General features: G+C 35.6%; 110 protein-coding genes and 2 tRNA genes (1 of these 112 only partly in view). 20 read left to right on the top strand and 92 right to left on the bottom strand.

What is annotated here, in order from left to right:
* The 3 genes from LDP15_RS08845 to LDP15_RS08835 all read right to left on the bottom strand — a co-directional run.
* On the bottom strand, window positions 1–1338 hold the 5' portion of the coding sequence (locus LDP15_RS08845) for an ABC transporter ATP-binding protein (protein WP_015425738.1). The gene continues 498 nt to the left of window position 1, outside the view; the window shows 1338 of its 1836 coding nt (coding positions 1–1338); the start codon lies at window positions 1336–1338; its stop codon lies beyond the left edge, outside the window.
* A gap of 170 nt (window positions 1339–1508) precedes the next feature.
* Window positions 1509–1922: a DUF1398 domain-containing protein gene (locus LDP15_RS08840; protein WP_015425737.1), complete on the bottom strand. Its 414-nt coding sequence runs from the start codon at window positions 1920–1922 to the stop codon at window positions 1509–1511.
* Window positions 1923–2070: 148 nt separating this feature from the next.
* The gene (locus tag LDP15_RS08835; protein ID WP_015425736.1) at window positions 2071–2898 is read right to left on the bottom strand and encodes an NAD(P)H-hydrate dehydratase; all 828 of its coding nucleotides are present in this window, start codon (window positions 2896–2898) and stop codon (window positions 2071–2073) included.
* A 140-nt stretch (window positions 2899–3038) separates the two neighbouring features.
* Between LDP15_RS08835 and LDP15_RS08830 the strand changes: the two genes are divergently transcribed.
* Together LDP15_RS08830 and LDP15_RS08825 are read left to right on the top strand one after the other, a co-directional pair.
* Window positions 3039–4316 (top strand): NAD(P)/FAD-dependent oxidoreductase, encoded by a 1278-nt coding sequence (locus tag LDP15_RS08830; RefSeq protein WP_015425735.1) that lies wholly within the window; start codon window positions 3039–3041, stop codon window positions 4314–4316.
* A 63-nt stretch (window positions 4317–4379) separates the two neighbouring features.
* A tRNA-Leu gene (locus tag LDP15_RS08825) sits at window positions 4380–4465 on the top strand.
* A 78-nt stretch (window positions 4466–4543) separates the two neighbouring features.
* Here LDP15_RS08825 and LDP15_RS08820 read toward each other — a convergent pair.
* From LDP15_RS08820 to LDP15_RS08805, 4 genes are all read right to left on the bottom strand, one after another.
* Complete coding sequence (locus tag LDP15_RS08820) at window positions 4544–6466, bottom strand: fructose-1,6-bisphosphatase (RefSeq protein ID WP_015425734.1); 1923 nt, start codon at window positions 6464–6466, stop codon at window positions 4544–4546.
* Between the two features lie 190 nt (window positions 6467–6656).
* Window positions 6657–7826 carry a class I SAM-dependent rRNA methyltransferase gene (locus LDP15_RS08815; protein ID WP_225513382.1) on the bottom strand — a complete coding sequence of 390 codons (1170 nt, stop codon included), beginning with the start codon at window positions 7824–7826 and terminating at the stop codon, window positions 6657–6659.
* 97 nt (window positions 7827–7923) lie between these two features.
* Window positions 7924–9066 (bottom strand): ABC transporter permease, encoded by a 1143-nt coding sequence (locus LDP15_RS08810; protein WP_015425732.1) that lies wholly within the window; start codon window positions 9064–9066, stop codon window positions 7924–7926.
* Window positions 9063–9809: an ABC transporter ATP-binding protein gene (locus LDP15_RS08805; RefSeq protein ID WP_015425731.1), complete on the bottom strand. Its 747-nt coding sequence runs from the start codon at window positions 9807–9809 to the stop codon at window positions 9063–9065. Before LDP15_RS08805 ends, LDP15_RS08810 begins: the two co-directional genes overlap by 4 nt.
* 192 nt (window positions 9810–10001) lie before the next feature.
* Between LDP15_RS08805 and LDP15_RS08800 the strand changes: the two genes are divergently transcribed.
* On the top strand, window positions 10002–11381 hold the full coding sequence (locus LDP15_RS08800; protein ID WP_225513381.1) for a C69 family dipeptidase: 1380 nt from the start codon (window positions 10002–10004) through the stop codon (window positions 11379–11381).
* Window positions 11382–11420: 39 nt separating this feature from the next.
* Here the strand turns inward: LDP15_RS08800 and LDP15_RS08795 are convergent, their stop codons facing one another.
* From LDP15_RS08795 to dhaK, 4 genes are read right to left on the bottom strand one after another with little or no spacing between them, the layout of a single operon-like run.
* Window positions 11421–12137, bottom strand: coding sequence for an MIP/aquaporin family protein (locus LDP15_RS08795; protein ID WP_058219104.1), 717 nt, complete (start codon window positions 12135–12137; stop codon window positions 11421–11423).
* Window positions 12138–12146: 9 nt separating this feature from the next.
* Window positions 12147–12518, bottom strand: a complete 372-nt coding sequence (gene dhaM, locus LDP15_RS08790; protein ID WP_058219103.1) for a dihydroxyacetone kinase phosphoryl donor subunit DhaM — start codon at window positions 12516–12518, stop codon at window positions 12147–12149.
* Window positions 12515–13093: a dihydroxyacetone kinase subunit DhaL gene (dhaL, locus tag LDP15_RS08785; RefSeq protein ID WP_047207066.1), complete on the bottom strand. Its 579-nt coding sequence runs from the start codon at window positions 13091–13093 to the stop codon at window positions 12515–12517. Before dhaL ends, dhaM begins: the two co-directional genes overlap by 4 nt.
* A gap of 9 nt (window positions 13094–13102) precedes the next feature.
* A complete protein-coding gene (gene dhaK, locus LDP15_RS08780) occupies window positions 13103–14095 on the bottom strand; it encodes a dihydroxyacetone kinase subunit DhaK (RefSeq protein WP_225513380.1) in 993 nt (330 codons plus the stop codon).
* Window positions 14096–14195: 100 nt separating this feature from the next.
* Between dhaK and dhaS the strand changes: the two genes are divergently transcribed.
* On the top strand, window positions 14196–14738 hold the full coding sequence (gene dhaS, locus LDP15_RS08775) for a dihydroxyacetone kinase transcriptional activator DhaS (protein ID WP_225513379.1): 543 nt from the start codon (window positions 14196–14198) through the stop codon (window positions 14736–14738).
* Here the strand turns inward: dhaS and dhaQ are convergent, their stop codons facing one another.
* The 5 genes from dhaQ to LDP15_RS08750 all read right to left on the bottom strand — a co-directional run bounded on the left by dhaQ (window position 14739) and on the right by LDP15_RS08750 (window position 18725).
* Window positions 14739–15725 carry a DhaKLM operon coactivator DhaQ gene (gene dhaQ / locus LDP15_RS08770; protein WP_225513378.1) on the bottom strand — a complete coding sequence of 329 codons (987 nt, stop codon included), beginning with the start codon at window positions 15723–15725 and terminating at the stop codon, window positions 14739–14741. It abuts the gene before it with no gap.
* Window positions 15726–15801: 76 nt separating this feature from the next.
* Window positions 15802–16998 carry a phosphoglycerate kinase gene (gene pgk / locus LDP15_RS08765; protein WP_012897069.1) on the bottom strand — a complete coding sequence of 399 codons (1197 nt, stop codon included), beginning with the start codon at window positions 16996–16998 and terminating at the stop codon, window positions 15802–15804.
* Window positions 16999–17180: 182 nt separating this feature from the next.
* Window positions 17181–17993 carry a Cof-type HAD-IIB family hydrolase gene (locus LDP15_RS08760; RefSeq protein WP_058219100.1) on the bottom strand — a complete coding sequence of 271 codons (813 nt, stop codon included), beginning with the start codon at window positions 17991–17993 and terminating at the stop codon, window positions 17181–17183.
* A 107-nt stretch (window positions 17994–18100) separates the two neighbouring features.
* Window positions 18101–18277 (bottom strand): 30S ribosomal protein S21, encoded by a 177-nt coding sequence (rpsU, locus tag LDP15_RS08755; RefSeq protein WP_003129844.1) that lies wholly within the window; start codon window positions 18275–18277, stop codon window positions 18101–18103.
* A gap of 85 nt (window positions 18278–18362) precedes the next feature.
* Window positions 18363–18725, bottom strand: coding sequence for a MerR family transcriptional regulator (locus LDP15_RS08750; RefSeq protein WP_010905229.1), 363 nt, complete (start codon window positions 18723–18725; stop codon window positions 18363–18365).
* A gap of 229 nt (window positions 18726–18954) precedes the next feature.
* On the opposite strand from LDP15_RS08750, the gene LDP15_RS08745 reads away from it, so the two are divergent.
* Window positions 18955–20376, top strand: coding sequence for an MDR family MFS transporter (locus LDP15_RS08745; RefSeq protein ID WP_029344752.1), 1422 nt, complete (start codon window positions 18955–18957; stop codon window positions 20374–20376).
* 111 nt (window positions 20377–20487) lie between these two features.
* Here LDP15_RS08745 and LDP15_RS08740 read toward each other — a convergent pair whose 3' ends face one another.
* Window positions 20488–21033, bottom strand: coding sequence for a TetR/AcrR family transcriptional regulator (locus LDP15_RS08740; protein ID WP_058219098.1), 546 nt, complete (start codon window positions 21031–21033; stop codon window positions 20488–20490).
* A gap of 149 nt (window positions 21034–21182) precedes the next feature.
* Here LDP15_RS08740 and LDP15_RS08735 point away from each other — a divergent pair, with 149 nt between their 5' ends.
* A complete protein-coding gene (locus LDP15_RS08735; protein WP_225513377.1) occupies window positions 21183–22094 on the top strand; it encodes an NADP-dependent oxidoreductase in 912 nt (303 codons plus the stop codon).
* A 32-nt stretch (window positions 22095–22126) separates the two neighbouring features.
* Here the strand turns inward: LDP15_RS08735 and LDP15_RS08730 are convergent, their stop codons facing one another.
* The 15 genes from LDP15_RS08730 to guaB form a co-directional block, all read right to left on the bottom strand.
* Window positions 22127–22786 carry a uracil-DNA glycosylase gene (locus LDP15_RS08730; RefSeq protein ID WP_058219096.1) on the bottom strand — a complete coding sequence of 220 codons (660 nt, stop codon included), beginning with the start codon at window positions 22784–22786 and terminating at the stop codon, window positions 22127–22129.
* A complete protein-coding gene (locus LDP15_RS08725) occupies window positions 22783–23424 on the bottom strand; it encodes a GyrI-like domain-containing protein (protein WP_058219095.1) in 642 nt (213 codons plus the stop codon). The genes LDP15_RS08730 and LDP15_RS08725 overlap by 4 nt, the downstream gene beginning before the upstream one ends.
* 65 nt (window positions 23425–23489) lie before the next feature.
* A complete protein-coding gene (locus tag LDP15_RS08720) occupies window positions 23490–24206 on the bottom strand; it encodes a YebC/PmpR family DNA-binding transcriptional regulator (protein WP_010905223.1) in 717 nt (238 codons plus the stop codon).
* Between the two features lie 156 nt (window positions 24207–24362).
* Window positions 24363–24788, bottom strand: a complete 426-nt coding sequence (locus LDP15_RS08715; protein WP_058219094.1) for a hypothetical protein — start codon at window positions 24786–24788, stop codon at window positions 24363–24365.
* A gap of 56 nt (window positions 24789–24844) precedes the next feature.
* Window positions 24845–26026: a nucleotidyltransferase gene (locus LDP15_RS08710; protein ID WP_058219093.1), complete on the bottom strand. Its 1182-nt coding sequence runs from the start codon at window positions 26024–26026 to the stop codon at window positions 24845–24847.
* 50 nt (window positions 26027–26076) lie between these two features.
* Complete coding sequence (locus LDP15_RS08705; protein ID WP_017864048.1) at window positions 26077–26811, bottom strand: class I SAM-dependent methyltransferase; 735 nt, start codon at window positions 26809–26811, stop codon at window positions 26077–26079.
* A 100-nt stretch (window positions 26812–26911) separates the two neighbouring features.
* Window positions 26912–27271: a ribosome silencing factor gene (gene rsfS, locus LDP15_RS08700; protein ID WP_003129832.1), complete on the bottom strand. Its 360-nt coding sequence runs from the start codon at window positions 27269–27271 to the stop codon at window positions 26912–26914.
* 165 nt (window positions 27272–27436) lie between these two features.
* Window positions 27437–27862 carry a GNAT family N-acetyltransferase gene (locus tag LDP15_RS08695; protein WP_225513376.1) on the bottom strand — a complete coding sequence of 142 codons (426 nt, stop codon included), beginning with the start codon at window positions 27860–27862 and terminating at the stop codon, window positions 27437–27439.
* 45 nt (window positions 27863–27907) lie between these two features.
* Window positions 27908–28498 (bottom strand): bis(5'-nucleosyl)-tetraphosphatase (symmetrical) YqeK, encoded by a 591-nt coding sequence (gene yqeK, locus LDP15_RS08690; protein ID WP_015425716.1) that lies wholly within the window; start codon window positions 28496–28498, stop codon window positions 27908–27910.
* Entirely contained in the window at window positions 28491–29090 is a 600-nt protein-coding gene (locus LDP15_RS08685; RefSeq protein ID WP_012897052.1) for a nicotinate-nucleotide adenylyltransferase, read from the bottom strand. The genes yqeK and LDP15_RS08685 overlap by 8 nt, the downstream gene beginning before the upstream one ends.
* Window positions 29091–29136: 46 nt before the next feature.
* Window positions 29137–29451: a ribosome assembly RNA-binding protein YhbY gene (yhbY, locus tag LDP15_RS08680; RefSeq protein WP_003129828.1), complete on the bottom strand. Its 315-nt coding sequence runs from the start codon at window positions 29449–29451 to the stop codon at window positions 29137–29139.
* A 45-nt stretch (window positions 29452–29496) separates the two neighbouring features.
* Window positions 29497–30741: a GTPase HflX gene (gene hflX, locus LDP15_RS08675; RefSeq protein ID WP_010905219.1), complete on the bottom strand. Its 1245-nt coding sequence runs from the start codon at window positions 30739–30741 to the stop codon at window positions 29497–29499.
* Window positions 30742–30824: 83 nt separating this feature from the next.
* Complete coding sequence (locus LDP15_RS08670; RefSeq protein WP_225513375.1) at window positions 30825–31328, bottom strand: NUDIX hydrolase; 504 nt, start codon at window positions 31326–31328, stop codon at window positions 30825–30827.
* Between the two features lie 68 nt (window positions 31329–31396).
* Window positions 31397–32572, bottom strand: coding sequence for a ribosome biogenesis GTPase YqeH (gene yqeH, locus LDP15_RS08665; protein ID WP_014571938.1), 1176 nt, complete (start codon window positions 32570–32572; stop codon window positions 31397–31399).
* A gap of 175 nt (window positions 32573–32747) precedes the next feature.
* On the bottom strand, window positions 32748–34229 hold the full coding sequence (guaB, locus tag LDP15_RS08660; RefSeq protein ID WP_003129822.1) for an IMP dehydrogenase: 1482 nt from the start codon (window positions 34227–34229) through the stop codon (window positions 32748–32750).
* A 381-nt stretch (window positions 34230–34610) separates the two neighbouring features.
* On the opposite strand from guaB, the gene LDP15_RS08655 reads away from it, so the two are divergent.
* Window positions 34611–35990 (top strand): GH25 family lysozyme, encoded by a 1380-nt coding sequence (locus LDP15_RS08655; RefSeq protein WP_225513374.1) that lies wholly within the window; start codon window positions 34611–34613, stop codon window positions 35988–35990.
* Between the two features lie 137 nt (window positions 35991–36127).
* On the opposite strand, the gene LDP15_RS08650 is transcribed toward LDP15_RS08655, so the two are convergent.
* From LDP15_RS08650 to LDP15_RS08530, 25 genes are all read right to left on the bottom strand, one after another.
* Window positions 36128–37549: a DUF2142 domain-containing protein gene (locus LDP15_RS08650; RefSeq protein ID WP_225513373.1), complete on the bottom strand. Its 1422-nt coding sequence runs from the start codon at window positions 37547–37549 to the stop codon at window positions 36128–36130.
* A 1-nt stretch (window position 37550) separates the two neighbouring features.
* Entirely contained in the window at window positions 37551–39350 is a 1800-nt protein-coding gene (locus LDP15_RS08645) for a cell surface protein (RefSeq protein WP_225513372.1), read from the bottom strand.
* Between the two features lie 28 nt (window positions 39351–39378).
* Window positions 39379–40797, bottom strand: coding sequence for a polysaccharide biosynthesis C-terminal domain-containing protein (locus tag LDP15_RS08640; RefSeq protein WP_011675252.1), 1419 nt, complete (start codon window positions 40795–40797; stop codon window positions 39379–39381).
* The gene (glf, locus tag LDP15_RS08635) at window positions 40794–41924 is read right to left on the bottom strand and encodes a UDP-galactopyranose mutase (protein WP_041167507.1); all 1131 of its coding nucleotides are present in this window, start codon (window positions 41922–41924) and stop codon (window positions 40794–40796) included. Before glf ends, LDP15_RS08640 begins: the two co-directional genes overlap by 4 nt.
* 4 nt (window positions 41925–41928) lie before the next feature.
* Window positions 41929–42966 carry a sugar transferase gene (locus LDP15_RS08630; protein ID WP_054246859.1) on the bottom strand — a complete coding sequence of 346 codons (1038 nt, stop codon included), beginning with the start codon at window positions 42964–42966 and terminating at the stop codon, window positions 41929–41931.
* A gap of 76 nt (window positions 42967–43042) precedes the next feature.
* Complete coding sequence (locus LDP15_RS08625) at window positions 43043–44140, bottom strand: glycosyltransferase (RefSeq protein WP_011675435.1); 1098 nt, start codon at window positions 44138–44140, stop codon at window positions 43043–43045.
* The gene (locus LDP15_RS08620) at window positions 44137–45129 is read right to left on the bottom strand and encodes a glycosyl transferase (protein WP_058219086.1); all 993 of its coding nucleotides are present in this window, start codon (window positions 45127–45129) and stop codon (window positions 44137–44139) included. The genes LDP15_RS08625 and LDP15_RS08620 overlap by 4 nt, the downstream gene beginning before the upstream one ends.
* A gap of 130 nt (window positions 45130–45259) precedes the next feature.
* Window positions 45260–46399, bottom strand: a complete 1140-nt coding sequence (locus LDP15_RS08615; RefSeq protein WP_058219085.1) for a glycosyltransferase family 4 protein — start codon at window positions 46397–46399, stop codon at window positions 45260–45262.
* A gap of 21 nt (window positions 46400–46420) precedes the next feature.
* Complete coding sequence (locus LDP15_RS08610; RefSeq protein ID WP_011675432.1) at window positions 46421–46774, bottom strand: DUF2304 domain-containing protein; 354 nt, start codon at window positions 46772–46774, stop codon at window positions 46421–46423.
* Window positions 46774–47493 (bottom strand): glycosyltransferase family 2 protein, encoded by a 720-nt coding sequence (locus tag LDP15_RS08605; RefSeq protein ID WP_041167401.1) that lies wholly within the window; start codon window positions 47491–47493, stop codon window positions 46774–46776. The genes LDP15_RS08610 and LDP15_RS08605 overlap by 1 nt, the downstream gene beginning before the upstream one ends.
* Window positions 47494–47587: 94 nt before the next feature.
* Window positions 47588–49354, bottom strand: coding sequence for a rhamnan synthesis F family protein (locus LDP15_RS08600; protein ID WP_225513371.1), 1767 nt, complete (start codon window positions 49352–49354; stop codon window positions 47588–47590).
* Window positions 49344–50309 carry a glycosyltransferase family 2 protein gene (locus tag LDP15_RS08595; RefSeq protein WP_143460558.1) on the bottom strand — a complete coding sequence of 322 codons (966 nt, stop codon included), beginning with the start codon at window positions 50307–50309 and terminating at the stop codon, window positions 49344–49346. Before LDP15_RS08595 ends, LDP15_RS08600 begins: the two co-directional genes overlap by 11 nt.
* 8 nt (window positions 50310–50317) lie before the next feature.
* On the bottom strand, window positions 50318–51709 hold the full coding sequence (locus LDP15_RS08590) for a DUF2142 domain-containing protein (RefSeq protein ID WP_058219081.1): 1392 nt from the start codon (window positions 51707–51709) through the stop codon (window positions 50318–50320).
* Window positions 51687–52880, bottom strand: a complete 1194-nt coding sequence (locus LDP15_RS08585; RefSeq protein WP_011675427.1) for an ABC transporter ATP-binding protein — start codon at window positions 52878–52880, stop codon at window positions 51687–51689. The genes LDP15_RS08590 and LDP15_RS08585 overlap by 23 nt, the downstream gene beginning before the upstream one ends.
* A 13-nt stretch (window positions 52881–52893) precedes the next feature.
* Window positions 52894–53703, bottom strand: a complete 810-nt coding sequence (locus tag LDP15_RS08580; protein WP_011675426.1) for an ABC transporter permease — start codon at window positions 53701–53703, stop codon at window positions 52894–52896.
* Window positions 53700–54641 carry a glycosyltransferase family 2 protein gene (locus LDP15_RS08575; RefSeq protein WP_058219079.1) on the bottom strand — a complete coding sequence of 314 codons (942 nt, stop codon included), beginning with the start codon at window positions 54639–54641 and terminating at the stop codon, window positions 53700–53702. Before LDP15_RS08575 ends, LDP15_RS08580 begins: the two co-directional genes overlap by 4 nt.
* Window positions 54631–55839, bottom strand: coding sequence for a beta 1-4 rhamnosyltransferase Cps2T (gene cps2T, locus LDP15_RS08570; protein WP_225513369.1), 1209 nt, complete (start codon window positions 55837–55839; stop codon window positions 54631–54633). The genes LDP15_RS08575 and cps2T overlap by 11 nt, the downstream gene beginning before the upstream one ends.
* 133 nt (window positions 55840–55972) lie before the next feature.
* On the bottom strand, window positions 55973–56872 hold the full coding sequence (rfbD, locus tag LDP15_RS08565) for a dTDP-4-dehydrorhamnose reductase (protein WP_025016599.1): 900 nt from the start codon (window positions 56870–56872) through the stop codon (window positions 55973–55975).
* A 57-nt stretch (window positions 56873–56929) separates the two neighbouring features.
* Entirely contained in the window at window positions 56930–57310 is a 381-nt protein-coding gene (locus tag LDP15_RS08560) for a VOC family protein (protein ID WP_058219078.1), read from the bottom strand.
* 39 nt (window positions 57311–57349) lie between these two features.
* Complete coding sequence (gene rfbB, locus LDP15_RS08555; RefSeq protein ID WP_023190041.1) at window positions 57350–58402, bottom strand: dTDP-glucose 4,6-dehydratase; 1053 nt, start codon at window positions 58400–58402, stop codon at window positions 57350–57352.
* A gap of 41 nt (window positions 58403–58443) precedes the next feature.
* On the bottom strand, window positions 58444–58698 hold the full coding sequence (locus LDP15_RS08550; RefSeq protein ID WP_058219077.1) for a hypothetical protein: 255 nt from the start codon (window positions 58696–58698) through the stop codon (window positions 58444–58446).
* Window positions 58698–59291 (bottom strand): dTDP-4-dehydrorhamnose 3,5-epimerase family protein, encoded by a 594-nt coding sequence (locus LDP15_RS08545; RefSeq protein WP_010905193.1) that lies wholly within the window; start codon window positions 59289–59291, stop codon window positions 58698–58700. The genes LDP15_RS08550 and LDP15_RS08545 overlap by 1 nt, the downstream gene beginning before the upstream one ends.
* A gap of 60 nt (window positions 59292–59351) precedes the next feature.
* Window positions 59352–59642, bottom strand: a complete 291-nt coding sequence (locus LDP15_RS08540; RefSeq protein WP_003129779.1) for a hypothetical protein — start codon at window positions 59640–59642, stop codon at window positions 59352–59354.
* A 47-nt stretch (window positions 59643–59689) separates the two neighbouring features.
* Window positions 59690–60559 (bottom strand): glucose-1-phosphate thymidylyltransferase RfbA, encoded by an 870-nt coding sequence (rfbA, locus tag LDP15_RS08535; protein WP_225513368.1) that lies wholly within the window; start codon window positions 60557–60559, stop codon window positions 59690–59692.
* 191 nt (window positions 60560–60750) lie between these two features.
* A complete protein-coding gene (locus LDP15_RS08530) occupies window positions 60751–61410 on the bottom strand; it encodes a DUF1129 domain-containing protein (RefSeq protein ID WP_012897029.1) in 660 nt (219 codons plus the stop codon).
* A 135-nt stretch (window positions 61411–61545) separates the two neighbouring features.
* Between LDP15_RS08530 and rpmB the strand changes: the two genes are divergently transcribed.
* The 3 genes from rpmB to LDP15_RS08515 all read left to right on the top strand — a co-directional run bounded on the left by rpmB (window position 61546) and on the right by LDP15_RS08515 (window position 64045).
* The gene (rpmB, locus tag LDP15_RS08525) at window positions 61546–61740 is read left to right on the top strand and encodes a 50S ribosomal protein L28 (RefSeq protein WP_003129776.1); all 195 of its coding nucleotides are present in this window, start codon (window positions 61546–61548) and stop codon (window positions 61738–61740) included.
* A 278-nt stretch (window positions 61741–62018) separates the two neighbouring features.
* Window positions 62019–62381 (top strand): Asp23/Gls24 family envelope stress response protein, encoded by a 363-nt coding sequence (locus LDP15_RS08520; protein ID WP_025016601.1) that lies wholly within the window; start codon window positions 62019–62021, stop codon window positions 62379–62381.
* Complete coding sequence (locus LDP15_RS08515) at window positions 62381–64045, top strand: DAK2 domain-containing protein (RefSeq protein WP_029344729.1); 1665 nt, start codon at window positions 62381–62383, stop codon at window positions 64043–64045. Before LDP15_RS08520 ends, LDP15_RS08515 begins: the two co-directional genes overlap by 1 nt.
* A gap of 129 nt (window positions 64046–64174) precedes the next feature.
* Here the strand turns inward: LDP15_RS08515 and msrB are convergent, their stop codons facing one another.
* On the bottom strand, window positions 64175–64603 hold the full coding sequence (msrB, locus tag LDP15_RS08510; RefSeq protein ID WP_058202898.1) for a peptide-methionine (R)-S-oxide reductase MsrB: 429 nt from the start codon (window positions 64601–64603) through the stop codon (window positions 64175–64177).
* Between the two features lie 334 nt (window positions 64604–64937).
* Between msrB and LDP15_RS08505 the strand changes: the two genes are divergently transcribed.
* From LDP15_RS08505 to LDP15_RS08490, 4 genes are all read left to right on the top strand, one after another.
* Window positions 64938–65396, top strand: coding sequence for a ferrous iron transport protein A (locus tag LDP15_RS08505; protein WP_003129762.1), 459 nt, complete (start codon window positions 64938–64940; stop codon window positions 65394–65396).
* Between the two features lie 101 nt (window positions 65397–65497).
* Window positions 65498–67627 carry a ferrous iron transport protein B gene (gene feoB / locus LDP15_RS08500; RefSeq protein WP_058224879.1) on the top strand — a complete coding sequence of 710 codons (2130 nt, stop codon included), beginning with the start codon at window positions 65498–65500 and terminating at the stop codon, window positions 67625–67627.
* Window positions 67614–67814, top strand: coding sequence for a hypothetical protein (locus LDP15_RS08495; protein WP_058219073.1), 201 nt, complete (start codon window positions 67614–67616; stop codon window positions 67812–67814). The genes feoB and LDP15_RS08495 overlap by 14 nt, the downstream gene beginning before the upstream one ends.
* Before the next feature lie 280 nt (window positions 67815–68094).
* The gene (locus tag LDP15_RS08490) at window positions 68095–69243 is read left to right on the top strand and encodes a CPBP family intramembrane glutamic endopeptidase (protein WP_225513367.1); all 1149 of its coding nucleotides are present in this window, start codon (window positions 68095–68097) and stop codon (window positions 69241–69243) included.
* Window positions 69244–69264: 21 nt separating this feature from the next.
* Here the strand turns inward: LDP15_RS08490 and LDP15_RS08485 are convergent, their stop codons facing one another.
* The 16 genes from LDP15_RS08485 to LDP15_RS08410 form a co-directional block, all read right to left on the bottom strand.
* The gene (locus LDP15_RS08485) at window positions 69265–70170 is read right to left on the bottom strand and encodes a prenyltransferase (protein ID WP_058219071.1); all 906 of its coding nucleotides are present in this window, start codon (window positions 70168–70170) and stop codon (window positions 69265–69267) included.
* A gap of 221 nt (window positions 70171–70391) precedes the next feature.
* Window positions 70392–71372 carry a polyprenyl synthetase family protein gene (locus LDP15_RS08480; RefSeq protein ID WP_012897024.1) on the bottom strand — a complete coding sequence of 327 codons (981 nt, stop codon included), beginning with the start codon at window positions 71370–71372 and terminating at the stop codon, window positions 70392–70394.
* A gap of 150 nt (window positions 71373–71522) precedes the next feature.
* A complete protein-coding gene (locus LDP15_RS08475) occupies window positions 71523–72134 on the bottom strand; it encodes a nitroreductase family protein (protein WP_003129755.1) in 612 nt (203 codons plus the stop codon).
* A 245-nt stretch (window positions 72135–72379) separates the two neighbouring features.
* The gene (rlmN, locus tag LDP15_RS08470; RefSeq protein ID WP_058205540.1) at window positions 72380–73477 is read right to left on the bottom strand and encodes a 23S rRNA (adenine(2503)-C(2))-methyltransferase RlmN; all 1098 of its coding nucleotides are present in this window, start codon (window positions 73475–73477) and stop codon (window positions 72380–72382) included.
* Window positions 73478–73670: 193 nt separating this feature from the next.
* Window positions 73671–74429, bottom strand: a complete 759-nt coding sequence (locus LDP15_RS08465; RefSeq protein WP_058219070.1) for a YutD family protein — start codon at window positions 74427–74429, stop codon at window positions 73671–73673.
* Window positions 74430–74443: 14 nt separating this feature from the next.
* Entirely contained in the window at window positions 74444–75787 is a 1344-nt protein-coding gene (locus LDP15_RS08460; protein ID WP_225513366.1) for a bifunctional UDP-sugar hydrolase/5'-nucleotidase, read from the bottom strand.
* Between the two features lie 252 nt (window positions 75788–76039).
* Complete coding sequence (locus tag LDP15_RS08455; RefSeq protein ID WP_015081909.1) at window positions 76040–76492, bottom strand: dUTP diphosphatase; 453 nt, start codon at window positions 76490–76492, stop codon at window positions 76040–76042.
* 63 nt (window positions 76493–76555) lie between these two features.
* Window positions 76556–77992, bottom strand: coding sequence for a glycoside hydrolase family 1 protein (locus tag LDP15_RS08450; RefSeq protein ID WP_225513365.1), 1437 nt, complete (start codon window positions 77990–77992; stop codon window positions 76556–76558).
* Window positions 77993–78122: 130 nt separating this feature from the next.
* Window positions 78123–78317, bottom strand: coding sequence for a hypothetical protein (locus tag LDP15_RS08445; protein WP_012897017.1), 195 nt, complete (start codon window positions 78315–78317; stop codon window positions 78123–78125).
* On the bottom strand, window positions 78314–78520 hold the full coding sequence (locus LDP15_RS08440; protein ID WP_010905174.1) for a hypothetical protein: 207 nt from the start codon (window positions 78518–78520) through the stop codon (window positions 78314–78316). Before LDP15_RS08440 ends, LDP15_RS08445 begins: the two co-directional genes overlap by 4 nt.
* 124 nt (window positions 78521–78644) lie before the next feature.
* Window positions 78645–80129 carry a PTS sugar transporter subunit IIC gene (locus LDP15_RS08435; protein ID WP_012897016.1) on the bottom strand — a complete coding sequence of 495 codons (1485 nt, stop codon included), beginning with the start codon at window positions 80127–80129 and terminating at the stop codon, window positions 78645–78647.
* A gap of 97 nt (window positions 80130–80226) precedes the next feature.
* Complete coding sequence (locus LDP15_RS08430; RefSeq protein WP_225513364.1) at window positions 80227–81321, bottom strand: DUF871 domain-containing protein; 1095 nt, start codon at window positions 81319–81321, stop codon at window positions 80227–80229.
* Window positions 81322–81654: 333 nt separating this feature from the next.
* Window positions 81655–82707 carry an enhanced intracellular survival protein Eis gene (gene eis, locus LDP15_RS08425; protein WP_225513363.1) on the bottom strand — a complete coding sequence of 351 codons (1053 nt, stop codon included), beginning with the start codon at window positions 82705–82707 and terminating at the stop codon, window positions 81655–81657.
* A 390-nt stretch (window positions 82708–83097) separates the two neighbouring features.
* The gene (locus tag LDP15_RS08420) at window positions 83098–83529 is read right to left on the bottom strand and encodes a DUF3284 domain-containing protein (protein ID WP_012897013.1); all 432 of its coding nucleotides are present in this window, start codon (window positions 83527–83529) and stop codon (window positions 83098–83100) included.
* Between the two features lie 99 nt (window positions 83530–83628).
* Window positions 83629–84321: a rhomboid family intramembrane serine protease gene (locus LDP15_RS08415; RefSeq protein ID WP_003129738.1), complete on the bottom strand. Its 693-nt coding sequence runs from the start codon at window positions 84319–84321 to the stop codon at window positions 83629–83631.
* Window positions 84311–84844 carry a 5-formyltetrahydrofolate cyclo-ligase gene (locus LDP15_RS08410; protein ID WP_195935951.1) on the bottom strand — a complete coding sequence of 178 codons (534 nt, stop codon included), beginning with the start codon at window positions 84842–84844 and terminating at the stop codon, window positions 84311–84313. Before LDP15_RS08410 ends, LDP15_RS08415 begins: the two co-directional genes overlap by 11 nt.
* Before the next feature lie 117 nt (window positions 84845–84961).
* Between LDP15_RS08410 and LDP15_RS08405 the strand changes: the two genes are divergently transcribed.
* Window positions 84962–85159, top strand: a complete 198-nt coding sequence (locus LDP15_RS08405; RefSeq protein ID WP_003129735.1) for a cold-shock protein — start codon at window positions 84962–84964, stop codon at window positions 85157–85159.
* A 180-nt stretch (window positions 85160–85339) separates the two neighbouring features.
* Complete coding sequence (locus tag LDP15_RS08400) at window positions 85340–86680, top strand: MATE family efflux transporter (protein WP_010905168.1); 1341 nt, start codon at window positions 85340–85342, stop codon at window positions 86678–86680.
* 81 nt (window positions 86681–86761) lie between these two features.
* Here the strand turns inward: LDP15_RS08400 and LDP15_RS08395 are convergent, their stop codons facing one another.
* From LDP15_RS08395 to LDP15_RS08350, 10 genes are all read right to left on the bottom strand, one after another.
* Window positions 86762–88261 carry an amidase family protein gene (locus tag LDP15_RS08395; RefSeq protein ID WP_225513362.1) on the bottom strand — a complete coding sequence of 500 codons (1500 nt, stop codon included), beginning with the start codon at window positions 88259–88261 and terminating at the stop codon, window positions 86762–86764.
* 220 nt (window positions 88262–88481) lie between these two features.
* Window positions 88482–89915: an Asp-tRNA(Asn)/Glu-tRNA(Gln) amidotransferase subunit GatB gene (gatB, locus tag LDP15_RS08390; protein WP_003129725.1), complete on the bottom strand. Its 1434-nt coding sequence runs from the start codon at window positions 89913–89915 to the stop codon at window positions 88482–88484.
* Entirely contained in the window at window positions 89915–91381 is a 1467-nt protein-coding gene (gatA, locus tag LDP15_RS08385) for an Asp-tRNA(Asn)/Glu-tRNA(Gln) amidotransferase subunit GatA (RefSeq protein WP_017864006.1), read from the bottom strand. The genes gatB and gatA overlap by 1 nt, the downstream gene beginning before the upstream one ends.
* The gene (gene gatC / locus LDP15_RS08380; protein ID WP_010905163.1) at window positions 91381–91686 is read right to left on the bottom strand and encodes an Asp-tRNA(Asn)/Glu-tRNA(Gln) amidotransferase subunit GatC; all 306 of its coding nucleotides are present in this window, start codon (window positions 91684–91686) and stop codon (window positions 91381–91383) included. Before gatC ends, gatA begins: the two co-directional genes overlap by 1 nt.
* Window positions 91687–92312: 626 nt before the next feature.
* Window positions 92313–93101 (bottom strand): GTP-sensing pleiotropic transcriptional regulator CodY, encoded by a 789-nt coding sequence (gene codY, locus LDP15_RS08375; RefSeq protein ID WP_003129722.1) that lies wholly within the window; start codon window positions 93099–93101, stop codon window positions 92313–92315.
* 152 nt (window positions 93102–93253) lie between these two features.
* The gene (locus LDP15_RS08370) at window positions 93254–94468 is read right to left on the bottom strand and encodes a pyridoxal phosphate-dependent aminotransferase (protein WP_003129721.1); all 1215 of its coding nucleotides are present in this window, start codon (window positions 94466–94468) and stop codon (window positions 93254–93256) included.
* Window positions 94469–94536: 68 nt separating this feature from the next.
* Window positions 94537–96120 carry an APC family permease gene (locus LDP15_RS08365; RefSeq protein WP_015425675.1) on the bottom strand — a complete coding sequence of 528 codons (1584 nt, stop codon included), beginning with the start codon at window positions 96118–96120 and terminating at the stop codon, window positions 94537–94539.
* Window positions 96121–96316: 196 nt separating this feature from the next.
* The gene (locus LDP15_RS08360; RefSeq protein ID WP_010905161.1) at window positions 96317–96556 is read right to left on the bottom strand and encodes a hypothetical protein; all 240 of its coding nucleotides are present in this window, start codon (window positions 96554–96556) and stop codon (window positions 96317–96319) included.
* A gap of 11 nt (window positions 96557–96567) precedes the next feature.
* Entirely contained in the window at window positions 96568–96777 is a 210-nt protein-coding gene (locus tag LDP15_RS08355) for a hypothetical protein (RefSeq protein ID WP_010905160.1), read from the bottom strand.
* A gap of 164 nt (window positions 96778–96941) precedes the next feature.
* A complete protein-coding gene (locus tag LDP15_RS08350) occupies window positions 96942–97733 on the bottom strand; it encodes a DNA/RNA non-specific endonuclease (RefSeq protein WP_015425674.1) in 792 nt (263 codons plus the stop codon).
* A gap of 134 nt (window positions 97734–97867) precedes the next feature.
* Between LDP15_RS08350 and LDP15_RS08345 the strand changes: the two genes are divergently transcribed.
* Together LDP15_RS08345 and LDP15_RS08340 are read left to right on the top strand one after the other, a co-directional pair.
* Entirely contained in the window at window positions 97868–98305 is a 438-nt protein-coding gene (locus tag LDP15_RS08345) for a CoA-binding protein (RefSeq protein ID WP_015425673.1), read from the top strand.
* Between the two features lie 180 nt (window positions 98306–98485).
* Window positions 98486–99667 (top strand): MFS transporter, encoded by a 1182-nt coding sequence (locus tag LDP15_RS08340; protein WP_015425672.1) that lies wholly within the window; start codon window positions 98486–98488, stop codon window positions 99665–99667.
* A 59-nt stretch (window positions 99668–99726) separates the two neighbouring features.
* Here LDP15_RS08340 and LDP15_RS08335 read toward each other — a convergent pair whose 3' ends face one another.
* Window positions 99727–100419: a DUF975 family protein gene (locus LDP15_RS08335; protein ID WP_225513361.1), complete on the bottom strand. Its 693-nt coding sequence runs from the start codon at window positions 100417–100419 to the stop codon at window positions 99727–99729.
* A gap of 191 nt (window positions 100420–100610) precedes the next feature.
* On the opposite strand from LDP15_RS08335, the gene tgt reads away from it, so the two are divergent.
* Window positions 100611–101759 carry a tRNA guanosine(34) transglycosylase Tgt gene (gene tgt / locus LDP15_RS08330; protein ID WP_003129711.1) on the top strand — a complete coding sequence of 383 codons (1149 nt, stop codon included), beginning with the start codon at window positions 100611–100613 and terminating at the stop codon, window positions 101757–101759.
* 62 nt (window positions 101760–101821) lie between these two features.
* A tRNA-Thr gene (locus tag LDP15_RS08325) sits at window positions 101822–101894 on the top strand.
* Window positions 101895–102082: 188 nt separating this feature from the next.
* Here the strand turns inward: LDP15_RS08325 and LDP15_RS08320 are convergent.
* The 7 genes from LDP15_RS08320 to LDP15_RS08290 form a co-directional block, all read right to left on the bottom strand.
* Complete coding sequence (locus LDP15_RS08320) at window positions 102083–102403, bottom strand: helix-turn-helix transcriptional regulator (protein WP_031287883.1); 321 nt, start codon at window positions 102401–102403, stop codon at window positions 102083–102085.
* Window positions 102404–102533: 130 nt separating this feature from the next.
* A complete protein-coding gene (locus tag LDP15_RS08315; protein WP_015425670.1) occupies window positions 102534–105287 on the bottom strand; it encodes a hypothetical protein in 2754 nt (917 codons plus the stop codon).
* Window positions 105288–105364: 77 nt separating this feature from the next.
* Window positions 105365–106078: a WxL domain-containing protein gene (locus LDP15_RS08310; protein WP_225513360.1), complete on the bottom strand. Its 714-nt coding sequence runs from the start codon at window positions 106076–106078 to the stop codon at window positions 105365–105367.
* Window positions 106079–106151: 73 nt separating this feature from the next.
* Window positions 106152–106454, bottom strand: a complete 303-nt coding sequence (locus tag LDP15_RS08305) for an LPXTG cell wall anchor domain-containing protein (RefSeq protein WP_042229983.1) — start codon at window positions 106452–106454, stop codon at window positions 106152–106154.
* Window positions 106455–106490: 36 nt separating this feature from the next.
* Window positions 106491–107624, bottom strand: coding sequence for a DUF916 and DUF3324 domain-containing protein (locus tag LDP15_RS08300; protein WP_015425667.1), 1134 nt, complete (start codon window positions 107622–107624; stop codon window positions 106491–106493).
* A gap of 1434 nt (window positions 107625–109058) precedes the next feature.
* Window positions 109059–109742 (bottom strand): SpaA isopeptide-forming pilin-related protein, encoded by a 684-nt coding sequence (locus LDP15_RS08295; RefSeq protein WP_225513396.1) that lies wholly within the window; start codon window positions 109740–109742, stop codon window positions 109059–109061.
* A 47-nt stretch (window positions 109743–109789) separates the two neighbouring features.
* Entirely contained in the window at window positions 109790–115003 is a 5214-nt protein-coding gene (locus tag LDP15_RS08290) for a SpaA isopeptide-forming pilin-related protein (protein WP_225513359.1), read from the bottom strand.
* Window positions 115004–115343: the final 340 nt, after the last annotated feature.

Here is a 115343-nt window from a genome sequence, read left to right as displayed (position 1 = left end):
TTGAAGATTCGAGCGGACAGTTCCCGAAAAAAGTTGAGCTTTTTGTTGCGTAAAAGAAACTTTTTCATGCAAATCATACTGTGAAATTTGGCGAATATCAGTACCATCAATTGTGACACTTCCATTTGTCGGGTCAATTAATCTGCCAATCAAATTCAAAATTGTTGATTTACCAGAACCAGTCCCCCCAATAATTGCTAAGGTCTGACCAGCTGCTACATTTACTGACAAGTCACTTAGCGCTTGTCTTTTTGCTTCATCAAATTTGAAAGATACATGATCAAGAGCTAGAGAATTGCTGACAGAATTACTTTCAGACAACTTGTCGTTACCGTCAGAGGATAGCCGTTGACGCTTTAGCGCCTCTACGGATATGCTCGAATTTTCATCAGTAATTTTATCTTTAGTTTCTAAAATTTCTCGAACTCGAACAGCTGAAACCTGAGCTCGTGGCACCATGACAGCAACTGCTGATAATTGCATAAATGACATCAAAATCTGTGTGGCATAGGTCAAAAAGGCAACTAATGAACCCATTTCCATCATATTTTTACTGATAAGATGAGCACCAAACCAAACAATTCCAATATTTGTAAAACTAAGAATAACTGTCATAATTGGCATTAACATCGCAATCGTCGTCAAAACCACTTGACTGGTATGTGTCAAATCACGGTTAGCATCATCAAATTTATCAATTTCATATTGATCTCGTCTAAAAGCACGAATCACCCGAACACCAGTCAATCCTTGTTGAAAAATCATATTAATTTTATCAACTTTTGTTTGCATTGACCGAAAACGTGGCATGGAAATAGCAATATTAATAACGACAGCCAAAGTTAAAATAGGCAAGGCAATCAAAAAAACCAGCAGTAAATCATGCGATAATTTCCAAGCCATGAAAATAGAACCAATGAGCATCATTGGCGCCATGAGCATCATTCGTAACATCGTTTGAAAGACATTTTGCAATTGAGTCACATCATTTGTTGTACGTGTAATTAAAGTTGCATCACCAAATTCCTGAAAATTGCGCTCGTCCATAAATAAAACTTTCTTAAATAAATCATGGCGTAATTTCAGGCCCAATCCTTGAGATTGTTTGGAAGCAAAATAAACATTTCCAATTGCCGAAAGCCAACTGGCCAGGGAAACAAAAAGCATGATTAGACCCATAAACCAGATATATTTCATATCAGATTGACCAATGCCTTTATTGATAATATCCGCTGTAATCGTTGGAAGCCAAAGATTAGTCACAACTTGAATAACTAACAAAAAAAGTGCCCAAAATACAGGCCAAAAATTTAAATATCGCCTTCCAATCGTTAGCATAATTTCCCCTTTTCTCCAGAAACTACTCTTAGTAGTTTTTCTTTATACTTATTAGTTTTCATTCAAATATTATAGCACTTTTATCAGAAATTAACGGAAAAGTTACTGACAGAATGATTAATTTAGTAAATAATTTTACCAAATATTTTAATCATTCTGTCAGTAACTTTTTAATGAATTTCGACCGCTGGATAGGCCTCAACGTAGCTTTCTCCTTGACTTCCTAGATAAGTGACTTTTCTTTCTGAAAAATCAGCTTCATAAGAAATCACACCAGCTTCCCAAGTGGCATTCAAGAATTCCGGAAAAGTCGTTTGTCCAGCTTGGTCAGCCCGCAAGGCCTTAATCAACGCTTCTTGGTCAAAAACTGACACCTCATGAAAACCACTCACCATTGGTGAATTGGTCACGCTAATTACGCCAGCGCTTGTCCAAAACGTGCTTTGTCCGGCAGGAAGGGTCCAAACATTTTTTAAAACTCCAGCTTCTCGCATACATTCAGCCAAGTATGGAAAACCACCTACTTTTGGACGAATTTTCTCTGCTTTTTTCATGGCGCCTTGCACAAGTTCAATTGCATTCATCTTTTGACCTCATCTTCATTTATTTTGATGATTAATTATAACAAAAATTCTAAGAAAAAAATGCTGACGGAGGACTGAAATTTTCGTCAGTAATTTTTTTATTCCCAACTTCAATACTCCCCTTGTCGCATTGAACTGACAGAATTAATCAGCATTCATATTTTTTCATAAATAATGGAATTTCTTCAATCAATCGACTTGGCAAGACCACATATGATTTCTGAGCTAAGACGCTTGCGATTAAACTATGCAAGTAAGTTGCAGCAGCTACTACTTCCTCTGTTTCTCCATGAAACTGAGCTAAAAAGCCACCAACCATCCCGGCTAAAGTGTCCCCCATTCCCCCTGTTGCCTGAGCTGGACTTCCTATTTTCAAGATAAATGACTCCTGATTTGGCGCAAAAATTCGTGTTTCTGAAGATTTAGCAACAACAATTGCTCCGAATTGATTAACAAAATCTTGAACTTCTTCTTTGGTTTGTTGACCAATTTTCAAACCAGAAAGTCGTTCCAATTCCATTTCATGAGGTGTAAACACCGTATTTTCAGGAAATGGTAAGTCTAAATGCTCTCTAGCAAAAAGGGTCAGTGCCGAACCATCAATGACTAACTTTTGATTTTCTGTCAGTAAATTCAAAATTTCTGTCAGTAAATCTAGTCTTTCTAAGCCCAATCCTGGACCAATAACAATAACATCAGCAGCTTTTGCTACTTCTCTTAGCTTTATCAAATCATCAAAATCTAAAGTCATTGCTTCTGGAAGTCTTGCCTGTAAAGCACTATGATTTTCTTTAGCCAGTGCCACAGAAACTAAGCCAGCACCTGAATAAACTGCACTTGTCGTCGCCAAAATAGCCGCACCACCATATTGACGATTACCGCCAATCACTAATAAGCGACCATAAGTTCCTTTGTAAGAAGCTTTTTTACGTTTTTTAATTACTTTTGCTAAAATTTCATCAGTCAGTTCAATCATAATGCTATTTTACCGCATTTCATATCGATTTCCAATATCAAATATCAATATTTTAAAGCCTTATCGCTCGCTGAATTTAAATTTACTATTTTTCAATACTCTTTCCCCTATTTATGCTCACATCATGTTAAAATTAAAGCATGACAAAATCAGCTAAAACATTTGACGTTATTGTTGTTGGCGCAGGCCCTTCTGGAATGATGGCTGCCATCTCAGCCGCGCAAAACGGAGCAAAAGTTGCTCTTATTGATAAAAATAAAACAGTCGGAAAAAAATTATTAATGACAGGTGGCGGACGCTGTAATGTGACAAATGCCCGCTCTGTTGACGAAATACTAACAAATGTTCCTGGAAATGGTCGTTTTCTTCATTCAGCCTTTTCTCAATTTTCTAACCTTAATATTATCGAATTTTTTGAAAGCAATGGTGTTAAATTAAAAGAAGAAGACCACGGGCGCATGTTCCCTATAACCGACAAATCAAAAACAATTGTTGATGCCCTCTTCAATAAAATTTTGAGCCTCCATGTTTCTTATTTTCCAAGCCAAGCGGTTGATAAGCTCCTCATTGAAAACGGAGCGGTAATTGGTCTTGAAACGGATAGCGAGAGCTTTTTAAGCCCTACAATTATCCTCTCAACAGGCGGACGCGCTTATCCTTCCACAGGTTCAACTGGTGATGGCTATCGTTTAGCACGCTCAGCAGGGCATAGTATTTCACAACTCTATGCCACTGAATCTGCCCTGATTTCTGACGAACCATTCATTTTAGACAAAAGTCTTCAAGGCATTTCCCTACGCGAAATAAAACTCTCAGTACTCAATTCTAAGGGAAAAGCGATAATCTCTCATCAGCATGATTTATTATTTACGCATTTCGGAATTTCTGGTCCAGCTGCTCTGCGTTGTTCAAGTTTCATTAACCAACTTCTTGCTAAAGGTGAAAAAATGGTCACAGTCAGCTTAGACCAATTCCCCGAAAAAAAGTTGGGCTCTTTGAAAAATGAACTGACTAGCCTTTCTAAAACAGATAAATCAATTAAAAATGCCTTCTCAGGATTGACCCAAGAACGTATGCTTCTATTTATCCTTGAAAAAGCTGGAATTGACCCTAGTCTTTCTGCCAAGACGCTATCTGAGCAGCAAATTGATAAAATCGCTAGTCTTTTCAAAAATTGGCAAATCACAATTAGCAAAACTTTACCAATTGAGAAATCTTTTGTAACAGGTGGCGGTGTTTCTCTCAAAGAAATAAATCCTAAAAGTATGGAAAGTAAACAAACCCAAGGTTTATTCATGACCGGTGAACTTTTAGATATTAATGGATACACTGGCGGTTATAATATTACCTGTGCCTTTGTGACAGGTTTTGTTGCTGGAAAACATGCTGCCCAAATCGCATCTTATTTCCAACAATAAGTCAGCCCTAGCTCAGGCTTGCACATTCTTTATAGAAATGGTACTATATTAAAGTACTGTTTTGCGGTGGTGGCGGAATTGGCAGACGCGCAGGATTAAGGATCCTGTCGGGAATTTTCTTGGTGCGGGTTCAAGTCCCGCCCACCGCACTAATATTAACTCGGCTAAGGCTGAGTTTTTTTATTGTCTTTTTTGGAAACAAATAAAAAGTACCAACACTGGTACTTTTAAAATTCCTCATAATGTTCAAAAAGCACTTCTAAATCTGCTATTTCACTTAACAAAGTTTGGCCAACATTTGTATCCTTGACTCGTTTTCTTTGGTCAACTTCGGCTACCAAGCGTTTCAGGCTAATAATATCCGTCCCTTTTTCAACTGCTTCTTTAACGGTTGAAAAAGGTTGATGAGCAACCAGTTGAATGCCAAAACTATTATAAAGAAGAGTATATCCAGCAATTCCTGTTTCTTTTTGATAAGCTTTTGCAAAACCACCATCTATCACAATCAACTTTCCATCTGCTTTGATTGGATTTTCACCATTTTTTTCTTTGATAGGGGTGTGCCCATTCACCAAATGTCCCTCTTCATCTAAACCAAAGTTTTCTAAAATTTTCCTGATAATTTCAGCTTCCTCACGCAATTGATAATAAGGATTTTTCTTTTCCACATGCGTTTTCTTATCCTTGATATAATAGCGTTCAAAGGTTGTCATTGCCGTTTTACCAAATAATGAAGAACATTCTCCCACCCAAAGATACCACATCAAATCTGTTGCTAAATCCGTCGAGTTTTCTGGATGAGCAAGACATTTTCTAACCTCTTGGTCAAAGAAATCAAGTAAATCACGGCCAGCATGAGCCTCTTTGTTAACCGTAAATGATTTAAAATCACCATTTTCATGTAAGGGAAGACAGCCATGAATCAACAAGTTTCCATTGTAAGAAAGATACATGGCTCCCTTTTCTTGTAAAAATTCAACATGACGTTTAAGTTTATCAGAACTTCTAAAATTATTTAATAAATGACTGATTATTTTTTCTTCTTCAGCGGTCAAACTTTCAGGCTGCTCAGGATTTACTGTGGGCGCTTGAAAATCAGTTAATTCATAAACTTCAGTTCCCAATTTTATTGTTTTTTCGGAAAAATCAATGAAATGAAGGACGTCACGATGTTCAAGTTGAAAATCAGGTCGGCGTTTTATCAACTGACTCTCTAACTTAAATTGTAAAATGGCTGTGGCTTCTTGTAATTTATTAAGGAGTGCCTTTTCATCATCTGACAAACGAACCCCTTCGACCAAACGTGGTTGAAAAGCCTCACTTGGCTTATAATAACGTTCAGCATACTCTAAAATCATCCGTAAATTAATCCCATAAGATTCTTCAAGAATATCGAGATTTCCATAGCGGGCACAGATTCTAATTACATTCATCATGGCTAAAGGTGAACCACTAAAAGCTGCCATCCATACAATATCATGATTTCCCCATTGAACATCAACTGAGGGCATTTTTATTAAGCGGTCAATGATTTTATCTGGATAAGGTCCTCGATCATAAATATCTCCCACCACATGAAGGTGGTCAACCGTCAATCTGCGAATCGTATCTGCAAGTGCAACAATTAAGCGAGTAAATTCACCCAAATTTTGCAATTGCGAAAGGATTGAATCAAAATAATCTCTTTTATCAGTCGTCGAATCAACTTCATTGATTAACTCTTCTAAGATATATCGAAATTTTTCTGGAAAAGCTTTTCGGACTTTTGAACGAGTATATTTTTGACCGACAAATTTTACAGTCTTTAAAAGATAAACTAAATTGATTCGACAATAGTTCTCAAATTCTTCTGTCTCTTTTAGTTGACACTCAGAATCTAGTTTTTCTTGTGGATAATAAATCAAGGTTGCAAGTGATGATATTTCTGTCGCAGAAAATTCTGGAAAACAATCTCTAAGTTTTTCTTTGATACTGCCAGAACCATTTCTCAAAACATGATTAAAAGCATCATATTCACCATGCACATCACTCATAAAATGCTCTGTTGCTTTTGGTAGTTCACAAATAGCACTCAAATTAATAATTTCTGTCAGTACTGCTTCCTTTGACGAAAACTGTTTTTTTAGTAATTGATAATATTTTTTATCCATAATAAAAGTAAATGAGGTTTCGATCCCTCATTCACACTCTGCTTTCTATCTAAAAAAGTCGGGAATTATTAGACTTATTCTTGCATTTTATCATATAGAAAGCAGATAGTAAAGCGCTCACATTTGTAATTAATCATTATTTCTGTCAGTAAATTTTTACTGACAAAAAAATCTGTCAGTAATAGACAGATTATTTTTTGATTTTAATAAATAATACTTTAAGATAATTTCCTTCTGGAAAGCTGTCAGCAATATGAAAATCAGCTGGTAATTTTTCTTCTTGGAAAACGGTAAATTTTACTCCCTTATTTTTGAGCGCTTCTTCAATCATTTGACGGAATTTTTTATCAGAAACATTTGCTGCATTTGTTGATGCAATTAATGTCCCATTATTTTCTAAAATTTCAACAGCTTCTTTAACAAGGTCGCCATAATTTTTAGCTACTGAGAATGTTTTTTTACCATTTCTGGCAAATGAAGGAGGGTCGAGGACAATCATGTCATAAGTCAATTCTTTTTTCTTAGCATAATTAAAATAACCAAAAACATCCATCACATAGATTTTTTGACTCTCTGGTTCAATTCCATTGACTAAAAATTGTTCTCTCGTTTTATCAAGCGAACGTTTCGCCAAATCGACTGACGTTGTTTGACTGCTCCCTCCAAAAGCTGCTGCAACTGAAAAAGCGCCTGTATAACTAAACATATTTAGTAAAGTTTTACCAGTTGAAAGACCGCCCGCAAGTGCCCCGCGAACATTTTTTTGGTCAAGAAAAATCCCTGTCATTAATCCTTCATTTAGATAAGTCGCATAAGTCACGCCATTTTCCATGACCAACAAAGGTTCAGCCGCTTCTTGGCCAAAAATATGTTGACTTTCTAAATCAGCCTCAGAAAAACGAAGTTTTTCATAAGCCCCTTTAATATCTGGGAACACGACTTGAAAAGCCTTAACAATCGCTTTTTTTTGACTATGTATAAATTGATTGTACCAAGAAAAGACTGCAAAACCATTATAAAAATCAATGGTTAAGCCGCCTAATCCATCTCCTTCACCATTAAAAAGACGAAAGGCGTTCGTTAATTCATCCTGATAGAAGGTCGCCCGTAAAGCGCGTGCATTGACAAATTTTTCCACATAAAAATGATGGTCAATTTTTACTGACGAAGAATCTAAAAGCCAACCCACTCCTTTATTTTGTTTTGAAAGATAACCTGTTCCAAGCGCTTGCCCTTTTTCATCAAAAAATTGTGCAAAATCATCCTCCAAGAAGGGTGAATTTAAATCTTCTGCCACCAAAAGTGGATAACCAGCCCGCAATTTCTTTGCTGCTTTTGTCCGTACCGTAATTTTTTTCATGCTTTAATTATAACAAAAAAGTACTTTCTTTTTCTTTTAAAAACCAAAATAACCACCAGATAGACTATCCAGTAGTTATACAATCAAAAGCATATTTTTAAGTCCGACGAACATTTTTCAAAGCTAAAACATTCGCAAGATAGAGCAGAGCCGCAAAAAGTAGCATAATGAGCAAATCAAACCAGATTCCAGAGAATCCTACTCCTCTTTTAACTACCTCTTGCATGGCAGAAATTCCATAATAAACCGGAATACAATGAGCGATTGCTTGAAGAATGACAGGCATCGTATCCACAGGAATCAAACCAGAAAATAAAAATTGGGGAACAATCGCTAAAGGAATCATCTGTACAAATTGAAATTCTGTTTTTGCTAATGTGGATAAAAGTAATCCAAACAATAAAGCGATGATGGCGATAAAGAAATTAATGACAAAGACCCAACCAATATTTCCGTTATTATGAACCCCTAAAATCCAATAAGTAAAAACAACCATGAGTGCTGTTTGAATCATTGCAAGAATTCCATAACTCAAAGTATAGCCCGTCACGATTTCAGTTCGTTTCACAGGAGTGACTAACATTCTCCCCAGCGTCCCTGAGGTTCGCTCGTTCACTAATGAAATACCTGAAATTAGAAGCACCAAGAAGAAAGCAAAGGCTCCAACTAAAATCGGTGCTAAATCATCAAAAGTAGCATTTGTACTACTAGGATCTCCGTACAAATAGTGACTCGTTACTTTATACTGCTCTGTATCAACCCTGAAATTTGTTGAAAAACTTTGACCTGATGTTTGAGGTAACTTACTTATCAAATTTTGCAGAGCCTGCTTAGTCTCCTCTTTAGTTGCCTTAACTTGGCTTTCTTGAATGACTTGTGTTAAAAGTAGCTTAATCGCAGAACTTGTTCCATTTGACTGATTAGCATAACTAACATCAATATTTTTTCCCGAAATACTAACAATTGCACTCAAATCTTTCTCATTCATTGTTGAGCGATTATTTTCAGAAACACTAATCACTTTCAGATGTGCTTTATCATCTGGCATATCCTTCAAAGCTCTTGTTAATTCTGTATTATCAGACTTCAAACCCACTCTGTAAGCAGTATTTGACGGTACTTGAAAGAGAAAGTACATGAGCGTCAAAATAAATATTGGAGCTAAAAACATCATTGCCAGCGTCCTAGGGTCACCACGCCGTTGAAGCATAATTCGTTTAAAGATAGCAAGTGTTCTCATTTCGCTGCCCCCTTATGTTCTAACTCTAAATTTTTTCCCGCAACAATAAAGGCTTCCTCAACCGAGGCAACTTGATACTTTTCCTTAATTTCCTTTGGCGAACCTTCTGCTATAAATTTACCATTTCTAAGCATCAGTACGACATCACAACGTTCAGCTTCATCCATAACATGCGTCGTAATTAATATTGTTTTCCCTTGATTTGCTTGATTTCGCAGCTCTTCCCAAATTTCTTGACGTAATTCTGGATCAATCCCAACAGTTGGTTCATCTAAAAGTAAAATAGGAGCATCCGTTTGCAGAGCAATAGCGAGTGATAAGCGCCTTTGCATTCCTCCTGAATAATTAGAAATTGATTGATTTAACTGCTTAGTCAGATTTACTGTAGCAGCTGCCTTATCAAGTTTGTCTTGTAAATCCTTTTTTTGGATTCCCTGCAAAGAACCAAAAAATTCTAAATTTTGTTTGCCGGTCAATTCCTTAAATAAAGCGTCTTCTTGCGCCATATAGCCTAATTTCCCTAATACTTCTCTGTCAGGAATTTTTCTTTCAAGAATCTCAACATTGCCAGAATCCAATTTTTGCATTCCAACAATGGCTTTGATAAAGGTTGACTTCCCAGCTCCAGAAGGTCCAATCAAACAAATAATTTTTCCACTTTCAAATTCATAGGATAAATGGTCTAATATTGCTTTATCGCCAAATTTCACACTAATATCATTAATAGTTATTGGTGAGGTCATATTCTTCTCCTTTGATGGCATAAACTTTCTTTAGATTTGATGTTAAACTAATTGTAACACTTCATTTTTGAACCTCAAATCATTTTACCCTTTAGAAACTGCATATAAAAGTTATTTTGTAGTATAATGATAAGAACTTTAAGTTTTGAGAAACTTAGCACAAATCATTTATATCTTTATAAAGGAGTTCATATGGCCTGTACAACATTTCTCGTCGGTAAAAAAGCCTCATTAGATGGCACAACTTTAATTGCACGAAACGAAGATGGTGGAGATAAACCTAATCCCCAACGTTTTGTTGTCATCAATCCTGAAAATCAACCCAAGCACTATCGCTCTGTCGCCACAGCTTGTGAATTTGACTTACCAGAAAATCCCCTATCCTATACTTCTACACCTGACGAGGATTCAACCTATGGGATTTGGGCAGCGGCTGGCATCAATAGTGCGAATGTTGCCATGACTGCGACAGAAACCTCAACAACAAATAGTCGTATTTTGGGATTGGACCCTTATGTTGAAACAGGACTGGGTGAAGAAGACTTCACAACAATTACCCTTCCCTATATCCAGAGTGCGCGTGAGGGTGTTGAACGGATGGGACAACTCTTAGAAAAATATGGAACTTATGAATCAAATGGGATGGCTTTTTCTGATAAAGATGAAATTTGGTGGTTAGAAACACTAGGTGGACATCAATGGGCAGCTATTCGTATCCCCGACGACGCTTATGTTATTGCTCCTAATCGTCTTAATATCGATTGGTATGATTTTGAAAGTTCTGACACGATTTATTCAACTGGTTTGAAAGAATTTATTGATAAGAACAAGCTTAATCCAGACTTTGATGGTTATAACCTTCGTCATATTTTTGGTTCAAGTACCATTAAAGACACGCGCTACAACAATCCACGCGCTTGGTATGTGCAAAACTATTTTTCTCCAGAAACCACAGGAAATGACGATCCATTTAACCAAGATTTACCTTTCATCTGCCATGCCAATCGCAAAATTTCCATTGAAGAAATTAAGTTTGTCATGTCAAGTCATTATGAAAATACAGCTTATGACCCATACAGCACAACCTCAAGCGCCGCAGAACAAAAATTGATTCGACCAATTGGACTCAATCGTAATTTGGAACTTCATGTTTTACAAATTCGAGATAATGTAGACAAGGAGCTTGCTGGCATTCATTGGCTTGCTTTTGGACCTAACAGTTTCAATAGCCTTGTTCCATTTTATGCTAGAGTAAGTGATACCCCTACTTGTTATCGCGATACAAAAGCCGACTTTGACCCAACCAAAATGTATTGGTTGACTACAATGACCGCTGTTCTAGGAGACAGTAATTTCCAAGGCTATGTCGATAAAAGAGACAATTTTGACCTCAACACAATGGCAAAATTAAGAGCCTTACAAAACGAAACCGACAAAGGAAGTGACCAATCACTTGAAGCAGTGAACGAAAAACTTGCACAGATTGCTCTGACTGCTCAAACTGAACTTCTTGGTAAAATGGTTATTTCTGGTTCCAATCACATGAAACTTCGCTTTGATTTTAATGATTAAAAAAATACGGATGGATTATCCGTATTTTTTTAGATACTATCAATGGAGCGTCAACATCCATTGATAGAGTAGTCCAGCAATTACAGCACCAACAATTGAACCAGTTGCTGGAATCCAAGCATAGCCCCAGTCGGAAGTTCCTTTATTTTTGATTGGTAAAAGTGCGTGCATTATTCTCGGACCTAGGTCACGTGCTGGATTCATCGCGTAGCCAGTTGTTGGTCCTAAAGAAAAACCAACTGCCATAATAAGAAAACCGACAATAATTGGACCAAAACCACCTTCCAGACGATAATGGCCCATTGCCATAATCAGTATCATGAGTAGCGCCCCATCAAAAGCTTCTCCTAAAAAATTGGACCAAGAATGACGAATAGCGGGTGCTGTGGCAAAACTTGCCAAGATTAGAGAAGAATCTTTTGTTTCGTCCCAATGAGGATAATAATGTAACCAAACGGCGACAGCACCTAACATAGCACCTAAAAATTCGGCTACAATAAAAGCAAATGCTAAGCCAATCTTTATTTTCCCTAAGACAAGAAAACCAATGACCAAGGCTGGATTGAGATAAGCGGGTGAAAAGAAGCCAACTACCCAAACGGCGACAGCAACGGCTAAGCCCCAACCAATTGCAATAGTCACCCAACCTGCATTTTCCGATTTTGTTTTACCTAAAACATTTGCTGCGACAACCCCATTTCCTAATAATACAAGGATGAAAGTGCCCAGAAATTCTCCCAATATTTGTAATGTCATTGCTCTACCTTATTTTTCTATCAGCATTTTTTCTAACTGCTCTTTTATTGCTTCAAAAGTTGCTCCTGCTTCTAAGAGAGCACTCGCTGTATAAGCTCCTTCAATGAGCGGGACATTAAAAATGGTTAATTCTTTGTCTATCATTTCAGAAACCAAATCCAAATTCATTCGAGCACTTCCTAAATCAAAAAATGTTAAAAGATTGTCTGCCTCATTTTCCTCAACTGCTGCCATTACTCGGTCAAATGAGGTGCCTATTTCGCCATTTTCTAAACCACCTATAGCGGTTAGCGAAATATTTTTAGCGACTTCACGAATTAATTTTTTTAGTCCTGAGGCAATCTCAGAGGAATGAGAAACGATTACAATTCCATAAGTCATGCTACTACCTCCAAAAGTGTTTCAAATAAATAAGCACTTGATTGTGTTCCAGGGTCAATATGCCCAATTGAGCGTTCCCCAAGATAAGAAGCTCGTCCTTTTGTAGCTAAAAGTCCTGCACTTGCTTTAACAACTTTTTCTAAATTATCTTTGGAAGCTGAATCAGTTTGTAAGTCATTTAAAAATGCTGACCAGATATCAACCATCGTTTTTTCACCGACTTGAGCTTTTCCTCTTTTTTGAATAGCTTCTAGTCCAGCATAAATTAATTCACTTGTATCCAAAGTTTCTGTGGCAGTCTTACTCATGGCTAGAAAGGCCGAACCATACAAAGGACCAGAAGCTCCTCCTACTTTTGACATTAGGGTCATGGCCACTTTTTTAAAGATTTCTGAGACACTTTCAAAGTTTGAACCTTCCAATGCTTTCATTGTTTCAGACATCCCACGAGCCATATTTGCACCATGGTCCCCGTCACCAATCGGTCCATCTAGTTCGCTTAGATAAGCTTTATTTTCTTGTATTTTTTCGTTAAATTTCCCTAACCATTCAATGGTTGTATCTATTGTTAACATTCTCTCTCCTTATCCCCAAGAAATAGTTTTCACGTCTTCATTAAGATTTTTGAGCCATTGGTCATCTTCCAACTTAATCATTGTAAGTGACAAGCCTGCCATATCAATTGAAGTCATATAATTTCCAACTTTTTTAAAAAGAATTTCTATTTTTTCTTCTGTCAGTAATTTTGCAACATCATTCATAAAAATGAATTGCTCCATTAGTGGCGTCGCTCCCATACCATTTACAAGAATTCCATATTTTTGACCAGCTTCAAATTTGAATTCTTCTTTCAACTTTCCAACCAGTTCTGTTGCTAACTCATAAGAAGGTTTCATTTTTTCCCGACGGTATCCTGGTTCACTATGAATTCCTACGCCATATTCAATTTCATTATCATCAAGAACAAAACCAGGTTTTCCAACTTCTGGAACTGTTGCGGCTGACAAAGCTAAGCCAATAGTCTTGATATTCTTGACGACCTTATCAGCCAAATCCTTGATTTCATCTAAAGAAGCTCCTTGATGGGCAGCTGCACCTAATATTTTATGAACAAGGACTGTTCCAGCAACTCCTCGTCTTCCTTGAGTGTAGAGCGAATTTTCAACGGCGATATCATCGTCAACAATAATTTGCTCAACCTTAATTTCTTCCATCTCAGCCATTTCTCGTGCCATTTCAAAATTCATCACATCGCCTGAATAATTTTTGATAATTAAGAGTACTCCAGCTCCTTCGTCAGCAGATTTGATTGCCTCATAAATTTGATCAGGCGTTGGTGATGTGAAAATAGCTCCACAAACAGCTGCTGACAGCATTCCTTCCCCGACAAAGCCAGCATGAGCCGGTTCATGTCCAGAACCCCCGCCTGATACTAAGGCAACTTTTCCACTTTTAGGACTTTTACGTTGAATAATTTCAAAATCTGGAACTTTTTCAACCAAATCCCCGTAAGCATAGGTTAATCCGTCTAACATTTCTGAGACCACATCTTGTGGTTGATTAATAATTTTTTTCATCGCTCATCCTCCTGAGTTTCTTATGTTATACTTAGTATAAAATATAAAGTCCATAAAAATAAGGGACAAATCGCAAAATGTGTCCGCTTTCTTTTAAAATATGAAAAAATCAATCATTACACAAAAAATTATTGCTAAAGCTTTTAAAGACCTGATGCAAAGTAATGCTTATCCCCAGATTTCTGTTAGTGATATTATGCAAACTGCAAAGATTAGAAGGCAAACTTTTTATAATTATTTTCAGAACCAAGAAGAGCTTTTATCTTGGATTTTTGAGAATGATTTTGCCGAATTAATTAATGATAATCTGGATTATTATGGCTGGCAAAATGAACTCTTACTCTTATTACGCTACTTAGATGAAAATCAAATTTTTTATCAAAAAATATTTGTTATAGATAAAAATTTTGAACACTTTTTCCTTATTCAATGGGAAAACTTGCTTGATAAGGTTATTTTTGACCAAGAAAAAAAGTCTGACTATCATTGGTCAGACTTGGAAAAATCTTTTATATGTCGTTATAATGCTGCAGCAATTTGTGCAATAACTAAAGAATCAATCATTAGAGGAAATTCTTTAGAAAAGCTTTATTCTCAGATTGTAAATCTTTTACTTGCTCAAATTAAGATTTTTGAAAGCTGATTACCATGCAAAAGCTCCCGTTGGAGCATTCAGATAGTCCAACCATTTAGGCTCTTTAACAGAACAAAGTGTTAATGAAATTCCTGACATATCGCAACTTGTCATTAGGTTTCCAACTTTGCAAAACTTAATAGATAAGCCTTCAAGTTCTAAAAGGCGCATCACATCATATTGAAAACTGTAAAGTTCCATTAATGTTGTTGAACCCAAACCATTTACAAGCAAAATATAATTTTTATTTGCTTTTTTTTGCCAGTTAATTTCTGCTTTTAACTTATTTACTAACTCTACGGCAATACGCTCTGAGTCTTCAAATTTTTCAACACGATAACCGGGTTCTCCGTGTATTCCAATTCCAAAAGAAACTTCATCTTCAGCTAGAACAAATGAAGTCTTTTGATGAGGAAAATGAACAGGTGCTAAGGCAACACCCAAAGTATAAATTTCTGGGGAAAGTGACAGAGCCAATTGTTCAATTTCATCAATACTTCCGCCTTCTTTAGCAAAAGCACCGAGAATTTTATGAAGTAAAATTGTTCCAGCAACTCCCCGATGTCTTTTATGAAAATTATAAGCATTCACCGAAATATCATCATGGCTGACAATATATCTTACATCAATTCCTTCATTTCTCGCTTCTTTTATTGCCTCATTAAATTCCTTTAAGTCAGCTTCAAAATTTTTGATAATCACAAAAACGCCTTTGCCTGAGTTAACTTGGCGAATAGCTTTTAAAATATTTTTAGACTTTGGTGGTATAAATAGAGGACCAGTCACAGCTGCTGCAAGCATTCCAGAACCAACGTAACCTACATGGGCCGGTTCATGACCATTTCCTCCACCTGAAATAATTGGAACTGCTTTTTCATTATATGTATTATCATAGAGAATTCCAGTTTCTGGTAGATAAGTCAATTGAGGGTAAGTCAAATCAATCCCTTTTAACATCTCCTCTGGAATTTCATTTGTTGAAGTATAGAATTTCATATAACCAAATTATAGCACAGATACAAAAAGAGCTTGATTTAAAAAATCAAACTCTTTTTATTTATTAGCTTTTAGATTATTTTTCAGTCAAAGCTGCAAGTCCTGGAAGTACTTTACCTTCGAGGAGTTCCATTGAAGCTCCACCACCAGTTGAAATCCATGAGAATTTATCTGCATAACCAAGGTTGATTGCTGCTGCTGCTGAGTCACCACCACCGATGATTGATTTAACACCTGGTTGTTTAACGATAGCTTCCATCAATCCAACAGTACCTGCTTGGAAGTCTGGGTTTTCAAACACACCAACTGGACCATTCCAAACAACTGTTTTAGCACCTTCAAGTTGTGTGTTGTAGTCAGCAATTGTTTTGCTTGCTACGTCAAGTCCCATAAAGCCTGCAGGAATATTTTGGTCAGCAGTTTCTTTAACTTCTGTGTAACCAGCAAATGCGTTAGCAACTTTGTGGTCAAGTGGCAAAATCAATTTTCCAGCTGCTTTTTCAAGCAATTCTTTAGCAAGATCAAGTTTGTCATCTTCAACAAGTGAAGTTCCGATTTCGTAACCTTGAGCTTTCAAGAATGTGTAAGCCATTCCACCACCGATGATAACTTTATCAGCTTTTGAAAGAAGGTTTTCGATAACACCGATTTTATCTGAAACTTTTGAACCACCAAGGATTGCTACGAATGGACGTTCTGGAGCTTCAACTGCTTCTTGGATATAAGCAATTTCGTTTTCAAGAAGGAAACCAGCAACGGCTTTATCAACGTTTGCTGAGATACCAACGTTTGATGCGTGAGCACGGTGAGCTGTACCAAATGCGTCATTAACGAAAATTCCGTCACCAAGTGAAGCCCAGTATTTACCAAGTTCTGGGTCGTTTTTAGATTCTTTTTTACCGTCGATATCTTCAAAACGAGTGTTTTCAACGAGAAGGATTTCTCCATCTTTAAGTTCGTTGATTGCTGCTTCAAGTTCTGCTCCACGAGTAGTTCCTGGGAAAACAACATCTTGACCAAGTTTTTCAGAAAGAGCTTTAGCTACTGGTGCAAGTGATTTACCAGCTTTGTCAGCTTCTTCTTTAACACGTCCCAAGTGAGAGAAGAGGACTGCACGTCCACCTTGTTCAAGGATGTATTTAATTGTTGGAAGCGCAGCAGTGATACGGTTATCATTTGTGATTACGCCATCTTTAATTGGAACATTAAAGTCAACACGTACGAGGACTTTTTTGCCTTTAAGTTCAACGTCTTTTACAGTCAATTTTGCCATTTGGAAAAATTCTCCTTATAAGATATTTTTGTTGAGATTGAAAAAGCACCATGCTGATTCAATTCAAATCGATAGGTTAATTATATCACAAATTCGAATAATTTGGCTTTGAGAATTTTACTTTTAGCTTGTAAAGGGTTACTTTTAAAAGATTTTTACTGACAGATTTTTTTTAAATGAATTTAAAAAAGGCTGTCAGTAATATATTTTTGAATTCCATAAGCGACACCATCTTCTGTATTGCTTTTCGTAATCACTTTTCCTATTTTTTTTAAGTCATCAGAAGCATTTGCCATAACAATTGGTAAGCCAACAGCTTTTAACATACTTAAATCATTTTCATTATCGCCAAATGCTGCAAGTTCGCTTTGCTCTAACTGTTCTCTTTGAGCAATAAATTGGACTGCTTTAGCTTTTTGAGCTTCAAGATGTGTAATCTCAAGATACGTTTCCCAAGTTTTTTGAATGATTATATCAGGAAAATTTAGTTTTTCTAAATGTTCTTTAATTTCTTCTAACTTACTTTCATTTGGTGTAATCAAAAGAATTTTAAATATTTCTAGTCTTGGTCGCTCAGTTATCAATGCTTCCAAATCTACTAACTTAGGAACCTGTGGAGTAAATTGCATTTCTTGTTTGATGTCTTTATCAATCTTTTCAACATACCAATCGATTAAACTGTACAGGGATAGATTTATTTCAGGATAATCTTTTTTGATTGTCTTAATCAATTCTTGAGCGCTAGCATGAACCATTGGATTTGCTTTAATAACTTCATTTTTAGCAAAAATAAGCCCGCCATTAAAAGCAACTTGTGAGCTTTTTAAATTCAATTGATTAATTAGACTCTCCATCGCTTGAGGTGCTCTTGCTGAAACCAAAGAAAACGGAAGATTAGAGTTTTCAATCACTTCTTGAGTCTTTTTGGAAATTTTTCCTTGGTCATCAAGTAAAGTCCCGTCTAGGTCAGAAAAAATATGTTTAATCTTAGTCATCTTATCCCCCTCTATCCTCTATTTTAACAAAATTTACTGACAGCTTTGTTAGTAAAAGCTAATGAATAAAAAAATCACTGACAGAAGTCAGTGATTAAAAATTCTAATTAGTATTTTTTACGTTTACGTGCTGCTTCTGATTTACGTTTACGTTTTACAGAAGGTTTTTCGTAGTGTTCACGTTTGCGGAGCTCTTGAAGAGTTCCAGCTTTTGTTACTGAACGTTTGAAGCGACGGAGTGCGTCGTCAAGTGATTCATTTTTGCGTACAAGTGTTTTTGACATAGATTTTCACCCCATTTCCAGCTCGAGAGTTCGTGGTCTTTCACACGACTTTCCTATTATATCAAATGGAAAAGACCTTGTCAAACTAGACTAGCTTTGTCGCCTCCTCATTTAAGCGTTCTTGATGAATATTAATTTTTTTATCCAAATAAGCCATCGATTTTTCAAGTTCGGCTAATTCTTTTTCCATTTCCTTTTTACGAGCTTTTAAAACTCCAATTATCATTTCATGCTTATCTGTATTGGCAAAAACTTCTTTAATTTGTGCTAGACTCAATCCGGCACAGCGATAATGGCGAATGGCATTAATTCTTGATTCTGTTGCTTCATCAAAATCACGAATTCCTGCTTTAGTGCGTGGAACTGAGATCAATCCTTCTTTTTCATAGAATCGTAGATTGTAGGCTGAAATTCCTGTTCTCCCTGCAACTGTCGCAATCGTGACCATTTTTTTCTCCTTTGAACTTATAAAAATCACTTTTTTATGGCAATTTTACTTTTTTATTTTATTAATTAATAAAAAGTCAATTTTTTCTCTTGACTTAGAGTAACTCTAACTTGCTATAATATAGCATGTTGATTTCAAAGTGTCAACCACCGCATTTTGAATCTTATTTTAAAATAGAAAAGAGTAAAAATTGAATAAAATACAAGAAAAACGTTCCATAAGAGCCTTTATGCTCTCCAATGTGATGGCAGGTTTAGAAGGGTCAATCGTAGCGACCGCTCTACCTGCAATGATGGCGGAATTACATGGAATTAAATTAATGAGTTGGGTTGTAACCATTTATATGCTTCTCATGGCGGTTTCTTCTCCCATTTGGACCAAATTAGCCGAACGCTTTGGATATAAACAAATGTTTGTGCTTGGCACACTCTTATTTACAATAGGTTCTCTCGGCGAAGGGTTAGCCATTAATATGCTAATGGTTATTGTCGCACGCGCGCTCATGGGACTTGGTGCTGGTGTGATGATTCAACTTCCTTTTGTCATCTATGGAATGATGTATCAAGCCGATGAGCGAAGACGAGTGATTGGAAATACTGTCGCTGCTTATTCATTTTCAACTATTGCAGGACCAATTGTCGGGGGGCTGATTGTCACTTTACTTGACTGGCGTTGGGTCTTTTTCATCAATATTCCAATTGGGATTTATATGGCTTTTATTGTTTGGAAAAATTTCGACTTGAAAACAGACCATACTAAAAAATCAATTGATTTTGCTGGCTCTGCTTCTTTATCCATCGCTGTCATTGCAATAATGTTGCTTTTCCAAATGATGGGAAATGCAGTCATTAATCTTCCTCTCCTCCTTACTTTATTAGTTGTAAGTTTTCTCTTTTTCATCGGATTTTATTTTGCTGAAAAACGAGCAGTTGACCCAATTGTTCCACTTGAACTTTTCAAAAATCCTTCATTTATCGCTAAAAATATCATGTTTTTCATGCAATATGGCTTCTTTGGTTTTTACACAAATTATCTGCCTACTTGGGGACAAGGAGTCATGGGCGCAACGGCTTTAGTCGGCGGAATGGTTTTGATTCCATCAGCAATCATGCTGGTTATAGGCACTAGAAATGTCAATCATCTCATTCAAAAAGTGGGAGAAAAGAAAACAATCTATATTGGTTTTTCCATTATGGTTTTAGGGGCAATTTTCTTATTTAGTTTGCCTGAACATGCCTCAATTGTGATGCTCTTTGTGGCAACAGCAATTCTTGGAACTGCCTTTGGAATTGTCAATATCACCTTGCAAGTTGCGGTTCAAGAAAGTGTCGCTAAGCATTTGATTGGTGCAGCGACCGCGGTTAATGCACTACTAAGAACAATGGGAACAACGCTTGTTTTATCTGGACTGTCCATTGCCCTTAATCGTACATTTACTGAGGCAACAGCACATAATCCAAAACTTACAACAACACTTCTTAATCAAATTTCTGATGCAAAAGCTTTAAAAAATATTCCAGTAAATCTTATTGCCCCTTTGCGTCACACCTTATTTAACGGCATGCACTTGCTTGCTCTTATCTCAGGATTACTTCTTTTCATTGCTCTTTTTGTCAATTGGCTCGACCCTTGGAAAAAAGGCTTGGAATAGAACAAAAAACTGCTGACAGGCTCGTCAGTAGTTTTTATTTTGCTGACAAAATTTCTGTCATAGGATAGCGGTTTGCGCTTTAGCGCATTTACGGATATGCTAGTATTTCCGTCAGTAATTTTTGAGTTCATTAAAGTCTGCAATTGCTTTTTCTAATAAATGATGTAAACTGTCAGCATCATTTTCTAACCATTCTTCCCAAGCCACACTATAAACTGCTCGAGCTAGGCGAACAGCTAATCTTGCATTTCTTTCACCATAAGTTGTCAGTAAATATTCAACTAAGAGTTCTTCGATTTTGCTTTGTTTTAAAAGTTCGCGTTCTTCCAAATCTGGGTGACTGGCAATTATTTTTTGTCTTTTGACTGTTCTTTCTCGATGTTCATCAAAGAAATCTGCAGCGTAAAAATAACTTTCAAGAACAATAGCCAAAGGATTATTCGCTTTTGATTCTTTCATTTTCGTCAGTAACATTTGGCTGTATTGCTCACCGCCAGCAAAGAAAATATCTGCTTTATTTTTAAATTTACGAAAAAACGTTCGCTCTGTTAAACCAGCTTTGGTGGCAATTTGTAGAACAGTTGTATTCTCATAACCTTGCGCTGTAATCAATTCCAAGGCTGCTTCATATAATTTTTCTTGACTTGTTTTTTTCATCTCTTCCCCTAAATGTCAGTTTATGACATTTTTCTTGACAAGACCCCTCTAAAGGATTATACTATTCTCAAATGTCAGTTACTGACATTATATAAAATGCCTTTAAAACTGTCAAGAAAAGTTGATAAAGCACATTAAGGAGAAAATAAATGGTTAAAGCACTACAATACAAAACATTTGGTAAACCCGATGTTCTTCAACTCGTGGACCTTCCTCTCGTCCATCCAAAAGCTGATGAAGTTTCTATCAAAGTCAGTCATGTTGGACTCAATCCAATGGATTGGGCTATTATGGGAAATCCTGAAGTGGCTCCAAATTTTGGTGTCAAACTTCCCCAAACTTTTGCCTATGATTTTGCTGGAATAATCGATGAAATTGGTCCAGAAGTGACCGACTTTAAAGTTGGCGACTATGTTTTTGGAACAACAATGAGAGGTGCAGCAACCGAACAACTCATTTTTTCAACGAAAGAACGTGGACTTTTTCATAGACCCGATTTTGTAGAAGATGACGTCGCCTCTACTCTTGCCGTGGCTGGCTATACTGCGGCAGTTGCTCTGCGAAAAGCTCACGTAACAGCAGGGGATACTCTTTTAGTTGGTGGTGCAGCCGGTGGCGTAGGAAGTTTTACGGTTCAACTTGCTCAAATTTTAGGCGCTAAAGTAATCGGTACTGCATCTGACTCTACCGCTGACTTCCTACAAGATTTAGGTGCCGAACAAATAAGTTATGGCCCAGGTCTAGCTGACCGTTTGAAAAATAAAGAAATCACGGCGGCTATCGATCTATTCAGCCATGAAACGCTTAAAGCTGCTCTCGAATTAGGAGTCAAAGCTAATAAGATGTCGACTGTCATCATGTATCCAGAGCCTCCAGCTGGGATTCCAACAGCTACAGGTGGCGAAGCTCTTCCTTCTGATATGGAAATGATTTTAAATGCCATCTCTAATCATCAACTGACGGTTCCAATTGCAGCTAAGTACTCTATCGATGACTATTTAGAAGCAATCAACTTACAGATGAATCGTCACGCACATGGAAAAATCGTTCTTTATTTTTAAATAAATAAAAAAACAGTCAAATCAGACTGTTTTTATTTACTCCAATCAATCGGACTTTGACCAGATTCAACCAGAAATTCATTGGTTTTTGAGAAAGGATGCGAACCAAAAAATCCACGACTTGCTGACAAAGGTGACGGATGCGCCGCTTCTAGTATGAGATGCTTACTTCCATCAATTAGTTTGGCTTTCTTTCTAGCAAAACCACCCCAAAGAATGAAAACTTTTGGTCGCTCATCATCTGAGGCAATCTTTATAATTTCGTCTGTCAACGGTTCCCAAATTTTACCAGCATGGGCATTTGAAGCAAACTCAGGTACGGTCAGGACTGCGTTTAGAAGTAAAACACCTTGTTCGGCCCAAGCCGTCAAATCACTGTTTTCTTTAGAAAAACCTTCTTCACGCAATTCTTTTTGGATATTAACAATCGAGTCTGGACGATTCACTTTGAAAGTAGCAGGATAAGAAAAAGCCAAGCCTTGAGCTTTCCCGGGCTGAGGGTAAGGGTCTTGCCCAACAATGATAACCTTTGTTTGCGCCAAAGGAGTCAATTCAATCGCCCGAAAAATTTGATTTTCTGGTGGATATACTTTGCCCTCTTGATAAGTCTGATTGATAAATTCAATCATTTTAGGGAAATAATCTTCTGCTAATCGGTTGCGTAAGGGTTGTGACCAATCTGTTTTCTTCATTTTTCTTGTCCTCTCTCCACAAAAATTCGGAGGGTTGTTTTCAATTTTTCTGTTGCTGTCTTTCTGAAATCACTGATATAAATTTCTCGATGATGAAATTCTTTGTGAACAGCTTTTAAATCATGTTCTTTAGCATACTCAAAGAGTTTTTCAAAGCTTTCCCCTTCGTCATCAAAAGAACCTGAATGAATGGTTTGGAGACATAATCCGTCTTGAATAGCTTCAAATTTAACTTTTGATAAATCAAATCCTTTTTTACTTTCAACTAACTTCTTAGCTTTTTCAACTATTTCAGAATCCACAAAATCGGGCATTCTAATCATCAATCGCCAAATAAAGTCATTTTTATCTAGTTTACCAGCTCTAGGTTCATTTTTACTGGTCCATAAACCTTCAAGAGGCGGAACCACAAAAGGTTGGAAATTTTCAATTGTAAAGTCTGGGTTTCGATAGGACATTGAAATCATATAGGCTGTCGCATACAAATATTGAATGGCTTCTTGAAAAGCTGGACTTGTTGGTGCTCCTTTGCCATCTATCATTAGATAATTAAGGGCAGGCAGCTCAATTAAAGAAATTCCTTTTGGTAAATAATAATTTTTATCAGATTTTTTATAATCAATTTTCGGGCTAGACATGCTTTTATTATATCAAATTTATAAATAAAAAAACCTGCCTTAATGACAGATTTTTCATTTTCAAATTAGAGATTTGCAACGTTATGATAAACTTTTTGGACGTCATCGTCATCTTCAAGAGCATCAATGAGTCCTTCAAAGATTTCTAAATCTTCAGGTGAAAGTTCAACTTCTGATTGAGGAATCATTTCTAATTCTGTTGTTGAGAACTCAGTAATTCCAGCTTCTTTAAGTGCTGCAATTCCTTTATGAAGGTCTGTTGGTTCTGTATAAACAACAATATTTCCTTCTTCTTCGGTCACATCACGAACATCAACTTCAGCATCAAGCAAAATTTCAAAGATATGGTCAGGGTCAGTTCCTTCAAAAACAATCACCCCTGTATTGTCAAACATATAGCTGACAGCACCGGCTGCTCCGATATTCCCACCATTTTTGTGGAAAGTAGTACGGACATTAGCGATTGTACGGTTAACATTTGAAGTCAAAGTTTCGGCGATAACCATTGAACCATTTGGTCCAAATCCTTCATAACGTCCTTGAACGAAAGTTTCATCTCCGCCACCTTTAGCTTTATCGATTGCTTTATCAATAACGTGTTTTGGAACTTGCGCTTGTTTGGCACGTTCAATAACGAATTTTAATGATGAATTTGATTCTGGATCTGGTTCACCTTGTTTAGCAGCGGCATAGATTTCAACACCGAATTTTGCATATACTTTAGAAGTTGCACCGTCTTTAGCGGTTTTTTTAGCAACAATATTGGCCCATTTACGTCCCATTGGAATAATCTCCTTGAAATTTTATTTAAATTATTGGCAGAGGATTAATCTGCGTGATTTTTTCTATCATATTATATCACAATTTGTAAAGGCTCGTCTATGAGAAATCAAAAAAAATCCCGATTTTACGGGATTTTACTTTAATTTCATCAGGGATTATTCTTGTGAGGAAATTTCATTAGAGTTTTCTTCAGCTTCTTTTATTTTCATTCTTAATAAGAACACGGCAGCAATAATCCATAAAACAAGCGAAACAAATATAATAAACCAAGCAAAGATTCCTGCAATCAGTGTTAAAATTGCTGCTGCATTACTCAAATTGAATCTTCTATTTTGGCGAAGTAAAATAATCGCAAGGACAAATGTTGCTATTCCTACAAACCCAATAATAATTTTGATAAACATAGCAGGGCCAGAATTTGCTGCATTAAATCCGGCTTCAAAGCTGTTTGAACCAGTTGAATTGAGTGCTTGCGATAGTGAAGCCATTGAAACGATGGTTGAAAGCACAACCAAGGCAGCACCAATGATGTTAAGAATCCCCGTCACTTTGACAAGATTCTTCATACTTTTTTCAGTCATAATAAAAATTCCTTTTCTTTTTATCATAACATATTTTTTACGTTATTTACAAACATTTATCGTAAATGTCTATCTGATTGATGAACGATTGGTTTTCGGCCAAAATTTTGTTCTTCAAATTGAACATTTCCTAATTGATAAATTTCATCAGCTTTTTGGGTCAAGTTGTCCCATGGATTTTGCCCAATTCTACTGATAATTTTTCCCCGATTTTGAGCTAGAATTTCTTGACCAGTTTTTGAAAAGCCTAGCACATGAATTTGTTCTGGTAAATCAAACTGCTTTGGAATATTTAACAAAATATAAGTTAAAAGCCTACGAACACGCGCTTTCGTATAACGTTTGGTATAAACTTGTTCAACCAATTCATCAAGATTTTTAGCAGATTTGACCGCCTTTTTTAAGCGGACAGAAAGTTCTTGATTGACTTGAAAATTATTTTCCAAGTGCTCATCAACTCGAATTTTATATTGCAGAAGTGGAAAATAAGCTGCCCAATTAGTTTTTGGACTTGCATAAGCCGCTAAAATGGCTGACGGAACATAATTTTTTATTGCTGACAAGTCTGTCAGCATCGATTTATTACTGACAGATTGATTAGTTTGCTCTGTCAGTAAATTTTGCCTTTCTGTCAGTGAAAATAACTCCTGACGGAGTGCGGTTGCACTAGCAAATCCTTCTGTCAGCTCTAGTGAATGAAATTTTCCGACGCGTTTAATCGCTTGTAAATTAATTTGTTTACCTGCCGCTGCTTTAGCATAGGCAAGAGCTAAGACGTGATTTGGTGTGTTCCCGTCAAATTCAATTCCCGTAAAATGCTGCCACATTTTTTGAGTTTTTTCAGGGTAGGAAAGCTGGTCAGCTAATGATTGAATGTAACTTTCCATTTCCTCCCCTCTTTTTTCATAAATATCAGCAATTTCATTATAATCAATTGCTGATTCTGAACCAAAAGCCAGGTCAGTAATTCCAAGATTTTTTAAAATATCCACAGCACCACTTGCAAAAAAATCGGCTGCCTGTACCGAAACAGTGACAGGTAATTCAACCACTAAATCAGCACCACAAGCTAAAGCCATTTGAGCTCTCGTCCATTTATCAAAAATAGCAGGCTCACCTCGCTGCATCCAATTCCCTGACATGGCTACTATTTTTATGCCCTCAATCTGGTTCAAAAGATATTCATGTCCCTTATGAAATGGATTAAATTCGGCAATAATTCCTGTAATCTTATTCATTTTCTACCTCTAAAAAAATCTGTCAGTAACTGACAGAGATATTTTTTCGATTATTTTTTACAGACAAAGAACCAACGCGCACTTTCTTCGCTCGGCGCCTCGTCAGTAAAATCTGCACAGACCATCGCTTCTTTAAAGCCGGCAGTTGCCAAGCGTGCGAGATAATCGTCGATTGGATAAGTCCGTTCTTCATGAACTTCGTCTTTTCGTGTAAATTTCCCATCAGAACCCTGAATGAAAAAACTTAATTCATGGACAATAGAATGTGGAACTTCTCCTTCAAATGAGTCCCATAAAAAAGCAAAATCTTCCGCATTTTCATGGTAAGAGTAATTGGGAAAAACTTCATCTACTTGATAAGTTGAATGCACATCAAAAATAAAAGTTCCACCTTCATTTAGTATTTCAAAAACACCATCAAACGTGGCTTGTAATTCATCCAAATTTTCCAAATAGCAAAGTGAGTCAGAGTAGCAAGTTACCGCATCAAATTTTCCAAGTCCAGAAAGTTCGCGCATATCTCCAGCAGTAAAATCAAGTTGATAACCGGCTTGTCGAGCTTTTTTACTTGCCAAAGTTAACATTTCTTCAGAAATATCAAGTCCGGTCACTTTGTAGCCTTCTTGGGCCAAACGAACTGATAAAGCACCAGAGCCACAAGCTAATTCAAAAACTGATTTTGTTTCTTTTGGTAAATGTCTTTTTGTAAAATCAAGCCATTGCTCATAAAGTTCTTGGTCCATGACCTGATCATAGACTCTTGAAAAATCTTCGTAAAATGCCATTTCAGCCCTTTCTAGAATTACTGACAGCTCTTTTAATAGGGCTGTCAGTAAATTTTAAAATAAATAAGAGCTCTGTCAGTAAAACCGACAAAGCTATTAATTATTCAGCCATAAATCCAGAAATATCTACCATTGGTGCATCAGACCAAAGTTTTTCTAAATTAAAGTGTCCACGTTCATCATGGCCAAAGACACTGACTACGATATCACCAAGGTCAATCAAAACCCAACCTGTTTTTGCATCGCCTTCAATATGACCTGCTGCTTTTGCTCCAGCAAGTTCAGCCGCTTCAGCAATATTATCAGCAATTGCATCTAACTGACGGCTATTCATTGCTTCCATAATCACAAAATAATCTGCAACAAATGTCACTTCAGACATATCTAAGGCCACAATATCAAGTGCTTTTTTATCATCGGCTGCTTTTACAACCACTTCAAGTAATTTTTTTGAATCCAATTCTTTCCTCCGAGACTTTTTGCCTCTTTTTATTCATTAAAAATCTTTTTAAGATTTATTATTCATTTTCTCTAGCTCCTTTACAATCAAATGTAAAAACTAGACCCACTTATTTTAACATAAAAAGTTACAGCAACCAAAAGTTGCCTGTTATATTCATTATTTTTAGAGAAATTTTAAAAAACGCTTCTGTGAATGATTACTGGTATAACCTTGATGTTCATAAAATTGATGCGCCTCATGCCTTTGCACTCCGGAGTTCAGTCTAATAACTTTAATCTCTCTCACTTTAGCCTTTTCTTCTAAGGCATCAAGTAATTGAGCACCAATTCCCTGTCCTTGATTTTTTTCATCCACAACTAAACCTAAGACATTTAGCATCACTTGTTCAACATAAACCGGAGCATAAATTTCTGCTTCGATGAAAGCTGTCACTCTTTCTCCCAATTCAAAAACAAGAAATTCATGGTCAGCATCTTTTAAAATACGTGCAAGATTTTTCTTGACAGCCGCTTCAGAAATTGGATAACCAAGTACTCCAGAAAGGCGAGCAATGTCAAGATAATCTTTCATTTCAGCTTTTCTAATCATTCATTTTCCTCTGTTCATAATAAGCAGTTTATCTCTAAGGATATTTCAAGACAAATAACCAATAAAAGCATTATAGGCTTCAAAAGTTTGAGGATAAATGGTCAAACGACGTTCTGCCAAATACTCAACCAAACGCATGGTTTCAAAAGCAACTGCTTGATTTAAATCTTGATTAGCAACGGCACGGGCTTCAATGACCCCAGGAAATGTTCGACCTTCCTCAATGTAATCTGCTACATACAACACCTTAGCCAAACCAGACATTTCTTTATCTCCGACCGTATGAATCTCAATCGCCCTTAAAATTTCTTCATCTTCAAGTCCAAAATCTTCACGCATTTTATAAATTCCGACTTTTCCATGCCAAATATTATTATCCCAATTTTTCAAATCAGCATCTAAGCCATATTTATCAATTAAGGCTAAAAAAGTTTCATCATCCACTTCTTTACAATAGTCATGTAAAAGTCCAGCTAAACTTGCTTTATGCGGGTCAACTCCATATTTTTGCGCTAACGCAATCGCTGCTTTTTCCACACCGAGCATATGTTCAAAACGTGATTTTTTAACCATGCTAGCAATTTTCGCTAACAAATCTTCTCTTGATAAATTTACTTCTGGATAAAAGTCAAACATATAAGCCTTCTTTCAAAATGTAATCTAAAACCTTCGGTGCCAAAAGAAAATGTGGTTTAATTCCACGGTGCAATTGTTCCCGAATCAAATTTCCAGAAATATCCATCATTGGAACATCCACCCACATGATTGGATAAGAAGTTCCTGCCCGATAACGAGGCCTACGAATCCCAACGAATTGAACTAATTCTAATAACTCATCAATATGTGCCCAATGAGCTAAACCAGAAATCATGTCACCACCGATAATAAAATAAAAATCACAATCTGGATTTTCTTCATGAAGCTCAAGTACCGTTTGATAAATATCAGCGCCATCTTTAGCTTTCAGGCGACAAGCGTCTACTTCTAAACCAGGACAATCTTCAATAGCTGCGGTCAGCATAGCTGCAACATGCCCGTCAGTATTATGTTCTGGTAAAAAGACAACTTTTTCCAAATTAAGTTCTTGGCGCACTTGGTCAGCAATTGTCAAATGGCCAACATGAACAGGATTAAAATTACCCCAAAAAAGTCCGATTGCCCGTCGTTTCTCGTCTTCTTTAGCTTTTAATTCTACCTTTGTAAAAGGAGTCAATAAATCTATTGCCATTTGTTCACCCATTATATCTTAGTCTTTGATTATTTTTTAGAACACTTTATTTCACAATATTTTTAACTTCAACCGAAATTTTGCGATTTTCTTTGCGGTCAGAAACTTTAAACACAATGAGATTTCGACCGATGATTTGAACAACATCAAGTCCCATTTCTTCAATTGCTTCTGCCACATCTGTTGCCACTTCATCTGAGTTTTGTAAAATATTAACTTTGATTAGTTCACGTGCATCAGCAGCATTACGAATGCTTGTCAAAATTTCATTAGACAAACCACTTTTGCCAATTTGAACAATTGGTTTAATATTAACTGCCAAGCTACGCAAGTAGCGTTTTTGTTTTCCGTTCATTTCCATGATTTAATTTTTCCTATTTCTATTTTTAAAATTTCCGAGCAACCTTTAGTTATTGGGTAATTTCCAACTCAATTCAGGCGCAATCAATCCTTTAATCAGATATCCTTTTTCACCCTCAACCACTGATTGCACCAAGGCACTTTTTCGTAATTCAGGTAACTGATAGGCTTTTTCGTAAGGTAACTCTAACTCAAAAGCATCAAAAAGTTCATGTAATTTTTCCAAAATTGCTGTTTTCAGCCATTGCACGCCACTTTCAGATTTAATTGAGAGTTGCAAACTTGGCGATAAAGTTGGCAAGAAATCACTTGGTGCTATATCCATTTTATTATAAACATTCAGCACAGGAATATTGGTAAGCTTCAAATCTTCCATGATTTTCAAAACTGTTTGTTCATGAATTTCGTGATGAGGGTTGCTAGCATCCACAACATGAATTAGTAAATCAACATTAGCTGATTCTTCTAGTGTTGATTTAAAAGCTTTAATCAGCTCTGTTGGCAGATTTTGGATAAAACCGACAGTATCGGTCAGTGACACCGTAAAGTCTTCAACCAATTTAACTGCTTTTGTTGTGGCATCCAAAGTCGCAAAAAGTTCATTTTGCTCATATTGTTCTTTATCAAGCCCAACTAAAGCATTCATAATGCTGGATTTTCCGGCATTGGTGTAACCAATTAAACCAATCCGAAAAATTCCTGATTTTGAGCGTTTTTGGCGGATATTTTCCCTTGTTTTTTCAACTTTTTTGAGGGCTTTATCAATGTTTTCAATTCGAGTGCGAATATAACGTCGATCTGTTTCAAGCTTGGTTTCACCTGGCCCTTTAGAACCAATTCCCCCACCTTGACGGCTGAGCATAATCCCTTGCCCCACCAAACGAGGCAAAAGATAATTGAGCTGGGCTTCTTCAACTTGAAGCATTCCTTCATGCGAGCGCGCACGCATAGCAAAAATATCCAAAATCAATTGCATTCTATCGATGACTTTGACACCCAAAGCTTCTTCTAAATTGACATTTTGCCTTGGTGATAAGCGATCATTGAAAATAACCGTATCAATTTCACCCACTTCAATCGCCCAACGCATTTGTTCTAATTTTCCAGAACCAATCATTGTCCGACTATCTGGACGTTCTCTTTTTTGAGTGAATTGGTCAATAACCAAGCCGCCAGCTGTTTTTGTCAGTTCAGCAAGTTCAATCATTGATGACTCAAAAGCCTGAAAATTTTCAGCTGTTTCCACTCCAGCAAGGAGAACTCTTTCTTGTTTTTCTTCTAAATCTATCAAATTTTTAGTAAAATTTTCCTTTTTTATTTTTGTCAGCTGAGTTTAGACTAAAATTGTTATAGAGTCAAACTCTGCTCATTGATTTATTCAGTTGTCACAATTCTTTTGATTTGAGAATTTACTGACAGATTTTTCAGCTCGTCAGCAAAGAATGTCGGGAAAGCTTTGTAATTTTTATACTCAGCAATTGGAATCCATTTCAAAAATTCTTTGCTACCATCAGTCCCAAAACTCTCCGATTTTACTGACAGATTTTCTGTCAGTGGTTTCATCAGAAAATAAAAACTCAACTCATGACAATTGACCTTATTTAAAAAATCACTTTCCTGACCTGTAAAAAAATCTTCATGGATAAAAGCTAATCTTTCGATTTCAAGATGTAAGCCAGTTTCCTCATAAAGCTCACGCAGACAAGCCTCCTCGGCCGTTTCACCCAGTTGCACGGCACCACCAACCGAATAATAATAATCATTGTGGTCATTGCCAACCATCAAAACAGCATCATCTTTAATAATAATTCCAGCTGCCCGATATCGAAACCACTGATTATTACGCGTAAAACCAATATCCTGACTAGTCTCTTCCATTTTATTTCTCCAAGATTTTACTGACAGAAATTCTGTCAGTAATTTTACAAGACAAACTGTGAATGTTTTTACCCAATCAAAGCCTTACGAACAACTACATCCACACCTTCTGGCACCCAAGCTGCCACAACTGCTTTTTGTGGGACACGAACCCAGCCAAGGCCAGAAAAGACAATATCCGATTTGTCAGTAATTTTAAACTCACGACGAACCAATTTAGCACCAACTAAAGCAGGAGCCAAGAGTTCTCCTTTATGCTTTTCATAAAATTCAGTCGCACCTTCGAGTTTCGTCCGATGAACATTGATTTCATTGTCAAAATAAGCCGTCATTCCTTGACGTTCGCCACTTATAAAATCAAAACGTGCCAAACCACCAAAGAACAATGTTTGTTCAGGATTGAGCTGATAAGTTTTCGGCTTAATTTCTTTACGCGGTGACACATATTTCAAATCTTCTGGTTCCAAATAATGAGCCATTTGCCCACGGTGAATAATCCCCGGTGTGTCAATCAATGCCGAATCTTCATCAAGCGGAATTTCAATCTTATCAAGAGTTGTCCCAGGGAAACGTGAAGTTGTAATCACATCCTCAGAACCTGAAGCTGATTTAATAATTGCATTAATCAAAGTCGATTTACCAACATTCGTTACCCCAACCACATAGACATCACGCCCACGGCGGTAGTATTCAATAGCTTCCATCAATTCAGCCACATCATCTTTATTTTGAGCCGAGGTCACTAAAATATCTTTAGGTTTAAGCGAACGTGAAGCCGCTTGTTCTCTTAACCAAGCAGTTAATTTCCCAACTTTTAGTGATTTTGGTAAAACATCACGTTTATTGGCAACCATGAGTAAATCATTTCCACCAGTCAATTTATGAAGGTTAGGAATCAAAGAGCCATTAAAGTCAAAAATATCAACCACATTGACAATCAAAGCATCATGTTGACCAATTTCTTTAAGTAAACGCAAAAAATCTGCATCCGTCAAACTTGTCGGTGCAATCTCATTATAATGGCGCAAACGGAAACAACGCTGACAGTATAAATCCTCAGTTTTGATAGAAGCTTCGCTTCCCTCATCTCCAGCCTGAACAGCTTCCATTTGGTCGCGTTCAGCTATTTTTTTCTTCAAAGCACCCGCAGGCAAAAAGCCAAGTGCATTTTTATCCTCAGTTTGAATTTTTGCACCACAACCAATACAGTACAAATCTTCCATTGTATTTTCATTTTCAATCATATTGCTTATTATACCACATTTCAACAGCATTTTTAGCCTTTTTTCCTATAATAAAAGACCTATTTTTATCATCTTTTTACTGACAAATTTTTCTGTCAGTAAATTTCAAAATAAAAAAGAGAACGACAACTTGTCAATTCCCTTTTTTTACTGACAGAATACTTGTCAGTAATTTTTATTGTACAGAATAGTTAGGTGCTTCTTTAGTAATTTGTACATCATGCGGATGTGATTCTTTCAAACCAGCACCAGACATTTCGATAAATTGTGCTGAATCATGCAAAGCAGTAATATCAGCCGCACCAGTATATCCCATTCCTGCTTTCAAACCACCTAGCATTTGGAAAACGATATCTGTCGCTGTTCCTTTATAAGCCACACGTCCTTCAATTCCCTCTGGAACAAGTTTGTTAGCTTCATTAACAGCCCCTTGGAAATAACGGTCTTTAGAACCTTTTTTCATGGCTGCCAGGCTTCCCATTCCACGGTAAGTTTTAAACTTACGACCTTGGAAGATTTCAAATTCCCCAGGAGATTCGTCAGTACCTGCAAGCATTGAACCGAGCATAACAGCGTCTCCACCAGCAGCAAGCGCCTTAACAATATCACCAGAATATTTAATTCCACCATCAGCGATGATTGTTTTACCAAATTCACGCGCCACATTTGCCGCATCATAAATGGCTGTAATTTGCGGAACACCTACACCAGCAACAACACGAGTCGTACAGATAGAACCAGGACCAATCCCAACTTTAACCACATCAACACCAGCTTCAAACAAAGCACGAGCACCCTCACCAGTAGCAATATTACCAGCAATCAAAGTACGGTCTGGGAAATGATTACGGATTTCACGAATTTTACGTAAAACACCAGCTGAATGTCCATGAGCCGTATCAATAACAATCGCATCAGCCCCTGCAGCGAACAAAGCTTCCGCACGCTCAAAAGTATCAGAAGATACACCAACTGCTCCAGCAACAAGCAAACGACCTTGCTCATCTTTAGCAGCATTTGGGAATTCAATCACCCGTTCAATATCTTTAATTGTAATCAAACCAGCCAATTTACCAGCTTCATCAACCAAAGGTAATTTTTCAATTTTATGCTCTTGCAAAATACGAGCAGCTGTATCTAAAGTTGTTCCAACCGGAGCAGTAATCAGATTTTCAGAAGTCATCATATTTTTGATTTGTTGATTATAATCCGTAATAAAACGCAAATCACGGTTAGTAATAATCCCTACCAATTTACGATTTTCAAGCGTATCAACGATTGGTACGCCAGAAATTCGGTAAGTTGCCATCAAGTTTTCAGCTTCTTCAATTTTATGATTTGGAGTCAAGAAAAACGGATCTGTAATAACACCAGATTCTGAACGTTTCACTTTATGAATTTCTTCAGCTTGTTCCTCAACAGACATATTTTTATGAACTACACCAAGTCCACCTTGACGCGCCATTGAAATAGCCATTTTTGAGTCAGTTACAGTATCCATGGCAGCAGAGATAATTGGAATATTCAAAGTCAAATTTTTAGCCAACTTTGTCTTCATACTCACCTCATTTGGTAAAACATGAGACTCTGCTGGAATCAGCAATACATCATCAAAAGTAAATCCCTTTTTCAAAAACTTAGTTTCCCAGTTTGACATCGAAAATATTCCTCCATTATCGTGCTATATATAAGCAATATAGCTATATTTCTATGGCATTCGCCAATTTTTTATTTTTACTATTCTACCACTATTCCCAAAGCATTTCAACAGTAGAAAACAGATTAAATAAAAAATATGCAAAATTTAAACTCATAATTACCTTATTATTTCATAAACTCGCCTTAAATATGGTAACATATATTATACAGGGTAAAAAAAGACTGTTTAAAATTACATTTAAAACCCAAAGAAAACATTTTCATTAAAATGTTAGTTATTTTTTACTAAAACGCAACAAAGCTTTGTTGTCCTCATTGTAAAATATTATATGAAACCATTTATTTTTCATCCACACAAAGGAAAGCTGAAAATTTAGAAATGAAACTGAAAAAATCCCACATTATTTCCCTAATTCTATTGTCAGGGCTATTAATCGCCAAACCAGTATTTGCTGAAGATAATGTTAGTCAAGATGACCATCCAATGGGCTACTACATCAAACAAGAACAAGAGCAGCAGGCTTCAGATGAAAGTACCAGTACAGACGCAGCTGAAGTACCATCAATCAGAGCACGTTCTTTCGCAGCAGCCATACCAGCTGCGAATGCTCCTGATATTCTTTATTCAGATAATACATCTCTGCCAAGAAAAGATGCCGTTGATATTTCTAGTCATCAATCTTGGATGGTCCAAGCAGATTTTAATGCAATAAAAGCAGCAGGTGTCAAAACTGTTATTATTAAATTGACTGAAGGAACAGGCTATATCAATCCGTATGCTTCAAGTCAGATTCAAATGGCCAAAAGTGCTGGATTAAATATTGCCGTCTATCATTATGCTACCTTGCAAGGAGCTAACTCTCAAGATGCTGGTAACTCCTTGGCTGTACAAGAAGCCAATTATTTTGCAAATACGGCAAAAAAATTAGGACTCTCTACAAATATTGTCATGATTATGGATTGTGAACAACCTTATAAAGATAGCTCTGGAAAAATCATTGGTCCGAATCCCGCTAACGTTGACTGGGCAACTGCTGCTGCAAAATTTGCCAGCCAACTAAAAAGCCAAGGATACAGCAACACGATATTTTATACCTCATCTTCTTGGTTAGGCACAAATACAGCAACTTGCCAAATGAATTATAATACTCTTGGTGGAGCAAAAAAAGTTTGGGCTGCACAGTATCTCTATGGTACTCCCTCTTCTAACAATCTGAAAAATACTCAATACGGTGCTTGGCAATATACCAGCCAAATGCGATTCAAAGGTGGAACATCAAATCTTTTAAATAATAACTTAGATACTTCAATTGACTATAATAATATCTTCAGCGCTCCTTCACAAAATTTACAAGATGTCTATCGTCTCTACAATGCCAACACAGGTGAACATTTTTATACATTAAATTTTGCCGAAAAAACTAATCTTCAAAATGTTGGTTGGCGTTACGAAGGAATCGGTTGGCTTTCTTCCTCAACTGGTTCACCCGTTTACCGAGTTTATAATCCTAATGCAAAAGGTGGAGATCATTATTACACCATGAGCAAATATGAAGCACAGCAACTCGTTAGCAAAGGTTGGCGTTGGGACAATAACGGAGGAGCAGCTTTTTACTCAAACGGTTCCAAAAATCTCTATGTTGCATACAATCCAAACGCTTCCTCAGGATCACACAACTACACCACAAATTCCTATGAACAAGACAACCTCCTCAGACTAGGTTGGAAGTATGGTGCAGTCGCGTGGAAAGTTAATTAAATAAAAAATATAAAAAAAGTCCAGAAAAATTTTCTAGACTTTTTTATTAAGGTTATATCTAGCAAATTTTGTCTCAAAAAAAAAACATTCTAAAAATTGATTATAATTTAGAGTGGTTTTTTTATTAAATAATTTTTTTAAAATTTAAAAATAGTAAACAAAGTATCAAAAAGCAAAGCAGCGTTTGATAAAACAGCGATAACAATTGTTGCTCTGATTACCGTAATTCTCGAAGTGACTCCTAAAACAAATCTATGATTCCCCGCAAATAGAACAAGAAGTGGCAAAAGAGGTGTGATATACCTGCCTTGAATTCCTCCTATTTGTCCCATTAAAGCCCCTCTGTCACCTGTAAAGCCTCCAACATTGGAGTATATTACAAACAAAGCAACAATATTTAAAATAAATATTGCTAAAGCCGTCCAACTTATAATTGACTTTTTCACAAACTTAGTTTCCGAAAAGGCAGCAACTCCCACTAATAAAAACCATACTGCAGAAAAATAAATGGGAATTTTCGAATTTGAACCACTTAAGGGTTTTGTAAAGGTTGAAGTAAATATTGAATAATCCGATCCTCCAAAATTATAAGTAAAATTAATAAATAACTTATAAATTAAAGTTAAAAATCCGCCACGTTGGTGAGTAATATAAAAAGCTATAACTGCAAGAAAGCCTACGGTAATTATCATAAAAATTCTTCTTACAATTGGCGGAGTTAAAACAATAATAGATTTTATTATTCTCTTCAAGGGATATGCAAAAACTAAAAGAGGAATAAATAAGAAAACTAAACAAAGATTTGTTTTTGCCCCCAAATATAATATCGCTGCCAATAAACAAAGTCGCATCAGAGAAAAAATTGTAAATTTATCTCGATTAACAATATTAATCACTGCGGCAATAAAAATAGACACCAAAAGCATCGAAGTAGCATCATAGGAAAGACTTGAAAAAAGATTCATCTGTACAGGGCTTAAAGCTACTACCATAAAAAGTAGTTTTCCTCTTTTTACGAATTTTATTATCAAAAACATTCCTATGGTCATCACAAGCATATTAACTAACCGACCACAGACAATCATCATTCCTATTGAAGGATAAATATGGTAACCTGCCCAGATACCAATAGCAGGGATTAAGTGCCCTATAAAATTATAAGACAATACTTTAGGATACACTGTAGAACGTGGGAGCTTACTCATCGGCATTCTTTGTACTTCTGTCTCAAAATACTTTTTAAAATAGTCTCCATTTTGATAGGCGGGTTTCTGATTCACAAATTGGTCCCCAAACCATTTTGAATTTTCCCCATATACATTTATATCTGTGGTCAAATGAACTATGTTACTTGAATTGACAAAATGATAAACTCCGTCTGGTTCATTAAAAAATGGCATCAAAATCGACAAAACTACGCCAAAGAAAAGGGCAATTACTAAATAATATTTGTGAATCCTTTTTTCTAACCCATCCACTTTAGTGGAAAATAAAGATTTATCGCTCGTTATTTCATACTGATGTTGATGATTGTTTCTTCTATATCTAACTGTATCCATATTATACTACCCTCACTAAAATAACGCCAAGAATCACTATTCCTAAGACCAATACTAGTAATGGGAAAATTATAGATTTCACAGCACTAAAATGAATTTCTTTTTGAGGAGTGACAGACAAAACATTATACTCATTCGTTCCTGCACCATAATCTGGAATAAGACCATTTAACTTGAACGATTGGTTTGCTGCCATTTTCATACTAGTTTTGATGAGTTGACTACCATTCGGTGAAGTTGAAATATCTGAAAAAACAGAAAAACCAATTGGCATTTTATTCATAGAATAATTCGCAGGTGAAGCAACTTGATAAAGAAAATAATCCTTTCCTTTCCCTAAGCCGAATAGTTTAATCAGAGATTCATTAATTTTTGTATCACGCTCATAATTGTAATTAAACCGTGTACTATTTAATTCAATTGGAGAAACATTATTGTCACCAAAAACATATTGATTCCCCCCCCTTAGTAACGTATAACCTGCTGGGTCTATTGTAGAAATGCTTTGAACCTCACTCCATTTTCCTTGATTATCATATAAATACTTCTTACCAGCAACTTCTTTCCCCAGAACATAAACGGAGTCTCTAACCAGCTTATTTTTATTCGTATCCACTTGAACAAAATTAATCCCTGTTGTGTTGATTTTAGGGGCTGAGGTTGTAATTTGTGTCGCCGTTGCTGGAGATATAACATTCGCTGTCATCCCAAAATTGTTATCTGGAGAGCTAAAAGCCTCAATAGGAATAGTCATCTTTGTAGTAGTGATACTTGTTCCTTGCTGGATTGAAATATCATTTAAATAAACAACAGGAGAAAGGTGTGCTTTTATGTCAATGGAAACATCGCTATCCGTTGGGGGAATTACTAATTCATACATATTGATTTGCCAAGAAATTAAAGTTGCTCCTATTGTTTCAGCAACCTTACTTAAATGATCCGGACTAGACAGCGGGTCAAATGTTACCCCAGGATTAATGATAGGTGGAATTAACGAGCTTACCGTATTAGGAACTGAGGTCTCATCAATAACAATATTAGCATCCGGTCTAAGAATAATCTTTGTCAAAGCCGTAGGACTTAACATCTTCTTATTTACTTTAAGTTTGTAATGTATCTCCTGATTTAATTCTACCGTCCGTGGCTGATTTTTTTTAGAATTTCCAGAAGAAAATGAAAGTGAAAGTCCCAAACTATCTGTATCTATAGTAATTTCCTTCATCCCAGGAGTCACTGTAATAAGTTTTACAATCCCTTGACTACTTCCGTCTACAATAGCTGTCAATCCTGTTGAAACTTTTGCGACAGTTCGTCCTTTAGCATCGGTTGTTTCATTTGAACCACTGGGAGTACGCATTCTAACAAAATTACTTGGAGGATTAAAAGACATAATATCTGTTCCGTTATTCGTCTCATTAATTGACTGAAGAAGCTTAAAGTTTGTACTAAAAAGTGTCGAAATTATGGTCTTAGCTTCACTATCAGAATGCTTATTATTTTCTCCAACAGTTAGTCCAGCAACGACTATCATATGCTCGGTATTTTGTGCACCACGCCAATCTGGGGTATTTGTGACTGAGTTAGGAAAAGTCCCCGACTTAATATGCTCATAGGCCGTTTGATAATTTCCAGCCGCAAAGGTCCCATTTTGAATCGGTTCTCCTGAGGCAGTGACTTTTATTGATAGATTCGTGGTAGAAGTTTTTTCCGAGGCACTTACAACCTGTCCTTCAGAAAAAGTAAAGAGAAATAGCCCCAGCACCCCAATGAGAGTGACTAAGAAGGTTACCTTTTTATACATTTTATTCTCCAATCATTTAGTATAAGGGTTATTTTTTACTTACAATCTTTTTGACTTCAATAAAAAGACTAGTTTTCAATAAGATATTAAGAATTATATATATTATAGCACCAATCACTATTTGAAATAAAAGATTACGAAAATTCATCTTCCATAAATTGTTGAGGTAGAAAACCCCCCCAAACATAATCGCACCGGATAAAAAGTACTTCCAACATGATAGAATCATTGTCCCTATCTCAAAATCATTTCTCAAAATATAGAATTGATAAACTGTTACCGCGGCCTCAGCAATTACCGTCGCAATCATCGCTCCTGTAAGCCCTAAAGACGGAATCAAAACAAAGTTAAGCAAAATATTAAGAACTGCTCCAATTGTTACCGAAGTAGTGAACTCTCGCATTCGATTTAAAGGAAGGAGATATTGGATTCCCAAAACATTACTCCAGGCAATAAAAACAATAATTGGAGCTTCCATCATTAACAAAGGTCCTACAGCTACCCATTTTGGACCAAAAAAGAATCCCGCAAAATTGAGTGATATTCCCATCACCCCAAACATTATTGGTATGGCAAGTCCAGTCATAAGAACAAAGGATTTTTTTAAGGTCTCTTGAACCTCTTTAATTTTTCCTTTTGAAAACAGATTGGAAACGTGAGGTAGCATAACTACACCCAAAGAGGTGACAATACTCAATGTTACTTTAATTAGACTATCTGATTGACTAAAGAATCCAGACGCCGTTTTCCCATCAAAAATCCCAATCATCGTCTTGTTGGCAATTGTATAAATTTGTGTCGCAATTTGTGGTAAAAAAAGCAATAATGTTGGTTTTAAATGATGACCTAAGGCAAGTGTTTTCCATTTAGGAGCAAAAATTTCCTTACGTAAATAAGGCCAAAGAGAAAGATTTCCAATCAAAGATGTACCAGTAATAATCAGTACATAAATAGGTAAATCCTTTGGACTCTTAATAAAAGTAAAGATAAAAATAACCGAGATAATAGAGACAATAAAATTACGACCAACGGTCCGCTTAAAGTTCTCTACTCCCATAAAATACCAAGAGATATCAAAAGCGGCAGCGATAATTGCAATACTTTGCAAAAGATAAATTTCAAAATTCTGTTTTTGAAAAGCCAGGAAAATACAGAAAACAAGAAAAGAGAGAGCAATTGTACAAAATCTCAAAAATGAAATTTCCCAAAAAATTTGACTTCTCTTTTCTTTGTTAGATTGATGATAGGCAATCTCTCGATTTCCATAAGTTGTTATCCCAATTGAACCAGCTAATACAAAATACTGGATAATCGCATAAGTAAAAGTATTTATACCTATGGCTGTTGTTCCAAGCACTCTGGAAATATAGGGAATTGTGATAATTGGAATAATCACAATTAAAAGCTGGTAAGAGCTGTTCAAAAGATAGTTTTTTAATACTTTCAATCTTTAAATTCCTTCTCCACAGCCTTTAAAGCTGCATTAAAGACTTGGTCCATATCATAATATTGATAATTTCCCAAACGGCCACCAAAAATCACTGTTTTTTCATTATCTGCTAATTTACGATATTTCTTAAAAAGTTCTGAGTTTTTAGTGTCATTGACAGGATAATAGGCTTCTTTTGTACGATCCCAATCTTGAGGATATTCTTTAGTGATGATTGTTTTATTATCATCGCCTTTTTTGTCAAAATGACGCCATTCCATCACTCGAGTGAACGGAGTTTCAGCATCTGTATAATTAATAACAGCATTTCCTTGCTTGTTATCCGTTTCAAAAGTTTCTGATTCAAAACGAACTGAGCGATACTCTAATTCTCCAAATTCATAGTTGAAATATTGGTCAATCATTCCTGTATAAACAATTTTAGGGAATTCCGCTAAATAATCCTCTTTATTTGAGAAGAAATCAGTATTTACTTGAACATCAATCAAATCAGAATCCAGCATCTTATCAAAAATTGCTGTGTATCCATCTACTGGAACTCCTTGATATCGATGGTTGAAATAGTTATTATCAAAAGTATAACGAACTGGCAAACGACGGATAATAAAACTTGGAAGTTCTGTTGCTTTACGCCCCCATTGTTTTTCTGTATATCCTTTAATCAATTTTGTATAAATATCAGTACCAATTAAAGAAATCGCTTGTTCTTCAAGGTTTTTTGGAATACCTGAAAGACCTGCAGCAACTTTTTGCTCCTCAATTTTTGCCGCTGCTTCTTCTGGAGTTTTCACTCCCCACATTTGATAAAAAGTATTCATATTGAATGGAAGATTATAGAGTTCACCTTTATAATTAGCTACTACTTGGTTAATATAGCCATTGAACTCTGTAAATTGATTAACATAATCCCAAACTTCTTTATTGTCTGTATGGAAAATGTGTGCTCCAAAGTCATGGACATTGATACCATGTTCTTTATGAGTGTACATGTTTCCACCAACATGTGCACGTCGCTCAATAATCAAGCTACGTTTACCACGCTTAGCTGCTTCATGAGCAAAAATTGCACCGTAAGGTCCTGCTCCAACAATTAAGTAATCATAGTTTTTTGTATTATATTTCATTGTTTCACTCATTTGAAATCTCCTCTGCTTTCTCTAAAGCTTCTGTTAAAAAATATCCCATTCGTATTTTATTCCCAAATTTTTCGACATTTTCCCTCATACGATTATAGTCTACTTCTTTAATTTTAGCAATTTTAGAAGGTATTTCCTCCAACGTATTTACCAAAAAACCTAGATTATGCTCCATAATAAATGAGGCAAGAGCAGCTTTTTCCCACATAATTATTGGAAAACCTGCCGCTAAATACAAAGATGTTTTATGAGGATTATTGTATCGTTGATAATTGCCATATTTACCGGTCCCCCCTATGGTTGTTTCGCTATCCCAAATTAGACCATAAGATCCTTGAATAATATTTGGAATTTCATCAGCAGGAAAACTCCCATGATATATAACATTTTTTGATTTTTCCACATCCGAACTAACATTTGGACCATATAAGTTAAAATCAATTTCAGAAATCTTAAATAGTTCCATTAAATATGATGATTTCTCTGGGGCTAAATTCCCCGCAATGATTACACTTTTACCATAAGTTCCTCCTGCATCTTCTTTGATCACAGAAAGATAATCAAAAATTTCTAAATCTATTATATTATTTTTCTTATATCCTTCTTTGACAAGCCAAGAAACCATTTTGTCATTGTGAGCAATAAAATAAAAATTACTATTTTTAAAATTCAGGAGATTTCTATAGGGTGTCGAATTATTTTTTCCTATACGTAGCTCATAAATATCATGAATCAGTATAAAAACCTTCAGGCTTTTACTACGTTTTTTAAGAAAATAAAGACATACTCTTTCAAAGAAAAAAATTGGAGGAAAATTTGATACAACCTTTGTATTTTTAGGAAGAAATAATATTCTAATCATCACTTGCACTGAAAAAAATAATGTTCTTAAATATATATTTTTTATATTGACTTTTGACAAAAGACTTTCATAGCCCATTTTTTCAAAAATTTCTGTAGCATCATTTACTGCTTTTGAACCTGCATTCATATTTTCTTTTTGTAATGCGTTAATATAATACTTTTTCAATTTTTCCTAACTTTCATCTTTTGAAACTCAACCTTTAACTTAATAACAAGTGATTTTTACTGGTAATTAAATTAGTTCAAAGAATTTTTTCCCACTCTTCTGATACCCTATCAAGAGTAAAGTTTTGTAATCTTTCCAACGATTTTTCTTGATATCTTTTTCTCTCTTCAAAATCATTAATCAATCGTGTAAGCTGTTTAACCATTTCTTCAACGTCCCCATTTTTAACAAGAATACCGTTTTTACCATTATCAAGAGCATAACGACTTCCGCTTTGTTCAAATGCCACTATTGGTAAACCAAAACTCATTGCTTCTACAAGAACTAATGGAAGTCCTTCAAATCTTGAGGTCATCAAATAAATTGAACTATTTAAATAATGGTCTCGAAGTTTCTCTCCAGATAAGCTTCCTTGAAGAATAACTCTTTCTTCCGAGTCGTTTTCAGACAAATAAGTCTGAAATTCCTTCATGTTACCATCACCTGCAACAGATATTTTCCAACCTTCTGGGAGTTTACCCGCGACCTGTGCTAGGTAATCTATTCCTTTTTGAGGATTCGATATTCTTCCGGTCCAAGAAATGATATTACTAGTAAGATCAGAAACCTGAGTATTTTTTAAAGTCAATGGATTATTAATCACTCGAGTTTTTTTATTAATTTTCAAAAATATATCTTTATCTTCTGGTGTAAGACATATAACCTCATCAGCTGCTTCGAGGCCTTCAACCCATAAATTAGTAGTATATTTTAAGTAACCATTCAAATAAGTGTCCGCACTAAAATGGCACCAAGCAACTATTTTTTTATTAGGATTTCGACGCTTCAGAAATGGAATCAAATATATACTGCCGCTACTGACAACTATAATTTCACTTTGTCTTTTTCGAATAACTTTCGTAATTTCATATGCTTTAGATGATAACCATAACCGATTTAAAGCTTTCAACCTCAGCATACCTAGGACTCCACTGACACCTGTAAAAACAGAAAATCTAAAATCACTCTGCCCCTCTATAGAAACATCATTAACTAAATATTTACTACTAGGAGATGACAAAGTATAAATGGAAACATTATTTTTTTTCGATAGTTTCTCTGCTATCGCCAAATTTACCTTTTCTGTTCCACCTAAACTCCAAGTAGGTACAACAAATAATACTTTTTTTTTCATTTTTCAAATTCACTTTTCTTAAAATATTTCTTTTCTAATGTTTCATTTAAGCGATCTTTTTCTAACTCAAAATCAATATCAATACCATCATTGAAACAAACAATCTTCTTTTTTGAATTTAGTATTTGTTGGTAGTCAGTATTCTTACCCATTGGAAATAGTCCTCCAAATTTGAAAGAATTATGAGGATGAAATTGGCCTGTAGCTCTAATATAATCTAGTATAAACCATATACTTATACTCTCTTTACTCCTAAATTTACTCGAGTAAGCCTGGTTAATAGACTCTGACGCCATATTTTTCACCTCTTTGTAAATCGTTTTTGTAAATGGCTGAGCTAAGTGGTCTGGCCGATATCCGACAAATTTTTTCATGTATAGGAGTATAGGTAACATTAACAAATTAGCGGCTACAGCAAAAATTCCATTTTTAATTGAAAAATTTTTCCATTGAAATAGAGATTTCTTAGAACAATTGATATTATTCAACGCTAAAATATTATTAAATAATACAACATTAAAAGATTCACTCGGTAAAATGGGTGTATGCATGGCTTGTAGAACCGGTAGTCCTTTGTTAAAAAAGTCATTTGGTTGAACTTCATTATTCAAAAAAATATCGTCATTAAAGTTTACAAATTTTTCAGATATTCCATCAATTCGATCCATGTTCAACTCTATAACATTACTATTAAATGTAGGAAGGTACTTGTCTTCTATAAAGTCTTTGTGATTAACAATATTAATTTTAGGATGTTCTACATTCAACCAGTCTGGAACATGACCATATGTAACTAAGTGAATTTTATTTACCCAAGGTGCGTATTTTTCTACAGCTCTGAACCAATAATGAAAATTGTCCATGTTTCTAAATCTTGACTCATCATTTAACGTTTCATCCAATGATTTTCCACTGTATTTTGCTCTGTCTGCTTGCCATTCCTTATCTCTACTATCCAAATATGTTACAACAAAATCTATTTTTTCCATTCAAACTAACCTTACTTAAATGCGTCATTACAACTCATTATTCTTCATTTATCTTAAAAAGAGACTCAAATAATCAACTAGTAAAGAATCTTACGTTGATTATTTACTAGTTTAATACTAATTTACTTTTTTAATTGATTTCAATTTTTTCTAATTCTACAAATGCTTTTTCAAAGCTTTCAATAGATTTATTCCAAGTAAAATTTTCAACTACCCTATCATGTACCCTTTTTTGAATTTCAGCCATTTTCTTTGTATCGTCTACTATTAACTTCAATGTTTTTAGAAGTGTTTCCTTATCATCTTTAATAACATATCCATACTCTTGATTGGGAATCAGCTCCGTTGCTCCACCAACGTTTGTGGTAACTATTACATTATTCATCAGTGCTGCCTCTAGCATTGATGTTGAAAAACCTTCTATTTTTGACATCAATACAAAAATATCTGAATGATTATTGAGACGCATAACATCTTCATGAGAGATATGACCTAAGAATTGAATATTTTCTTGTGAATATTTTCTTATCATTTCACTGTAAATAGGTCCATCTCCAGCTATTTTTAATTCTAAATTATTTCGTTCCTTAGATAATTCAGAAAAAGCCTCAAGTAACATTTCAACGCCTTTAAATTTTGCTTGTAAACGTCCAGAATAAGATATTACTATCTTTTCGGACAATTTAGGAGAAAAATATTTTTCAAAATCATCTAAATCAATCGCATTATAGATTACACCTTTAGCCTCTATTCCAAAAGTCTTTAACCATTCAGTAGCTTCTTTTGAAACACCGTAAAAAGTCTTAGTATTTTTTTTGATTTTTTTAACCAAAAAGTGCTCTATCCTGTGAAGTATGCTATCTAACAAAGAATTATTTAATGTGAGGTACGTGGTCCCATGCTCTAATACCAAGGCTTCTTTTCCTGCTTTTTTTGCTAACTGGGCACCTAATAAAGCAGGCAATTGAAATCTTGTATTCACTACATAATAGTCAATTGGTTCAGAAGTAATATCAGAAATTAATTGTTTATATCTTTCATTTTTTAATGGAAAAGGATACCGATTTTTCCAAATCTTTCTAATAGGCAACCGATATATTTTCAAATGATCAAATTCTTCTTTAGTAGGCAAGTCTTTATCATGCTGGCTAGTAACAATTACAACATTATAACCCTTATCAATAAATTTTTGAACAATATTATATGTGTAGCGTTCTATGCCTCCCAAGAATGGAAGATAAAATCCACTAAAAATAGCAACTGTTTTCATGTTTCTCTCACTTTTCTATTTTTACTTTTCCTTATCCTTATCTGATAATTTCTTTTTTAGTAAAGATACTTCTTGTACTAAATTCTTTATTTCCTTTTCAGCAGATATTAGTGAAATTTGATATTTCAGACAGATCAGTAATAATGCACCCACTAAGAAATACAAAGCTAGTGAGGTTAAAGTTCCAATTCCTAATAAATGAGCAATACTCGTTCCAAAATCAGGAATAAGAGAACCAACAAGCAATATGAGAGCTAGAACAAACCATTTTAGCATATGCCGTATCTCTGCTCTATCTTTACGAACTAAACGAATAGTATAGACAAAGAAGAATGCTGCCAAAATAATTGCTAGTATACGAAGTTGAATGGGCATTATTTTTTCTCCTTTCCTAATAATGAGCTCGCAATAATAGCCAAAGATACACTTATCATATAACTGACTCCTTTTACCATATTAATACTTGAAACCCCAGTAGTTCGTTCAAACATCCTTACTCCCACTTCTTTTACACGAATATTTTTAGAAAAGAGGTGCATGTAGCTTTCAGGTTCTGGATATTGTCTTGGATATCTTTTAACAAATTGCTCAATCACTTTACGATTTCCTGCTCGATAACCGCTGGTAACATCTTTAATTTTTATTTTAGAAGACATATAAATTAAAGATGATAGAATTTTTATACCCATTTGACGTGATTTTGAAGACTTAAATTCAGAATTGCTTTCGTCTAAAAATCTAGAACCAACGGTAAAATCAGCTTCATCCTTCAAAATAGGTTCAATCAAGTTTGGTAAAGAATGGATATCATGCTGACCATCTCCATCAAATTGAACAGCTATATCGTAAGAATTTTGCAAGGCATAAAGATAACCTGTTTGCACGGCTCCACCTATTCCGAGATTTTGAATCAATTCAACGTGGTTAATGTTGTTTGCTATCAAAATTTCTTCTTCGTTATCAGTGGATCCATCATTTATCACTACATAATCTAATTGATAGGGACAAGTGGCTTGATAGTCCTCTACAATTTTTAGATTTTCTAATATTCCTTCACCCTCGTTATAAGCCGGGATAATTAGTAAAATTTTCATTTTCTTGTCTTCGGACACAGCTCCAAGTTCTCCTCATAATATTCGCGCTGTACAACTTTGTGTACAGTTTTCTAATATAAATTTTACCATAAATTTACTTATTTTTTTTATTAAATCCTAAACGGTATACAATAATTACTTTAATCTTTTTAAAGATCATTTTAACCAAATCCCGTAATTTTGTCTGTGTTAAGTCAGTCTCTACAGAACGTAAGAGTCGATTTGCTGAAAAGTTCGCAACAAACCCATTATTTGTTTGTATTTGAGAAATACGGAAATCATAGCCATTTGCCCACGAAACATAAACAAGAAGGCGTTCAAATGCATGTAAAATACTATTATATGGTAAAGGCTCTTCTGGAACGTCAGCCTGAATATTAACATTTAATAAGTTATTCAAAGCTTGAGGACGATACCAAATCATTGTGCCGTAACTCATCACATAGCTATCTTTCTGCTTCAATTCTTTGGAATTTTCAAAGTCTATTTTTTGCCAAATTTCTTGCATATCTGGCCAAATATCACGTTCGGTGATGTATGTTGGCCCATAAAAATGTTCAAAAAATGATGGAACGTCAGCAATTATTAAGCCAAGCTTTGGATTTTTTTCAAATTCTTGAAAAATAGCTTGAGCAGGTTCTAATAAAGAATATTCAATATCTCGTCTCCAAGATTCTCCCACAATCCAATCATTATCTTTTGATTTTTTAGTGTGAAAATGTCCGCAAAGGTCATAATCTGTCATTAACTCTGAAACTTGCATCCACGGAAGAACGTCTCTTCCTTTATTACCGGTTACGATAACTTTTTTTATTTGTAGAAGAGGATAATTTTTAAGAATTTCTTCATACTTTTCTTCTGTATCTGTGGTGATATATAAATCATAATTTTGAACATATTTATCAAAATAATTAAGATACTCAGGAATTAGGTCAAGATAAAATGCATGAAGGTGAATACCAATTTTCAAATTAGTTTTCAAACTTACTTCTTTTGTGAATTTCAGCGTTTTTTCTTCTAACATGTATTCACGGTCCGGATAATCTACTTCTGTCATGTGATTGACAATAAGTTTAACCGGAAAAGAAGTTTCTTGTTTTAAACGTTCAATTACTAAAGGAGTATAAATATTTTCTGCACCATAGCTGAAAGCTTTTATTTTTAAGAAAGGAATGTGTCTTTTCAACAATTCTGGTAAATTGAATACGGAAAAATCATGGACAAGCATGCCTGCCCACTCTTCTTTACGTGTATCAAATACAACTCCTGACTTAAATCCAGCATCTTCAAAATAATTGGTCATTGCTGTTTCGTATTTTACGATAACTTCTACAACATCATCTAAAACTTTAATATTTGCCCAAAAATTTTCAAATGCTTCACTCTTTACAATTTTTTGTTTATAGTTGACAAAATAGCTTTGAATATGGTCTGGCAATACAATTGCTTCTCGGTCTTCCCAAGGTTTTACCTTATGGCTTCGATTATTAGTAATTCCCCAAAAATCAACGCTTGTATCTTTGTCAAATTTTGCTAAAATTCCCTCAAAATCATAAACAGGACCAAAACACGTATCATTCATAACAGTAACGGAATCATACGAAGCCAATTTATCAAATCCATAATGCTTCATCGCGTCTGACCAAGCGACAAAATCATACCCCTTGTTTTCACGTTGCATAAAACCGTCAATAAGATTTTGCCCTGTTAATGTTGATAAATCGTTCTCATCCATCTGACTATTTGAAATGAAGAAAATCTCTTCAAAATTCTGACGTAAATGGGTTAGTTGATATATAACATGGTCGCTTAATTCGTTATTTCGGTTAAAATGTACGTATAGTAATAATTTATTGTTCATGTTTCTTTCCTAAGGGGTGTAGAAGTTTGTTTAATATTCGATAAGCTAGGGAGCTAGTGATATCAGAAATCACTTTTTCTTGGTTAGCAATATGAGTATCTTTATCAGCTATGATTTTTCTCATTATCTCTTCTTGGGTATTATGATTAATGAGTTCTTGTTCTTTGTCAGCAAGTTTTTGCTCACTATCAATTACTAGATTTTGGTAGTTGTCTACCCAAAGTAGTAGATTTTTTTGTAAGGCTTCTATCAATTCTGCTGGAATTTTTTGAATATATTTGTTGATGATATAGAAATAGGATTTATAATAATTTTCCCAATTGCCACGCTTACTTAAGGACTCATTTAATACTCTATAATTTAACTTTGTAGTGGAGACATAAACTGGTTTTGCTTCATTGTTTATAATTAAATTAAGCCAAAAGTCGTAATCTTCAAGAGTTTGGTTATTCAAAGATTCATCAAATTTTGCATCAATAATCTTAGAAGCTCTGACAAGTGATGAGGCATCAATTAAATTCCCCACAATTTGTTTTTCAAAGCTGTATTCTAAGTCTGGACGTAAAACGTCTCTTTGGGCATTAAAATCCCAAAGTTGACAATAAGCAATGTCTGAATTTGTTGCTGACAATTCTGTCAGTAATTTTTCGATATGATCATCATTTAAAAAGTTATCACTATCTACGAACAACAGAAAATCGCCAGTCATTTTACTCAAAGCATCATTTCGGACGTAGGCCAAACCTCTATTTTTTTCTGAAAAATAATGTGTTTCTGTAAACGGAGAATCTTGCAACACTTCTGAAATTACGTCTCCAGAAGCATCTGTTGAACCATCATTAAAAATTAAGAGTTCTATTTCTTGATGAGTTTGCCCAAAGATACTGCGCAAGCATTCCTCAATGTATTTTTCATGATTATAACATGTCACTACGACTGATACTTTTTTATCCATAATTTCACCTATTTAAAGATATAATGTTCTATTCCTGAGCGGTATTCATCCATTGGTAGATGCAAGTGGTAAGACCTAAGTGTGGTAACACCTAAGTTCAAGGCAAGGGCCATTAAACTAACAAAAAGTACGATTCTTCTCAACCAACTTCCAGTTGATTTAACTGAAATTTTTTGGGCTAGAAGGGTCAAAATTGGTGCCAAGAGTAAGATAAAGACTGTGAAATATCTTCCTTGTGGCCCTGTGATTACGTGTTCAGTAAAAGCTGGGTCAATGGCAAATTTAAATAATACTCCAAACAGATTAATCAAGTTAATAAGTAAACCTAACCATGCAAACCAACGCGGCACTTGTTCTTTAGTATAAGATAAGAATAAAAGAATTAAAGCACCATATTGGATTGGATAAAACCACGCAGGTATTGCTGCCGTTGAAGTTCCACTGATAACTTGAGTTGTTAATACTGAGTAATAAGGCTCCATGAACGTGTAAATGAACTTACTTACTACAAGGCGTAATTGGTCATGATATCTAAAAATATAAACCAAAGCTCCTAGGCCAATTAATACACCACTTCCAATAAGAACTTGTAGTTTTGTTAAGCTAAGTTTTAATTTTTTAGCAACTATTACTATAAATACTGCCAAAACAATTAAATAAAGTAAGCGTGAGTTGGCCTTTGAAAAATATAAAGCAATCGACGGAAGAATAATTCTTAAGAAAAAATCTTTTAGCTGAATTTCTTTATTTTCTTGCAACTCTACTGCCAAGTTAATCAAGGTTGCACTTAGCCAAGCAAAAGCAATATAATTATAAGAATCATAACTTAGACTTGTAGCAAATTGAATAGCAACAGGAGTGACAGATATGATTGTAAATATCATTTGGTAAGCTTTTAGTTTTTTGATGATAAAATACATCGTCAAAACAAAGAAAATTAAACTAAATAACCGAGCAACCAAGACCATCGAACCTACTGATGGGTAAATCATATAACCCACTTTTACGCCCAAAGCAGGAATCAAATGCATGATATCCTGATACCATTTTTTTCCTAAGGCACGCTTATCTGTTACTTTACTTTTAGAAACCAGTGGAAGTTTTGTTTCAAAAAAATCTTTGAAATAAGTTCCATCTTTCATTTTCGTTGTGACCGTTGTAAAAGGAAGAGGTGCTGATTGATAATCCTCAGCAGGAAATCCAATTTTTGTTCTGTCCACAACCGTATTTGAAAGATAAGACGATTTATCAAAATGATAACTTGAATCCGGCTCAATAAAAAGTGGTTGAGCAATCGCAAAAATCAAGCCAGCAACAAGAGCAACAAGAAAAAAAAGTCGCTCTGGTTTCATTAATTTTTTAGTTTGAGTCTTTTCTTTAACCAAAATTCCAATCTCCATTCCGCAAGATTAGGCCGCTTGCTGAATCTTTAGCACTGAGGTCATCTTTTGGAATGTCGAGACGATTAATAATAATGATTTTTTCATCGATATCATAAGCAACCATTTCATCTTTGGCATTCCGCACTGAAACTTGTAGCTTGAGTTTTAAATTATTAACTTGGTCTAGTTTGCATTCATAAACAGCTCGTTTTTCACCTTGACCTTCGGTCAGGTAATCCATTGAGTTGTCATTATAAATCCAGATATTACGGTCTGCATCGGTTAATGAGAAAGCAACATAAGTTTTAATATCTTCTTTAACATTATAAGAAACTTCAAATTTAATGGGTTGTTCTGGCGTTGTTTGTACTGGTGATAATAAATTTACTTTTAAATCACTGACAAACTCTTCAACTTCTTCTGTTGATTCTTCTTGAGCCGCTTTAAGACGTTTTAAATTGTCCAAACTGTATTGGTTAGCAACTTTATCTACATTTCCTGCAACTTTAATTAGACCATCTTCGATAAGTACCGCTTTATTACAATATTTTTTTACGGCATTCATGTCATGGGTAACTAAAATCGTTGTTAATCCAGATTTTTTTCTTTCCAAGAAATAATCATTACATTTTCTTTGGAATGCTTCATCCCCAACAGCCAAAACTTCATCTAAAACAAGAACATCTCCTCTTGCTTTGATAGCAACTGAGAAAGCCAAACGAACTTGCATCCCACTAGAATAATTTTTGAGTTTTTGGTTCATAAACTCATGTAACTCTGCAAAATCGACAATTTCGTCATACATTTCATCAATTTCTTGAGTTGAAAATCCAAGCATTGCACCGTTCATATAAACATTTTCACGGCCTGTAAGCTCGGGATTGAAACCAACACCAAGTTCAATGAAAGAAACTAATTTACCATTAACGGTAACTTTTCCTTTTTCTGGAACATAAATTTGAGAAATGATTTTTAAAAGTGTTGATTTACCTGACCCATTACGACCAACAATCCCAAAGAAATCACCTTTTTCTACTTCAAAATCAATGTCTTTTAGGACATGTTGTTCTTTATAACCTTTGATTCCTCTAAATCGATTGACAAGAGTTGTCCGAAGGCTTGTACTCGCTTCTGTCGGAAGACGAAAATACTTACTTACATGATCAATTTTTACTGCTAATTCAGCCATTTTGTCTCCTTAATTAAATAACTTCTGCGAATTTCTTAGAGTTTTTAGTAAATATCCAAAGTCCAAGTCCGAATACAAGAATCGGTAAGATATATGGAATGATAATTACAAAAGGATTGTGCCACATTTGCCATAGTGTTGGATTGGCATTGTTACTAAAAGTTAAAATATAACGCATATCTTGAACAATTTGAGCCATTGGATTAAGCATCAATATTTTGGCAATTTCAAGATGTGAAGTTGAGATTTGTGTTACTGGATAGATAATTGGTGTTCCGTAGAAAGCTGCTTGCATTACTACTTCCCAAATTGGTCCTAAATCACGGAAATAAACAAAAAGGGTTGAAAGGATAAAGGCAATTCCCATCGTGAAGATGATTAATTCTAGAAGTAAAGGAACGGCGAATATTACTGTCCAGCTCATTTGTACCCCATTAATTAAAGCAAAGATAATAACGACAACTAAAGAAATCATTAAATTAATAAAAGCGTTGGCAACAACTGAGAAGATGAGGACAGGTTTTGAAAAGTTAACTTTTCGCAATAAATCTCCACGGCTGACAATTGAGAGCATTCCCATATTTGTTGCTTCACTAAAGAAATTCCAGATTGTAATCCCGAGTAACAGAGCAACAGCAAAGTGAGGAATTGCTTCCCCAAAACGCATGAATCTTACGAAGACGAGATAGAGAATCAAGAAAAGTAAAAGGGGTTTTAAGATAGACCATAGGTAACCTATGACGCTTCCTTGGTAACGAAGTTTAAAGTCAGTTTTAATTAACTCTTTAAGTAGAATTTGATTTCTACGGCTGAAGAAATTCATTTGTTTTTTCCTTTGTATGCAAATTTTGTGATGATAAGTGTGCGAAAGATTCTTGTATGATAATTTTTATTTTTACGTAAATTGTATCGATCAAGAATTTGTCGACGCTCTGCTTTGGGTTGTTTTAAAATATTGACATAATCACTGACAAGTGCTCTATCAGCTTCCGACATTAGTGACAAATTTTCTGTCAGTAATTTTTGAGCTTGTTTTTGACTGGCTGTAATGAGCCACCAATATTTTTCAAACCATAAGTTTGGGTGTATCCATTTTTTTATCCGTTTTGAGAGGGTTCTTGCTCCCAAAACATTAGAATCGTGCTGACGATAAAGATGAGTAGGTTGGTCAATATAAACCAACTCACCGAGTGCAGCTGCTACAATTGCCAAATACCAATCATGCATAATAATATCATTTGTGCTTTGCCAAAGTTGTGCAAGCTCATGATTAATCATACTCGCTCCACCTGTGACCGTATTTTCGGTCAATTCTTGAACAAGTTTTGTATTTGCATGCTCAGACTGACTGCGTATCATAGATTCCGAAGTCACATTAAGGTTTCTGTCAGTAACTTTCAAATCCGTATAATACATGACCGGTTTACTATTATCATGTTTTTTAGTTTCTTCTAACATTACTGACAGCTTTTCTGGCAACCAATAGTCATCTTGGTCAGCAAAAAAATAGAAGTCAGCATTGTTATTATCTGTCACAAGCTCATGAAAGGATTTAATCACCCCAACATTTTCAGCTCGAATTAATTTAATTCTGTTGTCTTTACTGACAAAATCATCAACAATTTTGCAGGTTCTATCAATTGAACCATCGTCACGAATGATTAAATTCCAGTCAGTATAAGTTTGTTTTTGAATACTCTCAATCTGATCAGCGACGAACTTCTCGCCGTTGTAGGTTGACATTAAAATATTAACTCTCATCTCCGCCTCTGGCTAGGTTCTCCATTTTTCTTAAAGGCTCAGACTCATCAGTAAACTTTGGAGCGAAAAGGTCCTCATATTGAGCACAAATATGCTCCCAAGTATATTTTTCTTCGATAATTGCCTGAGCTTTTTCGTGTAATCTTTGACCTTCATCTGGGGTCAAATTTTCAACTTCTGACAAAGTTGTCAGTAAATTTTCCTTGTCAAAATAAATGACGGAATCGCCTGCTGTCGTCCGGTTGAAATTGACTCCTAAAACAACATTGACCGCTGTTGACCACATGGCCTCAAGCAATCCAGGATTTGTTCCCCCTACCTCATGACCATGTAAATAAGCAAAGGCATGTTCACGAATATATCTCAATTCGTTTTGATTATAGACTGTTCCAACAAATTTAATTCGTGAATCCTTGTCGAATTGCGTTTTTTCGCGCAATTCTTTGAAGTAAGCATTGCCTTCGTGATTAGTAATAATCACAAGGTCTCGTTTTGTTGAACTTTTTATGAAGGCTCTAATTAGCGTTTCATAATTATTTTCAGGCACAAAACGTCCTACAATCAAATAATAATCATTAACTTTATATTTTACCAGAGTTTCTGATTCTGTCAAATCGGACTTGAACTTTTCTGTTCCATAAGCAATCACTTCTGATTCAACTTGTCCATATTCACTTGTTAAATATTCTTTAATTCCTGCGTTATCTGAAATAATCAAATCAGCATATCGCACCATTTTTTTCTCAGCAAATTTCAAATAAGAACGAATTGGTGCTGCCCACTTGGTTCTTTTCCATTCCAATCCATCAGGATTGACAAATAATTTCCCCCCAAGTTTATGGATTTTATTAGCATAATGGCCAATAAATCCACCTGCCGTATTCCCAAGAATATAAAAAATAGGCGCTTTGATTTCTTCTTTTTTACAATATTTAAGTGCCGCATTAATGGCTAAAATATCATAAGCAATCACACGTGCTGAACCAATTTTGGGTAACTTAATTACAAAACAATCTGCTCCAAGATACTCAAAATGTTCTCCAGGTAGTGCCATGTCTGAATTCTCACTTTGACAAGCTACATGATATTTTATATTTTTATTATTTTGATGTTTGACGAGTTCTTCAACAAATGTTTCAAACCCTCCATATTTCGCTGGTAAGCCACGGCTACCAATGATAAAAACGTGTTTTTTCATGTTGTTCCTTTTACTCACTAAAATTTATTTAGTGATTATTTCAGCCTCTCAAAATGAGAATTCTGTCAGTACTGACGAGCTTTTGCAGGTCGCTGACAGAATTTTCAATTAGTTTATTTTAATGACAGAGTCATTATTTTTTGTTAATTTCGCCTTTTACGCCATCTTTATTTTCACGCAAATCGCCTTTTTCAAGCATACTTGCTAAAGCTTCTTGCCATGTTGGAATGACAAAACCTGTCGCTTTTGCTTTTTCAAGACTCATTGTTGAATTAAATGGACGTTTTGCTTTTGCCGGGAATTTGCTTGAATCCACAGGTTTAACAAGCACATCTGTGTCTTTCAAGATTTCTTTGGCAAAATCAAACCAAGTCACATCTTCACCAGGCGCAGCATCGTTTGTTAGATGATAAAAACCAAAATCAGCTTTTTCATTAACCAAATAAACCATAAATTCAGCAAGTGTACGTGTCCAAGTTGGTCTGCCGTGTTGATCATTAACAACAGTTAATTCTGGAAAACGTGTCGCCAAGTTTTGCATTGTGAAGACAAAGTTTGGGCCATAAGAACCAAAGACCCAAGCAGTACGGATGATGTAATGTTTTACACCAGAAGCCACAACTGCTTCTTCACCAAGATGTTTCGTCCGTCCATATTCAGATTCAGGAGCTTTTGGTGCATCAACCGGCCACTCTTGGCCAATTGGCAAAGTTCCGCCAAAAACATAGTCAGTTGAAATATAAACAAGTGTTGCCCCAACACGTGCTGCCGCTTCGGCTACATTTTTAGTTCCATCAACATTGATTTTTTCATCAAGTTCACGACCTTCGTCTTCAGCTTTATCAACAGCTGTATAAGCCGCACAATGATAGACAAGTTCAGGTTTATTTTCATCAAAGAATTTATCAACAGCGACGCCGTCAGTAATATCGAGTTCTTTAGCATCTGTTGCTGTATAAGCTATGCCACGTTCATCAAGTAAATGACGCAACTCTGTTCCAAGTTGTCCATTTCCACCTGTTATTAAAATCATTTGTTCTCCAATCTTTAATTTTTCTACTGAGAGATTTGTCATTCAAAATGTTAAATCCTAGTGCGGTTGATTATTATGGCAAACTGCTTCTATAGCATAACCATCGGGGTCATAAATAAAAGCCGCATAATAATTTTCATGAAAATGTTTGTGATAGCCTGGCTTGCCATATCCTTTAGCTCCAAGCTTTATGGCCACTTCGTTAAAATCATCTACTTCTTGATTACTTTTGGCTTGGAAAGCTAAATGGAAAGAAAAAGGTTGTCCTTCATAAATTGCAAAATCACCAAAAGGATCTGTTGAAATACTGTCCGAAAAATTTGCTGATTTTTCGGAGCGATGATGAAGTTTATAACCCAAAGGAGCAAGCACAGATTCATAAAATTGAATAGAGCGTTCAATGTCTTTAACAGCAAAACCACCAATATGATTAATCATATTTCCACACTTTCCCGTACCTATTTACTGACAGAAAAATTATTTATCCAAAACTTTTTGTGTTTCAGCATATTTTGCTTCAACAGCTTCTTTTTCAGCTTTCCACCAGTTTTCGTTTTCACGATACCAGTCGATGGTTGCTTGCAAACCAGATTCAAAGTCAGTATGTTTTGGAGCCCAACCAAGTTCTGTACGTAATTTACTATTATCAATCGCGTAACGAAGGTCATGACCAGCACGGTCAGTTACACGGTCATAATCGTCTTTATCTTTACCCATACGAGTCAAAATATCTTCAAGAACTTCTTTGTTATTTTTTTCACCGTCTGCACCGATAAGATAAGTTTCGCCCATACGACCCTTAGTCAAAATTGTCCAAACACCTGATGAATGGTCTTCTGTATGAATCCAGTCACGAACATTTTTACCATCACCGTAAAGTTTTGGTTTGATTCCTGAAAGAATATTAGTAATTTGACGAGGAATAAATTTTTCGATGTGTTGGAAAGGTCCGTAGTTATTTGAGCAGTTTGAAATTGTTGCTTTAAGCCCAAATGAACGTACCCAAGCACGAACAATCAAATCAGAAGCCGCTTTAGTTGAAGAGTAAGGGCTTGATGGATTGTAAGGTGTTTTGTCAGTAAATTTTTCACCTTCACCTTCGCCATGACCTGGCAAATCTTCACGATAAGGCAAATCACCATAAACTTCATCAGTAGAAACATGGTGGAAACGTAAATCATATTTACGAGCCGCTTGAATCAACGTATAAGTTCCGATAAAGTTTGTTTGGATAAATTCATCTTGAGATTTCAAAGAATTATCATTATGGCTTTCAGCTGCATAGTGAACAATTGCGTCTGCTTTAGAAGCCACTTGATCAACAATTTCAGGGTCTGCAATGTCGCCAACAACAAGTTCGACACGTCCACTGTCAAATAACATGTTAATGTTATTAACATTTCCTGCATAAGTTAATTTATCCAAAACTGTGATATGCACGTCTGGATGATTGTTATAAACATAGTGTACAAAGTTTGAGCCGATAAATCCTGCTCCACCTGTCACAACGATATTTTTAAATTCAGTCATGTTTTTTCCTTTTTTGATTATTTATTAGTAAATCTTGAAAATTAATCCACTCGATATTCTCTGACAAATTTTGCTTTTGGCACAGCTTTTAAATATTTTCCATTGAAGACCAAATAATCGCCAATAGGAACTGTCATTTTGAGTAAACCACCGACATTTTTTACTGACAGCGATTTATCATTCCAAGAAAAGCCCCCGTCAGTAAATGCCTGATTGGCCCAGCTCGGTCTGTCAATATTTTTTTCAACTTGCCAAAATTCTAAACGTTTTTTAGTTCGTAAATGTAAAGCAAACATTAGAGTTCATCAGCCTTCAAAGCTTTTACATCTTTTAATAATGGATGATTTTTATCAGCTTCAGAAACTTCAGCATTTTCAACATCTTCCCACTTAATTCCCAAAGTTGGGTCAGCATAATTCACAAAAGCGTATTTAGGTTTAAGTTCAAGTGCCCAGTAATCATTAACTAAATAGCTATAAGAAACTGTGTCAGACAAAACTTGGAATCCATTAGCCACACCACGTGGAACAAAAATTCCTTTACTTGCATCAATCACAGTTTGATAAACATGACCGAAATTTTCTCCTTCACGTAAATCAACCCATGCGCCTAAAACACTTCCGCCATCAGCGACAGAAATATACTTATCCCAAGGTTCAGCGTGGAGACCACGCAAAACATTTTTACGAGAAAAACTTACATTGTTTTGTAATTTTTCTTCGGCAAAGAAGCTTTCTGGAAAGCCAAGTGGCATCATTTTTTCTTTTTGGAAATTTTCTTTAAACCATCCACGATTATCACCGTGAACTGGGATATCAAATTCTAACATTCCAGGAATTTGGCTGATTTCTCGTGCAGCCAATGTTTTTTCAAAAAAATTATCAGTCATATTTTTCTTTCTAATCACTATTTTCAAAGTTTATTCAAGAACAACGCTAACTTCATTCAGTCACTTATCTTTTTTCGCTTTTGCATTGACGTGTGATTTTTGAATGTGTTCGAGCGTTAGGTTATTAGGTACATCTGGATGATGTTTTCGACAAAGAACATAAAGTCCATCAGCTGTGCGATGAAGTCCAATTCGATGACAACCTGGTGCATGACATTTTAGTCTTCGCCAAACAACAGCAAAGACACCAAAAAGTGGCAAACAGCTGAAAAATCCGCCCCACCACGCTGACCAACCTGCGTCAGTCACACCAGTAAACCATAAAAACCATTCCCAAATATTTTTTAGCATTGATTGTCCTTCTTGTACTTTGACAACTTTACTTTAATAATGACTTTTTAGTCTTTTCCAATCAAACGAAGCAAGTATTGACCATACTCATTTTTCTTAAGCGGTTGAGCCAATTTAAGAACATCGTCAGCTTTAATATAACCCATACGATAAGCAATTTCTTCCAAGTTTGCCACTTGCATATTTTGCATCCGTTGAACTGTTTCGATATATTGTGCGGCTTCAAGGAGAGATTCATGTGTTCCAGTATCTAACCAAGCAAAGCCACGGCCCATTAATTCAACTGACAAATCGCCACGTTCAAGATAAGCTTTATTTACGTCAGTAATTTCAAGCTCTCCACGAGGTGAAGGTTCAATGTTTTTGGCAATTTCAATAACATCATTATCGTAGAAGTATAAACCAGTTACTGCATAATTTGATTTAGGTTCTTCTGGTTTTTCTTCAATAGAAACAGCATTCATGTTTTCATCAAATTCAACGACACCAAAACGTTCTGGATCAGGAACATGATAACCAAAAACAGTGGCTCCTTTTTCTTTTGCAGCTGCATTTTGGAGCATTTTAGACATTCCAGGTCCGTGATAAATATTATCACCCAAAATAAGCGCAACTGAATCATCACCAATAAATTCTTCACCAATAATAAATGCTTGAGCCAATCCATCTGGTGATGGTTGTACCGCATATTGTAGATTAATCCCAAACTCAGAACCGTCTTGAAGTAATTCTTTAAAACGTGGAGTATCTGTTGGTGTCGAGATAATTAAAATGTCTTTAATCCCAGCCAACATCAAAGTTGACAATGGGTAATAAATCATTGGTTTATCGTAAATAGGCATCAATTGTTTTGACGCAGCACGTGTCAGTGGGTAAAGTCGTGTTCCAGACCCTCCTGCTAAAATAATCCCTTTCATCAAAGGACCTCCATAATCATAATTAATCAATATACATTATAACACAAAATGTTTCTCAATACACAACCCTCTGTGGTCATTTTGGGGATAAAAGGTTGATAAATAGGCATTTCTGATACTATTTTAAAACACTAATGAAAAGATTCTACCTATATAAATAAAAAAATCTCTAAAATTAGAGACTTCCTTTTTTATCTTCTTGGTTGAGCAACCAGGGCAGATTGAATGTTAAATTGACGTTTCAAGAGCCAACGAACTCCAAAGGCTACAAGTCCAACAATAACTAAAGCAATTGCAGGAAGTTGCAAATTAACTGATGTTGGCAAAAGGCCAGAGAAGATGGTTACCGCAATCCAAAGGAGAACTGACAGAGTGGTTGCTGCAAAACCTTTCCAATTCCAAGTTCTACGACTGTTATCCGCTTTAGGACGGTAAAAGTAACGATACATCATATACATTACCAAACCAGCAACTGCCGCTGACAAGATTGTTGTAATCAAGCCATAAACCGGAGCTTTAGAAGTGATAAGTGCGGTTACTCCATTTAAAAGAGAAATAAATCCTAAAAAGAGTAGGCTACTATCAAGCCACATCAAAACTGGATTTTCATTTTTTTCACTGACAGGTCTGTCAGCAACTTTTGGTTGATATTGAGCAACAAATTCAGTTGGCGCTCCCAATAATTTACGAGCAATAATTCCTGATTTTTGACCTTCAATAATTTGCGGAAGAATGTCATTCAAGATTTCTTTAACTTCTTCATCTGATTTCCCAACTAAAATCAGTTGTTTCGTTACCGAATGAATGTATTCTTTATTTTTTGCAGTAAGTTCTTCGATTAAATTTTCCATAATCTCATTTTATCAGAAAGCGTGAAAAAAAACAGCCAAAAATAGTCAAAAGCTTGATTTTTTTATTTGAAAAATGTTATAATTAACAAGTATGTTGTTTTTAAGCACATAAAAATCTAATGGGAGGTAAATATCATGTCTAAAGAATGTTATTTTACTGGTCGTAAGACTGTTTCAAGTAACAACCGTTCACACGCGATGAACCAAACTAAACGTGTAGTTAAACCAAATCTTCAAAAAGTTACAATTCTTGAAAACGGTGAACTCAAAACTGTATGGGCTTCAGCTAAAGCTTTGAAGAAATTGCCAGCAGGCGTAGAACGCGTATAATTTTTGTTTTTTGCAAAACACAAAAATATCCTGTCATCTGACGGGGTTTTTTATTTACTAACAAGCTCTGTCAGTAAATAAAATTGTCACAACAAACTCTGTCAGCGCTGACAAATGGTAAATTTCAAAAAGCAGTTCAAAAGAGCTGTTTTATTTTATAAAAGTATGATAAAATGAGTAATGATATTTAAATAATATGGAGGAAAGTGCCGTTTGTCAGTCAATTTTTCTTTATTTACAAAAGTTTGTAAATTATTGACGACGGTACAGCTATGAAAATGAGTGTTACTATCAACAACCAACACGGGAATGTCGATATTGCTACCGAAGTCATTGCAACGGTTGTAGGTGCATCTACAACTGAAATTTTCGGCGTAGTCGGCATGACCAGTAAATCTGCTGTTAAAGATAATGTTCGCAGTGTTTTGCGTCAAGAAAACTATTCTAAAGGAGTTGTCGTTACAACTGCTGACAACGAAACTTCTATCGATGTTTATGTTGTCATTTCTTATGGTGTAAAAATTAGCGAAGTTGCAAAAAATATTCAAGAACGTGTTCGTTTCAATCTCGAAAATCAACTTGGCATCACAGCCAGTAGCGTAAACGTATATGTACAAAATGTGAAGGTGGTTGAAGATTAGTGTCAAATATTAATGCAAGTAAATTTCAAGAAATGGTTCAAGCAGCGGCAAGCCGTTTGAACGAACAAGCCGAATATGTTAACTCGCTTAATGTTTTCCCTGTTCCCGATGGAGATACAGGAACAAACATGGGCATGACCATTACAAATGGGGCAAAAGATGTTGCTTCTAAACCAGCTGATACTGTTGGTCAAGTGGCTCAAATTCTTTCAAAAGGTCTTCTTATGGGGGCTCGTGGAAATTCTGGTGTTATTTTAAGCCAACTTTTCCGTGGTTTCGCTCAATATGTTAAAGATTACGAAGAAATTGATGGAATCCATCTTGCAGCTGCACTTCAAAATGGGGTCGAAGTAGCCTATAAGGCAGTTATGAAACCTGTTGAGGGAACAATTTTAACTGTTTCTCGTGGTGCTGCTGAGTTAGCAAAACGCAAAACTGACGAAACTGATGACGCTGTTGAAATTATGGAAGCAGCACTTGAAGGGGCTAAAAAAGCACTTGCCATGACTCCTGATATGCTCCCAGTTCTTAAAGAAGTTGGAGTTGTTGACTCTGGTGGTCAAGGTTTGGTTTATATCTATGAAGGCTTTTTAATGGCGCTTAATGGTGAATTCGTACCAGAAACACCTGTTGCCGAACTTGGCGCAATGGACCGTATGGTTAATGTTGAACACGAAAGTGTTGCCAATGCTTCAACAGCAGACATCAAATTTGGTTATTGTACAGAAATCATGGTTGAACTCGGTAAAGGTCCAACTTCTCGTGAAAGTTACGACCACGATAACTTCCAAGCTTATCTTGCAGGAATTGGGAATTCACTTCTTGTTGTTGATGATGAGGAAGTCGTTAAAGTCCATGTTCATACAGAAGATCCTGGTTTAGTTATGCAAGAAGGACTTAAATATGGACGTCTTGTAAAAGTTAAAGTTGACAATATGCGCCTGCAAAATGAAGGTGTCGCTGAAAAAGAAGCAAAATCAACAAATGTTTCAACTTCTACTTCTAAAAAAGACTGGGGCTTAATTGCTATTGCTGCTGGTGAAGGTTTAGCTGATATTTTCCGTGAAATGGGTGTTAATCATGTTGTTTCTGGTGGTCAAACAATGAATCCTTCGACAGAAGATATTTTGACTGCTATTGAAGCTGTTAACGCAGAAAAAGTAATTATCTTACCTAATAACAAGAATATCTTTATGGCTGCAAAATCTGCTGCTGAAGTTGCTGAAATTCCTGTTGAAGTGATTGAATCTGCCACTGTTCCTCAAGGATTTACAGCACTCTTGAGCTTTGACCCTACACGTTCAATTGAAGAAAATAAAGCCGCTATGACTGATGCACTTCTTGATGTTAAATCTGGTTCAGTAACAACAGCCATTCGTGATACAAATGTCGATGGTATCGAAATTCATAAAAAAGATACACTTGGAATGTTGAATAACAAAATTGTTGTTTCAACACGAAAAATGAATGATGCAATCTTTGCTGTCTTTGACCAAATGATTGATGAAGATAGTGAGATTGTGGCGATTTATATTGGTGAAGAAGGCAAAAAAGCCAATGCTGACAAAATTGCTAAAGAACTTGAGAAAAAATATCCTGAAATTGAAGTTGAAATCCACGAAGGAAAACAACCGGTTTACCCATATCTCTTCTCAGTTGAGTAAAATATAGAAATAAAAAAATTCTGATGTTAAACATCAGAATTTTTCTTTTGCTTTATAAAAAGTTACTGACAGAAGCATTTTTCATCAATTAAAATGTCTGTCAGTAACTTTTTTATTGAGTGTATAGAATTATGAAAAGTATTTGATATACTCTCCATAACCCTCTGCTTCTAATTGGTCAAAAGGAACGAAACGCAAAGCGGCAGAATTAATACAATAACGCAAACCTCCCTTATCTAAGGGGCCGTCAGTAAAAACATGACCCAAATGACTGTCAGCATTACTAGAACGAACTTCTGTACGTTCCATAAATAGAGATTTATCTCGTTTTTCTTTGACAACTCCTTTATCAATCGGTTGTGTAAAGGCTGGCCAACCGCAGCCTGATTGATATTTATCTAAACTTGTAAATAGGGCTTCACCGCTCACAACATCAACATACAATCCTTTTTCAAAGAAATCATCAAACTCATTAGCAAAAGGGGCCTCTGTCCCATTTTCTTGGGTAACACGATAAGCAAGTGGGCTTAATTTCTTTTTAAGTTCTTCTTTTTCCATCAGCAATTTTCCTTTCCTACATGTGACCATTGACTGTCAACCTTTTTGACACTAGTGTAAACTTGGTTGACAAAGGGCTTGATACCTTTACATTAGGCTGTCAACAAGCATTTTTTGTCAAAAACAAGTCCTCATCTGATATGATTCATCCTATCAAAAATCGCTATTGATTTCCATTGAAAGTACTTAAAGATTTTAGGAGCTCCATTTATTAAATATTAAAAGTTACTGTTATTTTTCAGAAAATTCTTGTATCGTACTTTAAATTTTGATATAATCATAAATGTAAAACGTACTTGACATTTTCTGTAATCATTTGATTCCGGGAGGTAAAATGAAAACTCTTAACAATACCCATATTGGGCAAATTTATTATATTCATAAAATTATTGGGAAAAACCAAGCTAAACTGCGTGATTTAGGCATGATTTCCGATAAAAAAATAACACTAATTTCTACTGATGGCGAGAATGCAATTGTCAAAATTGATGAAACTCGCCTTGCTTTAAGTTCTGAATTTTTAGAGCAAATTTTTGTAAAAGAAGAACGTTCTAGCGAGGATATCATTGGTTTAGCTCACTTGCAAGTTGGCCAAACTGGTGTCGTTCGTATGATTGACGCAACGTCTGATATCAGGCGCCGCTTGATGGACATGGGCATTACGCGAGGAACAAGTGTTCATCTGCAAAAATTAGCACCACTTGGCGACCCTCTTGAACTTAGGCTTCGAGGCTATTCTCTCTCTTTGAGAAAGACCGATGCTGAAAAAATCAAAGTCGTTCTTGAACGATAGTAAGCAAAATTGTTGACCTATTTTTATCGTTATTTTTGTAAAGAAATTGTCCTAGAACACTTAACAAAGTCTAACGAAATTTAAGAAGAAATTTTAATAATATGAAAATAATTGCACTACTCGGAAACCCCAATAGTGGAAAAACGAGTATTTTTAATCAACTAACCGGTTCAAATCAGCAAGTTGGTAATTGGCCAGGGGTCACTGTTGAAAAGAAATCTGGATTTTATCGAAAAGATAAAAGTATTTGTATCCAAGATTTGCCTGGTCTTTACTCTCTTTCTCCTTATTCACTTGATGAGCAAGTTGCCAGAGATTTTTTGACAAAAACACCACCGGATGCCCTCATTAATATTGTGGATTCAACGAATTTAGAGCGTTCACTTTATTTGACTTTACAGCTGATGGAACTTGGAATTCCTATGGTTTTAGCGCTTAATATGAGCGACCTTTTGGCTGGTCAAGGAAAAAAAATCGACATTGAAAAACTTTCTTATAGCCTTGGAATTCCTGTTGTTACAACCTCGGCCATTAAAAATAAAGGTTTAGATGAGGTTGTTAAAGTAGCACTTAAAAGTCATGAAAGTCAGCCTTTAGATTATGACCATCGACTTGAAGGGGCGCTCTCGGAAATTGGTAAAGTAACTGGTTTTACCAATCGTTTTGAACAAATAAAAGTTTTCGAAGGCGACAAACTTTTATTAGCTGGAGAAACAGATAAAGCGCTAAGTCAGCAAGTTCCTACTGACAATTCTCAAGCTGGCTTATCAGCAAAACAACTAGCTGAAATTGAGGAAATTGTTTCTATCACCGAAAAATTAATGGCAGATGACCGTGAATCAATTATCGTTAATGAACGTTATGATTTAATTGGTCATATTGTTCAGCTTTGTGTTACTCAGACTGAAACTGGTAAAATTAATCTGACAGATCGAATCGACCAGATTATTACCCATAAGTGGTTGGGACTTCCTATTTTTGTTTTTATCATGTGGTTGGTCTATTTTATTTCTATTCAAACTGTCGGAACGGCAGCGACCGATTGGCTCAATGATGTCTTCTTTGGTCAATGGCTTCCTGATTTAATTGCCAATGGAATGAATGCTTTAGCGGTTACTCCTTGGGTTCAAGATTTAGTTTTAAATGGTGTCGTTGCCGGAATTGGGGCAATCTTAGGTTTTGTTCCCCAGATTTTTGTGCTCTTTTTACTTTTAGGAATTCTGGAAGATTCTGGATATATGGCTCGGGTAGCCTTTGTCATGGACCGAATTTTTAGACGATTTGGCCTTTCTGGTAAGTCTTTTATCCCCATGCTTATTGCTTCTGGCTGTGGCGTACCTGGAATTATGGCGACGAGAACGATTGAGCAAGAACGTGACCGAAAAATTACAATTATGGTCACAACTTTTATGCCTTGTTCTGCCAAACTTCCTATTATCGCATTAGTTTCTGGCGCTTTTTTCCCTCACGCTTCTTGGGTTGCTCCTAGTGCTTACTTTTTGGGAATGTCCATGATTATTCTCTCCGGTATTATTTTGAAAAAAACAAGGATGTTTTCTGGTGATACTTCGGCTTTCATCATGGAACTTCCTGCCTATCATTTGCCTTATGCGATGACTGTTTTAAAATATGCTTTCGACCGTGCGTTTTCTTTCGTCAAGCGGGCTGGTACGATCATTTTTGCTATGAATGTTTTGATTTGGTTCACTTCAAATTATAATTGGACCTTGGCACATGTTGATGCGAGTCAATCCATTCTTGCTGATGTTGGTAAAGTTGTTGCTGTTATCTTTGCTCCTCTTGGTTTTGGCGAGTGGCGTGCAACAGTCGCTACAATTACTGGACTAATTGCCAAAGAAACAATTGTCGGAACAATGGGTGTCCTTTTTGCTCATAATTCTTCTGACAGTCACCAACTCTGGTCTGCTGTTCAAGCCACCTATACTCCTCTTTCCGCTTATTCTCTCCTTGTTTTCAATCTGCTTTGCGCGCCATGTGTTGCTGCAATCTCAACAATTTATAAGGAAATGGGCGATGTTCGTTGGACTTTACGAGCGGTTGGTTTTCAAACTTTAGTTGCTTATAGCATGAGTTTCATTATTTATCAATTGGGTAGTTTGTTTAGCTCACAAAACTTTGATGTTTTTAGTTTATTAGCATTAATTGTATTGTCGGTTGGTTTATATTTCATTTTCAGAAAAGGGAAAGGTCTTACTTATGAACTTAGCTAGTATTGTCATTTTGGCTGTCATCCTCATTATTACTGGATTTGCCATTTTTAAAACTGTTCGTAGCAAAGGGGCTTGCGAAGATTGCAATGTTAACACTTGTCCGGTCAAGGGAGCGGCGGCTCTACCCCTTTCAGCTGAATCTCATTCAACTAAAAAAACAGATGTTAAACATGATTGTTGTAATTAAAAAAAGTTACTGACAGACTTATTATGGTTAAATTTACTACCATAGCAAGTCTGTCAGTATTTTTTTAAGCTTATTTTGAATGTTTTAGAATGCCGATAATTTTGTCAGTACTTTTTACTTAATAATCTTGATCTGACTGCCACTTACCCTTTGTTTATAATTGACAAGTAGAAAATTTAAAACTATAATCAAAATATAACTGAAACATTATGCAAAATCTGTCAAAGTTTTTTCACAAAGGCTCACTGACAACTATTTTTGAACTCAAGAAAGGTCTTCTATGAAAAAATACATCAGCGTCTTTAGTGTTTTCTTGGTCTGGCTTGCCTACCTACTGGCACTCAATCCTATTCTCAAGGCTCTTGGTCTTATCAATTGGTTACGCAGCCTCGGACATTTTGCTTCACTAACCTCTATTATTATTCAAGAAATTCCAATTATCATCATCTTACTGCTACTCAATCATTTTTTCTGGCATCAAAAATTGCTATTTAAAGGATATAACTGGAAAAAAGCATTAGGAATGCTCATTCTTCCTTTAGTCATGTTTTTGGCAGGTTTAATTCTTGCAATAGGAAAACATGCCCCCGCTTCGTATATTTTTCTAGCCATTGGAGCCACTTTATTAATTGGTTTTGCTGAAGAACTCTCTTTTAGAGGTTTGATTTTTGGTATTTTAGTTAAAAATTCTAAAGATAAGATTATTGTTCCTTTATTTATTTCAAGTATACTATTTGGACTCATGCATTTGGTCAATATTCGTAATCAGCCTTTAGGAAATACTATCATCCAAGTTCTTGGAGTTATGGCTTTTGGACTTTTCGCAGCTGTGGTTTACATGAAAACAAGCAATTTGATTTTTGCGATTGTGGTACATGCCATGAATGATTTCATGGCAATCATGGCCAGTTCGGGTAGTTTATCTTCACAACAAACCAACCCTCTGACAATTCTCTACGAATGGTTTATTTTTGGTACACTCGCTTTCGCATTATTTTACACGGGTTGGACTCAAAGAGATAAATTCATTGCCGCTATTCAAGAACGGAGTCCACAGCTTACGGCCCGTAAGTTACCTACTCTTGCTCAAAGTTCAACTTTCCGTAGAATTTTTGCCCTAGTTTCAATGATTTATGGCATTTTGATTTTACCAACGATGCTCCTTTTTTCAAAAATATCTACTAGTGCTGGCAGTCGAGCAGAAATTGCAAATAAAGCATTGCCTATTTATCTTTTATTCCTTCTAGGAATCGCCTTATATGTCTTTTTAATTGTTTTCTTTAATTTCCACTTAGGAAATCTTTGCTGGTTATTACTTCCTTATATCGGTGGTCCAGTCTTTGCTTTAATCGCTCTGGTTAATGGTGCAAGACCACTAACTGAAAAAACAAATCAATCTAAAACAATCAATAATAAAACTCCAAATTAATTTATTTGGAGTTTTTCTTTTTTAAAATTTAATTAAACTAACAAAGAATAGTAGGACTTGTACAAGTTGAAAAACCATTAAGATTTTAACCGATGAAATAAATGTTTCTATTTTTACTTGTTTTTGCAAATATGGTCGAGCAAATTTTATCATCAATGGTGCAATTAACAGAATTAAAAGCATAATTGGAGAAAGTAATCCTAAAATTACTGCAACAACAATGGCAACAAAAGCCAAAATTAAAGCTGTAGTCCACCAAATAAGTGCTGCCTTTTTTCCAATATAATGCACGATTGTGTAGCGGTGATTGGCTTCATCTTCTTCTAAATCGCAGGTGTTATTGGCTAACATCAGATTTGCAATCAATAATGTATTAGGTAAAGCAATCAAGAAAGTTGTTGCCAGATTCGCAAATGACCAAACAAAATTCTGAGAACTATTGATATAAAGGCAAATCAGAAAAATGACATAACCCATTGTCAAACCTGATAAAAGTTCCCCAAGTGGAAGTGATGAGAGTGGTTTTGGCCCTCCAGCATAGAAAACTCCAACAGCATAGCAGAGTAGTCCCAACCAAAAGACTGCCCAACCAGTCATTAAAGCGACAATAATTCCTAAAATCAGACTACCAAAAAAGAAAAAGGCCAATAAACTTTTGATGAGTCCCATTGATAAGTTCTCGCGTCCGATAATATTTGTATTTTTTTGATAATCATCTGTATCTACTGCTTTATGATAATCATTATAGTTGTCCCAAATATCAACAAAACAGTTGAACATAAACATTGCCACAAAATAAATGGCAAGTGCTGACAAATTGACTGACTGATAATGATAAAGCGAGTAAGCAAGCCCTAGTAAAAATGGAAAAATTGAAGCAGTTTTAGCTTTCAATTCAATTAGTTCAGCAAATATTTTAAAATTCATTATTTCCTCTTTTTATTTATCAATTCGTCTATAAAAACTATTTCTTATTTTATCACATTTTAAATCAAATCTTTTAAAATCAAACTAGAGAAATACTAGCTTTGAAAGCTTTATCTCAAAAGTTACTGACAGAAATTTTGAGATAAAAAATTTACTGACAGTAAAATTTCCTAATAGCTGTCAGTAAAATTTCTATGAAAAAGCCTGTCAGTGACAGGTTTTCAATAATTTCTTTCCAATAAAATTTGTGTTGCTTCTTCTAAAATCTGCCGATTTGGCGACTCTGGTAATTTCCGAATTTCATTCAAAGCCAGTTCTGTTAATCTTCCAGCAACAAGGAGCGCTCCTGCTATCCCACCTGATTCTGTCACTAATTCTGCTAAATCTAAACATTCTTGTCTTGACAAATTTTCTGGCGCTTCTAAATAAGGAGCAATCGCTTCATCATTTACTTCACGAGCCAAGAGTAAAGGTAATGTATAAATCCCTTGACGGAAATCTGTCAAAATAGGTTTATCAGCTTCATCAAGTCCTACTGTAAAATTTAAAATGTCATCATAAACTTGAAAAGCAAGACCAATTGCTCGACCAATTTTACGGGCAGAATGTTGTAATTTTTTATCCCCACCAGCAAAATAAACACCTTCTAAACAGCTAAGACTCAGTAATTCAGCTGTTTTTCCGCTAATTGCTTTCATATAGCGTCTCGCTGTATTATTTTTGTCAAAAGCAGATTGCATTTGAGTCAATTCGCCCTGAAGAATTTTTTTCATTGATTGAGCATTTTTAGCGACAAAACTTGTCCCATTCATGGTTTCAATCAATAATTCAAAATAAACAGTATAAACAAAATCTCCAGCATAAACAGCTACATCTTTGCCAAATTGTGACTCTATTGACGGTAAACCACGTCTTAAAGGGGAGTCGTCGATAATATCATCATGAATCAATGTTGCTGAATGAAGCATCTCTAATGATGCAGCGATTTTAATGAGCTTCTCTTCATCTTTAGAGCCATTAGGGACAATCCCAGCGAACAGCAAAAAAAGCGCAGGACGAACCATTTTCCCGCCACGTGATGCAAATTTCTCTAGTGCTGCTTCTATCTCTTGATTATTAATTTTTAAACGCTCAATCATGAGCGCTTGAACATCCTTTAATTTATTCTGAATTTCGGGATAATCCTGCCAAAATGTGAGCAATGTTTTTTCTCTTTCCTCTCGATAATTCATTCATTTCTTTTGATAATGACTTACCAAATATCTTACTCCATTTTAGCAAAATAGACCCAATGTTGCGAACATAATGGCTTTTTTTCATAAGTAAAAAGAAGTTCAGATGAACTCCTTTTTTTATCGAATTTCCATAATTTGACTTTGAGGTAGGCGGTAACTTGGTTTTCCTTTATCTTCTGAATTTCCAAGCGGAATAATTAGTTCTGGGCGATAACGTTTTTCAACTTCTAAAAGTTCATTCACTTTTTGAGTTCGATTAAAGCCCATGATGATGTTGCTTTCATAACCGTAATTTTTAATAGCCAAAACAAGATTCATTGTAACCAAACCAATATTGATAGAAAGATAATTACTTTCATGAAGTTCTTCAAATCCTTCATACATTTGTGGATAACGACTATTGAAACGCAGAAGTTGTTCATCGTCCAACTCTCCGGCTCCTAATCTAGCAATATCACGAGAACGTTCAACTAAATCTGTATCGCTAAAGAGGACGATGACTGCACCAGCTTGTTTGATTTGTTCGTGATTGCCAGGATCAACTTCAGAAAGTAATGCTTCCCGTTTTTCTTCTGATTCTACAATGACAAAATGCCAACTTTGAATATTGTGGGCAGAAGGAGCTAAACTTGCTGCAGAAATAATTTGTTTAACATCCACTGTGGGAATTTTTTTACCGTCAAAGTTTTTTACTTTGTGTCGTGATTTATTGAGCTTTACGTAATCCATGATACTCCTCTATTCCTCTTATGAGATGTAGCTGAATAGTTTCTCTGAAATTGTTTGCATCAATTTCTAAGTCTAGTAGAGCAGACACCCGTTTTTTCTTTGTTTATATTTTAGCAAATTTTTGTCACTTTTGCATAGCATATTTATTCATTATATTTGTTTTTTTTATTAAATATAGGTTATTTCCGAAATATTTTACTGACAAAAGTGGAAATAAAAAAACTGCCTGGTCAGCAGTTTTTCTATTAGGCTAATTTGGCCTTATTTTTCTTAATTTGTTTTGAACGTAATTGTCCACAAGCTGCATCAATATCTGTTCCATGTTCTTGACGAACGACACAGTTAATGCCATTTTTCTTCAAAACATCATAAAATTTTGCCGTATTATCTTTTGTTGAACGTTCATATTTAATATGTTCTGCAACTGGATTGTATGGAATCAAGTTAACATAAGACAATTTATTTCTAGGTTTTATCAAGTCAGCCAACTGTTGAGCAATTTCTGGACTGTCATTTTCACCAGAGAGCATAATATATTCGTAAGTCACACGTCGATTGGTTGTTTCTGTATAATAGTCAATCGCATCAAAAAGTTTTTCAAGTGGTGCATTACGAGTAATACGCATCAATGAAGTCCGCAACTCATTATTTGGAGCATGAAGTGAAATTGCTAAATTAATTTGTAGATTTTCATGCGCAAATTCTTTAATTTTTGCTGGCATAAATCCACAAGTCGAAACTGTGATGTGACGGGCCCCAATTGCCAGTCCATTATCATCATTAATAACACGCAAGAAGTTCATTAGATGTTCGTAATTATCAAAAGGTTCACCAATTCCCATAACTACCACGTGTGAAACACGTTCATCTAAACCACGTTCATCAAAGTATTTTTGAACGAGCATGATTTGGCTGACAATTTCCCCAGCAGTCACATCACGTTCTTTTTTCAAAATCCCAGAAGCACAGAAAGTACAACCCATATTACAACCTACTTGAGTTGTAACACAAACAGACAAACCATAAGATTGACGCATCAAAACTGTTTCAATCATCATCTTGTCAGGAAGCATAAATAGATATTTCACTGTTCCGTCAGCAGATTCTTGAACAACAACTTGTTCTAATGGATTCAAAATAAAATGCTCATTAAGTTTATCAATAAAAGCAGCTGATAAATTGCTCATTTCTTCAAAAGATTGAACACGTTTACGGTAAAGCCAATCCCAAACCTGAGTTGCTCGGAATTTCTTTTCTCCATTTTCAATTGCCCATTCAATTAATTGGTCACGTGTCAATCCATAAATTGAAGGACGCGTTTCTGTTATTATATTCTCTGTCATTATTTTCCTTAAGTATCTCAAATTTTAATCGTGCAATTTTTCATATCCCTTGAATACACTCATAAAATCAATTTAAATTATTATCATTTATTTATGAAAAACTAAATCACTTAGAAGTCCATAAATGTTAATTCTACGATAATTTTTAGTCTTTGACAAGTTGGCTGACCGTCAAATAACTTTTACAAAATCCTCAATCCTTTTTACGATTACGAATGACAAAGCCTTGATTCTCTTGCTTTTTAGTCTCTGTTTGCTCAACTTTTTTACGAGGATTCCGTTTTTTCATTGTAAATTTTTTATCAGAATCTTTAGCTGGATTTTGTTTTTTATTGTCTGTTTTTCTCTCTTGAGATTTTTTACTGACAGAAACTTTTTTATTTTTGTCAGTAACTTTTGGTTTTCTGTCAGTAGATTTTTCACGAATTTTAAAATCTTTTCGAGCTTCTAATGAATTTTCTGAACGTTTGTCTTCTTTAGCATTAACTTTTTGCTCATCACGCGCCCGATTTCGATTCCGATTTCTCTTACGACGTGGCTTATCAAATCCTTGCTTCAACTCTTTTTCGGTAAAAAGTTTCTCAGAAACAAAAGCTTCATCTTTTGTCCGAATCCGCCGTAAAACAAAATAAGCACAACCGTAATTACAATATTCATTGACATAATCTTCAAGATGATCAATTTTATTGTCTGCCAACATTTTTCTACGACTGGTTGAGAAAAAACCCTTCAAACGCAGTTGCTCAAAGCCCCAATCTCCCACAATATAATCATACTTATCTAAAACATCAGAAAAACGTTGTTCTAATTTTTCCGCATCAAAAGCCTCACGATAATTATGAACAATATGAAAAGTTCGTTGTCCAACTTGAACAACTTCCCCTACTGCCATAACATGTTCGCCAGGATATTTATTATAATTTAACTTACTTTCTTCTATTACTTTAGCCATTAATTTTTCTATTTCTATTTATTTTTAAAATGTTCTGCTACAATTTCTCGTAAGAAATAAGGGAATAAAATTTCTGATTTTCCCAATTTTTTCAATAAAGGAAAATACCAAGCAAACAAATATTGGTCAGGTAAAACAATTTGATAACTCTCTTCATCAGAAATTTTTTCAAGTGACTGATTTTCCGAATTTTTTATGTAAAAATTACCTTCGTGTGGCTCAATTCCATGAAATATAAGAGAACCAAATGTTTTTCCACGAAAACCCATTCCTTGAATTTTTTGGGTGGCAAGGAAATCCGAAACATCCATAATTTCAAGCAAAACTTGTCTAAGTTCTTCACCTGTAAATGTGAAACGAACTAAACGAATCGAATGAGGTAAAAATTCATGTAAATCATCTAAAGTTAAATGATTTGGTAATTCATCCGTCACCAACAAGCCGGAATTCATGAGACAAAGTTTTGTATTTCCATAATCCGCAAAGATTTTTGCCAAATAATGACTTGCTTTGAAATCCGGTAAAACATTAGGTAGAGCTTTAGGTAAATCAGCAACGACTGTTCCCTCTAAGAGTTTATGCCCTCTCAGTTCCCAACCATTGGTTTCTACCAAATCCGATTTTCTTTGAGGAAGCGTATTGGTTGCTGTCGCTTCAATTTGTGCATCAACTAATTGATTATTTTCATTAAAAGTTAAATCAATTTGCCCCACATATTCGCCATAGCGTCCAGCAGCTGCAAGAAGGGTTTGATTAACTTGAGCACCATGTTCAAATAAATGATGTGTATGAGCTCCAATAATCAAGTCAATCTCATCATAGTCCTTCGCAATTTGCTCATCAACATTCTTACCCAAATGAGAAAGTAAAATGGTAAAATCACAATCCAGTTTTGGTAAAAGTTCATCTAAAACCACAAAAGGGTCTGACAATTCCCAGCCCGCCTGTGGATAAGCAAGAACATAAGGGGCTGTCAAACCAATTAATCCAATTCGTAAGCCAAATGAAGTCGTGACTATCAAAGGCTCAGATTGTGCAAAATTTGTCGCCAAATTTGACAAGAGAACAGGAAAATTAGCTTCATCATAGAGATGAGAAAGCATCTCATGTGTCAGTCCTAATCCCTCATTATTACCTATTGTCGCCGCCGTCAAATCTAAACGATTCATCAATTCAACATTAAATTGTCCCTCTGTTGCCTCCGTCAAAGGATGAACCCGATCCACATTGTCACCCAAGTCGAAAGACAAACTTTCAACTTCTTCATGTGATTTTTCCGCAAAAAAACGCTCAATCACAGGGAAACGTTCCAAGTGAGAGTGTAAATCATTCAAATGGAGGATACGCAGTTTATTCATAATACTATTATAGCATAGCTACTAAGGCTAAACAATATTTCGTCTTACTAGCTTTCGCCTAATTTATAAGCAAGTGAAACTTAAGATTGCTATAGTATCTTCCTCAGAGCAATAAAGCATCTACAGATGCCCTAGCAGTTTGCTTGGGACAAACATAAGATTTATAACACAGGTAATATGAATAGGCTTTAAAAGCTTCCGTTCGCAAAAATAAAAAGCGCTATTGCGCTTCTTGAATTACTTTAATTTGGATTAGGCTCCTGTTGACCCAAAACCACCAGTCCGTTCTTCTTTTTCTTGATTTTCATCGCCATCAGCGACCAAGAAAGGCATGAAGACACCCTGAACCACGCGCTCCCCTTTTTCAACTAGGACTTCTTCATCAGTGAAATTACGCATCTGCATGAACATATGCCCTTCATTATCAGGATTATTATAGTAATCCTTGTCAATAACACCTACTGAATTGATTAAAACCAAGCCTTTTTTACGAGGATTTGATGAACGGTCATACATGTAAAGCACTTCACCTGCTTGCATATAGGCCTTCAAACCTGTTGGAATTAATTTAATTTCCCCTGGCGCAAAACTAACGGTTTCAGCTGCTTCAATGTCATAACCTGCTGAATGTTCAGTTGAACGTTTTGGTATATTAATTCCAGCATTTTTATATTTAGTTACCACTTCAAATCCACGAATTTTCATCTCTTACCTCATTTGTTTTTTTCTATTATATCATAAAAAAAGCACTCAGAGAGCGCTTTTCATTTAGACTTCTTCAGCATTTGTTTCGATGAGATGTTGATACCAGTAATAAGAATCCTTCGGTATCCGTTTCAATGAACCTTCCATTGTTTCATCTTGGTCAACATAGACAAAGCCATAACGTTTTTGGTAGCCATTTAACCAAGAAAGGAGGTCAGTATAAGACCAAGTGTGATAACCAATGACTTTTGCTCCATCCGTCATCGCTTCTTTGATTGCTTTAACATGACTTTCTAGATATTTGATTCGATAATCATCATGAATTTTTCCATCTTCAACTTTATCATATTCGCCCAAGCCATTTTCTGTAATCATCACTGGAATACGATAACGAGAAGTGATACGACGAAGTGCAATTCTCAGGCCTTCAGGGTCAATTTCCCAATCCCAATTTGTTCGGTCAATAAAAGGATTTTGAATTTTTTTATGGAGGCCTGGAATTCCTGATTCTTTGGTTGTTCCTTTTTTACCACTTGTATTAAAGGATCCGACTCCAACTCCTCCGTCAACTGGATTCCATGCGTTAGTAGCTGTCTGGTAATAATTAATACCTAGAAAATCAGGTTTAGCTGATTTCAAAAGTTCAGCATCCCCTGCTTCAAATTCAGGTGCTAGCCCATTTTCACGTAAATAAGCCATCGCCGCAATTGGGTATTCTCCGTAAAGATAAACATCCATCCAAAAGTGACTATAAAGCTCTTCTGCATTTTCAGCCGCTAAAACATTGAGTGGGTCAGAATCCTTAGCATATTGTGGCGTATAGGCAAACGAAGGGCCAATTTGTCCATCCATTTCAAGTTCATGAAATTTATTGATTACCGCAGCATTTGCCAGATTAGCAATATGATTGACCTGATAAAAAAGCTTCATATCTCTTTTTCCAGGTGGGTGAGTCGCGAGTGACCAACCTTGACTTGTAAAAATATTTTGTTCATTAAGCGATACCCAATATTTTACTTTACCTTTGAAAGCATTAAACAAAACTTCAGCATAGTTAACAAAATCTGCGATAATTTCTCGTGATTCCCAACCACCATATAAATCTTCTAAGGCTTGGGGCAAGTCCCAATGATAAATCGTGACAATTGGTTCAATCTCATTAGCAATCAACTCATCAATCAAATCTTCATAGAATTTCAAGCCTGCTTGATTGACCTCGCCACGTCCGTCAGGTAAAATCCGCGTCCAAGCAATTGAAAAACGGTAGGATTTAAGGCCCAACTCTTTCATTAAAGCCACATCTTCTTTATAGCGATGATAATGATCAACAGCGACATCCCCATTCGTTCCTTTAAAAGTCTTGCCTGGAATACGGACAAAATTATCCCAGACACTGGCTTTTTTGCCATCTTCAAAAGGTGCTCCCTCAACTTGATAGGCTGCCGAAGCTGAACCCCATAGAAAATCATTTGGAAATTCTTTTAATTTTTTGTGCTCCATTTTATTCCCCCATTACTTGTTTATAGTCTATATTATAACATTTGTAACCGTTTTATTTTGTTTTATCTTTTGGAATTTGTTTTTTTATTTTTACGTGATTATCCTAAAAAAGTTGTCTTAAAAGACAACTTTATTTTCTTGATTTTATTTTTATATCTTTATGTGCTTGTTGATTTTCTGCTTCTATTTTGTTGGCTTTCTTTTTTTGGCTGCGTGCAATAAGAATCATTGCCAAGCCAATTAAAACGATTGCTAAACCAAGCCAGTTATGATAAGCCACAAGCAATAGACCTAAACTGATAAAAGCGATGCCCCAGGTACTCATACAACACTCACATTAAAGAAGACAGCTGCTCCAAATGAGCTTCCTTTAATTAACTGTTTAGCCATTGCTGCGTCAGTCGTTGCGTCATCTGTTGGTGTTTCAAAGAAAAGTTTTAATCCTTGTTTTTTTGTATGTTTAAAGCCATTTTCTTCTAAAAGTTGAATAATTTCTTTTTGCATCATTGCAGAATTTACGAGTATCATAGTATTTCCTCCTCTATGAGTGTTTTTTATCACATCTGATAAGGTTTATATTATAAATCTTACCAGATTTAACAAAAAATGTGTAGAGCAAGTTTTCTTACTTGCTCTACCATTAATTTCAAATTTAGTCGAGTTCAGTTTCTTCCAACTTGTTAGCTGCGATAACGAATGGTACCCAGATAACAAAGGTAATGATCAAGTTGATAATTGTAAGGACAATTGCCCGCCAGTCAAAACCGGTTGCCATGAAGGCATTCATAATTGGTGGTGTTACCCATGGCACAGCATTGACAACTGGGTCAACCAAGTGAAGGGCTGTTGCAGTATAGGCAATGATTACAGAAATCAATGGAGCGACTGCAAATGGAATAAAGAAGATTGCATTCAAGACAACTGGCAGACCGAAGAGGACTGGTTCGTTGATGTTGAAGATACCAGGTGCAAGTCCGAGACGTCCAACAATCTTGTAGTCTTTACGTTTAGAGAAGAGGATGATTGCAATAACAAGTGTAATTGTACCACCTGAACCACCAAACCATGCAAAGGCGTCCCATGAACCACGTACCCAAAGGTTAACGTAGTCACCATTAATGGCATGTGCTTTATCAACTGCACCTTTAGCAATCAAGTCACGGATACCTTGTGAGTGAACTTGGAAGTAGAGGGCTTGGTTATTAAGTCCAAGAGGTCCCCAGATACCATCGAGTACTGGTGCCAAAACGTTTGGTCCGTGAAGTCCGAAGAACCAGAATACTGAAACAAAGAGTGTAACAATCAGTACTGAGAAGATATTTTGTGACAGAATTTGGAATGGCTCTGCGATATAGTGAGTAATCAGGTTAATGACAGAGTCATTTGTCAATTTACCAATGATGTAGTAGATTAGACCAACGATATAAAGTGCTGCAATTGTAGGAATGATTGCTAAGAAAGCTTTTGCTACTGCAGGTGGAACTGATTCTGGCATCTTAATTGTGATGTCAGCAAGCATGAGTTTTGCATAAATAATAACTGCAAGGGCACCCATAATAATAACTGTGAAGTAAGCTCCAGCATCGAGGTGAGCTGAGGCAAAGAGTGGTTTCCAAGCGGCAAGTCCTTGATCACCAAGAACGCCATTAAGCTTGTCAGTTGCTGCTACGCCAGCTTTACCTGTACCAAGGGCTGCTGTAAATTTACCCATTTGGTTTGGCAAACCTGCAAATAAGGTTGCAACTGATACGATACCACCAGCGAGGTCATTGACTCCGTAAGCACGGGCCAAATTGTAACCCCAAGAAAAGGCAAAGATAAGACCAATAACTGTCAGCGTTCCTTGGTTAACAAGGGCTGAAATATTATTCAAATCACCAATGATAGGTGTATTTGCAAGTGTCCAGACCTTCTCTGGTGCTAATTTTGAGAATGCTGTTGCTCCCAACATCATTTGTTGGATAGCTGACGGGAATGTTGTCACGATAGCTGAAATCATGGCAGCTAAGGCACCAGCAAGTGTTGCTGGCAACATTCCGATAAATGAGTCACGCAGCGCAACTAGGTGTTTTTGAGACCCAATCTTTGCCGCAACAGGGACGAGATATTTCTCCATCCACGCAGTAATTCCGTTCATGGAATTCCTCCTTTATAATATAATAATAAATAACTTTCAAAAAAACTTTTTGAACATAATTAAGGTTCTGTCAGTACTGACAGGCATAGATTATCGATTATTTTTTGCTCTCGATAAGTTTAAATGAGCTCCATGGTTTTAGGAAATCGAGTAGGAATAATTCATCATCTGCGATACGTCCAACCACATTGACTCGACCATCATTTTCCATTTCACGTAAGGCGATTTGAGTTTCACCTTTATATTGACCATAGCCTTCGTTGTCAATAATGACATCGTCACGTTGAATTTTATCAGTATCGTGAGCGGGGAATTCAAGGTCTTTATAAGTGATTCTTGTCATTGTTGAACGGAGCATGTAAGCTGATTTATCACCACGGTAGCTATGTGTCGCTTCAAAAAGACATTTGCGTTCATTTTCACTGATTGTTTCACGTGGAACGACTTTAATCTCAGGCATGCTTGCATTAAATGCTTGGCTCATCGCTTTAAGTTCTTCTTCGCTCGCATAAGCATTGGCAATAGTGACATCATCAATTCCACCAAGGAGTTTGTAATGTTTAACTTGTGTCGCAATTTCAAGGCTTCTATGGTCTTCAAGAGTACAAAGGCCATCTTGAGTTGGCCAAGGACCAAATGTTGCTGCTTGCGAATTGACAAAGGCCATGGTGTTTAAATTATAGCCCTTGAATTTTTCTGTACATTTAAGATAATGGTTAAATTCCAATCCTGTATAACGATGTGGGTAGAAATTGTGACTTCCCAACAGTTTTTCAGTATCAGGTGAGTAATCCATTATTGAATCAACATAGGTTGTTCCCTGACTCATGTTGATTTCAATTTTGATTCCGTAAGGATTTCGGGTCATTCTGGCTTCTTCGGCTCCTGTGAATCCTATGTCAAGTCGAACTCCATCTGCACCCATTTCATGGAAAAAGCTGAGGTCATCATAACTAATGTTAAGTTGTGTAAAGAGACCTGGATTGATATCCACCATGACTTCCATTCCTAACTGATTGGCGTAATCAACAACTTTTTTGAAAGCTGCAAGAACCCCTTCTTTATCTCCATCAATTTCGAGTAAAGAAGTGAAGACACGCTTAAATCCATATTGATGCGCTAAATCAAGATAAGCTTTATCCGCCTCAAAGTTTGATCGTTCTGGATAGATAGATATCCCTAATTTTCCCATTTTTTTCTCCTTTTTCTTATTTGTTTATTTCCTTTTTTTATTTCTGAAATAAACCTTAAGTCTATGATAAGGCTTTCATTTCATTTTTGCAAGCGATATCATCTCAAAAAAAAACATGTTTCTTAAATTGAAACATTAACGATAAATTCTTATTTTTAGATAGGTTTAACGCTTTCTTTAGTTAAAATCCTTAAAATAAGGTAAATTGACCTATACCAATTCCCGTGAGTAATGTCAGTGTAACAAATAAACTACTCCTCCCACAATATTCTAATTTTTTAATTTCTTTAATTTTTATCAAAAAAGTTACTGACAAAGCTGTCAGTAACTTTTTTAAAAATATTCACGAAGAATCGCCTGATTCCCTTTTAAAATTTTTGCCGTAAATTGGCCAATGGTCATTTTTTCTCTTTTTCCTTCTCCAAGACTGATATTGTTTTCAGGAATAATTTCGTCAGTAATTTCAACTGAAAAATCGGGCTGACCGTGTACTTTTAAAAATTCCTGTAAGTTAACAATTCGTGCCTGCATATAAGGAACAAGTTTAATTTCTGCTCGCTGTGGCTCTGTCAGTTCTTCTTCAAGGAGAATATCTGAGGGTGCTTGCCAACTAATTTCCGAAAATGAACCGGCATGGCTTGAAATAAAACGATAAAGTGCTTGTTTTGCCTCGTCAGTCAAAATTATCAGTTCTTTGATAACAAATGTCATTTCTGAAAATTCATAGAGAAGATAGCCCAAAGCCCTACCATTTTCGCGATAAATCGCACAGTGAGGTTGTGATTTAAAACTGAAAAAGTAAGACCAAAGTTCTGGAGAGCGAACAAGTGAACCTTGATTATCAGCCTTTTGATGAACTTCTGTCAGTACTTTAAAAAGGGCTGTATTTTTACTGACAGAAAATTCACTAGCATTTTCATCATCAAACTCAAACTTTTCTCGACTAATTTCGCCCGCACTTCTCTTACCTTTAGGAAAATCTTGAGCTGCTAGTCGATAATGTTTTTGATTAAAAGCATAATGATAACCAAATTTTTCATAAAAAGCATATGAAAATGGTGCTAAATATGAAAAAATCACTCCTTTTTCATAATTATCTCGCAAACTTTTGGTCATTAATTGTCGAATGGCTCCATTGCCTCGAAACTCAGGATAACTGGCAACATAACCAATTCCAGAAGTTTTGACTTCTTGATTTTTCCAATAAACATTAAAGTGTGAGTCAATCACCATTGACGTGAGTTTTTGATTTTCGTAGTGTCCATAAGGAGTTGAAAATCCAAGTAATTTGTCAAAAGCTTTTGCCCGTTCCTTTGTTTTAGGCTTATGAAAGGCATAAGTTGCCAAATCTAAAAATTCTTTATTATTTTTTGTATTCGCATTCATAAGTTCATTTTAACACAAATCTGTAGGAATAAGAAAACATTTTTGTTAACGTTTACTTTTTTGATTTTTCTAATCTTCCAGTAAAAAAACAGCCAAAATCGGCTGTTTCAAATCCAAATTTTAATTTCTTTGAGACCAAATATTTAGCCCAAAATTACTGACAGCTTTCAGTATCTTGTTCTTAAGAGCAATCAGTACTTTTTAATTCTTTCCAATTCAAAATCATCATTCAAGGCTGATTCTGTCAGTAAAGTCAAACAGTAAAACTGAAAATTCAGTTTAGTATTATAATCTTTCCGCCTAGCTTATCACTGAAAATAAAGCGCATGAAAACAACTTATTTCTTTGTAAATCTGAAAGTTTTAAAATTTTCATTATCTGATACTTTACTTATCTTGCTCTACCACCATTGTAAGCTCGATTGACATTATCCAAAACAGCAACCATTTGACGCTTTTTAAAACGTCCCAAGAAAAAACCAACGGCTTTGTCGTTAATCATTTGAATAAAACCATTTGATGTTTGGTTCTCTTCAATGACCACCTGAGTGCTTCGGTCATCAATTTTATGCAATTCCCAGCGAGTACTAAAAGTATTGCGATTTGTTTTAGTCGTAAAAGCGTAAATGCTTGGTTCTGTCAGTTCTGTAATTTTAATACTTCCTCTTTGGTTTTTCCCAAAGCTCTTACTATATTCATAACCATTTAAGCTTCTAACTTTCGGACGTTTCCCTGTATTTTTTTCAATGTCAAATAGACACGAATCAATTATTTTTTCAAAGATAAATTCTCTCGGGGCATCAACTATTTTATCAATTCTCATCTTTTTTTCTCCCTCAGCAAGTTTTTTAACTAAGTTTATTCTAACAAGATTAAAGATTCTTTGCAAGCACTTTCATGTTTTCAAAAGCAAAACATATTTTTACTTGAAAAATGGTAAACCGATAAAGAGAACCAAGAGAATAACAAAGGCGCCTGTTGCAAAAATACGGTATTGTTTGGGAATAGATGGAATGAAAGCCTTAGGAGCAAAAATTGCTGACAAAAGCAGTCCACCAATTGCCCCGCCAATATGTGCCCAAATGCTTACATTTCCTAAAGAAAAGAGATTCATAACCAAGTTAGCAACAATCAATACAGTAAACATTCGACCGATTTGTTGTAAAAATGGATGTTTTGTAAAAAATGCTAAACCAACAACTGCCGCAAAGAGGCCAAATATAGAAGTGGATGCCCCTGCCGAAACCACTCTAGGTGTCAAAAGAAAAACCATAGCATTACCAAAAATTCCTGACAAAAGATAAATCAGAGTAAAACGTAGCCAACCAAAAACATTTTCAATTTGCCGACCGATGAAAAAGAGCGTCGCCACATTTAATAAAACGTGTGCCCAACCAATATGGATAAAAAGTGCCGTAAACAAACGCCACATTTGGCTTGGGTCAAACAGCATAACTTGACCAAGTATGGCTCCACTATTGAACAAGTTGATTGCTGAAGTTGCCGATATTCCGTAAGTAAAAAATTGCCATAACCAAACTAAGAGTGTGATAATTGATAAGATATAAGTTGCCTTGTAACGTGTAAAATCTCGTTTAATTTCATTAAAATTCATTATTTTTTCTCCCTATAAAAAGTTCTTGTACTGCGATGTCATGGCTTTCCGCCTCAAAATTCATTTTTTGAAAATCATAAAGCACAGAGGCCGTTGTTCCCTCAAAATTAGCCAAATACCGGTCATAATAACCACCACCAAAACCGATTCGATAACCCTCATCATTCCAAATTAAGCCTGGAACAAGGATAAAATCAGGCTCAACTGCAATTTCAGATTTTGGCTCAAGCAAGCCAAATTTTGAGCGAACAAGATTTTCTTTATCATACTTGGCAAAAATCATTTGACGCTCAGGTAAGCATTTAGGAATCAAAATTTCTTTGTCGTCAGATTGGTCGAAAAGTTCTGTCAAATTAAATTCAATTGGCATTGACATATAAAGCGCTATTTTTTTTGCAGATTTCCATTTTGAGGAAGCGGTTAACTGCTTTAAAACATCCTTATTCTGACGCCTTTTCTCGTAGTCTGAAAATTTTTTTAACATTTGTAATATTTTTTTACGATTTTCTGCTTTACTTTCCATATTAACTATGATAACATGAAAGTGTAAGTTTTTGTTTTACGATTAGTTCTGTGCTTTTGGGTTCATTCCTATTCAAGAAATTAGATTTACAAATTTATAAATAAGGAAGTACCAAAAATGGCACAAGGAACTGTTAAATGGTTTAACGCAACTAAAGGCTTCGGCTTTATCACTACTGAAGAAGGAAACGACGTTTTCGCTCACTTCTCAGCTATCCAAACTGATGGATTCAAAACACTTGACGAAGGTCAAAAAGTTACTTTTGACGTTGAAGATGGCCCTCGTGGACCTCAAGCTGTTAACATCCAAAAATAATTACAGCTTTAAATAAAGATCACTGACAGTTTTGTCAGTGATTTTTTTATTGTCAATTTTACTGACAGACTATTTTTCGTAAGCCTTTACAAATAATTCATATTTTCTCAAAAATACTATTGTAAAAACGATTAAAATGGGCTAAAATAAAGAAATCAACTTAGTGTGTTTAGGAAAAAAATGAAAGATTTAACTAAAGGAAATATTTTAACAGGACTTATTGCATTTACTTTGCCCTTACTTATGGGTAACTTTTTTCAGGTCCTCTATAACACGGCAGATACTCTGATTGTCGGTCAAACCTTGGGAAAAGATGCTTTGGCTTCTGTTGGAGCAACAGGCTCCATTAACTTTTTAATTGTCGGTTTTGCTCAAGGAATGACCGCTGGTTTGACAATTTTAACGGCCCAACGTTTCGGGGCAAAAGATGAGTTAGCCATAAAAAAATCCTATGTCACGGGCCTCTACTTTACAATTGCGATTTCTATTTTGCTCAGCATATTGTCCCTTATTTTTGTGGGACCTTTGCTTCAAGTCATGCAGACCCCAAGCCAAATTTTTGAAGGTGCCAAGACCTTTCTAAGCATTATGTTAGGCGGAATGATTGCCACTAATCTCTACGCTTATCTGTCTAATGCTCTAAGGGCTTTGGGCGATTCTAAAACGCCATTATATGCTTTGATTGCTGCCTCAATTTTAAATATTGCCTTTGAATATTTTGCTATTTTAGTCTTAAAATTAGGAATTGCTGGAGCAAGTGGAGCCACAATTTTAGCCCAAATGATTTCGGTATTATTTCTTTTTTGGCACATCAAACGAAAAGTTCCCGAATTTCAAATTTCAAAAAATTTATGGCGGCTAGATCGTGCCGAAATTGTCCACCATGCTAGACTTGGTATTCCAATGGGCTTTCAATCAAGTATTATTGCCATCGGCTCTATCACGCTCCAAGTCGCTTTGAATAAAATGGGAACAAATGCTGTCGCTACCCAAGCCATCGTTTCTAAAATTGACCAATTTGCGATGCTCCCGATGATTTCAATCGGCCTTGCCATGGCAACCTTTGGAGCACAAAATTATGGAGCTAAACAGTACAAACGAATTAATCAAGGCTTAACACGGGCTCTTACAATTGCTGTCGGTTGGTCAATTATCTTTGCCATTATCTTAAACCTTGCTCACTTCTATTTCACCACTGCTTTCATTTCAAGTAGCCAAACAGCCGTTATTGAGATGTCGAGTCACTATTATCTTGTGAACGGAAGCTTCTACTGGTTGTTAGCTATTTTATTCGTTACCCGCTCAACAATTCAAGGCTTAGGTAATGCCAAGATTCCAACATTGTGTGGCTTTGCAGAGCTTTTCATGCGGGCAGGAGTCGCTATCATTGGTGTTCTTTTACTCAATTATACGGTAATTATCTCAAGTAATCCTGCCGCTTGGCTGGGTTCAACCTCTATCTTAATTCCAACAACCATCCGCATGATTAAACGTTTTAGACAAAATCAGGATTTAGCGTAAAACCGCCACTTAGGGCGGTTTTTCTTTTAAATTTACTGATAGATTTGATTTAAAATTTCTGTCAGTAAAATATCATCAAACTCATTGATAAGCTTTGGGTAAAATAAATTGACCCGCTTCTTCAAATTCTTTAGCAACTTTCAATAATTCAATTTCAGAATTTTTTGGTCCCCAAAGTTGAATTCCAAGTGGCAGATTCGTTTCTTCATTAACATAAACGGGCAGAGAAAGCGCAGGCTGACCCGTTAAATTACTGATGAAGTTATAAGGTGTAAATGCTAATGAACGCTCAAATGCGGCTTCAATAATCTCTATTTGTTGTTCAAATTCATATTGGCTAATTTCTGACATTTCTTTTAATACTTCCGCTGTCATTAATTCCTGACCAATTTTGGGGGCTGTTTTAGCAGTTGTTGCCGTCAAAAATAAATCATAATCTTTATAAATTTTGTCAGTAAAATCTCTAGCCGCAAGATCCCACTGAGCTAAAGCATTGATATAAGAAGACACTGGAGCTTTTCTTCCGGCTTCTAAAAGCGCATAAGTCAAAAGTTCAACATCTTGGCTCGTCAATTTTCGTCCGGCAGCCCGTTCCCAAGGTTCTAACATGGCCACTGTTTCAGCGGCATTCATGCGATAATAAGACTGAATCAAAGGACGAGCATCTACAGGAAAATCAACTTCTGTCAATTCATGACCTTGACGCTCTAAAAACTCTACTGCTTTTAGGCTTGCATTTATGGCATCTTTTGATAATTCAATTCCAGAAATCGGGCTTTGGAGTGAATAAGCAATTTTCAATTTTCTTGATAAATTATTACTGACAGCTTGGTCAGTACTTTTAGTGAGCGCTATAAGTTCTTTTTCGTCCAACAATTTTGCCTGATAAGGTGCTGCTTCTTGTAGGGTCTGCATTTCAAGCACAAAACGAGCTGTATCTCGCACAGACACAGTAAGAGCTCCAGAAATCGATGCTCCTTGCCATCCTCGGTAAGAATCAGGCCCTTGTGGCATCCGCCCTCTCGTCATTTTAAGTCCAATCAAGCCCGAAAATGAGGCTGGAATCCGAATCGACCCACCGCCATCTGAAGCTCCAGCAATTGCAAACATCCCAGAAGCCACGGCAGACGCTGCTCCGCCAGAAGACCCTCCCGAATAATAAGCTTCATTCCAGACATTTCGTGTATCTCCGTAGAGTTTTGAATCAGAAATGTTTTTAAAGCCAAACTCTGGAGAATTCGTTTGTCCAAATGGCGTGAAACCAGCTTCTAAGAGTCCTTTAACATAGTTGTCATCCTCTGATGCCACATTCTCTGAAAAGAGCTGAGAACTAGCCGTATCAGGCAATCCTTTATGAGTTTGTCCCAACATTTTCAAAGCAAAAGGAAGACCAGCAAAAAAACCTTGACTCGTTAAAGCTAAATCAGCTTTTGCCTTTTCTAAATCATAAGCAACAATCGCATTGTAACGCGGATTGAGCTTTTGAATCTTGTCATTTGTCATTTCTAATAACGCTTTGGCAGAAAGATTTCCTGATTTTAATTGCTCCGCCCAATAAGTTGCATCTTTAATTTCAAGCATAATTCTCCTTTAAAAGCTGAGTTTTATATATTTGCTGACAAACTCATTCTGCCAACATTTTATCATACTTATCAAGCATAATAAAAAATATCCGTTCCAAATTAGGAAGGATATTTTTTATTATTATAACTAGCAAAACAAAATAAAGTTTTCATATTTCTGTCTTCCACTAACTTATGACCGAACGAAATGTAGGATAGCTGTTTCATACAGCTGATCCTTAGAAATTATCCAATTCTTGATACAAAAGCTTTTGTGCAACCGTTGGGTTAGCTTGTCCTTTAGTTGCTTTCATCAATTGACCAACCAAAGCTTTCGCCGCATTTTGCTTCCCACCACGATAATCTGCTACAGATTGTTCATTCTTAGCAAATACATCATGAATGATTGGCAAAAGCACAGCAGGGTCAGAAATTTGAACCAAACCAGCTTTCTTGACAAATTCTTCGGCAGAACCACCATTTTTTGCTAATTCAATAAAGACTTTTTTAGCAATTTTTGAAGAAATTGTTCCATCTGAAATCAAACGAATCATTTCTGTCAGATTTTCTGGAGTCAAGCCAATCTCATGAAGTTCTTTTTTCTCACTATTCAAATATTGAGCCACTTCACCTTGCAACCAGTTTGACACCAATTTAGGGTCAGTATCAAATTTAATCGCTTGATCAAAGAAATCAGAAACTTCTTTAGTTGCGGTCAATTGACGAGCATCATAATCAGACAAAGCTAAATCATTAATATAATGTGCACGTCTTGCTTTAGCCGTCATTGGAAGGCTCTCACGCATTTGCTCAATCCATTCGTCAGAAATTTCAAAACGAGGGACATCCGGCTCTGGGAAGTAACGGTAATCAGAAGCGCCTTCTTTAACACGCATCAAAATTGTTTCACCCGTTTTGTCATTAAAACGACGCGTTTCTTGACGAATTTCGCCACCAGCACGCAAAATCTTAGCTTGCCTGTCGACTTCAAAGTCCAATGCTTTTTTGACATTGCTAAATGAGTTCATGTTTTTAACTTCTGTCTTCACACCAAAAGCTTCTTGACCATAAGGACGGAGCGAAACATTGGCGTCACAACGCATTGAACCTTCTTCCATCTTCACATCAGAAATTCCTGTGTAAAGAATGGCTTCTTTAAGTGCTGTCAGATAAGCATAAGCTTCCTCAGGAGTGCGCATGTCAGCTTCTGAGACAATCTCAATCAGTGGTACTCCTTGACGATTCAAATCGACATAAGAATAACCATCCGTTCCGTGCGTATTTTTCCCAGCATCTTCTTCTAAATGAGCGCGCTCAATGCGAATCGTCGCTTTATGACCATCTTCAAGTTCAATTTCAATGGAACCATTGTAACCAATTGGCTCATCAAATTGTGAAATTTGGTAAGCTTTGGGATTATCAGGATAGAAATAATTTTTGCGGTCAAAATGCATTGATTTGTGAATATCCATATTCAAAGCAAGAGCCGCTTTAATTCCGCTATCAATTACCCCTTTATTCATTACTGGTAAAACACCAGGAAGTGACCAGTCAATCACATTTGTATTTGTATTAGGGTCTCCACCAAATTTTGTTGAGGCGGGACTGAAAATTTTTGAGTTTGTACTTAACTCAACGTGGACTTCAAGCCCAATTACTGTTTCAAAGTTCATTATTGCACCTTTCCAAAAATAATCGGTTGTTTTTTGTGGAAATCAGTAGTTGCTTCAAAAGCAGCCGCTACTTGATAAATCGTTTCCTCATCATAACGTTTACCAATCAATTGCATTCCCACAGGTAGTCCATCGGCAAAACCAGCAGGAATTGAAATTCCTGGAAGGCCAGCTAGATTGACTGGAATTGTCAATAAATCCGCCAAATACATTGAAAGTGGATCATCAACACGTGCTCCCAAGTCCCAAGCTGGTGTCGGAGTTGTTGGGCCTAAGATTAAATCATATTTTTCAAAAACTTTTGCAAAATCATTGATGATTAAAGTACGAACTTGACCTGCTTTTTTGAAATGTTTATCATAAGAACCTGCTGAAAGACTAAAAGTTCCTAACATAATTCGACGTTGAACTTCTGGACCAAATCCTTCAGAACGTGATTTCACATACAAATCTTCAAGATTTTTGATGTCTTGTGCACGATAACCGTAACGAATACCATCAAAACGTTGAAGATTTGAGCTGGCTTCAGAAGAGGCAATAATATAATAAACTGCAACACCATATTTACTATGAGGAAGACTAACTTCTTCAACGATGGCACCCAATTTTTCCAAATGTTTAGCTGCTGCCAAAATTTGTTCTTTTACTTTTTCATCAATTCCTTCACCAAAATATTCTTTAGGCAAAGCAATTTTCATTCCCTTAATATCTTGGCCAATTTTACTTGTAAAGTCAGGAACTGCAACATTTGATGATGTGCTATCATTTTTATCAAAGCCAGAAATAACATTCAAAAGTTGAGCATTTTCTTCGACTGTTGGCGCCAATGGGCCGATTTGGTCTAATGATGAAGCAAAAGCAATCAAACCAAAACGACTCACACGACCATAAGTTGGTTTCAAACCAACAATTCCATTGAATGCGGCAGGTTGGCGAATTGAGCCACCCGTATCTGAACCCAATGATAAACGAACTTGACCAGAAGCAACTGAAGCCGCAGAACCAGATGAAGAACCGCCAGGTACTTTTGTTTGATCCCAAGCGTTTTTGGTTGGCTTAACTGAAGAATTTTCACCAGAACCACCCATCGCAAACTCATCCATATTGAGTTTACCAATTGTAATTAACCCAGATTCGCTCAATTTATTCGCAACCGTTGCATTATAAGGTGGAATCCAACCTCCAAGAATTTTTGAGGCAGCTGTTGTTTCAATTCCTTCTGTAACAATATTATCTTTGACAGCAATTGAGATTCCGTCAGTCACAACGTCTGGATTAATTCCACGAGCATCAATTGCGGCGGCATCTTGCAAAGCTTTTTCTTCTGTAATTTTCAAAAAAGCATCAATTTGTGGTTCACGTGCAGAAATATCAGAAAGCGTTGCTTTTGTCAGTTCAAGAGCAGATATTTCTTTATTTACAAGTAGCTCATGAAGCTCTTTGATTGATTTGTTATTGTATGACATTAAGCATCTCCTCCATCAGAAAGCATTGCTGGAACTTTGATAAAGCCGTCTTCTTTTTCAGGAACGGCTGCCATGAGTTTTTCACGGTCAAGTCCTTTTTCTGCCACATCTTCACGCATGAAGTTGAGATTATCTGCCACATTCATAGTAAATGGGACACCTTCACCATCAACTTCATCTAACATTTCAACCATATCAATGATTTTTCCAAAAGTATCGGTAAATGATTTTACTTCATTTTCCGAGAATTCAAGCTTTGACAAAAGCGCCACGTGCTTGACTTGTTCCTCTGTAATTTGACTCATATTTTCAATCTCCATTTTTTAGAGTTTATTCTTGTTAATTATAACAAAAAATCGGCATTTTAACAGTCTGTCAGTGATTTTAAACCATTTACCAGTCATTTTTTTACTGACAGAACTTTTTGTCAGTAAAAATAGAAAGCAAAATTACTGACAGAAAAATTTATCTCTGATAAAATTTTAAAAATTGCTGACAGATAATTTCGTCAGTAATTATAAATCTGTAATCGATAATCTTTATAAGACACAAATAACTCCCATCTGAGATAGGAGCTGTTTGTGAAATTAAATATAATGCTATAACCATGTATTTGGCTTCTGTCAGCAAGTTCAACCTTCTGACCTAACCTGATAGCATTTTGATTAAAAGACTTATAAAGCACCAACGAGAGTCGCAAGCGAATGATAAAAGGGCAAAGCGCTAACATGAATTCGCTAGTAACTTTCACGTTCTAAACTAATAAAAATTTGTTTGAAACTCTTATAAAGCACGAAAAGCTCCCATCTGCGATAGGAGCTTTTTGTGAAGCCGAAGTCTAAGCGCTACCTACGTGCTTCGCACTACGCTGTCCATTTTATCTATCCGCTAAAGCGAATGATAAAAGGGCAAAGCGTTAAGACCCTGGCTTTTAGAAATTACGTCCTGCAAGTTTATCAAATAAACCAGTATTAAGAACTTTAAGATAAGTTCCTTTCATACCAAGTGAACGTGATTCAATTACACCAGCAGATTCGAGTTTACGCAAAGCGTTAACGATGACTGAACGTGTAATCCCAATCTTGTCAGCAATGACAGAAGCAATAACATGCCCTTCTTCACCATCAAGCTCTTCAATGATTGCTTTAACAGCTTTCATTTCTGAATATGAAAGTGTGTTAACAGCCATAGTTGCCATGGTGTCTTTACGGATATTTTCTTCCATTTGTTCAAGTTTAAGATTTGAGAGTTGAACACCAATTACTGTTGTTGCAAGTTCAACTAAGACCAAATCATCATCAGTGAATTCGCCGTCTTCACGCCACATGATAAATGTTCCCAAACGCATTCCTGAACCATAAATAGGTGCTAAAGTTGTCACACCTTTTGGAAAATCGCCAAGGCTTTCTTCTGGGAAGATTGCTAATGGGCGGTCAACAGGAACGTTTGCCATTGTATCGTAGATACGTACTGCCGCACGAACATATTCATCAGGCAATTTACGATCATAGAAAAATTGGTCAACACGGTCATTGTTTGTATTATAAGGCAATGAGTAACCAAGCAACTCGCCCTTCGTATTAATCACACATGCATTGCAATCAATGACGTTTGCCAAGCGTTCAGTCATACTGTTATATGGCAACTCTTGTTGCAAATCGGTCACTCCATCTTGCAAAATCGCGGTGATTTTACGTGTTTTTTCAAGTAATGTAGCCACTTTGTTCTCCTATTTTTTTATATTCTTGTTTTTATACAAAATTTTTCATAATCAGTATAACATAAAAAAGCATGAAAAACAATAAAAATTGTCAGAAAATTACTCTCAACAAAAAAAGATATACGAATTATTCATACATCTTTTTCTATTTATTATTTACGATATTGCCAAAGGAAACGTTCCATTTTTTCTTGTATTTCCGCTAATTCGTCCACACGAGGCAGATAAACAATTCGGAAATGGTCTGGCTCTTTCCAATTAAATCCTCGACCATGAACAAGCAGGATTTTTTCCTGCTTCAAAAAGTCCAAGACAAATTGTTCATCATTATCAATTTTATACATTTCTCTGTCAATTTTAGGGAAAATATAGAAAGCTGCTTGAGGTTTGACCGCAGATAATCCTGGAATATCATTGATGGCTTTATAAATGAATTCTCTTTGTTCATAAACTCGTCCACCCGGCAACAGCAATTTATCAACCGATTGAGTGCCACCAAGTGAAGTTTGTACGACTGATTGAGCTAAAACATTGGAACAAAGTCGCATTGAAGCCAGCATATTCAAACCTTCAATATAACCCTTGACATGTGATTTTTCACCTGACAGAACCATCCACCCCACGCGGAATCCCGCAATGCGGTGTGATTTTGAGAGGCCATTCATTGTGACCACAAAAAGATCTGGTGCCAAGCTAGCAATCGGAACATGAACTGCTCCATCCATAACCAATCGGTCATAAATTTCGTCAGAGAAAATAATTAAATTATTTTCTCTAGCCACTTGAACAATTTCAAGCAATAAATCTTTAGAATACAGCGCACCCGTTGGATTATTAGGATTAATCAAAACAATGGCTTTTGTATTACTTGTGATTTTTGAGCGAATATCATCAATGTCAGGGAACCAACCAGCCTGTTCATCACAGAGGTAATGAACAGCTGTTCCTCCAGCTAAGCTGACAGAAGCCGTCCAAAGTGGATAATCAGGCATAGGAATCAAAACCTCATCCCCTGTGTCCAAAAGTCCCTGCATGGCCATAACAATCAATTCAGAAACCCCATTACCTGTGAAAATATCATTGATATCAAGATTAGGAAAACCCTTGAGCTGACAGTATTGCATAATCGCTTTACGAGCCGAGAAAATCCCTTTAGAATCTGAATATCCTTCGCTATCCACAGCATGTTGAATCAAGTCACTAATGACTTCATCAGGAGCAAGAAAGCCAAATTCAGCTGGATTTCCTGTATTCAATCGAAGAATTTTTTCACCATTGGCTCGCATTCTTTGTGCTTCATCCAATACTGGACCACGAATATCATAGCTGACATTATCAAGTTTATGCGATTTTTCAAATTTTCTCATTATTGACCTCCGTAATATTATGAAGTTTTGATTTTCAAAACTTACAAACAAATTCTGGTAACACTAGTTTATTTCTTTTTATAGACTTGGAAATATTTTCCAGCATAGTTAGTCACTTTATAGTCTTTATCTAAAACTTTTTTCAAACTAGTCGGAGCTTTCTCACTGGCCTGTAAAACAACGAATTTATCTGATAATTTACCCACTTTCAAATCATAACTTTGGGTAAATTTAATTGGATAATTTGCTGGAACATTATCTAAAGTTGAAATTGTTTTGGTCAAATTGTTAATATTTTTACCATCAGCGACAACATAAACTCGGTCAGAACCTGTGGCATTTGCCTTAATATATTGTGCCACACTTTGCTCTTCTGAAGCAATTGTTCGGTTCATGAAATGATAACTAATTGGTGTAAAAATGACAAAAAGTATTGCCAAAATCGGAGCAAATAAACGATTTTGCAGATATTTCAACAAAATTTGATCGCTATCTGTCAACCCAAGACCTGCAAAAACTATTGTAAATGGCAGGACAGCCAAAAGATTAGAACTATCAAAAGTCTGAGCAAAAACAATCATTGTTGTCAATCCAACAATTCCAATAAGCATCATGACGTACCAAACTCTGGCTGGTCCACCCTTTTTGAGTTGTACAATTCCTTGGACGAAACCTGCAACAATTCCAAAAATAAGAGTGAGAACTAAGGCTTTAGCAAGAGTTAATAATAAATCACCACTTGGACCAAAATGTGTAAAGGGAATTAAAATAGATTGTTCAATAGAAGTATAGATTGTTTGTTCTTCAAGAGAATAATAAGCGACTGAGTAACCTACTAAAAGAACTCCCAAAATTGTTGCCAGCATTTGGTAAAAACCACGTCCAATTTTACGGCTACCAACATTATGAATAATGAGAGCGATAGCAGATAAAATAAAGAAAACTGACATGACAGGAGAAATGACTAAGGCAAAGGCAGCTGCCATTCCAAATCGAATAAATCCCCTATCTGTAGAACTATCTTGGAAATAAGAACTCAAAAATCGTGCCGCCCATAAGGCAAAAGGAAGAGCAAAGAGCGTTGGACTATCTCCTCCTCTTGCCAAACCTGCAATAATAACTAAGGTAAAAACCGATACAGTTAGTGATGCTGTTTGATTTTTCGTTTGTTGACCCACTAAGCGGTAAACTAAAATTCCACTGATTAGTAAAGCAATAATTTCAAAAAGCCATAAAAGCCAAGTCGTCCCACCAATATTCCCTAACCAATTAATGAGATAAAAAACCGTACCACCTGTCCCATAAAAATCATTAAAAGGAACTAAACCATGATGCATCGCAAATCCAGAATAAAGGTTTTGTGATTGGCTGGCTGTGGCTACTGGTTTCCACAAAGGAAATGCATAAAAAGTTAATGCTAAAAGCACTGACAGACCCGTAAGTAATCCATAGACTGCTAAAGGAATTCTGAGTGTTTTTTCATGTGTCAATTTTTGTCTTGAAGTTCGTTCGACGTTTCGACCTTCTGGTTCTTCTTCTAAATGCCTGATTGCTTGATTCGCTGCCGCTTCCACGACATCAGAATCTTTATTTGCCCAACGAGAGCTTCTCCGCTCATGACGTGACGAGCGGGATCTGTATTCATTTGACATGACGTCCTCCGATGTTTCCTTAGCGGAAATCTTTTTTATAAACAAAATGCTTGTTTCAAATACACAGTTGTAAAAAAATTATACCAAATTTTTGGAAAACACTCAATAAAGTTAAAAATGATTATAAAATTATAAGCAAAAAATTACTGACAAAAAGGGCAGTAATCTCTATAAGTTAATATTATTTATAAACTACTTAATTCCTAATTTTACCAAGAATCCAAAGGACTAAAGCGACAACCGCAATGAATAACCAAAAGTGTGGGTTAAACAAAAGTACAATCCCTGAAATAATCAAACGAATAATCAGTAAAATAAGTAAAATGGGCAAGATATAGCGTACAAATACTCTCAATGCCATCACTCCCAAAAGCACTAACAAAATTGAAAGCAAAGCCCCCATTACAATCAAACCTGATAAAAATCCTACAAACATTTTTTCTCCTTTTAGTAGTAACGACTACGACTGGCTCTCACAAGCCATACAATAATGCTAATTACGAGCAAAGTCCCCCAAAAATGCGGACTAAGTAAGAGCATTAAACCACCGAACAAAAATTTCAAAATCATTAATATAATCAAAGCAGGTAAAACAATTTTAAAGAATCCTTTTATAAAAAGTAACATAGCTAAAAATAGTATAAGTAGTAAAAACATTCTCTTTCCTCCGATAATTAACAAATTCTAATCACTCATGAATTTGTATTTATATATTAATTATAGCAAGAAAAAAAGCCCGAATTCTCAGTCTTTTGACTGATTTTTCAAGCATTTTTTTACTGACAGAGCTTTATTTTACTGACAGAACAGTCTGTCAGTAACTATTTAGGGCTGACTGTGTTAACTGCGGTCCCGTCAGCATAATTAATTTTTGCATTTGGAGCGACATTGTCAAGAACAACGACAGTTGCTCCACCATTTCCTGACTTTTCACGACCACCACCGAGTTTGATAGACAAGGTTTGACCATTTTTATCAATTCCAACATAAGCCAAACGAATTTGTCGAGGCAAAAGTTCATTTCCTTCGTAGAGAGGGGTCACTTGGTAATCTAAATAATAATTGGGATGATTTGCAAGCCAACTGTCCAAACGATTTTCGTAATAAAGCATGCTGGCTGTATTTCCATCATTGGTTCCAGTGAAATTTCCACCATTGAACCAAGCCGTTTCTGGCACTAAATTTCTTGCTTCATTATTTAGACCTGAAAATTGATAACCCACCAAATGGCCACGAGCCATTAGCCACATTTTACCAATCGAACCATCTGATTTTTTATAATAAAAATTATAATTATGCCAACCAACCGGATTATAGGTCAAGGGTTCACGTTTGACTTTAGGTTCTTGAGAATCATTCAATTGAATATGTGAATCAACCGCACGACCTAAAGCATCAGTATTGGCCATGACCATTTGTCTTTGATTTTTAAAAGTTAAAGGAGCTTGTTTAACCGAACTTGCCAGTGATTTTGTGGAAACTTGGCTACTATTATCAGTAGCCGAACTATTTCCTTGTCCCAAATGCAGACGTCCCGAACCAAAATATCCTACAACCAGTGCAATAATGACTACAATGACGCTTGTTAGTGTTTTTATTTGTTTCTTATTCATAGCTTAATTATAGCAAAAAATTTCAAGGATTTTACAATTCTGAAAAATTTTTATAATCATTTTAAAGAAGCTTTTAAACCACACCACTTCCCTTAATATTGTATAATAAAAACAAAGCAGGAGGAGGAAATCTAATGTACGAATTTGAAAATCCAGAACAAGAGGTAATGTTTGATTATCTCAAAAATGCAAAAACCATCGCTGTCGTTGGGATTAGCGATAAAACAGACCGTTCATCTTTTTTAATTGCTCAAGGATTACAACAAAATGGCTACCATGTTATTCCAGTCAATCCAAGACTTGCTGGCCGTGAATTACTAGGTGAAAAAGTCTACGCTTCTATCAAAGAAGTTCCTTTTCACATTGATATCGTTGATATCTTTCGTCGAAGTGAGTTTTTGGCGGATGTTGCTCGTGACTTCATTGAAACTGACGCCGATATTTTCTGGGCGCAATTGGGCTTACAATCTCAAGAAGCTGAAGAAATTCTTCGAGAAGCAGGAAGAAATAAAATTGTGATGAATCGCTGTATTAAAATTGAATATGCCTATTCAGGCTTAGGGAAAAAATGACTACAAAAGTTATTTTATAGACTATTACGTTTCCCCGGCAACATTTTATCGATTTTTTTTGATACAATAATAAAGTTGAATTACGCAAACACAAAACTCTCGTCTAAAAAGCGGGAGTTTTATCTGTTTTTTAGGCGGATGTTTACGCATTCATAAATTTTTCTCAAAGAAAGGAACTTTATGAAAGAAAAACTTTGGACAACAACTTTCGTTGTTAATATGTTACTTAATTTTATTTTTTATCTTGTTTTTTATCTCCCTACTGTTGTTATTGGTACAATGGCTATGGAACGTTATCACGCTTCTGCTAGTATCGCTGGTATTTTATCTGGAATTTTTATTGTCGGCGGATTTATTGCTCGACTTTGGGCTGGAAATAATATGAAACGCCTTGGTGCAAAAAAACTTTTGTACATAGGAACACTCATTTATTTCTTGCTTACCTTTGCTTATTTCTTTGTGCATAGTGTCGTTCTACTTTTAATTTTACGTCTTGTACAGGGACTTGGATTTGGTATTGCTGCAACAGCTTCTGGAACTTTGGCTGGTGCCATTGTTCCTTCTTCAAGACGTGGTGAAGGAATTGGTTATTATGCGCTTTCTGTCACATTATCGTCAGCAGTTGGTCCCTTTTTATCAATGTTTCTTTACCGGACATCAGGTTTTTATTCATTAATTTGGCTTTCTGCCTTACTTTTATTTATTGCCTTAGTCGGAATTTTCTTCATACATGCTGAAAAAACTACTGACAGCTCTAATTCTGTCGATAATAAAGTGCATAAAAAATTCGCTTGGTCAAATTACTTTGAAAAAGAAGCTTTACCAATTTCATTAATTGCCTTTCTCATAGGTATTTCATACTCAAGTATTCTGTCATTTATGGATGCTTACGCTCGTAATATTCATCTTTCAGAGGCTGCCTCATTTTTCTTCTTAGTTTATGCCATTACTGTCCTTCTTTCTCGTCCAATTACTGGTCGTGTCTTTGACGGCTTTGGTGATAACTTTGTAATGTATCCAACCTACCTCTTCTTTGCACTTGGCCTTTTACTGATTGGTTTTGCTCATTCTGGTTGGATGTTGCTCCTTGCTGCTATATTTATCGGTTTAGGCTACGGCTCATTTTCGCCTTTTGGACAAGCAATTGCCATCCGTAATTCAGAAGCTCATCGTTTAGGAATCACAACTTCTACTTTCTTTGGCTTTATGGATATGGGTGTCGGTTTTGGACCATTTATTTTAGGAATGTTTATGCCTCTATTAGGCTATCGTAATCTCTATTTTGCATCAGCAATTCTTGCACTTCTAATTGCTGTCATTTACCATTTCGTTCATGGACGTCATGCTAAACGTGAAAATTAAGCTACTGATTGTTCTGTCAGTAAATAAAAAAGCTGTCAAAATTACTGACAGCTTTTTTATTATTTACCAATATTTTCGTAATAAGCAATTGAAGCCATGTTGAGGTAAGGAGTAGTCCAGAATCCTGCTAAACCACCTGAGATACCATAAAGAACATACCACCAGAAGAAACTCAATTTGAAAATGAAGTAATTTCCACGCAAACCTTTCATCATTGTTGCTGATTCGCTAAGAACGCCCATAACACCGCTGTAACGCCCTTCTTCTAACTGATCAAACAAAACATAAGTTGCTTGTGACCAACCAAGTCCCAAATAAATTGCAAATGCCCAACCAATCACTGGGATAAACATCAAGGCAACAAAAATCACCCCTTTGACAATACTTAAAAGAATAATTTTGCCAGCTGAACCATCATAGAAAGGTCCAAAAACATTTTTAAATTGTGGATTATTTCGTTCACCACGGAAAATTTTGATATAGTTAAAAATTGCCCCAACTGTTACTACCGAAACAAACAAGGCTACAACAATCATTAAAATAGCAATAAGCAAAGTCGCAAAGCTAATCACCATCCAAACACTACCTGGAATACTATCAAAATTAGAAGTATTGTAGTCCATGGACTGCTTTACACCATTTCCTCCACCTAAAATCCCGGCAATAATTGGAATAATAAAGAGTAACATTTTTGAACCAAAATTATCTTTTAAAGCTCCTTTGGATTGATTTTTCAATTCCCATCTTGACATAAAATACCTCCCAATAATTTGTCTTACATTATATTTACTTAATTATACCAATAAATAGGCAAAATCTCTAAGACTTTCGCCCGATTTTCAAAAAATCATCTATAAAAAGCGTTTAATTTTTGTTATACTTATAAGTGCTTGCTTTTTAAGCTACAAGAAGACTCGATTCTACGAGTAAATAAAGGAATCTTATGACAGAACACGCAATAAAATACAGATTAATAAAAAAAGAAAAACATACAGGAGCAAGATTAGGAGAAATCATCACACCGCATGGTACCTTCCCAACTCCAATGTTTATGCCCGTAGGTACTCAAGCTACCGTTAAAACAATGAGCCCAGAAGAACTCAAAACATTAGGCTCAGGGATTATTCTCTCAAACACTTACCACCTCTGGTTACGACCCGGAGATGAACTTGTCGCTGAAGCTGGCGGTCTTCACAAATTTATGAATTGGGATCAACCTATCCTGACTGATAGTGGTGGTTTCCAGGTTTACAGCCTAGTTCAAAACAAAAAAAATATCACAGAAGAAGGCGTTAAGTTCAAGAGCCATTTGGACGGACGTGAACTTTTTCTTAACCCCGAAAAAGCAATAAGCATTCAAAATAATCTTGGCTCTGACATCATGATGTCCTTTGACGAATGTCCACCTTTCTATCAACCCTATGACTATGTCAAAGCCTCTGTTGAAAGAACTTCCCGTTGGGCTGAGCGTGGTCTCAATGCTCATCGTCGTCCAAATGACCAAGGACTTTTCGGAATTGTTCAAGGAGCTGGTTTTGAAGATTTACGTCGTCAATCAGCTAGAGACTTGACTTCAATGGATTTCGCTGGTTATTCTATCGGTGGTCTTGCCGTTGGTGAATCTCATAAAGAAATGAATGCTGTCCTTGACTTTACAACACCAATGCTTCCAGAAGACAAACCCCGCTATTTAATGGGTGTTGGTGCACCAGACAGCTTGATTGATGGCGTTATTCGTGGAGTTGATATGTTTGACTGCGTTCTTCCTACACGAATTGCTCGTAATGGAACTCTGATGACTCATTTCGGTCGAGTTAACATTCGTAATGCTAAATACGAACACGATTTTACTCCACTTGACCCAATGTGCGATTGCTACACATGTACTAACTATACACGCGCCTACCTTCGTCATTTAATCAAAGCCGATGAAACTTTTGGTCTTCGTCTTTGTTCATACCACAATCTTCACTTCCTCGTAAATCTAATGAAAGACGTTCGCGGGGCCATTATGGATGACAACCTTCTGGAATTCCGAGAAGATTTCTGTGAGCGTTACGGCTACAATCAACCCAATGCCAAAGACTTCTAGTTCTTGAAAATAGGTTTAAAAAGTTGTATTATAATAAAAGTGGGTAACCACTTTCATTTTGTGCCGAGTTAGCTCAGTCGGTAGAGCACTTCACTCGTAACGAAGGGGTCACAGGTTCGATTCCTGCACTCGGCATTATTCAAAATAACTCAACCTTTTATGGCTGAGTTATTTTTGTAAAAGCCATCGCCGCTGGATACAGAAAGTCTTTAAGATAGAGTTCTAATTGTAAACCCTACCATAATTCACTAAAGTAATATAAAAAACACTACCAAACAAATAAAAAGTCTGGTAGTGTTTTTTTATTTAACTTATTAAACAACTCAATATGAATCATCTTTTACTCGGGATAATACCCATTTCTGGCTCAGAAGGTACATTTCCATTTTTTGTGTATTGTTCAGAGACGTAAATGTAGTCTCAATATTCTCTACATCTTTAAAAGGAATTTTCCCAATCAAATACTCTGGTAGAACTTTAAAATAGTCTGCCAGCTCCATTAATCTTACACCAGAAGGCATCCCTCCATTTTTATAATTCGCAAGAGCATTCCTAGTGTAGCCTAAGTCTCTCTCAATCTGATTAAATGATTTACCAGAATTATGAGTTAATGCTCTCAAACGTTGATAAAATATATTTTCCATTTTCTTATCCATCAATACACCATTAGTCGTGTACTCTTTCCTTAATTATCTCCCGAATATTTACCTCATTGTATTATCAATTAAATTAGTCAAAAATTTCTCAGATTCATTTATTGATAATCACCTTTTCTTATGGAGCACTTGTGAGCGTCCAAGATAGCGTTCCTTTAAAATTAGCATCCGCTTTTTGGAAACCGATAGGAACTCTTAACGTAAAGAGACTTGGCGATTTTCCGTCTATAACTACTGTATCTCCAGTTTTACCTGAAGTCGTAGAATGAATAATTTGTGGATTACTAGTGAGTACTTGACCATCATATGAAAGATAATTCATGAATGAAATTCCACCCATTACTGGAGCTCCAGTATCACTCATCACTTCTTGAATTGGTGAAGTTTGAGCTACACTGACTGTCCATGGCGTTACCAAACTACTTGCTCTAGTATCTGACACTACAACTGAATTATCCAACACACCTTGATAACTCTTTTCTACTGAAGAAATCGTATTTTCACCAAAATCAATTTTTGTTGGAACAGAACTAAAGCCAATTTTACCATTATAAACTAGGTTAGCTTGATAAATATTGACTTCAGAAAATGCAACTCCACCCGCTCCCGCTACGGCATCTTTCAAGCTACCATAGTTTACTTGATAAGGACTCAAAAAATCTTTGATAGACCAACCTGAAGCATTATTTGTAATCCAATCATTTAACCAATTTTGTGCTTTATCAATTGAAGTTGCATCAATAGGAGCTCCTGTCAATACTGTAGCAATAGTATAGGGTTGAGGTGCCGTTGGAGCTCCATTAACTGAACTTTGATCAATGTTTACCTGTAATGTGATATCTTTTGATAGAGCTCTTAAAGTTATCGCAAAGTTATTTGCTCCAACAATAAATCTAGGGTTTGCTGCTTGTGCTGCTTCAAGAGCTGTCATTCCTTGAATACTACCATCTACATAGGTTTTCCCATCTGGTGCGACTACTTTATCAATAGCGTACCCCTTAGGAATATTTGGTGTAAAACTAAGCTGCTCTCCACCATAGCCCCAAATACTAGATGAAGAAGGCAAAGTAGCCTGAAGCTCACCTGCTACCCCATTTTGTCCGGGAACATTTGAAGCCCAATTATAGCTTATTGTTCCCGTTTGCTTCTCTGCCGCAATGGTCACTTTAAAATTATTCGAACCAGTAGTAAAGTGGTCATTTGCCTTTAAGGCTTCAGTAACAGAGGAATAAGTTTTGTTATCAGGCCCTAATACTTCATTGACAACGTAACCTGGTTCAAGAGTTGGCATAACAAAACTCAAATCAGAACCAGTTAAACCTGATAATTGAATAGTATCAGGTAATGCTGGAGGATTGGTTGGAACGCTGTTATTATAATCAAAACTTACTTGTCCCAACTGATTAGTAGGAGCCAAGGTTACCTGATATTGATTATTAGCGGTCGTTGTATCAAAACTTGGATTTAAGGCGAAAAAGGCTTTAATCGTTGCATCCGTTGTCGCTCCTGACGTTGCTTTACCACTCGCCGAAGTAATCTTAGAAATATAGTAACCAGCAGGTACTTTATCCGTTAAATTCTTTTGAACATTGAGGGAAGAAGCTGAAAAGAGTTGGTCTGTAACCCCTGATACTGACAGTTTTGATGGAACAGCAGGGGTTCGTTGAGCCGTTGGATCATAATTAAAAGTAAATCCACCCGTTTGCGCTAAAGGAGTGTAAGAAACATTAATCTGGTTAGGATTTGCCGTTCCACTAGGGAAATTTTGAACAGTAACTGCCGAAGAAATTGACTTAAAGGTATAGCCTGTTGGCGCTACTGGTGCAAAATAATCATAGTTATCTGAGGTATTTGTCGTATTACCTTGAGGCACCACCCCAATCTTATCACCTACATTGGCAGTGATTGTAGAATTTTCCCACGCACTACCTTTGGGAGCTAACTGACCACCAGTTGCACTATTAAGATAGTTAACATTAACTGGTTGCACTCCTTTCCCAGCACCAACTAAACCAATTGTAACAGTCATTTGTGAGTAGTTCCCGCCGGTTGCAGCCATAAATCCAATTGACATACTTTTTTGAACGGTCAGTTTTGCAGAAGCAACATAATCAGTGTTTGAATTTCGAGAAGTGTATTTCATCGTTCCGGTAACTGTTCCGTCCGAATTTAAAACAGGGTTAGTCCAATACATTTCAAAGGCATTGGAAGAATTATTCTTTGCAGTATAATCAGAACTAGCATTAAGAACCTTTTTGCCCGCATCATCACCCTGAGCAATAACGGTTGCCGTATTATAATCACTTCCTAAAAGAATGGAAGTCTTTCGATATGAGTAGTTATTTCCAATGAAATAAGTTCCCGAACCGAGATTACCTACCCCTAAATTCCCCCCAGTTGAACCACCAGAAAGTTGAGAAGAAGACAAATTTGTAAGTAAAACTCCATTTGCATCCCCCAATTGACTACCAGAACCAGTGCCAAACCAACCAGCGCTTGCATAAGTACTTCCACCAAGTGAGATCGGTTGAGTCATATCCACTGCCCCATTAAAAGGGAGCCATGAACCTGTATCTCTCTGATTAGTTCCAAAATCATAGGTTGATATAGATGACCAGCTTGCTCCACTCGTATTTTTTCCCACAGGTGTAAAATTACCAGGTGTCTGAAAGTCGCCAAGTGTCCACGTATGATTTCCCGTATCGACGGTTCCCCCAGGGTTTAAAGTAGTCGTCGCATTAGCTGCTGACACTGTTGTCTCTCCATGTAGGGCTAAAATTGGCAACAAGGTACTTACCAAAAGTAGGGCACTTGCGCCAATATTTGTAGATTTTTTAAGTAAGTTTTTTATTTTTCCCATTGTTGTTTTCACTTTCGTTAACCACCTTATTTAAAATGATAAAAAAGCTGTTTCTTCACTTTGGAAGAGACAACTTTTTTATTCCTAGATTAAGGCGCAGTTATCAAATCCCATTGGAGAGTTGTAGAAAAGTCCCCTGCTAAGGCTGATCCTGAAGGAACGCTTAGAGAAATAGGTCCTCCAGCAGTATTACCTTTATAGTCTGCTGCTTTACCATAGCTTGTCAAATATGTACCTGTGGTACCATCTGTTGACATTACATTTTGTGCAGTACCAGGATCCAATGTGAAGCCAGCCTCAGCAGTTGGAGTATAAGCCCCTCCACCAGCATTAGCAGCTGTACCTGCTGAGAAGCTCAAAGTAGCTCCTTTAAGGTCGGCACTGCCATTGTTAAATTGCTTCAATTGAGTCACATTTAATTGTGTCCCATTCTTATCTCCGCTTCCCAAACCACGAAGGTCGTGCATTTCAACAAATGCTCCAACAGGTGTACCGTTAAAGGCAGTTGTGTCAGCATCCGCAAAGTAAGTTTCTGATTTAGCCGAAATTTCGTGTTTACCAAAAGCTAAGTCAGAACCATAGTCAATCGCAAGTTCTCCTGGTGTACCTCCAGGGCCAGTTCCTCCAGGAACTTCTGGGTTAGTGATATCTGGTGGTGTTGTTGTATTGGCTGTGAATCCGATCGTTCCTGTTGAATTCCATTGTTCTGCTTTAACTGATGCTGCTGATACTGCTGAAGCTCCTGAAGCTCCGGCTACAAGAAGGGCAAGAGTTGCCGCTGAAAAAGTAATTGCTTTTTTCATGTTAGTTTCTCCTTTGAGTTGTTAAATATATATAATTAAATTATTTTAATTATCGAGTTAAGTTTAATTGAACTTATTTACGTCTTTTTAAATAAACAAGTCCAATAATAAGGTTAAGTAAGCCAATCCCAGTCCATTCCATAGGAACTGATTTTTTATCTCCTGTTTTTGGAAGTTCTTTATTTCCAGAGCCTGTAGATGGATTTTGAGGATTGACAACTTCTGGTTTCTCCTTAGAAGACAAACTACCAGTAAAGCCGACTGTTGCCCGCGTCGTAGTATTCTTTTCTTCTTGAGCAGAAACAGAGAGGGGATAAGAAGCAATCACTATCAAGAGCCCCATAGAGATAAACAAAGTTTTTTTTCTTTTATTCAAAGTTTTCTCTTCCTTTCTTACTGACTTTAACTGTCACTATTTTTGATGATTCTCTTTTTTACGTCGGGAGCTAAAGATTAAGAATATCAATAGCAGAATAATTAGAATAAGTGCAATACCAATAATCATTAGCCAATTAATAGGTTCTTTATAATGGACCGTTGGGTCACTATTATTGAGTTTTTGGGCCTTTTCTCCTGCAATTTCAAAGTCCTTTTCAAAAGTCCATTTATATTCGTAATTTACACTTTTACCATTAACAGTTGTCTCATAAGCTCCCGTGGCACTTTTCACACCATAAACTGTCATCGAAAGATGATATTTACCAGCTTCTAGTGCTTTAGAAGATTGATCGCCAATGTTACCTTTGATGGAAACTGGAATCGCAAAATCAAAATTAGAGTTCGGAGCCATTTTCATATCAGAATTTTCAAAGCTATATTTTAATTCTGAATTAGTTACTCCTTTGACGGTCGCTGTCGCGTTCATATCTTGAAGATAAGTTGGGGAAATGTTTTGTAGGTTTGCCGCAAATACATTTCTCGAATTCACTTGTGTAGCTTTGACTTCATTAAGCCTAAGTTGAGGAGAAACTTTCTGGGTATTTTGTTGAGTCACAAGAGCAATCACATATCTATATTCATTCTTGATGGAAACACCCTTTGATGAACTTGATTCTTGATTTCCCTCTTTTTCCTTAAAGGAAAAACCTCCTGCCAAAATACCGGTATCCATTCCTTTAGGCATGCTAACCTTTGCAGTCATTATTACCTGAGCGTGTGCGGCAATCGTTACTTCTTTTTTAGGAATATCAACAAAGTCTTCAATATTATATTTTAGAGAACTATCCTTTGTTGCTTTAGATGAATCATAAATAGCAAGCCCATTTCCATTTGTGGTCGAGTGGGCAAATGCCATCTCTACCGTTATGGACTTAGAAGTCGCATTATTTACCTTAAAAGATAATGTTTGCTGAGATTCTGGACTCATTACTAAATTAAAATATCCCAAATTTTTATCCACTTGATTCTCAGGTATTTCTGGGCTTACATTAAAGTTAGAAGATGAGGCATATATACTTTTACTACAATAGAATAAGCTAAAGACAAGCACTAATACTAAACTGACTTTACCTATGATATTTGAAACTGAATTCTTCTTTTCAATCATTTTATTTCCATTCTTGACAAATTTATTTAATTTCTATTTTGCTCCGAAGTGATAGATTGAAAAAATCATTCATTAATTCTAGGATTCTATCTTCTTCTTATTAAAGAAAGATAAGTCACTGCTAAATTATTCTAAAGTCATAATCAATATGCTGTAATTGAATTTCTCTTTTTTTGTATGATGAAAAATTGGCTAGAGTAACAAATTCTATTCAAATAGAAGAAAATGTCTCTCATTGACTACTTAATTTTTTAGTGTTTTCTTTAATTCTTGTTCTTTAATTCTCTCTTTTTAAAATTACTATCCTTATTTTATAGCCTCTCCTTAACCAATTTATTTAACTATATATAGAGCCTTTTTTGAACTTTATTTCGCAATATTTTATACTTATTATTGAGCATTTCGGGCTTTTTCTATTGCTAGTCTCCGAAAAATTAGTATTTTTCGGATATATGTTTTTAAACTACACATCTTTTAATATGAATAAAATTTGTACTTATTCATCTGCAAAACTAACCAATCAGTAGGCTAAAATAATAAAATTAACTAAGAATGGTTAAAAAACATTTACTTAGTTTTAATTAATTTATTAATTTTATTGAAGTATTCCAAAAAATTAATAAATTAATTAAGCAAGAGCAATATCCGAATAAAGTCTATTGTTTTATAAAAGATAAAAAACACCAATATAATAGTAATGTTAGTTTGTTTTATAAATCCTAAAAAAAGAAAATTAACTATATTTTGTTTAAAAAAGTTAATTTTTCCAGTTGAAATGTAATTTTTAAGTAAATTTATAGAATCAAAGGCTTGATTTTAAAAAGAGTTATGATATAATATTACTATAATTATATTTTCGTAATATTCTTCTCAAATAAACTGTACGTTATTCCGAAAAATACTAATTTTTCGGAACGACATGGTTATAAAATACAAAGAATGCTTAAAATAAAACATCACCGCCCTCTAAAGCAGTGATTTTTTATTTTACTTTTTTTAATATTAGGTAACTAAAGCAACTATGTCATTAAAAGTGAGCTTATTCGCTCTTTACTAGAGCAGTCGAACTGTTAACGCTATCGATGTAATTTATATATTACCGTTTCATTATAGGCCTAAGAATATTGATAAATTGAAGATATGGAGTATTCGATAAATCTGCATTAATCATTATTTGGGCCTGCAACTTCCATTTTAAATTTCAAAAAAAAAAAATATTAAGAATAAATTACAAAAAATATTAAGAATAAATTACAAAAAATCAAATTAAACTCTTTTTTTTCTATTTTTTCTTTGATTTTCTTAGTTTTCGACAATTAAAAGTTTGATTTTATAACTAGTTTTCCATAGTCATAAAAACATATTAAAGAATCGTTCAGCAACTCTTTCTGAAAATAAAAAAACATGGCGAGTGCCATGTTTTTTTATTTATTTTTATGATTTTTGTCTTTTAAAAAGTACAAGTAAAGCAGAAATCATCATTATTAGACCAACTAAAGAGATTAAAGTATTGTGTTGCTCTCCTGTCTTAGGTAATTCTGATTTTTTAGGGTTCAATGGAAGTTTTTTGTTAATGAACTTTCCACTATTAACTACTTGAGGTTGATTTTCCGCTTTTGCTGTAATTTCAAAAGTTTTCGTTTCCTGACTCAACTGATAGCCAGTTGGCGCCTTAGTCTCAACAAAACTGTATTTCCCTGGTTTTAAATTATCTGCCTTAATTACTCCATTCGCATCTGATTTTATTCCCTCAATAGCTACTTCATGAGTATCGGAATTAATAACATTGAAAATCGCACCCGACAATGTCTTACCATTTTCATCGACCTTAATTAATTTAGCAGAACCTTGATAGTTAATGAAATTATCTGAAGCAATAACTACATGGGGTTGACCTTCTTCTTTGCCTGAAATCGTAAAATCAACTTGAGAAGTATTCAAAATATATCCAGTTGGTGCTTGTGTTTCAACAAAGGAATATTTTCCTGGTACGAGGTCTTTGATTAAAACTTTACCTTCTTTATCGGAAACCAAATTTTCTTTGACTGTTTGTCCGTCAGCATCAATAACCCTGAAAACAGCACCTGATAAAGAGTTTCCTTTACTGTCATGCTTGATTAACTCAGCAGAACCTTGGTAATTAATGAAATTATCTGAAGCAATAACTACTTGAGGTTGACCCTCTTCTTTGGCTGAAATTGTGAAATCAACTTGGAAATATTCAAAATATATCCAGTTGGTGCTTGTGTTTCGACGAAAGAATAATCTCCCGGTGATAGGCCACCAATACTTACTTTACCGTCTTTATTAGAAGTCAAGTTTTCTTTGACTGTTTTGCCATCCGCATCAATAACTTTAAAGACTGCTCCTTCTAGAGCTTGACCTTTACTATCATGCTTAATTAATTCAGCAGAACCTTGGTAATTAATGAAATTATCTGAAGCAATAACTACTTTTTGTTCACCTTCTTCTTCACTTGAAATGGTGAAATTAGCAGGAGTAGTGTTCAAAATATAACCACTTGGTGCTCGTGTTTCGACGAAAGAATAATCTCCCGGTGATAGGCCATCAATACTTACTTTACCATCTTTGTCGGAAGTCAGGCCTTCTTTGACTGTTTTGCCATCCGCATCAATAACTTTAAAGATTGCTCCTTCTAGAGCTTGACCTTTACTATCATGTTTAATCAGTTCCGCTGAACCTTGATAGTTAACGAAATTGTCTGAAGCGACAACCAGTTGAGGTTGGCCTTCACTCTCAGCTAAGATTGTAAAAGGGGTAGGAATAGTATTTAAAATATAACCTGTTGGAGCTTTGGTTTCAACAAAGGAATATTCTCCGGGGGCTAAATCATCAATACTTACTTTACCATCTTTGTCGGAAGTCAGGCCTTCTTTGACTGCTTTGCCATCCGCATCAATAACTTTAAAGACTGCTCCTTCTAGAGCTTGACCTTTACTATCATGCTTAATTAATTCAGCTGAACCTTGATAGTTAACGAAATTATCCGAAGCAATTATTAGACTAGGCTGACCTTCTTCTTCAGCTAAAATTGTAAAATGAACTGGTATTGTATTTAGAATATAACCTGTTGGAGCTTTGGTTTCAACAAAGGAATATTCTCCGGGGGCTAATCCATCAACTACCACTTTACCATCTTTACCAGAAGTTAAATTAGCTTGGATTGTCTTGCCAGCTTTATCAACAATTTTAAAAACTGCACCAGAAAGTGGCTGACCTTCGTTATCTTGCTTAATTAATTCGGCTGAACCTTGATAATTGATAAAATTATCCGAGGCAATAACCATTTGTGGTTGACCTTCTTCTTCAGCTGAAATTGTAAAATGAACTGGTATTGTATTTAAAATATATCCTGTTGGAGCTTTGGTTTCAACAAAGGAATAATCTCCAGGGGATAAACCAGTAGCCGTAACTTTACCATCTTTATCAGAGCTTAAATTAGTTTGGATTGTATTACCATCTTTATCAATAACTTTGAAAATCGCACCTGATAAAGCTTGACCATTACTGTTATGTTTAATGAGTTGTGCTGAACCCTGATAGTTAACTTTTTCCAAGTTGATATCTGGGATGATTCCTTCTTCATTGGCTTTAAGCTCAAAGTCAATTGGGGTTGGGTCCAAAATATAACCCGCTGGGGCTTTGGTTTCAACAAGTGAATATTTACCAGGTGTTAGTTTTTCAATCGTTACATTTCCAGAACTGTCAGAAGTAAGTTTTTCGTAACCTGAAACAACTTGACCGTTGCTGTCTAGTACTTTAAATTCTGCACCTTGAAGTGGATTTTTTACCTCTTTACCATTTTCAATGGTCAGTCCTACTTTTTTCAAGATTACTTTCGTTGGTTCATTTTCAACGTCTTGAATTGGGAAATTAGAAACTTCTCCGTCTTTTGAAACTGTTATTTTCTTACCTTTGACTAGTTCTTCATCAAGTGTATACCCTGTTGGGGCCTTAGTTTCAATAAGAAGATAATCAGTAACACGCAAATTCCCAAGTTTTAAATCACCATTTTTGTCGGTATCTCCTTCACGAATTAATTTATCTTTCTTGCCATCTGTACCGATAGACCAAAGTTGAAGATGAGCTCCCGCAAGTTTTGCTTTGCCGGGACCAACTTTTTCCAAAGTAACTGAACCTTTTGATCCGTTTGCACTTCCGTTATGATTAATTACGGGCACGTCTTTTTCAACATCTTGTTCTATTGTTTTCTCGTTGTCTCCAGTAATATGGGCTTGATTAGTTACCACATCATTAGCTTTGTCAGAAGTAATTAATGCACGATATTCTACAACATATGCTGTGTTAATTTCTGATAAAAATTTAATTTTAACTGTTTGAGCCCCTGTAGAATTGTCAGTTTGGATATCAACAGAATAATCTTTGCCTTGTTCAAGAATAATATTTTTGTTCTCAGTAATATTACCAGAAGCATCAATACTTGTTCCATAAATAAGAATATCTTTTGCTACAATATACTGATTTGAGGAAGGATTATCGGTAACTTCAACATTTTTTAAGGTAGATTGCGAGGCGTTTACTGTAAGTTTCCAATTTACATAATTAGAATCTGTACTTGACTGTGAACCATCTTTCGTTACGAATTCTCCTTGATGTGCTGGAGTAACACTAGCACTTAAATCATGTGAAATGTCCTTATTTGTAAATGTCGCTTTGTTTTTGTACTCCTTCTGATTGATGAGATTACCTTCTAGACTTGTTTCAAATATTAGAACATAGGCTTTTGTGCTTCCATCTGGTAGTTCTACCTTAACACTTCCTTTGCTTTCTACTATTTTTATTCCCATATCTGAAGTAACTTCAGCACCTAAAGTATAAGTACCATTTTTATTAATCGTAGCTTCATATATTTTAGCACTTCCAGAAACATAGTTTTGATCATCAGAGATTGGATCAGTTATTGAGGCATTGCTTAATTCTTGTTGATTGAAATTTGCTGCAATTGTCCATGTAATTTTTTTGCTGGTTGCATTATATGAACCAGATTTTTGTCCATTATATTGGAACGGAGGTATTGGTTTAAATTCTTTATGATCATTATTAGTATGATCTCCTCCATTTTTATCCTTCCAAGTCATTGAAGCATCATTTACAAATTTGATATCTCCTTCATGACCAGACCCATTATCAATCACACTAGTATCAAATTTTGTTTTGTATTTAATTTGATATTTATGATCTGTCCCCTCCTTAAGTGGGGAATTAAAGGAAACTGAAAAGCCTGCTGTTGTTTTTATCAGTGTATATTCTGTTGGGGAGAGTACTTTATTTCCAGCAGTTTTATCAATAATTTGGAAAGTATTTTCAAGGAAAGTCAATCCTTCAGACATTTTGTCTTCAAGTGACCAGTTTTCCATCCAATAGCCTGCACTATTAATATCTATTTTCCATGGAATTTCTCTATTCTCGTAATCAATATCTCCATCAATATTTTTAACGATTCCTTGTTGAGTTGCATTACCACCTGACTCGCTGTTATCTCCCGTATCAGTTGTTACTGAGTTATCAATGGTAACATTTCCATCTACGATATCTTTAACCTTCGTTTGATATTCAACTTTTACTGCATAATCGATATCAGTAATAAACTCAATTTTAAATTTTTGAGGATTATCAGGGTCTTGTACAAGTTTATAATCTTCCCCTTCTTTTAATTGAGCACCTTTAATTTCTTTTCCGTTACTATCAAAAGTAATTTTATAAAGTTTAACACTTCCGTTCACCAGCTCGATGGCATCACTCATGGTATCTTCAATAAATGACCCTGCTTTATGATTTTTTTCATTATAATTGTATTCTATATTCCAATTATAAATTTGATCGTTCCCTGTTGTAAATGGTCCATTTTTTTTAATTGGCCCTTTATATTGCGCAGTAACAGAGGCACTTGCATTGGTATCTGTTTTTCCATCATTTAATGTTGCTGTATTTTTAAAGCTTACAGCTCCCTCTTTTTCCGGAAAACTACTTTCATCGATAGTTGTTGTATAGACAACATTGAATGCTTGATCGGTGGTAGCATATTTACCAATAAAAGTAATTTTTCCATTTGAATCAACAGTATAATCTGTACCTTTTACTAAAGGATGTTCTTTATCAATGGAAATGATTTCTCCATTTTTTCCAACTGTCTCAGGGTAAATTTCGACGGATTCATAAGTTGTTCCTTCTGGCATTGGATCGGTAAGTGTAGCATTTTCCATTGTATTTAATGGACGGTTAATATTTATTTCCCAAATAACTTTACTAGGATTTGGAGTTTTATCGAAATGTCCTGATTTATCAATTGCTTGGTCATAGGTTGGCCGAACATGAATTTCTGAAGGGGGAAAATTTTCCTCCGTTGGTGTATCAACTACAACTTCTCCTGGAACAATTGTCTTATCGAAATGTGCATCATAATGAAACGTACCCTTAATATCATGATAGGTTTCAACTTTTTCATTGAAGACGAAACGAACGGTTCCATCTGCATTAATTGTATAGGTTCCATAATCTCCCAGTGACGATGTCGCTTGCTCAATTGTTACACCATCAGGAAGTTTAAAATCAAAGTAATCTCCTGATTTCAATGGTAAAATATCTTCTGGAATACTCCAGGTATAATCGATTTGAACTTCTGCATCTATCGGAACATCTGTTTGATCTGGATAAGGTTTTCCTTCTTTATCAAGATATATGACCTTAGCTGAGTCGATAATAGTCGCTGGTGAAATCCCTGAGTCTTCTAGAAGTTTACGAATATCTTGACTTTCCACAGTTTTTATAGCTTGCTCTGAATGTTTAGTCGTACTACTTTCTTTTTCTTTGATTTCAGGTGTAACAGTATTTTGAGTCACAGTGGAAGTTGACTGACTTGGGGTTTCTGAAGTTGAACTCGTTTTTGGCAACAATACATCAACTTGGCTATCATTTAATTTGGCTGTTAATCGCTCAAAGTTTTTCAAAAGTTCTTTAGAGATTGAAAAATTGACTTTCACTTCGCTTGTATTTAGTGAATTAAGGTCTATTGTCAATCTATTTTCGTCAGCAGTATAAGATGCTGTTGACTTTTGTCTGTTAGCCTCATTTGGTTCATTAATTTTAATTGATTTATCTAATTCAATAGTAGTTGTTTTACTTTTCAATATTGACTGATTAATCTTGAGACTTAAATCAAATGTCATTAAATCAGCATTACTTTCAGATTCATCTATTTTAAATTGACTTAATGTTATATCCGAATCATTTGTTTCTTCATTTATTGCTCCTGCAATTGCTCCAACTGGGGTAATAACATATTGTAAAAGCAGCATTAAACCTAAAATTATAGAAATAACTTTTTTTCTACTTTTCATAATGTCCTCCTTTTGATTTTAAATCAGTTTTGTAAGCGATGTATTTTATTAATTACATCTTCTTATAAAAATTGCTGATTCTAGGACATTATAGCATAATACAATACAAATGTGTAATAAATTTCGTACATTAAATTCTATTGTCTTACTTTTATTTATATTTTTATTTGTTCCTAACATAGCCTTTTTGCAACATAATGGCTCCATAAAGCTATTAGACCCTTTTTTAATATTTCATAAATATTTAAATGATTAATAAAAAAAGACCGATAAAAATTAAAAATTTGATTCTAAATCGACTTTTATAACAAAAAAAAAAAGATAATACTTTTTTAAAAGG

Origin of the sequence: Lactococcus sp. SK2-659, assembly GCF_020218185.2 — a bacterium.
Lineage (GTDB): Bacteria > Bacillota > Bacilli > Lactobacillales > Streptococcaceae > Lactococcus > Lactococcus lactis.
This window is presented reverse-complemented; position numbering and strand designations above follow the sequence as displayed.

Bases quoted from the DNA above. Each gene is read 5' to 3' on its own strand.
- LDP15_RS08840 (WP_015425737.1), bottom strand. From the start codon at position 1,922: ATGAATGCAATTGAACTTGTGCAAGGCGCCATGAAAAAAGCAGAGAAA.
- LDP15_RS08835 (WP_015425736.1), bottom strand. From the start codon at position 2,898: ATGATTGAACTGACTGATGAAATTTTAGCAAAAGTAATTAAAAAACGT.
- LDP15_RS08830 (WP_015425735.1), top strand. From the start codon at position 3,039: ATGACAAAATCAGCTAAAACATTTGACGTTATTGTTGTTGGCGCAGGC.
- LDP15_RS08820 (WP_015425734.1), bottom strand. From the start codon at position 6,466: ATGGATAAAAAATATTATCAATTACTAAAAAAACAGTTTTCGTCAAAG.
- LDP15_RS08815 (WP_225513382.1), bottom strand. From the start codon at position 7,826: ATGAAAAAAATTACGGTACGGACAAAAGCAGCAAAGAAATTGCGGGCT.
- LDP15_RS08810 (WP_015425732.1), bottom strand. From the start codon at position 9,066: ATGAGAACACTTGCTATCTTTAAACGAATTATGCTTCAACGGCGTGGT.
- LDP15_RS08805 (WP_015425731.1), bottom strand. From the start codon at position 9,809: ATGACCTCACCAATAACTATTAATGATATTAGTGTGAAATTTGGCGAT.
- LDP15_RS08800 (WP_225513381.1), top strand. From the start codon at position 10,002: ATGGCCTGTACAACATTTCTCGTCGGTAAAAAAGCCTCATTAGATGGC.
- LDP15_RS08795 (WP_058219104.1), bottom strand. From the start codon at position 12,137: ATGACATTACAAATATTGGGAGAATTTCTGGGCACTTTCATCCTTGTA.
- dhaM (WP_058219103.1), bottom strand. From the start codon at position 12,518: ATGACTTATGGAATTGTAATCGTTTCTCATTCCTCTGAGATTGCCTCA.
- dhaL (WP_047207066.1), bottom strand. From the start codon at position 13,093: ATGTTAACAATAGATACAACCATTGAATGGTTAGGGAAATTTAACGAA.
- dhaK (WP_225513380.1), bottom strand. From the start codon at position 14,095: ATGAAAAAAATTATTAATCAACCACAAGATGTGGTCTCAGAAATGTTA.
- dhaS (WP_225513379.1), top strand. From the start codon at position 14,196: ATGAAAAAATCAATCATTACACAAAAAATTATTGCTAAAGCTTTTAAA.
- dhaQ (WP_225513378.1), bottom strand. From the start codon at position 15,725: ATGAAATTCTATACTTCAACAAATGAAATTCCAGAGGAGATGTTAAAA.
- pgk (WP_012897069.1), bottom strand. From the start codon at position 16,998: ATGGCAAAATTGACTGTAAAAGACGTTGAACTTAAAGGCAAAAAAGTC.
- LDP15_RS08760 (WP_058219100.1), bottom strand. From the start codon at position 17,993: ATGACTAAGATTAAACATATTTTTTCTGACCTAGACGGGACTTTACTT.
- rpsU (WP_003129844.1), bottom strand. From the start codon at position 18,277: ATGTCAAAAACACTTGTACGCAAAAATGAATCACTTGACGACGCACTC.
- LDP15_RS08750 (WP_010905229.1), bottom strand. From the start codon at position 18,725: ATGGTCACGATTGCGACAGTTGCAGGGAGAACAGGAATTTCAGCCTAC.
- LDP15_RS08745 (WP_029344752.1), top strand. From the start codon at position 18,955: ATGCTCTCCAATGTGATGGCAGGTTTAGAAGGGTCAATCGTAGCGACC.
- LDP15_RS08740 (WP_058219098.1), bottom strand. From the start codon at position 21,033: ATGAAAAAAACAAGTCAAGAAAAATTATATGAAGCAGCCTTGGAATTG.
- LDP15_RS08735 (WP_225513377.1), top strand. From the start codon at position 21,183: ATGGTTAAAGCACTACAATACAAAACATTTGGTAAACCCGATGTTCTT.
- LDP15_RS08730 (WP_058219096.1), bottom strand. From the start codon at position 22,786: ATGAAGAAAACAGATTGGTCACAACCCTTACGCAACCGATTAGCAGAA.
- LDP15_RS08725 (WP_058219095.1), bottom strand. From the start codon at position 23,424: ATGTCTAGCCCGAAAATTGATTATAAAAAATCTGATAAAAATTATTAT.
- LDP15_RS08720 (WP_010905223.1), bottom strand. From the start codon at position 24,206: ATGGGACGTAAATGGGCCAATATTGTTGCTAAAAAAACCGCTAAAGAC.
- LDP15_RS08715 (WP_058219094.1), bottom strand. From the start codon at position 24,788: ATGACTGAAAAAAGTATGAAGAATCTTGTCAAAGTGACGGGGATTCTT.
- LDP15_RS08710 (WP_058219093.1), bottom strand. From the start codon at position 26,026: ATGAATAAGATTACAGGAATTATTGCCGAATTTAATCCATTTCATAAG.
- LDP15_RS08705 (WP_017864048.1), bottom strand. From the start codon at position 26,811: ATGGCATTTTACGAAGATTTTTCAAGAGTCTATGATCAGGTCATGGAC.
- LDP15_RS08695 (WP_225513376.1), bottom strand. From the start codon at position 27,862: ATGATTAGAAAAGCTGAAATGAAAGATTATCTTGACATTGCTCGCCTT.
- yqeK (WP_015425716.1), bottom strand. From the start codon at position 28,498: ATGTTTGACTTTTATCCAGAAGTAAATTTATCAAGAGAAGATTTGTTA.
- LDP15_RS08685 (WP_012897052.1), bottom strand. From the start codon at position 29,090: ATGGCAATAGATTTATTGACTCCTTTTACAAAGGTAGAATTAAAAGCT.
- yhbY (WP_003129828.1), bottom strand. From the start codon at position 29,451: ATGGAAATGAACGGAAAACAAAAACGCTACTTGCGTAGCTTGGCAGTT.
- LDP15_RS08670 (WP_225513375.1), bottom strand. From the start codon at position 31,328: ATGGAAGAGACTAGTCAGGATATTGGTTTTACGCGTAATAATCAGTGG.
- yqeH (WP_014571938.1), bottom strand. From the start codon at position 32,572: ATGATTGAAAATGAAAATACAATGGAAGATTTGTACTGTATTGGTTGT.
- guaB (WP_003129822.1), bottom strand. From the start codon at position 34,229: ATGTCAAACTGGGAAACTAAGTTTTTGAAAAAGGGATTTACTTTTGAT.
- LDP15_RS08655 (WP_225513374.1), top strand. From the start codon at position 34,611: ATGAAACTGAAAAAATCCCACATTATTTCCCTAATTCTATTGTCAGGG.
- LDP15_RS08650 (WP_225513373.1), bottom strand. From the start codon at position 37,549: ATGGATACAGTTAGATATAGAAGAAACAATCATCAACATCAGTATGAA.
- LDP15_RS08645 (WP_225513372.1), bottom strand. From the start codon at position 39,350: ATGTATAAAAAGGTAACCTTCTTAGTCACTCTCATTGGGGTGCTGGGG.
- glf (WP_041167507.1), bottom strand. From the start codon at position 41,924: ATGAAATATAATACAAAAAACTATGATTACTTAATTGTTGGAGCAGGA.
- LDP15_RS08625 (WP_011675435.1), bottom strand. From the start codon at position 44,140: ATGAAAAAAAAAGTATTATTTGTTGTACCTACTTGGAGTTTAGGTGGA.
- LDP15_RS08620 (WP_058219086.1), bottom strand. From the start codon at position 45,129: ATGGAAAAAATAGATTTTGTTGTAACATATTTGGATAGTAGAGATAAG.
- LDP15_RS08615 (WP_058219085.1), bottom strand. From the start codon at position 46,399: ATGAAAACAGTTGCTATTTTTAGTGGATTTTATCTTCCATTCTTGGGA.
- LDP15_RS08610 (WP_011675432.1), bottom strand. From the start codon at position 46,774: ATGCCCATTCAACTTCGTATACTAGCAATTATTTTGGCAGCATTCTTC.
- LDP15_RS08605 (WP_041167401.1), bottom strand. From the start codon at position 47,493: ATGAAAATTTTACTAATTATCCCGGCTTATAACGAGGGTGAAGGAATA.
- LDP15_RS08600 (WP_225513371.1), bottom strand. From the start codon at position 49,354: ATGAACAATAAATTATTACTATACGTACATTTTAACCGAAATAACGAA.
- LDP15_RS08595 (WP_143460558.1), bottom strand. From the start codon at position 50,309: ATGGATAAAAAAGTATCAGTCGTAGTGACATGTTATAATCATGAAAAA.
- LDP15_RS08590 (WP_058219081.1), bottom strand. From the start codon at position 51,709: ATGGAGATTGGAATTTTGGTTAAAGAAAAGACTCAAACTAAAAAATTA.
- LDP15_RS08585 (WP_011675427.1), bottom strand. From the start codon at position 52,880: ATGGCTGAATTAGCAGTAAAAATTGATCATGTAAGTAAGTATTTTCGT.
- LDP15_RS08580 (WP_011675426.1), bottom strand. From the start codon at position 53,703: ATGAATTTCTTCAGCCGTAGAAATCAAATTCTACTTAAAGAGTTAATT.
- LDP15_RS08575 (WP_058219079.1), bottom strand. From the start codon at position 54,641: ATGAGAGTTAATATTTTAATGTCAACCTACAACGGCGAGAAGTTCGTC.
- cps2T (WP_225513369.1), bottom strand. From the start codon at position 55,839: ATGAAAAAACACGTTTTTATCATTGGTAGCCGTGGCTTACCAGCGAAA.
- rfbD (WP_025016599.1), bottom strand. From the start codon at position 56,872: ATGATTTTAATAACAGGTGGAAATGGACAACTTGGAACAGAGTTGCGT.
- LDP15_RS08560 (WP_058219078.1), bottom strand. From the start codon at position 57,310: ATGATTAATCATATTGGTGGTTTTGCTGTTAAAGACATTGAACGCTCT.
- rfbB (WP_023190041.1), bottom strand. From the start codon at position 58,402: ATGACTGAATTTAAAAATATCGTTGTGACAGGTGGAGCAGGATTTATC.
- LDP15_RS08550 (WP_058219077.1), bottom strand. From the start codon at position 58,698: ATGTTTGCTTTACATTTACGAACTAAAAAACGTTTAGAATTTTGGCAA.
- LDP15_RS08545 (WP_010905193.1), bottom strand. From the start codon at position 59,291: ATGACTGATAATTTTTTTGAAAAAACATTGGCTGCACGAGAAATCAGC.
- LDP15_RS08540 (WP_003129779.1), bottom strand. From the start codon at position 59,642: ATGCTAAAAAATATTTGGGAATGGTTTTTATGGTTTACTGGTGTGACT.
- rfbA (WP_225513368.1), bottom strand. From the start codon at position 60,559: ATGAAAGGGATTATTTTAGCAGGAGGGTCTGGAACACGACTTTACCCA.
- LDP15_RS08530 (WP_012897029.1), bottom strand. From the start codon at position 61,410: ATGGAAAATTTAATCGAAGAACTTACTGCAAAAAATAAAGAATACATT.
- rpmB (WP_003129776.1), top strand. From the start codon at position 61,546: ATGTCTAAAGAATGTTATTTTACTGGTCGTAAGACTGTTTCAAGTAAC.
- LDP15_RS08520 (WP_025016601.1), top strand. From the start codon at position 62,019: ATGAGTGTTACTATCAACAACCAACACGGGAATGTCGATATTGCTACC.
- msrB (WP_058202898.1), bottom strand. From the start codon at position 64,603: ATGGAAAAAGAAGAACTTAAAAAGAAATTAAGCCCACTTGCTTATCGT.
- LDP15_RS08505 (WP_003129762.1), top strand. From the start codon at position 64,938: ATGAAAACTCTTAACAATACCCATATTGGGCAAATTTATTATATTCAT.
- feoB (WP_058224879.1), top strand. From the start codon at position 65,498: ATGAAAATAATTGCACTACTCGGAAACCCCAATAGTGGAAAAACGAGT.
- LDP15_RS08495 (WP_058219073.1), top strand. From the start codon at position 67,614: ATGAACTTAGCTAGTATTGTCATTTTGGCTGTCATCCTCATTATTACT.
- LDP15_RS08490 (WP_225513367.1), top strand. From the start codon at position 68,095: ATGAAAAAATACATCAGCGTCTTTAGTGTTTTCTTGGTCTGGCTTGCC.
- LDP15_RS08485 (WP_058219071.1), bottom strand. From the start codon at position 70,170: ATGAATTTTAAAATATTTGCTGAACTAATTGAATTGAAAGCTAAAACT.
- LDP15_RS08475 (WP_003129755.1), bottom strand. From the start codon at position 72,134: ATGGATTACGTAAAGCTCAATAAATCACGACACAAAGTAAAAAACTTT.
- rlmN (WP_058205540.1), bottom strand. From the start codon at position 73,477: ATGACAGAGAATATAATAACAGAAACGCGTCCTTCAATTTATGGATTG.
- LDP15_RS08465 (WP_058219070.1), bottom strand. From the start codon at position 74,429: ATGGCTAAAGTAATAGAAGAAAGTAAGTTAAATTATAATAAATATCCT.
- LDP15_RS08460 (WP_225513366.1), bottom strand. From the start codon at position 75,787: ATGAATAAACTGCGTATCCTCCATTTGAATGATTTACACTCTCACTTG.
- LDP15_RS08455 (WP_015081909.1), bottom strand. From the start codon at position 76,492: ATGAAAATTCGTGGATTTGAAGTGGTAACTAAATATAAAAATGCTGGA.
- LDP15_RS08450 (WP_225513365.1), bottom strand. From the start codon at position 77,992: ATGGAGCACAAAAAATTAAAAGAATTTCCAAATGATTTTCTATGGGGT.
- LDP15_RS08445 (WP_012897017.1), bottom strand. From the start codon at position 78,317: ATGAGTACCTGGGGCATCGCTTTTATCAGTTTAGGTCTATTGCTTGTG.
- LDP15_RS08440 (WP_010905174.1), bottom strand. From the start codon at position 78,520: ATGATACTCGTAAATTCTGCAATGATGCAAAAAGAAATTATTCAACTT.
- LDP15_RS08435 (WP_012897016.1), bottom strand. From the start codon at position 80,129: ATGAACGGAATTACTGCGTGGATGGAGAAATATCTCGTCCCTGTTGCG.
- LDP15_RS08430 (WP_225513364.1), bottom strand. From the start codon at position 81,321: ATGGGAAAATTAGGGATATCTATCTATCCAGAACGATCAAACTTTGAG.
- eis (WP_225513363.1), bottom strand. From the start codon at position 82,707: ATGAATGCGAATACAAAAAATAATAAAGAATTTTTAGATTTGGCAACT.
- LDP15_RS08420 (WP_012897013.1), bottom strand. From the start codon at position 83,529: ATGAGAATTGATAAAATAGTTGATGCCCCGAGAGAATTTATCTTTGAA.
- LDP15_RS08415 (WP_003129738.1), bottom strand. From the start codon at position 84,321: ATGAATTTTAATGAAATTAAACGAGATTTTACACGTTACAAGGCAACT.
- LDP15_RS08410 (WP_195935951.1), bottom strand. From the start codon at position 84,844: ATGGAAAGTAAAGCAGAAAATCGTAAAAAAATATTACAAATGTTAAAA.
- LDP15_RS08405 (WP_003129735.1), top strand. From the start codon at position 84,962: ATGGCACAAGGAACTGTTAAATGGTTTAACGCAACTAAAGGCTTCGGC.
- LDP15_RS08400 (WP_010905168.1), top strand. From the start codon at position 85,340: ATGAAAGATTTAACTAAAGGAAATATTTTAACAGGACTTATTGCATTT.
- LDP15_RS08395 (WP_225513362.1), bottom strand. From the start codon at position 88,261: ATGCTTGAAATTAAAGATGCAACTTATTGGGCGGAGCAATTAAAATCA.
- gatB (WP_003129725.1), bottom strand. From the start codon at position 89,915: ATGAACTTTGAAACAGTAATTGGGCTTGAAGTCCACGTTGAGTTAAGT.
- gatA (WP_017864006.1), bottom strand. From the start codon at position 91,381: ATGTCATACAATAACAAATCAATCAAAGAGCTTCATGAGCTACTTGTA.
- gatC (WP_010905163.1), bottom strand. From the start codon at position 91,686: ATGAGTCAAATTACAGAGGAACAAGTCAAGCACGTGGCGCTTTTGTCA.
- LDP15_RS08370 (WP_003129721.1), bottom strand. From the start codon at position 94,468: ATGAGAAAATTTGAAAAATCGCATAAACTTGATAATGTCAGCTATGAT.
- LDP15_RS08365 (WP_015425675.1), bottom strand. From the start codon at position 96,120: ATGTCAAATGAATACAGATCCCGCTCGTCACGTCATGAGCGGAGAAGC.
- LDP15_RS08360 (WP_010905161.1), bottom strand. From the start codon at position 96,556: ATGTTTGTAGGATTTTTATCAGGTTTGATTGTAATGGGGGCTTTGCTT.
- LDP15_RS08355 (WP_010905160.1), bottom strand. From the start codon at position 96,777: ATGTTTTTACTACTTATACTATTTTTAGCTATGTTACTTTTTATAAAA.
- LDP15_RS08350 (WP_015425674.1), bottom strand. From the start codon at position 97,733: ATGAATAAGAAACAAATAAAAACACTAACAAGCGTCATTGTAGTCATT.
- LDP15_RS08345 (WP_015425673.1), top strand. From the start codon at position 97,868: ATGTACGAATTTGAAAATCCAGAACAAGAGGTAATGTTTGATTATCTC.
- LDP15_RS08340 (WP_015425672.1), top strand. From the start codon at position 98,486: ATGAAAGAAAAACTTTGGACAACAACTTTCGTTGTTAATATGTTACTT.
- LDP15_RS08335 (WP_225513361.1), bottom strand. From the start codon at position 100,419: ATGTCAAGATGGGAATTGAAAAATCAATCCAAAGGAGCTTTAAAAGAT.
- tgt (WP_003129711.1), top strand. From the start codon at position 100,611: ATGACAGAACACGCAATAAAATACAGATTAATAAAAAAAGAAAAACAT.
- LDP15_RS08320 (WP_031287883.1), bottom strand. From the start codon at position 102,403: ATGGAAAATATATTTTATCAACGTTTGAGAGCATTAACTCATAATTCT.
- LDP15_RS08310 (WP_225513360.1), bottom strand. From the start codon at position 106,078: ATGAAAAAAGCAATTACTTTTTCAGCGGCAACTCTTGCCCTTCTTGTA.
- LDP15_RS08300 (WP_015425667.1), bottom strand. From the start codon at position 107,624: ATGATTGAAAAGAAGAATTCAGTTTCAAATATCATAGGTAAAGTCAGT.
- LDP15_RS08290 (WP_225513359.1), bottom strand. From the start codon at position 115,003: ATGAAAAGTAGAAAAAAAGTTATTTCTATAATTTTAGGTTTAATGCTG.